The organism is Cognatundibacterium rivi (genome assembly GCF_018139565.1).
GTDB lineage: Bacteria > Pseudomonadota > Gammaproteobacteria > Burkholderiales > Burkholderiaceae_D > Undibacterium > Undibacterium rivi.
This window is the reverse complement of the sequence record NZ_JAGSPK010000004.1, coordinates 173,015-288,357: the sequence shown is the minus strand read 5'-3', so window position 1 is coordinate 288,357 and position 115,343 is coordinate 173,015. Positions and strand designations below refer to the sequence as shown.

The window sequence follows — 115,343 nt, the reverse complement described above, 5'->3', positions numbered from 1 at the left end:
ATTGACTTCTATCATTTGATGCGAACTGACATCAATTAATCCCAAAGGCAGGGGCGACAACTGAAACAGCGTGGTATATTTTTTTTCATTCTCCCGCAACATTGTCTCAGCTGTAAGACGTGCACTTTCTGTCGCTATTTCCATATCAATATTGCGTGAAGTCAGCATCAGATAGTCGCATCCGTTTAAGCTGAAACGCGTGCCTGAAATACGGCATTGAAATATGCGCCCATCCTTGTGGCGAAATGCCGCTTGCACATTTCTTACTTCTGCCTCGTGTGCAACGCGTGCGACGAATTCTCTTCTTTGTTCCGGATTAACCCATAAATTCAATTCTGTCGAGGTACGCCCGATGGCCTCCTCGCGTGAATACCCTGACATTGGCTCCCAATTACGATTCACATCGAGATATTGACCGGTATCGAGCCTGGTAATTGTTACTGTATCGGGAACCAATTGAAATACCGTTTCAAACAGAGCGACACGATCCTCAGATCCGGCCACTTCTTTGAAACGGTTTTGTGTTTCAGACGGTAAACCTGCGAGACTGCTGCTGGCATGGTTTGATTGATGCGACATCAGCACCATCGTCGAAAACGCTAATACGACCTGAATACAAAGCAATACATTCTCAAAAACGATCTGCTCTGCTGCCGCTCCGGAATAAAAAACAGAACCAAGCAACAACATTGCCTCTGCAAATAATAATCCAGACAACAAATAGGCGATGTACTTTCCCTGACCATATTCTTGCTCAAACCAAATGCGCACTGACAGCACTGAGAAAGCGGACAAGCACATTAGCAGAGCAGGAAAAACCGTTTCTGACAGTGATACGAACAATGGCGAAGACTGATTCAAATGCGTGAAAAACAGGCAGAAACAGGCAAAGAAAAATACAATCAAGAGTGGTTTCAGATCATTTTTTTTCTGCGTAAAAGTACGCAGACCAAGATAAAAAAGAAATGAAAAACTGAATAGAAAAATTTTCTCAAATACGACGGAGAGCACTGGCCAGACGCGAGAGCAACTCAGCGCCTGAGCGCAAGCCAGACACAGATAAGCTGCACACCAATACGATAAGGAGTGTGGCAATTTTAAAAGTGGTTTCAGGAGAATCAGGGTCAGCGACGTCAACAAAAACAACATGATTGACAAGGCATTGAAGGAGAACATATCTGTCGGCAACATAAAATACTAAATATCCCCCGAAATCATCACGCCCTTTTAATACAAATCAAGAAGATGGATTTTTAGCTTCCCGATGAATGCTGCAATCTCATGCAGTAGCGTCATGATCTCTGTATTTAATCAGTATTAAATCTGTTAAATACTAACATTTGCCATACAACATCAGAAAAATAAATGACTTATTACAACAAGTTTCAGCTCAAATAACATCAGCCAATCAGAGTATTGATAAAGATTGGCACTTCACATAAGATAAGAACTGAAAACGAATATTTTCAAGCACCAGGGAGAGCACTGATGGAACAACAACACAGTCACATGCCCGGCTTGCGAAAAGAAAGCACCGATTACGGTATGGGCCACAGGCAGACGCCAGATCGTCTATCGCTAAGCAATATTGATTTTTTTATTTCTTATTGCCATCGAAAAAGTGTCTCTTCTCCAGATGAGACGCAAGACGACATCATCGACTTTCTCGACGAAGATGAACCGAATTTTTCTCTGAAAACGGCTGTTCATCCATGGAAAATCCTGATTACCGACGACGATAGTAACGTTCACGAAACAACCGTACTTGCGTTAAATGGTGTTCGTATTCATGGTCGTCCACTGGAATTCCTGCATGCTTACTCTGCCAAACAGGCTGAAGAACTGATTGTTCAGAATGACGACCTGTCTCTGATCTTACTTGATGTCGTCATGGAAACAGTGGATGCGGGGCTGGAACTGGTCAAAGTTGTTCGTGGTAAATTAGGAAAAAATGATATCCGGATTATCTTACGCACTGGTCAACCAGGTTATGCGCCGGAAGAAAGAGTCAGCAGCCAGTTTGCAATAGATGGCTACACCACTAAATCACAATTAACCCGCTCGCTTCTGATTTCTGTTTTGAACGATACGCTGACGACTGCGAGGGCGCCGTCGAAACAATTACCGAATTAAACATGCTCCTGGTAAAAATGCCGTCCTGTTGACGGTATTTTTTATTAAGTCACCATTCAGCGAAGTAGCGTCAGCCTTCACCACATTGGCTTCACTGCACTGCATTATTCTGCGCCGTCAAAACAGATAGTCTCTCAGTAAATTGAGAGAAGCTCATCCGCCCGATATAATGGCTTTCCCGCTCAGAGGAATGCCATGAAATCAATTACCTGTCTCCATCCTAAATACCTGATTCCCGTTGAACCCAAAGCGACTGTGTTGCTTGCTCATTCATTGGTAATGCAGAACGGAAAAATTCTAGCCGTTCTCCCCGAGGCAGACGTACGCCTGCGTTATCAGGACGCCACGCACATTGAATTGAAGGAACATGCGCTGACCCCTGGCTTTATTAATCTCCATGCGCATTCCGCCATGAGCCTGTTGCGTGGTCTGGCCGATGATCTGGCGCTGATGGATTGGCTGAATCATCACATCTGGCCAGCAGAAAAGAAACATGTGTCAGATGAATTTGTACTTGATGGAACTCTGTTTGCAATGGCAGAAATGATCCGCGGCGGAACAACCACAGTCAATGATATGTATTTTCATCATCAGGCGGTGGCGAAAGCTGGACTGCAAGCAGGAATGCGCACCATAGTCGGTTGCAGTATTCTGGAATTCCCTACCGGATTTGCGCAAAATGCCGGTGAATATCTGGATAAGGCGATTGAAGCATCAACTGCATTTGCGAACCAGGATGGTGTTGGATTCAGACTTGCGCCCCATGCGCCCTATACCGTTGCCGATGATACGTTCAAAAAAATTATAGAACTATCAGAAAAATATGACATGGGCATTCACTGCCACGTCCATGAAACAGTAGATGAAGTCAATGACAGCCTGAAACAATACGGCATGAGGCCGCTGCAACGTCTGCATCAACTCGGTTTATTAAGTAATCGCCTGATCGCCGCACATATGGTGCATGCAGACGATGACGATATTGCCCTGCTGTCCCGTACCGGTGTACACATTGCGCACAATCCAGCCAGCAATCTGAAGCTCGCTTCAGGCTTTGCCCGCATCCATGCAATGCAGACGGCAGGCATCAATGTCGGCATAGGCACGGATGGTGCCGCAAGCAATAACAAACTGGACCTGCTGGGTGATCTTCGTTTAGCCGCTTTGCTCGCAAAAGCACAGTCAAATGACCCGACCGCGCTGGATGCGCACTCAGCATTAGAGATGGCAACCTTGTCAGGTGCCAGAGCACTGGGGCTGGAAGATCAGATAGGTAGCCTGATTACTGGAAAACAGGCCGATATTATTGCTATCGACCTTTCTGCCATTGAAACCCAACCAGTTTTCGATCCTGTATCTCAGATTATTTATGCAGCGGGCCGGGAACAAGTCAGTCATGTCTGGGTCAATGGGCAATGTTTAATGGAAAATCGCCAGTTAACAACTTTAGTCGAACCAAATTTACTTGCAAAAGCAAAGTGGTGGCAGGCGCGTATTGTTAATGACTGACCAGGTATCCTGGTACCAGTTAAAACTTGCATGCCGGTTTGCGATTGCGAAGGGCTAAGACCTGTACAAGTATCGTATTTGTCCGATTTTCAGGAAACAGACACCTGCATGCATTTGCACAGAGATCATTCCGACCATTTTTTACCCTCGTTCACAATGAAACGTTTACCATTTTATTTAACTTTTTTATTCAGCAGCAGTTTCTGCGTTGCAGCAGAAAATCTTAGTACGATTGCCGAACAGAGTAACTTTCAAAAGACAGGGCGTTACGAAGAAGTCGAAACTCTCTGTCGTAATTTCCAGAAAAATTATCCTAAACTGGTGCGTTGTCAGGAATTCGGACGAACCCCGGAAGGCCGTCCGATACTGGCGCTGATCGCCACCAGAACCAATGCGTTCACCCCCTATCTCGCAAAAGAAAAGCATATTCCCGTTACCTTGATTCAGGGAGGAATTCACGCAGGAGAAATTGACGGAAAGGACGCTGGATTTATTGCTTTAAGGGAGTTACTGGACAACGCAGCAGCAAACGACATTTTAGACAAACAGGTATTTATTTTTATTCCTGTGTTTAACGTTGATGGACATGAAAGGTTTGGTCGCTGGAATCGACCTAACCAGCGCGGGCCAGAAGAAATGGGATGGCGTACCACGGCACAGAACTACAATCTGAATCGTGATTACGTCAAAGCAGATACCGTAGAAATGCAATCTATGCTACGCCTGATCAATCACTGGGACCCTTTGGTCAACGTTGATCTGCATGTCACTGACGGAGCAAAATTTGAGCATGACATTTCAGTTCAGGTCGAACCGCTGCACGCGGGCGATGAAGGCTTAAAAGCGGCAGGAAAAAAATTGCAGGAAAACGTGCTTGCGGATCTCAGTAAGACGGGCTCTTTACCTCAACCGTTTTATATGTCGTTTGACAAAGAAGATGATCCGGCGTCTGGATTTGTAGACGGAGTACCGGCACCACGCTTTTCACACGGCTATTTTCAATTAAGAAATCGCTTTGGCATACTGGTAGAAACCCATTCATGGAAAAACTACGCCACCCGGGTCAGAATTACTAAAAACACGATCACCTCAATTCTGGAGCAAGTTGCACGATACGGCAATGAATGGGAAAAAATCGCCTCAGAAGCAGATTTACGCTCAATAAAAATGGCAGGCAAACCTATCCCTGTCACTTATAAGACAACGGATAAATCTCATCTGATAGATTTCCGGGGTTATGCATACACCAGAAAGCCATCAGAAATTTCCGGTGCATTAATGACGAGATACGACGAAAGCAAGCCACAAATATGGCAAGTCAAACTGCGCGATGAAATTATCCCCGATACCTACATCACGATGCCGCAAGCGGGATATATTGTTCCGGCATTCTACGCCAGAATCGTCATTCATAAATTAAGAACTCACGGAATACAATTTCAATCACTCGGCAACGCGCTTAACAACATCGCGGTAGAACGCTTCAACGCGACAAACGCGATATTGTCACCACAGTCAACGGAAAGCCATCAAACACTGCAACTAAAAGGGGAATGGACTGGCGATCAGGCGTCTTTTGGCAAAGGTTCTTTATTTATTCCCTCTGCTCAACCTAAAGCTGCGCTGGTCGCCGCGCTATTTGAGCCACAGGCACCGGATGCACTCGTCAGATGGGGTTTTTTCAATAATGCTTTCGAGAAAAAAGAATACATGGAAGCATACGTCGCGGAAGATGTTGCACGTGAACAATTGGCGGCTAACCCTGAACTCAAATCCATCTTTGAAAAAAAACTGAAAGACGACGCTGAGTTCGCTAAAAGCCCGCAGGCGCGTTTAGAGTTCTTTGCCCGTCGCCACTCATCCTGGGATCAGCAATATCAACAGTACCCGATCTTCAGAACAAATATTTTTCCCAAATAAAATGAATGAGGAGCAAACCTCCTCATTCATTGAAGTAAATCAAATTAGTGGAAAAATAAGTAAGCAACAAAAATCGCAGCGATAACACCGGCAAAATCAGCGATCAATCCCACTGAAATCGCATATCTGGTTTTACGGATACCGACAGAGCCAAAATACAGTGCGACGATATAAAAAGTGGTATCCGCCGATCCCTGAAAAATACAAGCTAGGCGTCCCACAAAAGAATCGACACCGTAGGTTTTCATCGCATCCACCATCATCGCCCGCGAGCCGCTGCCGCTCAAAGGCTTCATTAATGCGGTGGGTAATGCAGAAGTGAAATCCGTATTGACGCCTATCTGTGTAAAAAACCAGTTAAAACCGGCGACAACAAATCCCAACACGCCGGAATTTCGCAGTACTCCAATCGCCACTAACATCCCGACCAGATAAGGAATAATCGTCAACGAGGTTTGCATCCCCCCTTTTGCGCCTTCGATAAATGCCTCATAGACATTCACCTTTTTACGCATGGCGCCAAGAATGAACGCAACAATAATCGAGAACAACAGCAAATTACTGCTGACCTTAGAGAAAACCTCAATTTCTGCGCGGCTCATGTGCTGACTCAGATACCAGACCATGCCAATAATAAAAGCACTGATGCCACCGAGCCAGGACATCACTACCCGGTTAAATAAATTAATTCGCTGACAAATAGCCACGGCGATCAGACCGACGACAGTTGCGACGTACGTCGCGATCAGACATGGAATAAAAATATCGGATGGGTCTTTCGCTCCGAGAACCGCGCGCTGCGCCATGATCGCCAGAGGAATCAGAGTCAGACCCGAGGTATGCAAAACCAAAAACATGATTTGCGCGTCACTTGCCTCGTCTTTTTTTGGATTGAGCGTTTGCAGACTTTCCATCGCTTTCAGACCAAACGGCGTCGCAGCATTATCGAGACCGAGCAAATTCGCCGAAAAATTCATCACCATATGCCCGTTCGCCGGATGACTCTGCGGAACGCCCGGAAAAATTCTGGCAAAAAAAGGCCCAATAATTTTCGCTAATAAATTGATGGCACCCGCTTTCTCACCAATATTCATGATCCCTAACCACAAGGTCATGACACCGGCCAAAGGCAAAGCAATTTCCATCACACCTATTTTCGCAGAGTCAAAAGTACCATCGATAATCCGTTTGAATACCTCAACATCGCCGAGAAAAATCCACTGCCCTAAAGCGGCAATAAAGCTGATCAGAAAAAAACCTATCCAAATATAATTAAGTGCCATAGCGCCAGAAGATGAGATTGCAAGTGGAATCTTTTTAACATGAAAACAAAGTACCGCCGAATGATTTTTTCGGATTCAGGTATAAGTACGAGGTATAGCATTAACAGTTTGTTGCAGTATTTTCCTGAGTATTTATTTTCTTTTGTCAGCGAGGGCGAGTCACAAGACGTTATCTGATCACCCCGTTTCAGGAAAATGACATGTCTAATTTCAGATTTAAAACAGTCACCGCCATCGTTGCCTGCTTGCTCACTGCTGGTGTCTGGCAGATTGCAGAAGCTCATGATCACGGCTGGCGCCATTGGCATCACGACAGGTATGAAGCAGAGCCAATCCGGAACTACAATTATATTTATTACCCGTCACGTCAGGTGTACTTCTCGCCACAATCACAAACATGGTATTGGTCAGATGGACGCAGATGGGAAGCAAATAGCCGACTCCCTTATTTCATTAATATCGATGCGCGTTTCGGTGGCATTCCTGTCGTACTGAGCTCACCTCAACCGTATGTGTATCATCAGTACGTCGAACAAAACTATGGCCGGCCTTGGCGTGAGCGTGAGGTCTGGCGGGCAGATCGGTATGAAGAGCATGAGTGGAGAGAGCGACACAGACATCACCACAGAGAAGACTAATGCTTGATTTAGTTGCCGACGAGTCCGGCCGCAATATTAATAGAAAACCCCAGCACGGCAACATTGAAGAAAAAACTCAACACAGATTGTGCCAATACCGTTTTACGCGCGCTATGGGAAGCGACAGAAACATCGGAAGTCTGTGCGGCAACCGCAATCGTGAACGAGAAGTAAAGAAAATCCCAATAGTCTGGCATCTGTTCGTTATCTGGAAAACGTAATGCTCGCTGCTGTTCCGGAGAATTGTAAAACAACAGCGTGTAATGGAAGCAAAACACCACACCAAGTAAAGCCCAGGAACCCAAGACGGTGACTCCTGCAAATATGTATTTAAGTGCCCGCAGGTCTGGTGCTAATGCGCGGGTGCCGGTCAGCTCTATCACAATCGCCACAAGACTGATCGTTGCTGAAATTGATAATAAGGCGAGTACAGCAACCGCACTGTTATCTTCTTGCATCGCCATCTCGCGGACATGGTAATTTTTTGCACGAACCATCAACCATGCCATCAAAGCGAGATACGACCACACGCCGATATTCCAGCAAAATAACGCACGCGTTGAAAATGCCCAGGTCTCGGGTAAAAATACTGCCACTATTGTCGCGATCAAAAAAGTAGCCACCAGACGTGGCCTGTGCAATAAAAGATTACTCACTGTTTCCGACCTTTATATATATTTGTGAACATGTATCAATAGAAACTTTCAAGATGAGGTGTAGTATAGCCACTGAGATAAGCAGTTCGCCTGGATGTATGCAAAGAAAGCATGATCACTCTGTTGCAAAATGTAGATTTTTTTAAATGAAGAACATTTCGCGTTTCCAAATATCCGGCAATATGTGTGATGAGATAAGCACCTGAATCGGGAGCCTGCAAAATGAACAAACATAGTCATTACTTATCGCTGAACAAGGTTACTGCCGGGATGATACTGGCAGATGACTTGCTTGATAAGGTCGGTCATATTCTGCTTCCTGCCGGAACAACTTTAAGCGAAAACATGCTGCATTCCCTGGCGACGCATGGAATCAGTCAGCTATGCATAGAGAAAGACAACACCCCCAGCCCGGACGAGCTGGAAGAGCGTCAACATAAAATTGAACGTATTCCATTGTTGTTTCGGAAGTATCCTGCCGAAAGACCTCTGAATCTGCTACAAAAATACATACAGCATTACCGCGAAGGAGACTCAACATGAAAACAGATGTTGAAAAAAATGCGCTTCTGCAGGACATGATCAAGCATATGAAAGATCTGCCAATGCTGCCAGCCGTTGCGCGTGAGCTGGTCTCCGTTCTGGAAGATGAAAACAGCAGTCTGGATTTAATCAACGAAAAGATTGCGATGGACCATGCCATCACTGCCAAGGTACTGCGTCTGGTCAACTCATCACATTTTGGTGTTAATTCAAGGGTAGTAACGATTCAGCAGGCAACTGCCTTGCTCGGTGTTGAAAAGATCAAGAATCTGGTCCGTCTGACGATACTTGCCAACCGCAGCTCTGCATCTTACTGCGAGGGATTTAATTTTCAGGCTTTCTGGCGACACAGCGTGGCAACCGCCATTTGTGCTGAATTAATTTCCCGGGCACTTCACATGAAACATGATTTTGCGTTTACTGCTGGACTTTTGCATGACATTGGTCGCTTGGTTCTGGTGACCTATTATCCTGAAAAATATGCAGAAGTCATTAAGCATCGGCAACTCAAGGATTGTTATTTGCTTGATGCGGAACGTGAAATCATGGGCATAGACCATGTCGATGCGGGGCTGACACTAGCGCAGCAATGGTTTTTTGCAGAAGCAATTCAGGATGCGATCAGAGGCCACCATTGCCCGGACATAGCCGGTATACATCCACTGGCATCTGTTGTCCACGTTGCAGATGCTGTGGTGCATGCGCTCGATCTCGCTGATGAAAAAAATGATGTTGTCCCCTTGCTGTCAGCACATGCTTGGGATACGCTAGCCCTTAGCGAAACAGAGTACCTTGGCATATTCCGTGAAACCGAAATGCGGGTTGAGGCACTGAATCAGATTTTAATTTGAACACGATTATTGACTCATGTATCTGGATAAAACGATTTTGGAACAATTGATGTATTTTAAAGATGCGAAATACCGGATCGACGATATTCATTTATTTCGCGATATAACTGATGAAAATCTTCAGCTCATCCGGAATATCATCAAAGACTGTCCGATCGTAAAAGCAAGAGCCGGACAAATCGTACTGGATGCAAACAGCTCAGGCTCCCGTCTGTTCATCGTACTGAATGGTGCTCTCGGCATCACCAAGCTCAATGAAGATAATAATCACATAGAAAATTCCATCACACAGTATCTGCCGGGGGAATGTGTCGGTGAAATATCCGTGCTGGATGAGGAAATTCATTCAGCAACAATTTCTGCATTATCCGATAGTGACCTGCTTGTCATTGAAGCGGAAACCTTATGGCAGCTGATCGATCAATCTAACGGTGTGGCACGTAACCTGTTGCAACTTTTATCGTTCAGAATCCGTACTGCAAACGCGCAAATCCGCAGCAGACAAAAAGTCGGCGAATTCTATCGCCAGTTATCCATGGTTGACGGCTTGACCGGACTGCATAACCGCGCCTGGTTGAATGCACAGCTACCACCGATGATAGAACACGCACATGTGAGTGGTAATCCACTCAGTATTATTCTGGTCGATCTGGATCATTTTAAACGCTTCAATGACGAATACGGCCACTTGCTGGGCGATGACGCATTGCAAACAGCGGCTAAGGTATTGAATGCGGGATTAAGGCCAACCGATTTTGCCGCTCGCTACGGTGGCGAAGAAATGATCGTCATTTTGCCGGGAACCACTCAAAAAGCGGCGATAGGGGTAGCTCAGCGTTTGTGTACCCGCTTGAGCAAGACCAAAGTATTCCCTGATGCAAAAAAGCCGCTGCCACATATTACGGGTTCTTTCGGCGTTGCGACACTTCAAGCAGAACAAGACTTTTTGCAATTGATTTCAGTCGCCGATGCGGCGCTTTATCGCGCGAAAGATGCAGGCAGAAATCAAGTGGCGGCATGATCGTCTCGCAGGCACAAGATGAAAAAAAGGGTTCGATATTCGAACCCTTTTTTATTTCAAACGGCTGCTTTCATCAGAAGCTGTAACCAACACCGAGCGTCACAACAACAGGTCTGAAATCAATTGTCGTTTTGCGCTCAATACTGCCAGTAATCGCCGTCAGATCGGTCTTCACTTTCGCTGCAACAATAGCACCGGTGACGGACCAGCGATCATCAAATTGATATTTGATACCGACTTGACCAGCAAGACCAAACGACTCTTTCAAACTCAACTTTGTCGGACCACCGGTAGCGATATCATTCGATGGTGTTGTAGTTGCGTCAAAAAACTGTGTGTAGTTAAGACCGAGACCAACAAATGGACGTATCTTTTCAGATGGCGCACCAAAGTTGTAGTTCACGAACAACGTCGGCGCCCGTTGCTTAACTTTTGCAATGACTCCGTACGGCCCCATCGTGCCACGACCATACACTTTGTGCTCAGGAGGTAAGCCAGCAGTAAAATCGAGATCAAAGTGATCGTTCAATTTACGTGTAAAACCAAACATCAAGGTCTTGCCGTCACCAACGGTCAAGCCCGCAGGCTGTGGCGTCAAATAAGCTGGGCCATTACTTGTAAAATCCGGCGAGTCGGAATGAATCCAAAGTCCGATGACGCCAGCTTTCACTGTGTTGTCGTAAGCAAAAGCGGAAGAAGCTGACAAAGCTAACGCCAGTGCTGCAATCATTTTAGTTTTTTTCATGGTCATTCTCCCGATTATTTAGCCAGAACTTGTTGGAAGAAACCACGTGCTGCAGCATTACAGAACGGTGGAACCAAAGTGCCGTGATACACACTGGCGACAGCAGTAGCCGGATCTTGTTTTGCTGCAACCGCAGCAGCAATAACACCTGCTTTAGACTGAGCAAAACCAACTTTTGCGGCAGCAAAAGGATCCGCTGCGCTGGTTGGATTTGTATCCACATCGAGCGTTGTCAGATATGCACTTGGGAAACCTTTGGCGAGGAAAAATCCTGCTGTAGCCTGTGTGCTGGCAAAAAACACTGTAGGATCGCTGCCACCACCGCATAACATGACAGGGACGTTTGGAACGTAATTACGCAGATCGTTTTTGACTCCGGCTTTCCGGAAAGCGTTAGCTGGTGAACAATTCAACGGATCCGCTGGATTTGTACCACATGGATTTTTCTGAGCATCTGCAAGGTAGGCATTGCGATAGCTCGTTTTAATCAGGTTACCATCACCAAAAAATCCACTGAATGCCGGTGTTGAAGGGCCTGGCAAAGAGTCCTTAGCAAACATCGCTAAAGAAGGCAATTTACCTGTGGTGAACAAATCGGTCATTGTCAATCCGCCTGGAATCAAGGTTTCAATTCCTGTGGCGTATTTATCTTCATAAATCTCATTCGCCGACGCGTATATGTTGCCATAAGATTTCTGCCATGATGTTGTTATCATTGGCAAAAATACGGTGCCACCTGCATTCGGACTACCCGCAAAAACCGCATCACCCAATAAAGCCATCGCATACGGACCAGACATACCAGCTAAGGCCGAGACTTTAAATTCAGATGCATATTTTTGCTGCATAGCACGCTGCGTTGCCATCGCCACGTGACCACCCTGTGAATAACCAGCGATGACTAACTTACCTGAGTCCTGCGCATTAATTCTTGGAAATGCGGCACGGGCAGCACGTAAAGAATCCACCATATCGTCAGCTTGTTGATCGGCGTTCAGATAAGGATGATAAGTCAGTGAAGATACGTCGTAACCGGCAAAATTTGAAGCAACAACGATAAAGCCTTGCGCTGCATACATTGCAGCAACCAGGGAGGCTTCCGAGTTATCTCTCAAATTAGCCATGTTGAAAGACTTCTCAACTGTTGTGCCGTGAGCATATAACAATACTGGACGTGGACCAGTACATGCCGGATCACTGCCAGAAGGAACCATGATCGCGCCTGTTGCATCAGTTGCTTCGTTTGCACCGCCAACAGTTGCGTATTTCATGTAGTAAGTGGAAATTTCACACTTAGGAGTACCAGTCACCTGCGTCAAACCTGGTTTTTTGGCTTCCAGCATTGCTTTAAAGACGACTGGATCTAATTTCGTGAGCGCTGGACCACTTGCTTGTGGAATTGGCACCAGATTAGGTGGATTTGCGTATAAGGTTCCGCGGGCAACGGAAGTATTGATCGCTGGGCCTTCGCTGCCACTGCCGCCACAAGCCGATAAAACGGCTGCGGACAACAAGCTGAGCGCAATTTGATAATGACGCATGAGTGTCTCTCTCCTATAAGAATTTGTATGTAAGTTACTAAAAACGCTGACTTAAAAGATAAAGGAACGAGCGTTCTAAAAACTTACCGCGTAGTATGTCACCAGCGCAGATGTATTAATAGCTACATTGATAAATCTAGAGGAAACATTCTTAAAATGTTTTCACCCTAAAAGGAATAATAGATGTAGATGAATTGACAGTATAAATTCACAATTGTTTTCCGCAAAGGGGCTTGGTCGTTAATCTTCGCAAAAGCGAATCACTTCTGAAAATATTTCCAGTTGAAACCAACGATTTAGGCTAATCTGAATCGGAAATTCACTGTCATGATGCAGGGCATAGTCCAATGCACTTTCAAGGCTCTCTCCTTGAAACAATTTACTTAACACTGCCCACTCCGTCTGTTCCAGTCGAACGACTTGTGGCTTCCAGTTCTGTCTTACGATCAATCCATAGTTTGCTAGCTCTGTCAGCAATGGAAAAGCAATCGCATCCGATTGTTGGTGCGCAAACCAGATATCCAGCCCTCGCAGGGACGATGTATACAAACTCACCGCTGGATGATTTTGCAAAATTGCAGAGGATAAATTCACGCCGCGCGACGCAACTGTTGCGACAAACACCGGTAAGCTCAACACCGGAGCGTTCGCCGCGTAATATGAACGATGCAATTGCCACTCTAATCTTGCAACGTCTGCAAAATACGGATAATCCGCATTGCATTCCGACGTTGCCAGGTACAACGGCAACTCCGCACCAAACTCATTCAAATCACCAGACTTCGAAGGATAGGCATATCCATACTCAGTTGCCATTTGCCGAAAAAAAACGTCGCCAACAAGTTGATGTAAAACCGGATAAGCATTTTTTAACGTGGCATACCAGATGGCCGCCAGATTATTGCAGCAATATGAAAATCGGCTTAGTGACAATTCGCTTAACGGCAAATTGTCGTTGACCGTGTTTTGCCGTTGCAACAACGCCGCCGCAAATTGTGCCTGCACGCTCGCAAGATCACGCTGCGTCATCCGAGTCCTTTAACCTGAAATCGTCTGGCTGCCGCAATCTGAATTTGCATTGCTTTTTCAGCTTCACTGAGCAAAACAGATAGCGCAGGAATGTCAGTGTCCCATTCGATCAGTACCGGGACATCCGAGCCTAAGCCTTCGCATGCCTGAGCGTATATCTGCCACACTGGCTCCGCAATACAACAACCGTGGTTGTCAATCAGACAGTCATCCGCCTGTAAATGACCAGCTAAATGTATTTCCCCCACAGAGCCTGCAGGGAGTGAAGTAATGCGGTTCAGAGCCAAGAGCGCGCTCTCATGGTGATTTACCTGATTCACGTATAAATTATTAATATCAAGCAAAATGCCGCATCCGGTGGATTTCACCAGTTGGCATAAGAACTCAGCCTCACTCATCTCATCGTGCTGAAAACGAACATAAGTAGAAACGTTTTCAATCAACACACGCTGCTGTAACTCATTTTGTAAATGATCAACGCGATCACAAAACAAGCGCAATGATTCCCGGGTCAAAGGCATGGGTAATAAGTCGTTTAAACTTCGCCCGGCTACCGCGCCCCAGCACAGATGCTCAGAAACCAGACAAGGCTGGATATATCCGATCAGTCGTTTCAGCTTTGCGATGTGCTCTTGTTGAAATCCATGTGCAGAGCCCAACCCAAGGCCAACACCATGCAAGCTGACAGGGTAGTCTTTGCGTAACTGCTGTAAAACATGAAGATCATACCCGCCCTCACCAAAGTAATTTTCCGCGTGTACCTCCAGCCATTGGATATTCACCGGCGCAGTCAGAAAATCTTTATAGTGCTGCGTACGCAGGCCTATACCGGCACCGACAGGATGAGGATTCATGGATGCGGAAAATTTTCCATGCATATCTGCTGAATCAACTGAATTGATATAACGCGTAATTAAGAACTCTTAGGCGCATCAGTTTTTCCGCCCATTTTTTCGCACGTGCCTGCCGGTACTTTTTTCCATTCATCAGGATCATTATCTTTCTTGGCCTGACCTGCGCAAGAATGCGAACCTGATTTCGACGAACAATCGTTCTGCCCCGCCTTAGCGATGCCGTAACACTTCTCTTTCTTCACAGGCTCAGCCGCAGACGCATGGGATGAACCGATCAAGCCTGCAAGCGCAGCAGTGATTATGGCTTTATTCTTCATTTGTATATCCTGAAAAGTAAAATAGTCTGATGTAAAGATGGCGCACTACAACCACTGATAACAACGTGTAACAACAGAAAAATAACAAAGGACATCATCGGATGCAAATAAAAAGTCAGCCTCTGCTCGCCATATCCGACAATAGTAAAATCAAAGCGGGGTGGCGACAATGTTTTAGTCAGCGATGAAATTTATTTGCCAGTATGCTGGCAAAATATCAGTTGTGTCAGCGACGCGCAGTCAGATCAGGCAAATTCCCGACTCTGCTTGAATTAGTGTATGCTGCGCCCTTTTTTGAATGCCTGAACGGAGATCCTATGCAAAAACTGAGTTTTAGCCTGAATGGCGAATTTGTAGAATTAAACCAGTTACTGAAATTAGTCGGCATCTGCGAAAGTGGCGGCGCTGGCAAAGTCATCGTTGCCAGCGGCGATGTCAGCGTTGATGGGCAACAGGAATTGCGTAAAACGGCAAAAATCCGCGCAGGTCAGATCGTCCGCCTTGGCGATGTAGAAATACGCGTCCTCGCTGACTGATATTCATCAGGCTGGCGCTTTTTCCTGCACATCCGCAGAGCTAGCATCTGCCGTCAGGTTTGCCATAAAACGGGCAAGCATATTGTCCATCGTATCAACGTGATGTTCAAACCAGTGCGGCAACTCTTCAGCAAGACGCGCCGCCAATTCCGTATCGCCTTCCTCTTCAACACGGCGACGCACCTCACGCATCACTTCCAGTACGGCTTCGTGTTCTTGCCGGTGACAGCCAGCAGGTGGAAATGCCGTTTCTTCCATCCAGCAATTTTCCTGTTCAAAATGTTCAATCGAGTGCGCGATCAGTGCATCCAGACGCTGAATAAATGTATCAGGATTATTTTCAGACAATGCTGCGCATAATTCCACGAATTCATGATGAATATCGTCCATCGGTGCGTAACTTAAACTCAGCCGATCTGACCAACCCCAGGTATTTTGTGTCATGTTTTTTCCTGTGCAATGAAGTAGCGAGATTATGGCTGATCAGTTCAAAGATTGCTTGCGTAAGATCATCTGACAAATAAAAACAGCGCACTTAAAAGTGCGCTGTTTTGAAAAATGTATTAACTACTACGCTGTTGACGTGCAATACGAGCAATTAAGCTGTGGTATTAATATTCTGACCAAGATATGGCGGCAGATTTTGTACCTTATTCGGATTTGGAATCGCCTGAATTAACGCGGTTGCGTTTTCAGTCTGGAGATCCATTGCTTTTTTTAACACAGCAATACTCACTGCCTGGCTGGTACCAACATCTGCGAGCGTCGTTGCAACATTTGCTATACCTGTAACGTCCATGACAATTCTCCTTATCAAACGTTTTTATTAACGGCTGAAGATAAGGTTTACTTTAATTTTATTTTAAAGATGTCGAAAAATTTTTCTGGTGTAATTCAGCAAGTATCCATTTCAGCACATCGATCGTCTTATTTAAATCCAGCCAGGCCAGGCCAGGGCGAAGATTCTCTGGTGCAGCAACATCCGAAGCAACTGCAACAATATGCGGATCATCAGGAAAAATAGCAGGTTTGCCAAGCGCTGGGCGATACACCTCGATTTTCGGAATGGCCTCCCATTTATAGCCTTCAACAAAAATCAGGTCAGATGACGACAATCTTGGCAAAATATCCATCAGCGCCGGCTCACTCTCTCCACGCAGTTCGCGTGTCATCACATAACGATAAGGCGAGACCAATAAAACCTCTGCCGCGCCAGCGGTGCGAAAGCGCGCACTATCTTTTTGGGGTGGCTCAATAATGATGTCATGGTGACTATGCTTTACAACATTGACCCTATGACCAAGAGTACATAACTCCTTCACTAGGAATTCCAGCAGTGTCGTTTTTCCGCTGCCTGACCATCCAACCACACCAAGTATGTTCTGCGCCATCTGCTGCAACCTAAAGTAATAGTGGTGCCAGTATAAACATATCTGTCGCAAACAAAAGCAGAGTCAGCGTCCCTGTTTGATTGTCAAGTTGCAATGTAGTCATGTAGTAACAATTCGATGGCAAACTTCTGTGCACCGCAACAATCGACAAAAATTCAATATGAGAGTCCTCTCAAGCAAATTTGCCATCGTTCTCGTTTTCATCAGCAATCTGCTCAGTTCTGCGGTTTATGCTCAGGACAACCAGATTATTATCGGGCAGGCCATTGATTTATCTGGCCCGAATGGCAGTATCGGCCGCGACTATGTGGCTGGCATCACCACCTATTTCGATAGTCTGAATACCAGCGGCGGCATCAACGGACGCAAAGTAAAGTATCTCGCCAGAGATGATCAGGGCATCCCGGCACAATCAGTCAAAGCCGTCGCCGAATTGCTGGAAAAAGACAGAGCAGAATACATGCTGGGTGGCATCGGGGCACCAGTGACCGACGCCGTTGTCAGCTCGCCAAAATTTGTACAAAGTGGACAAACCTTGTTTGCACCATTGATAGGCTCTGTCAAAAGTTACGGTAATCGTGTCTTATTCTGGCGCCCGAGTCCTGAGCAGGAAATGCAATATATTTTCTCTTACTTTGACAAACTCGGCATCAAAAGCGTCGGCATCGCCATACAGGAAAACAGCGTCAATCAGGACATGTTTCAATACGTGAGCAACGAAGTTAAAAAACGCAAGATGCAAATGAGTGGCATTGTGCATATCAATAATTCTCCGGCCGATATTGAGCGTGAATCAGCCGCATTATCGAAAGCAAATCCGAACATCGTCATCGTCGTCGCAGATACCCTGAGTACTGGCCTGTTCTTAAAGGAATTCCGTAAATATGCGCCAAGAACATTTGTCGCCGGTATGTCATTGACGAATCTCGATACGCTGGCGGAAGTCGCCGGTGCCAAATCACTGGAATGGACCGTGTTTTCGCAGGTTATACCGAATCCTCAGGGCAAGAAATCCATCGTGCAGATCGAGCACAGTAATATGATGAAAAAATTCCGTGACGAAGATTTATCCTCACTGACATTTGAAGGTTTCGTCGTCGCCAAGACTCTGGCAAAAGCGATACAGTTATCGAAATCAGGTAAAGACGGTCTGCAATCGATCGCTAACCAGAAATCGACGATGGATCTGGGCGGCATATTGCTGACCCCGCACGAAGGCAGCTACCGGATGTCGAGTTACGTTGACATTGCCTTATTCCGCAAAGGTGGCGGCCTCATGTTCTGATGTCCTGATGCTCTGCCGTCGGTTCGCATAAAAAAAGCCTCTCACATAGAGAGGCTTTTTTGCATCCAACATTTCCACATCGAGTAACTGATCAGCCGCTGTTTCTCAAACCAGCCGCAATACCATTGATCGATAAATGGATGCCACGGCGCACCCGTTCATCGGTATCACCCTGACGGAAACGTTCGAGTAACTCGACCTGTACGTGATTCAATGGCGACAGATAGGGGAAACGATTCCGTATCGAACGCGCCAGCAAAGGATTCGCCGCCAGCAACTCATCCTGTCCGGAAATTGATTTCAGCACATCTATCGTCAATGTATGCTCGGCTTGAATCCGTGGGAAAATTCGCTGGCGCAGACTGTCATCCTTGACCAGTTGTGCATAACGGCTGGCAATCCCGATATCGCTTTTTGCCAGCACCATTTCCATATTCGACAGCACGGTGCTGAAAAAAGACCACTCGCGGAACATCGCTTGCAAGGTCTGCAAACCATGGTCAGGATGTGCCTGCAAATACGCCTGCACAGCAGCGCCAAAACCAAACCAGCCCGGTAACATCAGACGGCATTGCGCCCAGCTGAAGACCCACGGTATCGCACGTAAATCTTCAATCGCTGTTGATTTCTTACGGGATGCCGGACGACTGCCGATGTTCAGACCAGCTATCTCAGAAATGACTGTCGATTCCCAGAAATATTGCTCAAAACCTTCGGTCTCGTAGACCAGGTGACGGTAGGCTTTAAAGGCATGCGCAGATAACTCTTCCATCGCCGATAAAAACTCGGGACGCGGCGGCGCTTCCTGATGCGCGAGCAAACTCGCTTCCATCGTCGCGGCCGCCAGCACCTCCAGATTGCGGCGACCGACTTCCGGATTACCGTATTTGGCGGTAATGACTTCGCCTTGCTCTGTCAGACGAATCTGCCCTTGCACTGCACCGGCAGGCTGCGCCAGGATTGCCTGATAGCTGGGGCCACCGCCACGACCGACAGAACCACCGCGACCATGAAACAAACGCAGGCGTACCTGATGCCGCGCGAACACCTGTATCAGATCAAGTTCCGCTTTATACAATTCCCAGCCTGAGGTCAGGAAGCCGCCGTCTTTATTACTGTCCGAATAGCCCAGCATTACTTCCTGCGCCTGCTGACGGCTCGCGAGCAAACGTGCATAAGCAGGAATCGCAAACAGCCTGTCCATCACCGGTGCGCTGTTCTGCAAATCCTCAATAGTTTCAAACAGCGGAATAATATTCACATCGAGACGCCCTTCTGCCGGATGCAGCAAACCTGCTTCTTTCAGCAGCAAAGCCAGTTCCAGCATATCGGAAACGCCATCCGTTTTTGAGATGATGCAATTCGGTACCGCGCCATCGCCATAACGTTGTTTCGCCTTCGCAGCAGCGCGGTAAATCGCGAGTTCCGATTGGGTTTCTTCAGAATAAGTCAGATACGGCGATGCCAGAGGCCGCGCAGAACTGATCTCTTTGACCAGCAACTCAATCCGCTGATCTTCATTCAAAGACAGGTAATCCACTTCCGGATTCGCGGCCTGTAACAGCTCGGCGACCACGCGTTCATGCACATCGGAATTCTGCCGCAAATCAAGTGGCGCCAGATAAAAACCAAACACCCGCACCGCCCGCCGCAGATGGCGCAGACGACCACGGGTAATCGCCGCAGAACCATTGCTGATCAGGGATTGGTGGATGATGTCGAGATCAGCCGCCAGCTCTTCGGAATACGCATACGGCGTCGCGTCGCCACTGGGTGGTATCGCCGGCAACAGACCAAGTAATTGTGTATATGTCGCCGCCAGACGCGCGTAGATACCGCTGATCGCAAGGCGATACGGTTCATCAGCACGGTGCGGCGAATGATCGGGCGAACGCTGCGCGAGCGCCAGCAACTCATCGGACACTTTTACCAGCAAAGTTGCCATCGACAACTGCGAGCCCAGCGTGTGTATCTCTTCCAGATAAAACTTGAATGCACGCGTCGCCTGCATTGCCATTGTTTTTTCCAGTATGGACGCAGTGACGAAAGGATTACCATCGCGGTCACCACCGATCCAGCTGCCCATTTTCATGAAACTCGGCAATTCCGTTTGCTGTAATGACGGATCTTTGGATGCCAGCAGATCTTCCAGCCCCGCATACAGATGCGGCAGTTCGCGCAGGAAAGTGTAGTCGTAAAAACTCAGGCCGTTTTCCACTTCGTCGAGCACCGACAGCTTGGACATGCGCAACATGCGTGTCTGCCACAGCGTGAGTACGGCGCGCGCCAGCGCTTCCTCATTCGCGCCCGATTCTTCCGGTGTCAGTTGCATGCGATCACGCTCATCCAGCAAACGCGTAATCACCATCTGGCAATTCAGTATGCTCTTGCGCTGCACCTCGGTCGGATGCGCAGTCAGCACCGGCGCCACCTGCGCATGCTCAAAAAAATCCAGTAACTGCCGCGTGCTGTGACCGGTACGGTACAAAGCCTCGATCGTAAAAGCCAGACTACCCTGACGCGGAGCCGAGCCTGCGATCTGATGCGCACGCGAACGGCGGATGTGATGCTGATCCTCAGCCAGATTCACCAGATGTGAAAAATAGCTGAACGCCCGGATTACTTGCGTGGTCTGGTCGTTGGTCAGCGTATTCAGGGTCGATTCCAGCTCAACACGTGCAGCCTGATCGGCATCACGACGAAAGCGTATCGAGTTCTGCCGCACCCGTTCTATCAGCTCGAAAGCCTCGTCCCCATGCTGATTTCTTACTGTATCGCCTAACAGGCGCCCCAGCCGGCGTATATCTTCACGCAGGCTCTGATCTTTATCATCGTCTTTATCGGTCATGTTGAGTTAGTAGTGGAAGTGAAAATACATGCTGGGAAAATTGTACGTGAGCCGGGTCAGTGGATTGATGAAAAATCTTGCCGCTTTTGCGCAATCTCACGCGCGTCGCCTGATAGTTAATGCAGTTGTTTTTTCTGAACAATATCAACGTACATCAGAAAATGATCAGTTAAAACTAGCTTACCCAGTGAGCTTGACGGCAGACTTACAGCTTAGCGATATCCGCCGCCGCTTATACAGGCGAAAACACGGCTGCAGCGCCCCGCCTGCGGCAAGCCAGATCGTTCGCCAATTGATGTCAGGCAGCTTTTTTGAGCTTCTGACTGCGTTTGACTGCGTGCAACAAACCTTTGGTTGAACTGTCGTAATCTTCTTTGACGGCTGCAGGATCAAGGCTAATCAATTGTTGCGCGAGCGACTTGCCCAGCTCGACGCCCCACTGGTCGAATGCATTGATATCCCAGATCACCGATTGCACGAATACTTTGTGTTCGTACAACGCAATCAGCGCCCCCAGCGAACGTGGCGTGAGGCTGTCCAGCAACAGGGTTGAGGTCGGGCGATTGCCTTCAAACACGCGCGGTGCCAGCATTTTTTCCGGTAAATCACCGAGTTCAGCGCGTACTTCTTCCATATTTTTGCCGAGCGCCATCGCTTTTGATTGTGCAAAGCAATTCGCTAGCAAGGCCTGATTGTGTCCGGGTAAGCCGGCATCATCATCGGCGACGACAATGAAATCCGTCGGGATGATCGTCGCGCCCTGATGCAGCAACTGAAAATATGCATGCTGCCCATTCGTGCCCGCTTCGCCGAACAGAATCGGCGAAGTCGTGTAATCGACACGCTGGCCTTCACGCGTCACCGATTTGCCGTTGCTTTCCATTTCCAGTTGTTGCAGATACGCGGGCACACGCGTCATGCGCTGATGGTAAGGCGCAATCGACAAGGCATGCAGGCCGAGGAAATTAATATTCCAGACGCCGATCAGCGCCATCAGCACCGGTAGGTTTTTTTCCAGCGGTGCCTGTGCAAAATGCAGATCCATTTCATGCGCACCAGCCAGCATTTCTTCAAACCTGTCCATGCCGACATACAAGGCAATCGACAAGCCAATCGCGCTCCACATCGAATAACGTCCGCCGGCCCAGTTCCAGAATGGAAAGACGTTTTCCGGTGCAATACCAAAATCGGCGGCGGCTTTCACATTCGTACTCAAGGCCACGAAATGCTGACGAATCTGTTCGGCCGGACAACCATGCGCGAGCATCCATTCGCGCGCGGTGCGGGCATTGGTCAGGGTTTCCATCGTGGTGAATGTTTTGGAAGCGACCACAAACAAAGTCGTTTCCGGATCGGCATTCGCCAGCGCATCAGCCACATGACGGCCATCGACATTCGACACAAAATGCAACGACAGATTTTTCTGTGACCACGGCGCGAGTGCGATACACGCCATCTGCGGCCCCAGATCAGAACCGCCTATGCCGATATTCACAATCGTGCGGATCGCCTTGCCGGTATAACCGCGCCAGTGTCCGCCGCGCACCGCATCGCTGAAACTGCGCATCTGTGCCAGCACCTGATGCACATCAGCAGCGATATTGTCGCCATGTAGATAAAAACTTTCACCTTTTGGCAGGCGCAACACGGTATGCAGCACCGCGCGGTTTTCGGTGAGATTGATGGCTTCACCACGCAACATCGCATCACGCCGCGCTTCGACATCCTGTTGCCGCGCCAGTGCCAGCAGATTCAGTTTTGCCGTGGTATCGATGCGCTGTTTCGAGTAGTCGAGCAGAATGCCGCAAGCGGAAGCGGAAAAATGGCTGAAGCGCTGCGGATCAGCGCGGAACAATTCTTTCAGGCTGGGCAAATTGGTGGCGCGTTGCTGCAACAGGCACCAGAGCGGAGTACGGGAAACAGAAGTGGCCATGAGCGTGCTTTTTATCTTAACTAAGACCGGAAAAACATAAAAATGGGGGGGGTATATCTCATTTTTGCCTTTATCTCCTTGAAAACAAAGGCGCTTAAAAAATACTCCCCCCAGTATATTTTGACCAAATGCAGCAAAAATAGAACGCTGCAGCCGCATCTGATCTCACCGTCTGCGGCGCAATGACATCGCAGAAGGTGACGGGAACATCACTGGCTGCCAGACTTTCCAGCCTCGGCAGCTTTAGCCGCGGCGGCCGCAAGTTGTGCAATCGCTGCCCAGTCACCGCTCTGAATCAGATTCGCCGGGCACATCCAGGAACCGCCGACGCATAAAACATTCGTCTGCTGCAACAGCACCGGCGTGGATTCCAGCGTGACGCCACCAGTCAGGCAGAAGCGGACATCGGGAAACGGGCCGCCCAACGCTTTCGCCATCTTGGTGCTGCCAACGACATCTGACGGAAACAGCTTAACGACATCAAAACCATGTTCCAGCGCCAGCATCACATCGCTCGCGCCACCGGTACCGGGAAAATACGGCAAACCGGATTCAGCAGCAGCTTTTGCCAGTGCAGGTGTAATGCCAGGGCTGATGCCAAACGCAGCACCCGCTTCTTTAACGGCAGCGAGTTGTGCCGCTGTCAGTATCGTGCCAGCGCCGACCGTCACGCCAGGGCAGGCGTTCACGACTTCGCGTAATACGTTCAGCGCATTCGGCGTGCGCAAGGTAATTTCAACGGCAGGCAAACCGTTTTCTGCCAGCGTTGTCACGCAACGAATCGCCTGCTCCACATCATCAGCAACCAGTATCGGTAAAACGCGCACCTGGGCGAGTTGGTCAATGATGCTTTGTCTGGAAAAACTCATGTTGTCCTCTGCTGATTGTCATTGGCGCTGATGCGCGCTGTTGTGTTTGTGTTGTCTGTATGGTGTGCACATTACCGATACACACCGCAATCTCTTACCTGTGATATCCGGTTCTATGAATGTCAGTCGATGAATAAGGTCGATGCGCCGTGTTCTGGTGCCGTCACCACGCGACGTTGTGCGGCAAACAGATCGCGACCATAGCCCGCCATATTTTCTTTACTCGAACCACGCACTGCACGTTGCGCCCATTCAGCTTCATCGACCAGCGCGCGTAATTCACCGGTATGCACATTCAGCTCGATCAGATCGCCGTCGCGCACTTTGCCGAGCGGCCCGCCCTGCGCCACTTCCGGGCTCACATGCAATGCCGCCGGTACTTTGCCGGACGCGCCGGACATGCGGCCATCGGTCACCAACGCCACCTTGTAACCGGCTGACATCAGGCTGCCGAGCACCGGCGTGAAATGGTGCAGCTCCGGCATACCATTGGCCTGCGGCCCCTGGAAAATCACGACGGCGACAAAATCCATATTCAGCTCGCCTGCTTTATATGCGTTGACCAGCGCCTCTTGCGATTCAAATACTTTGGCTGGAGCTGTGGTGATCCACGCCTCTTCCGGCACTGCGGATGCTTTCACAATCGCCCGCCCCAGATTGCCTTGCAGCAGGCGCAGGCCACCGGTTGCGGCGAACGGCTCGCTGACATTTCTGAGCACTGCGGTATCTGTCGATAATGCAGGCTGCGCCTGCCAAGCGATTTGCCCGGCATCATTCAGCATCGGGCACACGGTATGCGAATGCAAACCCTCGTCGCCATACACCGTCATCACGTCGCCATGCATCAGACCTGCCGATAATAATTCGCGGATCACAAAGGTCGGGCCACCGGCATCTTCAAATGCATTCACATCCGCCGTGCCATTCGGATACACCCGCGTCAACAGCGGAATGACCGAGGAAAGCTCATCAAAATCCTGCCAGTTGATCAGGATACCGGCGGCACGTGCCACCGCAACCCAATGGATAGTGTGATTCGTCGAGCCGCCCGTCGCCAGCAAGGCGATGATGGCATTGACGATGGTTTTTTCATTAACCAGTTGGCCGATAGGTTTGTAGTTGCCGCTTTGTTCGGTCAGTTGCAGTACCCGTTCCACCGCCGCGTCGGTCAGCGCACTGCGCAAAGGGTCGGATGGATGAACAAAAGCCGCGCCTGGCAAATGCAAGCCCATCGCTTCGAGCAGCATCTGATTGCTGTTCGCGGTGCCATAAAACGTGCAGGTGCCAGCACTGTGATACGCGGCGCTTTCGGCGGCCAGCAATTCTTCTTTCGTTGCTTTACCTTGTGCATACCGTTCACGCACAGCGGCTTTTTCTTTATTCGATAAACCAGAACCCATAGGCCCGGCTGGCACAAAAATCGTCGGCAAGTGACCAAAGGCCAGCGCACCGATCAGCAGCCCTGGCACAATTTTGTCGCAGATACCAAGACACAGCGTCGCATCAAACGCATCATGCGACAAAGCCACGGCTGTCGCCTGCGCAATCACATCGCGCGAAAACAACGACAACTCCATCCCCGGACGCCCCTGCGTCACACCATCACACATCGCCGGGACTGCACCCGCCACCTGCGCCGTACCGCCACAACGTAGCGCGGCCTCACGTATCTGTTGCGGATAAGTTTCATACGGCTGATGCGCAGACAGCATGTCGTTGTATGCGGTCACGATACCGATGTTCGGCTTCTGCGCCTGATTCAGCCAGATTTTGGTGCCATTGCCCATCGCCGCATTCGCATGTGCCTGATTCGCACACGACAAACTGGCGCGGCGCGGCCCACGGCCACGCATTTTTTCCAACTGTTCAAGATAGGCAGTACGCAGAGGTTTGCTGCGTTCAATAATACGTTGTGTCACCTGAGCGATAACCGGGTGCAACGCAATCGATGTTGATGAAGAGGATGTCGTCATTGAACTCACCTGATGCCCTGTGGGCGTAATAGTAAAGCGGCAGAAACAGACAGCAAAACAGCCAGTGATCTTGCGCACCAGTTTCTGCGGTGCTTGTCAGACGATCACTCAACTATCTGAAAACTATCTGAATACAATGAACAGAAAGATACCACGAATCAGAAATTTCTGTAACAAACTTTCATAATTTCATTTTTAAGTCTATTTATCATTAAAAATGTTATTTTTTAACGTAACGAAACTACATTTTTGTAGTTTTTCTGGCATAATCAAGCTGTCCATACTGCGTTTATCCGTTGATTCAGGTGCACCGCTGATAAAGTCAAGCGCGAAGCAACACGAAGCAAAGCAAAGAACCGCAACTATGCGTCAGCACCTAGCAGGCAAGTAAATTCAGGTAACCAATCAGAACACCTCACGGAGTCAGCATGACCACTTTTGTCTTATTTGGCGGCACCGGCGATCTCGCCAAACGCAAAATCATTCCAGCGCTGTACAGCGCCTTTGTGAATGGCCGGCTCGACAGCGAATTCAAATTTATCGGCGCGGCGCGTGAAGCCTTGTCGCATGAGGAATTCCGTCAGCGTGTCAGCGACAGCATCAGCCAGTACGCCGGAAAAGTGGTCGGAGGCAGCGCCGAAAAACTCGCCGCTTTCCTCGCTTGCACGGATTACGCCAAAATCGATGCACGCGTACCTGAAGATTTCGCGATTCTGAAAAACAGCCTGCATACCTCGGCAAGCAATGCCACCCTGTTTTATCTGGCGACCGGCCCGGATATTTTTATTCCTGTCGTTGAGCAGTTATCGAAACACGGTCTGGTGGAAGGCAATGCGCGCGTCGTCGTCGAAAAACCGCTGGGGCGCGATGCGCAATCGGCCAAAGAAATTAACCAGTCGCTGCGTAATTATCTGGATGAACATCAGATTTACCGTATCGACCATTACCTCGGCAAAGAGATGGTGCAAAATCTGCTCGCGCTGCGTTTTGCCAATTCCTTCCTCGAACCTTTGTGGAATCGCAAATGGATACAGGATGTGCAGATTTCAATTTCCGAACAAGTCGGCGTTGAATCGCGCGGTGATTTTTACGATCACACCGGCGCGCTGCGTGACATGGTGCAAAACCATTTGCTGCAACTGGTGTCCATCGTTGCGATGGAGCCGCCGGTGAATGCGAATCCGGATGCGATCCGCGACGAAAAAGTCAAAGTCTTGCGTGCACTGCGTAAATTCACGAATGAAGAAGTCAGCAAAAAAACCGTGCGCGGGCAATATCGCGCTGGTGCGGTCGATGGCAAACCTGTCATTGCTTATCAGGCGGAGCCCGGTGTACCGCCTGCGTCCCGCACTGAAACCTTCGTCGCTATCCGCGCAGAAATCGACAACTGGCGCTGGGCGGGCGTGCCGTTTTATCTGCGTACCGGCAAGCGCATGGCAAGCCGCAGCGCAGAAATCACGATTAATTTCAAACCGATCCCGTATTCGATTTTTGGTCAGTCGCAAGGACCTATGCGCTCGAATCGTCTGGTGATTACTCTGCAGCCGGAAGAAAGCGTGCAGTTGTTCATGAAGGCCAAAGAGCCCGGCGAAGGCATACGTTTATCCGATGTGGCACTGAATCTGGATTTTGCTGAAGCATCGAATTTACGCCGTGTTGAATCGTATGAGCGTTTGCTGCTCGATGCCATGCATGGCGATCTGACGCTGTTTGTGCGCGATGATGAACTCAATGCTGCATGGTCTTGGATAGACCCGATCATGAATGCCTGGCAGAACGACAGTGAAGGCTTGAAATCGTATATCGCCGGTAGCTGGGGCCCGGCAGCGGCGAGCTATCTGCTGGCGCAGCACGGCGCCGCGTGGGGCGAAGAATACGTTGAAAGCTGAAGCTATGAGCACCATCCGTTACCACGATTTCGATGACATCAACGCGTTAAGCAAGAGTCTGAGCCAGCAATGGCTGGACATCATCTATAGTGCGACGACACCTGTCAGTTTTGCGCTGGCAGGCGGCACCACACCGGCACCGATTTACCGCCAACTCGACGCCTTGTTAAGTGCCTGCGCCACGCCGCACCAACCAATCACGCTGGTGGCGACCGATGAACGCTGGGTCGATGACGCCGATGCGCAAAGCAATGAAGGCTTATTCCGGCGCTGCCTGCCTGGATCCGCAGCACGTCAGGATTGGCAATTGTTGTCACTGAAAAATGAAGCGCCAACTCCGGCCGCCGCCGCTGCTGCGATTGATGCCCGTCTGCGCGAACAATTGCCAAATGCATTCAATGCAGTATTGCTGGGGATGGGCGCAGATGGCCATATCGCCTCGCTGTTTCCCGGCGCGCCGGTGCAGCAAGATCAGCGCACCTGTCTTGCTGCCTTGCATCCGCAAACCCAACAAAGCCGCATGTCCTTATCGCTGCCTCGTTTGCTCCATACCGAGCGGATCTGGCTGCTGATCAGCGGCGCAGAAAAACGCCGCGTGCTGGAAGACGCCGAACAACAGCAGTTACCGATCAGCGCCTTATTACGCGATGCGGGCTGCCCGATTGATGTTTTCTGGTGTCCCTGAAAAATAAGAAACTATGGCACATTCACATTCCACACCCTCTTCGATAACGCCAACGGAAAAAGGTTTGCTGGCCCGCATCCGCGTCGCCAGTACCGCGCTGAGCCGCGCCGAGCGCCAGGTTGCTGAATTCCTGCTGCAAAAGCCGCATGATGCGCTGGAAATGTCGATACGCGTGCTGGCGCAAGCCTGTAACGTCAGCGAGCCGACGGTCGCGCGTTTCTCACAAAGTCTGGGTTTCGATGGCTTCAAATCATTCAAACTGGCATTTGCAAAAAGTCTGGCGACCGGCATTCCGTATCTGCATCTGGATGTGAATCAGGCTGATCATGTGCGCGATGTGTTACCCAAAGTATTTGACCGCACCATCGCGGCACTGATGGAAGCCAGAAATAATGCGAACGTCACCAACTTTGAAGCCGCCGTGCAATTGCTTGCCAGAGCCCGCCGGATAGAATGTTACGGGCTCGGCTATTCCGGCGCGCTGGCGATTGATGCGCAACTCAAGTTTTTCCGTTTCGGTATTCCCACCACCGTTTTTTGCGATGCTCATTTGCAGGCGCAATCGGCAACCCTGCTCAACAGCGATTGCGTCGTGGTCGCATTTTCCCGCACCGGTCGCACACGCGATCTGATCAATAGCGTGCAACTCGCAAAAGAAGCTGGGGCAAAGATTTTGGTCTTGTGCGCGAGTGGTGGCCCGCTGGCAGAGCTGGCGGATGTGCACATCAGCGTGGACGTGGAAGAAGACCCGGATATCTATACGCCGATGACATCCCGCCTCGCCCATCTGACGTATATCGATGCACTGGCCGTTGCCGTCACTTTGCTGCGCGGCCCGGCGGCTATCGATATGCTGGAAAGAGCCAAAGCCAGCATCAGCGAAAAACGTCTGGTGCCCAAGGCAGACTGAATAACTGAGCGATTCAAAAAATGGGCTCATGTCTGCTGAGAAATGAGCCTATTCAACGTTGACGGCAGATATTGCTGAAAACAGAAAATACCTGCGTCAGCACAATCGCCACAATCACCCCACACTAGCCGCGTCTTTTGAGACCGGTTTTGACATGGCGGCTGGCATGTTTTTTGGCATCTTGTTCGTCATTGTCAGCGCCGTTTTCGCTACCAATTTTGCCCGTCGTTTTCTGATCCAGATAATGACGCCGGTCACACTCAGCATCGCTACCACCAAGCCCATCAACGAGATCAGTATGCGCCCCGTCAGACCAAGGATGCGACCTGAATGCAGCGGGAACTGCGCTTGCAGAAAAATATCTCCCGCACTGCCAGTACCGGGAATTTTGCCACCCAGAGCACGGCCATCTTTGCCATCGAAATACAGCCAGGCATTGCCCAGACCAACATCACCGTGATCATTACCGGCTTCAAAAAAACCCACGCCGTAAACACCAAATGCCGACGAATAGAAAATACCGCCAGCCGGTAAGCTCCAGCCGCGCTTTTGTGCATCCTGCTTTGCCAGACTGACGATCTGCGCCCGGCTGAGAGCAGGAATGACCGGTTGCTCCAGCGCCTGCGGTACACGGCTGGCAAACACATCCTCACTCAAGGGTGAAAACCACGCAACCACCGGACGCATCACCTGCGCATTCAGATTCATCGATACAGAGGTGACCGCCAACAGCAGCATGAACAGCCATAGCCACACAGCGCTGGAACGATGTAGATCAAAATTCAGTTTGTGCCCGCCCTGTGCCCAGCGAAACGCAAACGATTTGCGCCAGCTGCGCCAGTTGGGAAAGGAAATCCACAATGCAATGAAACAATCGAGCACCCACACCAGAGCGATCAGCCCCATCAGCCAGATACCCAGCTCGATGCCGGACACTTCAGGAAGATGCATGGTGTAATGCAGCTTGTACAAAAACGGCAGCAAGTTTTCACGGCTCAGCGAAATTTCGCCCCATTGCCGCTTCCCCTGTATTTCTGCCGTCACCGGATCAACCGCGATCTGATTGAAACCCAGCGCATAAGGCTTTGCCGTGGCGGGATCTATCTTTCCTTCGACCGACATCTGTATGGTGTGACCGGGCTCCTCCTCGTTCAGCACATACGTCACACGGAGGCGCGGATCATCTGCTTCAATTTTGTCAGCCAACGCAAGACCGGACCAGACGGGACGCCGGTCTGCATTAGCTTCGTCGACACCTGCCGCACTACGGGCATGAAACAGTTGCGGATTCAGCCAGGCATCAAGCTCATGATCCCACGAGATGAGCGCACCGGTCAGGCCAGAGACAAACAGGAAAACGGCCACCGCCAGCCCGAACCAGCGGTGCAGCAACACGAAAACAGGTCGCATCTGCATATATCGCGCCGCCGCTTAATATTTCCAGTTGACCGTCACGCTGCCATTACGTGGCGCAGCGTAGTAACTCTGACTCCAGTACAGACTGGTCAGATATTTCTGGTCGCTGACATTATTCAGATTCAAGGCAATGCTGAGATTCGGATTCACCTCATAGCGCGCCATCAGATTCAGCACAGCATAACTGCCCTGACGAATCACATTACCGGAACCTTCATCGCGGAAAGTATCCGACTGCCAGTTCATGCTGCCGCCCACTTTTGCCTGCGGCAGAAACGGTAACTGATAAGTCGTAGAAAGGCGGAACAATTTTCGTGGCACATAGGTTTTCACATCTTTATCGTCGCCACCCTTGAGACTCAACTGGGTATACCCTGCGCTCAGATTCCAGCCTTTGGCAAGCTCACCGCTGGCATCAAACTCAAACCCTTGCGACGTTGCGTCGATACCCCGGTAATACGCCTTGGTGCCGACATAACCCGCCTGCTCTGCAGCGTTGTTTTGCCTGATTTTAAAGACGGCAGCCGACAGATTCAGCTTACGGTCAAACAGTTCGGCTTTCACGCCCAGCTCGTCCCCTTTTCCCTTGACTGGATCGAGCGTCTTGCCGCTGGCATCGACTTCACTTTGCGGATTAAAAATTTCGGTATGGCTGGCATACGTTGAAACATAGGGTGTCAGGTCATACACCAGGCCCAGATACGGCGTGGTCTTGCTGGCATTCTTGATGCTGCTGACGCCATACGAATTACCGCTGGTTTCCGCCTTCGTGTGATTGGCACCGGCGATCAATTTAAATTCATCCGCGAGGTTGAAACGGGAGGCAATAAACACCGTCGTGCGTTTGTCTTCATAGTCGCTGCCATTGACCGATGCGTTAAATGCGGGTTCTGGATAATTGCCCGTCCAGTTGCTGATATCCGGTAAGGCGGTACCGATGCCCACGCCGTAATGCGAAATATCATTCATATTGGATTTCGACCAGTTCGCACCAACGCTCAGATCGTGCTGACGTCCGGCCAGCGTGAATTTGCCGGTGGCATAAATATCCAGCGTGGTCTGCGTATTGACACTGTTATACAGCGATGGATAACTGTACAAGCCCAACCCGGTCGCGCGCTCGGGCGTGCCATAGACGTAAAAAAGTTTGGAATCGGTGCTGGCACGGTTACGGCTGACAACAGATTTAATCTGCCAGTCGTCATTGAGCTGGTGGCTCAGTTCGACGAAGCTGCGCTCATTCTGCGTCTGCCAGCGCGCCCAGTCGGTTGCCGTGCTGGTCGAAGTTTTGTAATTGGTCGGGCTGCCATCGGTGTAATACAGTGGCAAGGCGCCCCACATACCGCCACGCACGTCGCCTTTCTGATGGGAATGACCGATTGTCAGCAAAGTGGTGTCGCTCAGATTGGCTTCGATCACGCCGTACAGCACAGTTTTTTCCGGTGAATAACGATCAAGATAAGAATCACCGGTCTGCTTTGCAACTACCAGACGCCCCGCGACCGTTCCGGCAGCATTCAATGCACCGGAAACATCCGCATCGACCCTGCGCGTATTCCACGAGCCCAGCGTCAGCCCGGCGGATGCCTGCGTCTGATACACCGGGCGCTTACGGATAAAATTCACGGCTGCAGAAGGATTACCGGTCGAAGACATCAGACCATTCGCCCCGCGCACGATATCGACCCGGTCGTAAATCGCGGTATCAATATCACCATACACATTGCCGGTAGTGAACGGCAGGCCGATACCATCGTACTGAAAATTGATAATGTCAAAACCACGCGCCATGTAATACGTGCGATCTGTTTCTACTTTTTCGACCGAGACACCCGTCGTATTTGCCAGCACATCATTGGCGCTAAGCTGTCTGAAATCATCCATTTTTGCGCGGGTCACCACCGACACCGATTGCGGCGTTTCCCGCAAAGACATATCCAGCCTGGTTGCAGAACTGCTCTTGCGCGTCGAATAAGCGCCGCTCTTTTCTGTCGTCGGTTCATTTACCGCTGCGCCTTTCACCACCACTTCCGGTAATGCCGCTTTGTCCTCGCCTGCTGATGCTGCGTTATCCGCCAATACGGCGGCTGGCGCCAGCAACGCAATCGATAATGCCCACGCCATTGGCCGCAGGCGGAAAACGTTATCAGAAGTCGAATCAGAGTCTTGCCGGACAGAGTGTGAAATGCGCTGAATCATAGATAGCCTTGAAATTGATCTGAGTAGAAAAATGCCTGCAGACCATGCCCGACAGCAGAACAAGCATGGAAGATGAATGGCAGCATTGTACTCACGCAAACAAGTTAACGCAAATCATTCTCATTTGCGTTTTGTGTTGAATTTATGTTCGGCCTTGTTCGGCAGCATTCAGTGTTTTCGTGGTTTGGTGGTTTGTTTGCCTGATTGATGTTTACTTGCAGCGGCATAAACCTCAGCCATTGAAATCAAGGGTTCGTCATCGACACGCGCAATAGTCAGCGCCAGATACAAGCTAAATCAAGCCAAATCAAGCAGCATACAATTTTGCAACGGTCACCCCGTCTCTTGTCTTTTTGAGTAATACTAGAAACAAAGGAGTGAGACATGAACCGAATAGCTATTCATCAGATTGTGGAAGAAGTCAAAGACTTGCCGACCCTGCCTGCGGTCGTCATGGAGATACTGAATAACATCGACAAAGAAGATGTCGACACGCACGAACTGGCCGACAAAGTCACACGCGATATCGCCCTGACCGCGAAAACCCTGAGGCTCGCCAATTCAGCCTATTACGCCACGCAATTCAAAGTCACCACCATACAGCAAGCGATCGCCCTGCTTGGCATGACCACCGTTAAACAAATCATCGTGACGGCCGCGCTGACCGGCTGCTTCCCGGAAAATAATTGTCAGGGCTTTAGCCACAAAGATTTCTGGCGTCATTCAAATGCCGTCGCCATCGTCGCAAAAATTCTCGCGCGACGCCTGAACCTGAGTCTGGACGTCGCCTTCACCGCAGGCTTGTTGCATGACATCGGCACACTGGTGCTGGTCACTTACCACAGCACCGAATACGAACACGTCATCGCCTGGCAAGCCGAACACCAGTGCACACAGTTTGACGCCGAAAGAGAAATTCTCGGCATCGATCATGCCGCCGTCGGCGAAGAGCTGGCGATGTACTGGAATTTTTCTGATCAGATGAAAAACGCGATTGCCGGCCATCACCAGCCGGATAAGCCGGGGCTGGGTTTTCTGGCTACCATCGTCCACGTCGCCAACGGTATCGCCCACGTCCTGAACGTCACCGAAAGCGCCGATCACACCACACCCGAAATCACCGCGCTATCGTGGCACAGCCTCGGTCTGGATCAGGAAACGCTGGATCAGGTGCTGCAAGAAGCTGGTGACGAATTTAACAAACTGAAACAGCAGATTGATGTTTGATAACACCAGCATCAGCGCACGAAACAGTCACAAAACAGCGACTCACAATATCGCCGCCAGATCACCGATATACTCCTCTGAAAAAGGCATTTTCAGGGGAGTATGCGCCAAAAACGCCTTCATCTCCTTAGAAACAAAGGGCTTTTAAATATACTTCCAGGGGTATATTTAAAGCTTAAAAGCCATCGAAACAGGCTTGGCGCGATCACACAGTTCGATGAGCAAGATGCATCTTGCGCTTGCCGACGCAGCAATAAGTAACAGCAATCAGAGAGATAACGATGGACGACACCCCGGACAAAATACGCAGAAACCTAGTATTCGTGAGCGCAGCACTGATCTTGTCAAATTTTTTAGGCGTGAATTTTTCAGGGGCAAATCTGCCTATCCTGGGCGATACCCTTTCAGTGATTGGCGAGAAAGAGCGAATCTGGTGGGCAGTTTTTTTTCTATTGATATATCTCACTTATCGCTTTATATCGCTCAAAAATACTAAGGAGGATACAAATAGCTTCATCAGTGAATTTAAGCAAAAATATAAAGAGCGGAAAAAACAAGGGTTTAAAAACTCTGTTATCCGGGCAATGAGCAGAAAAAGATCGCTTTTATGTCAGGCGGCGATAATTGAAAAAATAGATGCGTACAACAATGATGAATCGATCCCGATAACCCATCAAAAAAAAATTACGGCTCCCATTTCGATAACGAGATTGTCGCAAACTCAGCCCCACACCATCATAAAAAAAACTTCTTTTAAATACCAATCCAGGTACAGCTTCGATGCTCAGATTGACACTTCCACTCGATACGATAAAGACCGTAACACTATTAATTCTGAAGAAGAAGTACGTTTATTTTTTGAGACTTCACATTGCTCAAATCTATTCCTATATCCAGAGGCAAATCAAACAATGGTCTCTGGGATCACAGATATAGAGATATCTATTTGGAACGACCCAATTCAATTTGTTGCAACTCTTATCAAAACCATCTTAAGTGAAAAATTCTCTGAAACATTTATGGCTCTTATCATTGCCTTTCTGGGCTTTTCTGTCGCCGTTAGTTACATCATCAATCCCCCGCACTTGACGAAGCCCGCCTCCACCTGGTGCCAGCCTATGAAGTACGCAGATGCAGGGCGATCTGCAGCGAAATAATGATCCCGCAAAATAAGACCTGCTCCTGTAAGTCTTTTTTTTCGCGTTTGAAATAAGGTATGCAGATAGGCGTCGGGACAAAGAAAAACCCAAATACAGTGGTTGGAAAAATCAATAAAAATCAGAAGACCACTGATTAAACAATCAGTGTATTATGTCGGCGCGTGGAACTCAGCGCATAACTTTTAAGGAGTAAACGATGATGAAAGTAGATACAAACACTGCAGCATATCGTCTATCACTGACAGGGCGTACTGAAACAGCAATTCTTTCTCCGAATATGAAAATCAATGAGAAATATAAAGTCGATGTACAAAATGTCGCCTCACCTTTTGACAAGCTGGTCGTTGATGCGTGGACCACAGATGAGAATGGAATAAAAGAATTCCACTTTGAAGATGGCAACCTTGGTCACCTTGTATCTATCCCTTGGGAAGATGCTAAAAAACTGACGTTAAGCCGTTACTAAAACTAAACTTCCGCATTGAAATGCATACAAAAAAGCCCGATGAATCGGGCTTTTTTCATATTGAAAACGAAAGCTACAAAGAGAAATCGATGTGCCGACCAGTCATCACTATATGAACACAAACAAATAGAGTGTAACAACTTGATACATTTATAGTTATTTTTAATATAATAACTTTTAACATCCGAATTCAGACTGTGGAGAAACTGTGACTGATAACAAAAACGACGAATTAACCGAGCAGGAATTTAAGTTTTTTTTAGTAAAACTATCGTTAGTCGTTAAATCCAAAGATTTCCTTAAGAATTTACCTCGCAGCGAGTCGTTACTCATAGAATTAGTCCGCCATTTAGAGTCGTTTTTCAGTAAAACCGAAAGACCTATTCCTTTTCACACGAATAGTTCTCGAGCTATAAAACAATTTTGGTTTAAACCTGGACCTACAAAAAATGAATTGAATATCGCCGACTTGAATGACTTCAGAGAGTTGCTTGGACACATTTATTGCGCATATAAAGAATGTGTCGTTTTTGACCCGACTGCGGAAATTTCTAATGACATTGATAAAATAGTCCTACAACTAATTGAAAATAAAGAATATGACTGGTCGTCATTAAAAAAAACTCACGATCATTTCGAACTAATGATACTTCGTGATTTAGTTGGTAGATATAGAAGTTTTGATGATGCAGCAAGTAAAGTTGATAGTCTAAATACAACAATAATGCAACAAGACGTTAAGGTCAGCAGTTGCAATAATATACTTACTGGCCTCGAAAGACGTATTAGCGAATTAAAAAGTGGCATCGCTTTCGTCGAACTAACCAAAGCCTTTATTGCTTTAAGAAGAAAAAAAGGACTCCAGTGGCGGATTACGTTTGCCATTTGTATCCTGATATTTGCCACATTGCTTGGAATCCCTACCTATTTACACTTTGGTGATGCGTTACAAGTTTACGACTTCGTACAATCTAATGATGGCACGGTAAAGGCCGAGTTTAACTGGTTTAAATATGCGTATCATGTTTGGCCATTCGTTGCAGTGGAGTTCTTTCTTATTTATGGATTCCGAATTGTGTATAGCAATCTCAAATCCACCGATGCGCAAATCACACAATTGGAAATTAGAATCGCGCTCTGTCAGTTTATTGATGGCTACAAAACATTTGTTAACAACTCGCACGATAAGCAGCCGATCGAAAAATTTGAATCACTCGTTTTCAGCGGGCTGACGATGGACGCATCGGACATACCGACGACCTTTGATGGGCTAGATCAAGTATCAAAAATAGTCGCAGCATTTAAGAGCTCCAAATCTTGATGGCACTGCATCGACTAACCTCTTGAAATGGCAAAAAAAAGACCTGTAATTCACAGGTCTTTTTTATTCCCAGTTCAACTCAGGAATTGCGGGGTTTTCCCCTATGATGCATAGCCATGACTGAGCATATTCAACGTCACCCCGCTCTGTCTCCATTCGATCAAACCCAGACAACATAGACCGCTCGGCTTCCATCCAGAGTATCTGCGGCTCAAACAGTGTGTATTGCGAAACCCCGCGGACGAACATCAATATCGCCTGACTGGTGCGTGAGAAGCATCCTACACTTGCGATGGCGCATCTTGCGCACACACAGTGTGAACAGCAAATATGGATAAGACCAAGGTGGCCATCAGGGTGAGCAGCGCTACACTCGACTTGCTGACGTACACACTGATGTTTACAAAGACACTGGCGCAAACTGTTCAAAATCCGGCTGACTGATCACTGTCTATGCATGCTTATTTAAACTTGATTGCCTTGTTGAGACGACTAATCACGCTATCCGGCACCTGATTGCTACACATAATGTAGCGAAATTCGCCATTTGGCATATCAGCGGCTTTCAATTGCTTCACACTGTTGCTGGCAACGCCTGATTGTTCTATCAGATATTTTGATTCTTCTTCCGACGCAAACATGAAATCGGCAGTATTCGCATGGATTAACTGCAGCATTTGGGTGGGCGTGCCATTGGATTTAACTAAAGTGGGTTTGAGTGACTCCAGCTTGCCGTCGATGAAACCACCATAAGAAAAATTTTCTTTGACTAAAACGCGCACGCCTTTTGCAGTGAGCAAATCAGACAGCTTGCTGCCATCCTTGGCCTCAAACTTCGGGTTGGCCAGAATGATGGTCGGTTTGTCGCGATAAATAGGATTGGTGAATTTTGCAAATTGCGTACGCTCTGGTGTCTTAAACCAGCCTATCGCACAATTGTTGCCGCCTTCTTTCACCACGATCAATTGACGATTAGGGGGAACTTTACTCCATGTGACTTCAAGTCCGGCGGCCTTGAATGCTTCGCTGGCGGCAGTACCGATTAAGCCAGATGCCGCACCATCGGTACCTTGCGTTAAATACGGAGGACGCTCATTAAAACTGACCGTGATATTGTCATTTGCATGGGCGAAACCAGAAACCAAAGTGCCAAACAAAATGACAGAGCGAAATGAAAAATTCATGATTTTTACAGAACACTTGCGTGTTCTCTCCTATAGAAAATTTATAAAAGTACGTTCTGAAACCGCATCTCCACTTCGAAAAACAATAGCCGTCACATCCATTTAAAGCGTAATCACAAGCACAACAAGCAAGAACAAACACAAGCTGGCAGTAACAAAAAACAGAAACAATGTGTCTTTGCAAATATCATTCAACACACATTTTCTCTGTTCGCTATTCCGCTGAACCAAGTCTATCGGTACAAAATTCTCTGAGCACTACTTTTCACATTTATTGCCGACATGTGTAGTTTTTCTGAGCGTTCGCGGTATGCGGAGTTTTTAATCAGACTTCACTATTTCATCAGAATCACCAACGCCTGATTTGGCGGTTTGACGCCCCCTACGCTTGCTTGGCACTACGGATTTAAGCTGGGAGTTGAGCCTCCCACAGCAAAGAGCCAGGCATGACGAGCCATCGTCCGTGCGGCATTCACCCGGGATGCGTCATAGCCTTGTACCTGGCTTGCAACGATCATCCCTTCACCGAGCACAAATAGTTGCTCAGAGATAAGTTCTGGCTGCGATATCCTGCATGCAATGCAGAGGTCTTTCAAGTAAGCCTGTATCTCCTGTTTATGCTTCGCTGCCTGTTGATGTGGAGGCGCATCCGGACACGCAAATTCAGCTACGGCATTGATAAATGCACACCCGTAAAAATCATCTTCTTGCACCCAACTGGCGATAAAGTCGATGTAGGCGAGAGGACGCAGCTCAGTTGCAACCGAGTCTACGAGCGCGCGCATTTTCGACATGAATTGTGTGTGACGTAAAGCCAGGGCAGCATCAATCAGAGCATCTTTGCTCGGATAGTGGCGATAAAGTGTTTTTTTGGTGACGTCTGCCTCGCGGCTCAGCAGGTCAACCCCAGTCGCATGGAAGCCCTGGCGATAGAACAGTTTGAGTGAGGTAGCAACGATATCTTTGGATGTGGTCATAAATAGTATACCGATCGGTTGACTTTGAGATACTGATCGGTATACTACATGAAACCCTTTTTTATTGCACCCTTCCTTGAAAGGATTATCTATGTCTATTTCCAAACTACTAAGTTCCGGCGCACCTCCTGCACCTTCAATGAAATTTGTCCTGCTGTCTTCGTTTGGAGCCATGACGGCAATTGCGATCACAGGCTGGCTGAGCATGCTGTCTGGCATTCCTTGGCTGATGGCTCCTTTCGGGGCAAGTTGTGTGTTGGCATTTGGTTTGCCTGATTCTCCTTTGGCGCAGCCACGCGCCATCGTGGGTGGGCACTTGGTCGCCACAGCCGTTGGGCTATTTGTTTTGGCAGTATTGGGAGATGGCTGGCTCGCTTGCGCAATCGGGGTTGGTCTTGCCTTAGCTGCGATGCAGATTACCCGCACGGTTCACGCACCAGCCGGAGCTGACCCACTTATCGTCATCGTCGCACATGCACCTGTCAGCTATCTGCTTTCGCCAGTATTGGCTGGCACGCTCGTGATCGTGCTGACGGCATGGATTGTCAATAACCTGCACAACCCCCGCAGTTACCCGAAGTATTGGCTCTGAGCTGGGTGTTAAATGGCGCAATGCCTGCTGAGGCCTGAAAGAAATCCGGGTAGAGAGCGTTGCATACGTATTCCGAGGGTGACTGGAAAGTACTTCCGCTGACAGCGATTTATCTCTGAAACAGGCTTTTTAAGGGGAGTATATGGCAAAAACGCCTTCATCTCCTTAGAAACAAAGGGCTTTAAAATATACTCCCGGGAGTATATTTTTTGCTCCACAAGCCATTTTTGAGTATAACTGGCATTACATGCATAAGAAAACGGAACCTGTCGCGGTTCCTCTTTTGGAAATGCGATGTCGGCCTGAGTAGGATCAGTAAACGTAGCAGAGTCACCCGATTTTATTCGGTGTTGCTTTCGCTTTTTGTGCCCCGCAAACCAATTCTATAGCGACCAGAAGTAATTCAGATATATCGCCATTTCGCGCGTTTATCTGAATTACTTCCAGAGGAAATCGCTTTAATCAGTTATTCATTGCGTGCCTCTTGATCTTCACCATGCACTGTAGTTAGCTGGCTGCCAGCGGTAAGAGCCCTTGCCGGCATAATGGATATGCCCCAGGCCAGGGAAAGAAATATGTGCTGCGCCTATCCAATACCCTTGTTTCACAACTTCAGATAGAAAAGATGTGCGCTGCTGCCTTGCTTTCATGGCGTCTACGTCGAACACAATGGTCGTTTCCGGATGAGACATTTGCGTCGCAGTGGCATGGATCATATCTCCGATCAGCAACAGTTTTTGCCCACCGCTCTCGACTTCATAGTAACTGTGCCCCGGAGTATGTCCGTACGCTGGGCGTGAACGGACACCATTTGTGATTTGCGTTGCACCATTAAATGTTTTCAGACGTCCTGCCTTTACATAGGGGCCGAGCATCGCTTCTGCCTCTGCGAACCCGTGCCGCTGACCGGGCGCTGCGTTTGCCTCGTTAGATCGATCCAGCCAGAACTTGGCATCGTGTTCGTCGACAAAGATGTCTGCATTAGGAAACAGACGTTGGCCATCGAGCGACAAACCTCCCGAATGATCTCCATGTATGTGCGTCAGCAAGACTATGTCGACCTGCTCGGCCTTATAGCCAGCGTTTTTCAGGCTCTGCTGAAGACGCCCTGCTTTTGCCACTATGGGTGTCTTGAACGAGTCACCGGCACCTGTGTCAACCAGAATCAGTTTGCTGCCTGTATTGATCAAAAACGTATTGATCGACGTTTCCATCATCGGTGCCAGATCTGCTTGTTTGAGCGACTCTGCGAGAACGGCTGGCTTGATATTGGTGAGCAGTTTGTCGATGGGAATAGTTACAGTGCCATCCGACAAGGTTGAAACCTCGAATTCGCCGAGTTGCATGCGATAAACGCCAGAGGCCGCCGTTGTGGACATTGGCGCTTCTGCATAAGCAAACGATGCTTGCAAAGAAAGCGCTGCGGATAAGGCAGCAATAAAGGGTAATAATTTCATGGAGTATCTTTCATCTGTGAAGTTAAACAGACACGCATTAAACCAATTTACAATGCATACATAAAATCGATCATTGATATACAAGGTATAAATTTCATGGATATAAGAGGCCCTGATTTGCCGCTGCTGGTGTCGTTAGACATGCTGCTGGAAGAGAAAAACGTGACACGTGCCGCCAACCGGTTACACCTGAGTCAACCGGCCATGTCGGCCCAACTCGCGCGCTTGCGAGATCTGTTTGGCGACCCGCTACTGATGACCGCAGAAAATGGGCGCGGCATGATTCCTACGCCCAGAGCATCAGATCTGCAACAACCACTACGCAGCGCGCTCGAGGCACTCGGACAGGCGATCAGTGCAGTACCCTCGTTTGACCCGAAAAACAGCAAACACACTTTTCGCATTGCTGGAAACGATAATTGCACAACCACCGTGATGATGGCTGTGATCAGACAGCTTGACAGTAATGGTGGCCGAGGCTTGAGGCTGGCTGTCGTGCCGCATGACCTTGATCGCATTGTTGCCCAGATGGAGCGCGGAGAAATTGACTTGCTGGCCTGCGCCAGTCGTTTTGTGCCGGAATCCCTACGGACCAGACAGATGACGAGTGGCGCTCACAAGCTGGGACAACGTAAAGGACATCCCCGGGGTATTGGCGAACTCACGCTGGAGCAATACTGCGCCATGCGTCATGTCATTGTGTCCAACGAAGGGGGCTTTAGCGGTTTTATGGACGAGCTGCTGAAAACGCATGGCTTACAGCGCGAAGTCGTAGCATCAGTACCGCAGTACAGTCTGGTGCCAACGATCATTGCCAGTACTGATTTCGTCTGCACTATGCCAGAAGACTTTCTTAAGGCACATGCCGATCGCCTGGATATTATTGATCTGCCGATTGAAGCAGGCAAATTCGACCTGTCAATTGCCTGGCATCCACGCAGTGATAACGATCCCGCTCATCGCTGGTTACGCGATCAGATAGGCATCAACATCGGGTAATTCTCTGTACAGCAATTAACTGCCACCGATAAGTTGATCTTCACGTTATCTGGGCAGTTCGAGTCAATGGTTGTCTTTGATTTTTTTTGCACGCAAACGCATCGCCTGCGCGCGAAGCGGTACGCGGTGCAGCAATACGAAAAAGTCGGTTAATCAAGCACTTTCAGGGGAGTATATGGCAAAAACGCCTTCATCTCCTTAGAAACAAAGGGCTTTTAAATATACCCCCCGGGAGTATATTTTTTGCTCCAAAAGCCATTTTTGCGTATGACTAGCGTTACAGGCAAAAAAAAGCGGAACCTTTTGTGGTTCCGCTTTTGAAGAATACGAAGAATGCGATGTCGGCAAGCGTGAAATCAGCGCAAATCAGTTGCGCTTTTCAGCTGCTTTTTAGTGTCTGTCTTAGCTGCTGTTTTTTTTATCCGGCTGTTCAAAGTTCCGGTGACAACATGTGGCCGAGTTTGCTGACCTTGGTGTTCAGGTAGCGGTCGTTGTAGGGGTTGCGTTCGATGATCAGTGGCACGTGTTCGGTGATCGTGACTTTTAATCCTTCCATCGCAGACAATTTGCGCGGGTTGTTCGTCATCAGGCGCAGGGAATGGATGCCGAGATGTTGCAGCATCGGTTCAACGAGGCTGTAATTGCGCAGATCAGCAGCAAAGCCCAGGCGCTGATTGGCCTCGACGGTATCGGCGCCATCGTCCTGCAGATGATAAGCGCGAACTTTATTCAGCAAGCCGATGCCACGCCCTTCCTGACGCAGATACAGCAAAGCGCCACGGCCTTCGTCGGCAATTTTTTTGAGCGCCATTTCGAGTTGCGGGCCGCAATCACAGCGCAGGCTGAACAAGGCGTCACCGGTCAGACATTCGGAATGGATACGCGCCAGCACTGGCTTGCCATCGGCGACATCGCCCAGCGTCAGGGCAATGTGTTCTTTGCCCGTGGCGGGTTCAACAAACGCATGCATGCGGAAGTTTGCCCAGGTTGTCGGTAAGTTGCAGGAATCGACGTATTCCAGCGCCAGCTTTTCTTGTTCTACAGGCGGATTGTTGCTTGACATACAGTGCTCGCGAATTCTGTTGAGTGGATTCCCGTCTTGCGGGGCAACGCAATAGCCGTCTATTGCGCTTATCCTGTTGCGGTAAATGCGTCTGCCGATCAGTTGAGAAATTAAATACAGCCGATACAGCGAAGACCAAGAGTATAAACGACCAGAGGCGGATACGTCCGACATACCCGATATGGCTCTCGTTAGCGACGTTCTTTGCTTGCTCAAATAAATAGGGATGATGTGGAAAAATACAAGTTGTGCAGAGCTGTCGGCACATGGCAAAAAAAATCAGGAATGCGCAACGAACAAATCATCGTCATGCATCCCTGATAGTGGCAACCTTGTCATGATGACCGGACTGCCAGTGTTTTTTGTATCTGTTATTTTTTACTCTTTATCGCCCAGCAATAAGCGTTTCAGTTTGTTATCGGCGACGTTATCGCCTAACCAGATTTTCAGAATCGCGTGCATGGTCAGATCGTCTTTCAGCGTTTCGCCGATTTGCCGGTTGTTTGAGCGAAACACGGTGCCCTTGCCCTGGCTCCAATCTATCGTCATCACATCGCCGACTTTCCAATCACCCATTCTGGCAAAACCTTCACCAAGCGCCATCAGTTGATAAACCAGTTGATTGCGTTCTTCTTTGGTGGTGCTGGAACGGATGTCGGCGAGAAAACGCCGGCTCATCAATTCACTATCGACCTCTTTCACCATCACCAGTTTCAGACGCACCGGGCCGGGCGACGCCAGCAGATCAGGCGTGTTATTTCTCGGTTTAGTGGTGTACAGACCGATGTTGAAAATTTTAACGCGCTTGATGATATGCGTGCCGCTGCCATTCAGATTTAAACGCTGGCCGTCGATCTGTACCGACTCTTCCAGAACTTGCGACACTGGTTCGTTGGCCGCCTGTGCTGGCGATAAACTGCCAGCCAGACCGACAACGATGCACATCATGCGTGCGATCTGCATAATGTGCCTCATCTGCCTTGTGTGCTTTACTGCCTTCATGCGTATCTCCTCAGATTTTTTTTAATTGTTATCCATTGCTACAACTGCCGATCAGAACATCCGGCTCAGCGTCAGCAGAAACAAATCGCCCTGCGGACGTGAGCGTGCTGAAAACTCTTTCAGATACTTGAATTCGACCTGTGTTTTCAGATCATCGGTCTGATAGCTGATCACCGGCCCCAGCGACGCTGCACGTGCTTTATTGCCATTAATCAGTGGCAGCGCACTGGTGCCGTTCGGATCTTTATCGTAGGTTGTCTGCTTCAGGTAATAACCGTGCAAACCTGCTTTGACGTTATTGGAAAACTGGTAGCTGCCGACATATTCAAGATGCAGATACTGACCAGATTTGTAATCGGTATCGCGATTCGCGGTACTGATGTTGTAGGCCAGCGATGCGGCAAAATCAAAGCCGGATTCAGTTGACCATGCCGCTGATACCAACGGACGGAATGAATATGAATTCATGCCCAGATTCACCTGGCTGTTTCTGTCAAAGGAACCGGTAGGCAAATCAACATTCATCGCTGCGACTATCGACAGGCTTTCATATTTCCAGCCAATAAAACCAGCGAGTTCGATATCACCCAGACCGCTGGTGCTGCCGCTGGCCGCAGCGGATGCCTGCGCACCGATTTTTTGCTGAAGCGCTGTCGGCAACGGGGTTGTGACCGACACCACGACGTCGCGTGATTTTTTCAACAAAGGAATCGCAATGTAGCCACCGTAACGGCCGCCGAGTATTGCTTCTTCGCTGATGTAATTGAGCTTGGGAATAATGCCATCAACTTTGATTTTTGCATTGACTGTGCCATTCACGGTCACCGGAATGCCGCTGATATTTTTATGGAAAGCGATGTCATTGCCGTCGCTGCCTTTCACGCTGTCGGCGCGATAGTTCGCCAGCAACACTTGGCCGTAAGTGCCGGACAAAGGCAGAATGGCCGAATCCAGATTCCAGAAACCCATAGGCACGGCCACTTCATTGTTTTCTGCTGCCTGCGCAAACGAAGCAAAGCCTGACGCACCAAACAAGACGGTACTGAGCACAACACGGCGCATAGTGGACTGAGGAAATTTCATTTTTTCTCCTGATGATGACGACCGATCACCAATGCGCTGCCTCAGATTGGTCTGAAGTCAGTCATCACGATCGCTCGGAATTTATTATGGGAATACCAAACACGACATGCAGAAAAACTATTTCGGTGAACCGAACCTGACGGCACGACAATGCGGGCGCAAATCAGGTCGCCGATGCAGATCGGCTCAATTGCAGAAGTTGGTGCAATCGCGGGAGGCCGCGATTATTCGTTCATGCTTTTCGTCAAAAGAAAAGCGGATGCAAGTGATGTAAAAAAATAGTTCCGACAAACAGGCGTGCTGCCTGAGACGAATGATAGCGTGAACGCGCAAACTGCCGTAGCAGCTTGATTTATCAAAGAAATATCAGATGTAGACATTGCGTTATCTTCTGCATAATGTCGATCAGACAAAGAAACCTGCGGTTTATCTGCTGCTTCATAGAGCAGAGAGAATTGACTCTGTTTCCAGCTTGTTATCGATTAACATTTTTTAATACATTTGGGGCGATTCTTCTAATCGCCTATGCCTGAAGCCATCTGAGGAAAATTTACAACGATGGTGCGTGGTCAATGATGCCTATCCAAACCCGGAATAAACAGAGAGAAAGACAGACACACGATGATGGCCTTTTTTTGTTTCGTCGTCATCAACGAATACAAGCCTTATCCGGAATAAAAAACAGGGTGTAGCTGACGCTATCACCCTGTTGATTTTCCGGCTCATATCAGACCAGACTCAGGCCAAATTCTGGCCAAACTCAGACCCGCCGCCAGATGTCTGGCGAATGTCTGTTTCAGCTTATTTGCGCTTTAACTGCGACAAATCACGCACCGCACCGCGATCTGCCGACGTTGCCAATGCCGCGTATGCCTGCAATGCCTGCGAGACATAGCGATCACGATTGACTGGCAACCATGCCGCATCGCCACGCGCTTCCATCGCACTGCGACGGGCAGCAAGATCGGCATCGCTGACACGCAGATGGATGGTGCGTTCAGGAATATTGATCTCGATGATATCGCCCTCTTCGACCAGACCTATCGTGCCGCCTTCTGCGGCTTCCGGTGAGGCATGACCAATCACCAGACCAGACGAACCGCCAGAGAAACGACCATCGGTAAACAAGGCGCAGGCCTTGCCCAGACCTTTGGATTTGATGTACGAGGTCGGATACAGCATTTCCTGCATACCAGGGCCGCCTTTCGGTCCTTCGTAACGAATCACGACGACATCACCTTCATGCACGGTATCGCCGAGGATCGCTTCAACAGCGGCATCCTGACTTTCAAAGACACGCGCTTTACCGGTGAATTTCAAAATACTTTCATCGACACCTGCCGTTTTGACGATGCACCCTTTTTCCGCCAGATTGCCGTACAACACGGCGAGGCCACCATCTTGCGAATAGGCATGCGCTTTATCGCGGATACAACCCGCACTGCGGTCGGTATCGTTCTGATCGAAACGTTCCGATTGTGAAAACGCGACCTGTGTTGGCACGCCACCGGGCGCAGCGCGGAACAATTGCTGAACGGCTGCGTCCTTGCTGACGGCGATATCGTATTTCGCAATCGCGTCGCCCATGGTTTTGCTGTGTATCGTCGGCAACGACGTATCAAGCAAACCGGCACGCGCCAACTCACCCAGAATGCTGATGATGCCACCGGCACGATGCACGTCTTCGATGTGGAATTTATCTGTCATCGGTGCCACTTTGCACAGGCAAGGCACTTTGCGTGAAATGCGGTCGATGTCTGCCATAGTGAATGCCACACCAGCCTCATTTGCCGCCGCCAGCAAATGCAATACAGTATTGGTGGAACCGCCCATCGATACATCGAGTGCCATCGCGTTTTCAAATGCGGCTTTTGAGGCGATGCTGCGCGGTAAAACCGACGCATCATCCTGCTCGTAATAGCGTTTTGCCAGATCGACGATCAGGCGGCCAGCTTGTAAAAATAATTCTTTGCGATCCGAATGCGTTGCAACGATAGTGCCATTGCCCGGCAAGGCCAGACCCAGCGCTTCGGTCAGGCAGTTCATCGAATTCGCGGTGAACATGCCAGAACAGGAACCGCAAGTCGGACACGCCGAACGTTCGATCTCGGCCACATCCGCATCACTGACCGAGCTGTCACCAGCTTTGATCATGGCGTCGATCAGATCAAGCTTGATCACTTTTTTCGCGCCATCCACCACCTTCAGCACTTTGCCCGCTTCCATCGGACCGCCGGAAATAAACACCACAGGAATATTGATGCGCATTGCTGCCATCAGCATACCAGGCGTGATTTTGTCGCAATTCGAAATACAGACCATCGCATCGGCACAGTGCGCGTTCACCATGTATTCGACGGAATCGGCAATCAGATCACGCGAAGGCAATGAATACAGCATACCGCCGTGGCCCATCGCAATACCGTCATCCACGGCAATCGTATTGAATTCTTTGGCGACACCGCCAGCCGCTTCAATTTCACGCGCAACCAGTTGCCCCAGATCTTTCAGATGCACATGCCCAGGCACGAACTGCGTAAATGAATTGACGACGGCGATGATAGGTTTATCGAAATCACCGTCTTTCATGCCGGTGGCGCGCCAGAGTGCGCGGGCACCCGCCATATTGCGGCCATGTGTGGTAGTGCGTGAACGGTATTGCGGCATAGCTTTCTCCTGCAGAATCAGATGTGGAACAGCGAGAGTGCACTTCAACTTTATATATGTCAAATATCAAATTTTATTTATATTCATACTTTAAATATATTAATGTACCGGTAATACTCAATGTCAGTTGATACATGCGGCATCCCGGTGCCGGACTGTCTTGACCAGTTTAAATGAATTCACCAGCGAAATTAAGGTCAGCGATTGTCCTTTTAAGCCGTCAGCAGATGCGGCCGCCTGCTCGACAAGTGCCGCATTTTTCTGCGTCATATCGTCCATCTGCGTTACCGCATCATTAATCTGATGAATCCCGGCACTCTGTTCCTGACTCGCGCTGGTAATTTCATGCATGATGTCGGCGGCACGCTTTACGCTGCTGACGATTTCTTCCATCGTATGCCCGGCTTCATCCACCAAACGAGCGCCTTGCTCTATCTGAGCCTCCGAATCCTGTATCAGGTCTTTGATTTCTTTCGCAGCGTCAGCGCTGCGATGTGCCAGCTGCCGCACTTCATTCGCAACCACGGCAAAGCCGCGCCCTTGCTCACCTGCACGGGCAGCTTCGACAGCTGCATTTAATGCCAGAATATTTGTCTGAAACGCGATGCCGTCAATCACGCTAATGATGTCCGCAATTTTGCCCGAACTTTGTTTAATCGCGCCCATCGTGTTGACCACATTCGCCACCGCAACACCGCCCTTTTCCGCCACTTGCGCCGCAGACATCACGATGTGACTGGCTTGTGTTGAATTGTCAGCGTTTTGTCTGACGGTGGACGTCAGCTCTTCCATCGACGATGCAGTTTCTTCCAGCGAACTTGCCTGCGTTTCGGTGCGCGACGACAAATCGGCGTTACCAGCCGCCACCTGGCTGGCACCATTGCGGACATGCTCGGTGGTTTGCTTGATCTGTCCGATCAGCAATTTGATATTCGTTTGTAATACGCGTAATGACTGCGTCACGCGTCCGACTTCATTTGCGCCACCGGCGCGGATAGTGACGGATAAATCACCGGATGTCATCGTCTGTATGCACTCATCCAACATCAGCAAAGGCTGCACCACTTGCCGTCGCAGACGCTGCAATACCAGCAAAGTCGCCACACCTGCCGACAAACTTAAACCAGCGATCACATAATCCGTACCGGTAAAATCCGGCCCCAGACTCAGAACAGTGATCACGCTCAGTAAAACCAGCATCGCGATCGCATACAAATTCAGCAAAGCACATACGCTGAGGCCGGAGAAATAAGCCGCCCCTTTAAACAAAGGAACCGGAACGACGGCGCCATCAATGATACGTACCGATTTATCACCATTACTTATCGCCGCATAGGCAGCTTCTGCCGCGCGAACCTGTTCGCGATCCGGCTTCACCCGTATTGAAGTAAAGCCGACGATCTGACCGTTGTGCATCAATGGCGCAGCCGTCGCTTCAACCCAGTAATAATCACCGTTTTTACAACGATTTTTGACCAGCCCGGACCAGGCGCGCCCACTTTTAACCGTCGCCCATAAATCGGCAAAAGCGGCGGGAGGCATATCGGGATGGCGAACAATATTATGCGGAGCACCGATTAATTCTTCGGCAGAAAATCCGCTGATGCGGACAAAATCATCACTCACATAGGTAATCCGGCCTTTGATGTCTGTTTTAGAAACGATGGTTTCATGATCCTGCAAGACATACTCTTTACCAATAGCCGCAACATTGTCAGACATAAGCAAACCTTTAAACGCAATAAACTGGAAGACGGAAAAAATAGCCCGCCATCATGGCATTGCGTAAATTGGCCACCATTGATCATTCGCAAGCTTATGCTGTAACGCTGTTTGCTCTGAACAATTTACAACAGCGCTCGAATGTCATCTATTAATTATTAGAAATTACTAGATCTGGATCAAGATTGGCACTGGTCAAAAAACCTGATCTGATATAGGCGATATGCTGGAAGGGAAGATGTTCGGCGCATGAAACCAGCAACCGCCCCAATGCTGGCGCGGCGATGCGCCGAGTCTAATTAAAAGAAAAAGTGTAAGTCACATCCACTGCCGACTCATTGCCTGCGCGCCCGATCACCGTGATGCGGCGGGTTAATTGCCAGCTCAGACGAATCGCACCGCTGGCATCACCAAGACCACGCTCCACAGAAAGCACCAGTCCGGGCATCAGTCGTTTTCCAACGCTGACGACCTTATCACTGCCGGAAGAACTGCTGGTGCCGGTAGCGCCTGCCACTGTTTGTACCGGAACGTGTGACGACGAATTCTGCCCGGCAGCACCAATCGAAAATTCATCAAAGCCCAGCCCCTGCACGATATCGCGCGGAATATTCCGGCTGCCATCGCCACCAAAGATTGCGGTTGCGGCCGACATCAGTAAAGATGCATCGCCACCGGCTAACTGATCAGAACCACGTCCCAATACCAGCCACGATAATTTCTCCGCATCTGGCACGGCTGGCTCCGACACCAGACGAACTTGCGGAGCAGCGACACTGCCCACCACTTCAACGCCAGCCTCCACCGCCAGCCCTTGACGCAAGGCGCGGATATTCAGCCCGGGGTTCGCTGGCGGCCCCTGAAAATTCAGGATGCCGCGTTCAATCGCAAGCTGTTGTCCATAACCTTCGTACACACCTCGTACCGTATTGATCGTGCCAGTCGCCTGCAACGGACTGCCGTCAATCGAGCGCATACGTAAACTACCGGCCAGCCCGGTATCAAGTCCGCGACCGACAAAAACAAAACGGGGTCCCATATCAAAGCTAACATCGACGCGGGTTTTCAAGCCTTTTTTGACTGGCGCTGCGTCTGCCGTTCTGGTTTCACGTTTATCCGTTTTTCGTGTGACATGAACGTCGCTGGATAAACTTGGTGGCGGCATTTTAGGCAATTTGAAATACGCGCCATCCGCCATCACTTTTCCGGTCAGACTCCAGATATTTTTCGATTCATTGATACTGGCCTGCCCTGACACCACCAGCCAGCGATCTTTTCTTTGCAACATAGGAAATTGCTGCCATTGCGCCTGTATCGATCCGGTTTCTTTACCGATATCAATCTCGCCGCTGGCATTGAATTCGCCGCGTTTGCCCAGCATGTCCACACCTTTAAACTGCGCATGCGGCGGTAACATCGTTACGGTATTGGAAAACTGCAATTGACTGAGCGTCAAATGATTGTCTTCGACATGCGCTTCCAATAAACCGTTTGGCAGTAACAAACCCTCAGAGGCAAACGCAAGTTCCAGATCACGCCCGCTGACATCTGCGCGATAACGTGGCTTGCCTATCGTTCCCGCCAGAGCGCTGTCCAGACTTAATTTTCCTTTCAGCACCAGCCCCGGATTAATTGATGGCCCCAGCCATTCAAGATCAGGGATCACGGCCTTCACACGCCCGTTTAATCCGGCGCCGGGCAAGATCATCCATCGTCCATCCTGCTTACTCAGGAAAGAATCGGCGTTCACCTGCCATTGTCCCAGACGGGCACCATCCGCCGTCGCGGTCAGTTGCATGCGTTCGCCGTCAGTACCGGCAACCAGACCGCCCATGCGTAATTGCATCAACACATTACGTATACCAAGAGGCACAGGGGTGCCGGTACCATCCGGATCATTGAAACGCAAATCGCCGCTTTGCCGCTCGATACGGATATCACCGCGCACACTGTCTTTCAGTTGCACATCCCATTTGGCATTCAGTTTCAGATTTCCGGTGACCGTGTATTGCGGACGAAACAGGTTGATCACATCCAGCAAACGCACATCGCTCAGGCTGCCCTTGGTTGTCAGCGTGCCGGGTAACCATTCAAACTGGTCGAGTGTCAGCCGGGCCAGCTCACTTTGTAATTGCAGACTGCCGAGCCGTAATGAATCTGGTGTGATCTGCAAACTGGCGGGGCTCACTAAACGCAAATCCGGTTTTCCCGTCAGCGCCAGCGACTGCAATTGCCCTTTCCATTCCCAATGGCTCAGATCATTTTTGGCACCGGCACTGAGTGCGCCATCCGCCGCCAGATTCAATTGCTGTTTGCTGCTGAATACAACTTCCGTCTCCAAGGTATGCGCCGCTTTTTTACCTTTGAGTTGCACATGCAGTTGCCGTATTTTTTCTTTCTGTACGACACCAGACAGATCGGCATCATTCAACACAGGAAAATCGCCACCCAGTTGCCGCGCACTGATGTCGCCGTCAATCTGACCATCCAGCCCTTTACTCAGGCTGAGCTTGCCGGATAATTTGCCAACGGTATAGGTTTTATTATTTTGCGAAAAACTGAATTGCTCCGCCTCCGTCGTCATGTTCCCCGCAAGATCATTGAAACGTCCCTGTAACTGCAAATCGGCTTTCAATTTGCCGCCGAATGCCAACGATCCGCTGCTGAACAACGTATTCAATTCAGATAATTCCGGCGCATCGAGATTCAGCGTCAGCACGTCACCCACAGCCCCCCAGGCACCCTGCCCTTTCAGCACATTTTTGCCCCAGCGCAGATCCATCTTCCGCAATGTCAATTGCTGATCCTGACGCCACAGCAGATCAACATTTCCCTGTACCGGCTGCCCCGCGTATTGCCCCTGCAAGGCCGGCAACTTCGCCTGCAATTGCAAGCGTGGCTGTAATTGTCCATCGGTGCTGAAGTCCGCCTGCAAGCGTCCGCCCGGAGTTGCCATCCATCGAGCCGGATCAAAATTACTAAGATTGCCTTTGAAATGAAATACCTGATTACCGCTGAAGCTGATCTCGCCCTTCGCTTCCAGCCGCGAGTCTTCTGCCTGTAATTCAAATTTGCTCAGGCTCAGCACTACTTTATTCAGATCGTAGCTGAGTTCGGTATTGAGCCTTGCTTTACCATCTATCAGTTGTGCCTGCGTCAGGATGGTCTGATTTGCCGCAGTCTGCACTTTGGCGCTGCCATTAATGCGTGTGCTGTGCAAGCGCTGATCGATCTGCTTCAGATCAATGTTCGTCAGGCTCAGTTGGGCTTGCGCCCGGGTCGCAGCACCTTGCAGATCAAGGCTGACATCACCACGGAGCTGCCCTGTACTTTCGACTTGCACCACCAGATTACTTAAATTCAGATGCGTCGCTTGCCAATTCAGGCTGGAGCTGGCAGAACGGATAGGTATCGCATTTTTGTTGAGCGAGCCGGACGCAGCATTCGTGACAGAAATCTCGCCTACAACATCGCTGGAAGAAGCTGGCTGAAGCCCATTTTTTGCAGTACTTTTCGTAATATTTTTCCCGGTATTCTGTGGTGCTGTTTGCGGTGCTTTCCCGATTGATTTTGGCCGCAGATCTGCCAGCAGCCGCAGGTCAGCCTCCGGTGCAGCACTGGCCCAGGCTGCCGGATTGAAATGTTGAATATCGACATGGGCGCTTTTGAAGATCTGCGCTTCAAATGGTGCGATCAGGGCATTGGCCGTACCGTTCAGGTGTGGCGTTTTTTTATTCGTTGCTGCTTTTTTATCGGCATCGGCCGCAAGCGCTGGCGCGCCGGATTTTTCCTGCAATTGCGCCTGCAAAGCCAGTTGCAGTTCCTGCAGGCTGCCAGCAACCTGCAACTGCGCCGCGACTGGCGGCACATCGGCTCTGACTTGTCCCTGTAACAGCGCATTGCCCTTGAGGGCGAACGGGCGCTGGCTCGCCATCGTTGCGGATGTCACGCTGGCACTTCCCCACGGCGAGCTCAACGCCAGTTGGGCACGATACTGCTGCGCGACGAATTCTAATGAACCCTTCAGCGCGGTCAGGGTCACGACTTCTTTTTGTTTACCACCTGCGAGAATATCGGCCACCACCAGCCGTCCCAGCGCCAGCTCTCGCGCCTGCAATGCAAATGGCAACCCCAGATCTGTGGGCAAACTTGCGGGCGTGTTGCTGGATGCTGTCGCGACCAGCAAAGAACTGGCCTGCAAACGATCAACCAACACTTGCTTATGCCACAAAGCAGCAGGATGCCAGCTTAACTGCACGCCGCTGGCTTTGATTTCCAGCGTCGGCGTTTTCAGCAATAACTCATCAATCTGAATGTCGCCGCCGATACTGCCACGGATGCCGTTTGCTTTAAGACTCCCCAGACTCACATAATCAAGCAGAGCAAATAAACTCCGGCTGCCACTCTCGGTTTTAACAACCCAGGTCAGCAACAGTCCGCAGCACAGTAACAACAGACCCAGCGCGCACACCAAATGAAATAGCCAGGAGCGCCGCCGACCTGCAGGCGGAATGCTTGCAGTCGTCTGTTCAGGATTGGCTGGTGCCGCGTTTTTTTCGATGTAGGTCATATCAGAACGCGATCGCGATTGAAAAATCCAGACGCGCTTTTCTGGTTTGCAAACCATAAGCAAGATCAAGCGCAATCGGCCCTGCCGGCGTGTTATAACGGCCACCGACACCCAGCGATTTACGCAAACTGAAATCCTTCCAACTGTCGGCGGCATCACCGGCATCAACAAAACTGGCGACACCCCAGGTGCTGTTGAGCCAGTGCACATATTCTGCGCTGGCAACACCCATCACACGCCCACCGGTGACGGCGCTCGGATGCTGAACACCCAGACTTTGGTAAGCATATCCGCGCACCGTTGAACTGCCGCCGGTACGGAATAAATAATCCTCCGGAATGCCCTCATTTTTCGGAGAAAAAACCTGCCCGGCTTCGGCGCGCAGAATAATGCTATCGGTGCGCCCAACCGGTATCCAGCGCTGATATTTACCGTAACTACGGATGAAACGCTGATCCGACAACAAGGCTTTTTCGGATACATCCAGATCGAACTGATAAATCTCGCCGCGACGCGGCGCAAACGCATTATCGACATCACGCCAGGTCCAGCCTACGCTGGCAACCAGCGCCTTGCTGACGGAATCATCTTCACCCTCAACCTCTTTTCGTTCGCGTATCAGTTTCAGCGCCAGCCTTTGTTCGATATGGCCGTGGGTATTCGTGCGTTTGATCCCGACGGCATTGCGTAAGGACTTCACACCGGAAACGTCCTGCCTGTCCACGATCACACCGAACGAATCGAGTTTATTGTCGTGCGGCGGTAAATAAATATCAGCGTAGCCAAGCTGACGCTTTTGCTCTATCCGTATCGCGCTGCGCAGATCCCATGCTTTTTCAAGAATGTCGCGGTCGCGATAAGCGATCTCACCGCGAAAACCGGTATTGCTGCTGTAACCGACACCGAAACTGAGATCACGCGCTTTGCGCTCGATCAGGTTCACCTCAACCGGTACTGCGCTGGCTTTTTCAGGATCGGGATCAATCGATACCGCCACCGTTCCAAAATAAGGCGAGTTTTGTAAATTGCGCTGAAATTCGAGTAAGCGACTGCGTGAATAGGCTTCGCCGCGCACCGGTGGCTGATAGCGATCGAGCAGCCATTGCGGATAGCGCTGCAAACCGGTGACCCGTAATTCGCCCAGAAAAAATGGTGGCCCGCTATCGACTTCGACCTGCAAATCGGCGCGGTGATAATCGGCATCAACGTTCGCTGCACTATCCGTAATCCGCGCAGCGGCATAGACATCGGAGCGCAGTGTTTCGGTCAACTGTGTTTTGGCATCGCGCCAGTCAGACTCACGGAAAAATTGCCCGACACCGAGCCCCCAGTCTTCGATCAGAGCTACACGCCGCTGCTTTGCGATCGCATCGTCCGCCGCAAGTGCATCTGCAAAGGCGCCCTGAAAAGTCAGCGTGACATTTTCTATGCCAGTGCGCTGCCCGGCATCGACCACAACCTCAATCACTTTTTCGGTGACATTGGTATTGGCTGAATTTGAATTTAAATTTGAATTTAAATTTGAATTAGCGGCAGTATCGACGTCGTCGAGATTACGAAATTCTATCTGCGGTGAGAAATAACCTTCGGTGGCAAGAATACCGCTGATGTCTTGCCGTAAGCGACGGATTAAACCGGGTGTGATGTTCTGGGCTTCGCTACTGCCGGAAAATTCAGCGATATGCTCGCGCAACAGACTGGCCCAGTCAGTGTTCGCCGCCTGCAGACGGAAACGTCCGCTGGTGCGGCGAACGACGACGTCTGCATCACCATCGGCAGCGCTTTCCGATTCGGGTGTTGCCTGAGTCTGCGCCAGCGGTATAGCTGCTGGCAACACTGGTTTTTCCTGCGCAAAAACAGGTATCGCCGCTGCGTACAACAGCCAGCCGGAAAAACCCAGGCATTTGCGAATAGGCATCATGCTGATTTATTTTGTTGCCAGCCCGACGCGGTTGATACCCAGTTTTTTGGCTTCAGAAATCACCTGCACCACGTCGTCATAAATGATGCCTTTATCCGCAGAAACCAATACCGACAGATCGGGTTTTGCTTCGTGATATTCGCGTAATTTCGACATCAATTGCTGGCGATTTTTCGCCTCTTCTTTGCTTTCCTGGCGATTATTTCCATTGCTGCCGTTTTTACTATTGACGCTGATGGTCGCAAGCTCATTCGGCCGCAAAGTGACTTCGATATATTCTGACGGCGGCTGCGTCGACTGGCCGGCCGTCGGCAAATTGATCACGCTGGGATTGGTCATCGGCGCGCACACCATGAAAATCACCAGCAATACCAGCATCACGTCGATGTAGGGAACAACGTTAATTTCGGCCTTGAATTTGCGTTTACGTTCGCCACGCAGATAACTCATGCTGACTCACTTTGCATTAGCGTGACTGACGCTGAAGAATGTTGGAGAACTCTTCAATAAAAGTTTCAAAACGAATCGCCAGACGATCGATGTCGTGCGAATAATGGTTGTACGCCAGTACCGCCGGAATCGCGGCAAACAAACCGATCGCCGTCGCAATCAGCGCCTCGGCAATACCCGGCGCCACGGCTGCCAGCGTTGCCTGCTGCACGTTCGCCAGACCACGGAAGGAATTCATAATCCCCCAGACGGTACCGAACAAACCGATGTACGGCGACACTGAACCGACCGAAGCAAGGAAAGATAAATGCGCTTCCAGCATATCCATTTCGCGCTGATACGCAGCGCGCATCGCACGGCGCGCACCATCGAGCATCGCACTGGCGTCGAGCGAGGCTTTATTGGCGTTTTTAACTTTATGGTATTCGCTCATACCGGCTTCAAAAATACGTTCCATCGAACCGGTTTTATCGCGACCGCGACGGTTGCTGGTGGCATCCTGATACAGCTCGACCAGATTGCCGCCAGACCAGAAATTGCGTTCAAAAATTTCAGTCTGCGCACGCGCCTTTTTGATCGCAAACATTTTGCTGAAGATATAAGTCCAGCTGGTCAGAGACACGCCCAGCAGTATCAGCATGACCAGTTTCACCAGTACAGAGGCATTGCTGATCAGGCTTAAAAAAGAAAGGTCTTGAGTAACGTTCATATTGAATCAGAGTTGAGAACAACAAATAACAAAAAACAAAAGGTAAAAAGTACGTTCTGATCGGCTGGCAAACGCCAGCCACATCAACTATATCAGGCAGAAATTTTTTCCACGACCACATCCGGGATAACTGCCGGCCGCAGGCTCTCCGTGCCGACGCAGCCGACTTTAATCTTACCGCTGGCCAGCAGACGCTCACCGCACCAGGCTTCCTGCGCAAACACGAGCGATGCCCGACCGAGCTTTTCGACCACGGCGGTGATACGGAGTTCATCGTCGAGTCTGGCGGGTGCATGATACTCGACTGTGCTTGCTTTGACGACAAACATTACCTGATGTGCCTGCGTCATTTCCTGCTGATGAATGCCGGTGGCGCGCAGCCATTCGGTGCGGGTACGTTCAAAGAACTTCAGGTAATTCGCATAAAAGACGATGCCGCCAGCGTCCGTGTCTTCGTAATACACACGTACATTCCAGTTGAAATTATTCATGATGAGCTGCCGATTTTCGCTTTCGATTTTCGCTTTTTTAACTACGTGTTTTTCATAAATAGGGGGAGTATCTGCCTGTTTCGCCTTTATGTCAGCATAAACAAAGAGCCTTTAAATATACTCCCCCCCAGTATTATTTCAGCAAAAATCTGCTCAAACGACGTTACGTTTGATATTCAGCGGCCCGAACCCCTGGCAGGTCGGCATCATTTCGATATAGTTAATGTTGACATGCGCTGGCAAAGTGGCAATCCAGTAAGCCGTTTCAGCGATATCAAGCGCCGTTAATGGCACCGTGCCTTCATAGACTTTCGCGGCGGCATCGTCGTTGCCACGGAAACGCACATTGGAAAACTCAGTACCACCACATAAGCCCGGTGCAATATTCGTGGTACGCACACCAGTGCCCGCCATATCCGCCCGCAGATTTTTGGTGAACTGATCGACAAAGGCTTTTGTCGCACCATATACATTGCCACCCGGATATGCCGTTGAGCCTGCAATCGAGCCGATATTGATGATCATGCCGCTGTTACGCGCCACCATGTCCGGCAAGATTGCCCGCGTTACCGTCACCAGACCTTTGGTATTGGTATCAATCATGGTTTCCCACTCGTCCTGCGACGCCAGATGGGCAGGCTCTGTACCCAACGCCAGACCGGCATTATTAATCAGCACATCGATTGTTTTCCAGCCAGCAGGCAAATCTGCCAGCGCTTGCAAAATCGAAGACTTTTGCGTCACATCCATAGCAACTGGCAATAATTTATCGCCCAGCTCTGCGTGCAGGGCGGCCAAACGTTCCAGCCGACGGGCGGCGGCGATGACCTGATGACCTTCGCGTACAAATTTACGCGCCATTTCTTCACCAAAACCTGAGCTTGCACCAGTAATTAATACGATCATGCTGAAATCCTTTATGCCGTTGAATAAAAAAATGCGCTTGTTTGCCGCGTTTGCCTTGGTTGCCGCGTTTGCTCTCGCCGGAAACAAATATCTGTCAGGTGTCTATTCTAAGGGCTTTTGCGATACAGGTCAGAGCGGACAGGTCGGAACTAAAACGAAAGCAGTTATTTTTTAGCAAAATAACCATATCTGTCATGCACTGATGTGTGGCTTGCCCATTCAAAGCGCATCACGTAAAATCTCAGCACCATTTTGTCTCACGTGACTGGCGAAATTGCGGTTGTTCCTGCTACGGGCAACAGCAAAAGATGGAGATCCATCGGGAAGCGTGAGATGTCGGGGTTACTGTGTTCCGTGATCCCAGCCGTGCGCCTGGGTAGCCTGATGGTAAAAGTAATGAGGCTGCCTCTCTTCGTCCGCGTCAGACTGACACCTCATTGAAGTTAATCTCCAATCTCGTTTACTTAATCAGTTTAATGCGCTTGTTGAATTCACTTATTTAACTCACTCTCACGATAGTCAGGAAAACCATGTTTGCAAAAAACCATACGCTCGCCAATATCGATCCCGAATTGTTCGCGACGATACAATTAGAAAATCAGCGTCAGGAAGATCACATCGAGCTGATCGCTTCTGAAAACTACACTTCGCCAGCCGTGATGGAAGCACAAGGCTCGCAGCTGACCAACAAATATGCCGAAGGCTATCCTGGCAAACGTTACTACGGCGGCTGCGAACACGTGGATGTCGTCGAACAACTGGCGATTGACCGCCTGAAACAACTGTTCGGCTGCAACTTCGCCAACGTGCAGCCAAACTCTGGCTCACAAGCGAATCAGGGCGTATTTTTTGCGTTATTGAATCCGGGCGACACCATCATGGGCATGAGCCTCGCTGAAGGCGGCCACCTGACACACGGCATGCCGCTGAATATGTCAGGCAAATGGTTCAATGTCGTGTCTTATGGCCTGAACGCACAGGAAGACATCGATTACGACGCGATGGAAAAACTGGCGCGCGAAACTAAACCTAAACTGATCATCGCCGGTGCCTCTGCATTTGCGCTGCGTATTGATTTTGAACGTTTCGGTAAAATCGCCAAAGAAGTCGGCGCGTATTTCATGGTCGATATGGCGCACTATGCGGGTCTGATCGCTGCGGGCGTGTATCCGAATCCGGTGCCGTTTGCTGACGTCGTCACTTCCACCACGCATAAGAGTCTGCGCGGCCCACGCGGCGGCATCATTCTGAGCAATGACGAAGCGATCGCGAAGAAAATCAACTCATCAATTTTCCCTGGTATTCAGGGCGGCCCGCTGATGCATGTGATCGCCGGTAAAGCGGTTGCATTCAAAGAAGCATTGTCACCAGAATTCAAAGAATATCAGCAACAAGTTATCAAAAATGCGGCTGCTCTGGCACAGACACTGACAGAACGCGGTCTGCGCATCGTCTCCGGCCACACTGAATCGCATGTGATGCTGGTGGATCTGCGTCCTAAAGGTCTGACTGGTAAAGAAGCCGAAGCAATTCTGGGTTCTGCACACATGACTTGCAACAAAAACGGTATCCCTAACGACCCGCAAAAACCGATGGTCACTTCCGGTATCCGTCTGGGTAGCCCGGCATTCACTACCCGCGGCTTCAAAGAAGCGGAGGCGATTAAAGTTGGTCATCTGATCGCGGACGTGCTAGATAATCCTAACGATGCGGCAACGATAGAACGCGTCAAAGCAGAAGTGAAAAAACTGACCAGCGCTTTCCCTGTGTACGCGAAGTAAATTCTGGTCATCATCAAAACGCCACTCTGCTGAGTGGCGTTTTTTTAATTGTCGCTTTATCGCTGTCTGACAGCGAAGCTCAACCACTACGGCTCTATTCATGAAATGTCCTTACTGCCATCATATTGATACTCAGGTCGTCGATACGCGTGTTTCCGAAGAAGGCAATGTTATCCGTCGTCGTCGTCGCTGCGCAGATTGCGATAAGCGCTTCACCACATATGAGCGGGTGGAACTGGTGATGCCCGTCATCGTCAAGAAAAATGGCAGCCGCACCGAATATGAATCGAATAAACTGCGCGCCAGTTTCATGCTTGCGCTGCGCAAACGTCCGGTATCTGCGGAAGCGATAGACAGCGCCATTCAACGCATAGAAGAAAAATTACTCTCCAGTGGCGAACGGGAAATTATGTCGGTACATCTGGGTGAACTGGTCATGCATGAATTAAAACGTCTCGATAAAATCGCCTACATTCGTTTTGCTTCGGTCTACAAAAGTTTTAAAGACATCTCTGAATTCGCCGAGGCGATACAAGAAGTGAATGTCGAGAACAAACCCTCAAAAAAATAAGTCAGCAGCATGGAGCACATGAATACCGCCGGCTGGCTGGTTGCCGCCTTTGCCGTGCTGATTACCGGAATTTCTAAATCAGGGCTGGGCGGTGCATTGGGCGGGTTAGCCGTGCCGTTTCTTTCGCTGTGGATTTCACCGCGTAACGCAGCAGCAGTGATGCTGCCCATCCTGATCGCGATGGATATGGTCGGCATACGCGCCTGGAGCGGCAAAGCCGACTGGCGCGATCTGAAAGTGCTGATACCGGGCGCCATCGTTGGCATCGTGCTGGGAACGCTGGCATTTGGCGTCATGTCCGATCAGTTAGTGAAAGGCCTGATAGGACTGATCGCCGTCGGTTTTACTCTCGACCGGCTGCTGCGCCATCGCGGTCAGGCAACAACGGAACAACGTCCGCCACGTATTTTTGGCTGGTTCAGCGGCGTCGGCGCGGGCTTTACCAGTACGCTGGCGCATGCCGGTGGGCCACCGGTAATGATCTATCTGCTGTCATGGCGGCAGCCGCGCGAAACCTTTGTTGCGACCACGGTCTTTTTCTTTTCCGTGATCAACCTCGCGAAACTACCTTTTTACATCGCACTCGGCCTGTTCAGCATCGACACACTGACAATGTCAGCCTTAATGCTGCCGCTGGTACCCGTCGGCGTGTGGATAGGTATGCGTTTGTTACAGCGCATCCCGGAACGCCCTTTTTATCTGTTCGCAACCGCAGCGCTCGGGCTTTCCGGCGTCAAACTGTTGTGGGATGGATTGATGGCGTAAGTTTGTGCCACGCTTAGGTGGTGAGAGCTATGACATGCTCCACACGCCATGAATACTATCTCTTTACGCCATTGTTTTGCTTTGGTCGTTTTCCCAATTCGGGCGCTGATTATCCAAGCAATGCAATTCCTCACCGCAAGCTTATTCCTCTGAGCATTCCAGCTTCATACTACCGTTCCAGCAGTGCTGTGGCGACAGCGTAACGGGAACATTGACGCAAGCGGCCTCAACACAGATAAACGCACGCCCTTCGTCATCGGCGAGATCGGCAATTTGCCGCGCGCCCTCATCCCAGGGAGTCCATACGACAGCATCGGGAAAACCATGTTTGTCTATTTGCAGCTCGCCAAGACCGGTCTGCAAACTCAGATGGTCTGGTGTTTGCGCATAAATGCTGTCGATCGCATTTTTTATTATCAGTTGCTCGACCCGGCTTGCCGCCGCCTTTTCCTGCGTTAATTTGCTGTAACTGGGGCTGTCAGCCAGCCCTTGTATCGTCGCATATTGCCCGTCTGCGACGCGAAAATAGGTGTGCAGAGCCGCCTGAAAAGACATCGTCTGCACGCCTTCATTCCTCACTTGCCAATCGACCTGCAAGGTCTGGTCGGTTAAGGTGATGCGTATCGTTGCAGTAAACGAATACGGCCAAAGCTCCCTGCTTTCAGGGGTATCCGTCAACACCAGCGTTGCGCTTGCCACATCGTCGTTCTGCTGCACATCCTCAAGCCGCCACATTGCCGTACGGGCAAAGCCATGCTTGGGTAAAGACCCCAAGTCAGCAAACTGGGGAAATATGACAGGAATGCCGCCACGCAAAGGCTGACTCTGATCCGGAGAAGAAAGACGACTCATAAATAACTGCTCATCGCGTCCGGCAGGTGACCAGGACGCAATATGTGCGCCTTGTACACGGATACTGCATCGCGCATGATTTTTGGTATGCAACTCTATCCAGTCTGCATTTGTTTTTTTAATGTTGTTCATCATCGACTAATTTTGATTAATTTTGATCAATTTACTTACAACGTCGCCATTTATACGACATCGTATAACATTTAACAGACGTTTTCCTATACAATCGCGCCAAAATCATCTCTACGGCGAATAGATACTGCGATGGAAAAATCAGCCTTATTTCCCAATAACACCAGAAGAAAACATAAGAGCCTCTCGCAAAGTCTGGCAGAAAATATCACCGAAAAAATTCGCAGCGGCGCTTTAAAACCGGGAGATAAATTACCGACCGAATCTGCCATCATGGAATTATACGAGGTCAGCCGCACTGTGGTTCGGGAAGCAATTTCCCACTTACAAGCGGGAGGCTTGGTGCAGACACGTCACGGTATCGGCACCTTCATTCAGGAGCCGCCCAGTAATCCGCTGAGCCTGCATAAAGAAGCTATCGTGACGGTACGTGACGTTCTCGATATTCTGGAGTTGCGTATCAGCCTCGAAACCGAGGCTGCATGGCTGGCAGCGTTACGGCGCACCGACGCACAAATGGCAGAACTCAGTCTGGCACTAAAAGATATTCTGGGACGTGTGCAGCGGGATTCAGAATCGGTGAACGCAGATATGCGCTTCCACCAGTTGATTGCACAGGCCACTGGCAATCGCTATTTCGTCGATATCCTTTCTGACCTCGGCAGCACACTGATTCCGCGTGCGCGCCTGGATTCCGCCGCGCTGAGCGATGAAGCCAGCAACAGTTATCTGGAGCGGGTCAATCGTGAGCATGAAGATATACACGATGCGATCTTACGCAAAGACTCCGAAGCTGCCCGCGCCGCTATGCGCACTCACCTTAGCAATAGCCGCGAACGTTTGCGTCTCGCGCAACAGAAGTTTGAAACTGATCAGTAGCAATTCTTCGCAATACAAAAATAGCAGTCTGCTGTACATCGGCAATAATGGCTGGTCAAAGTGACCGGCCTGCGCTGACCACATCGTGCACACAGCAAATCAATCTCGCTGACGATAAAAATCCCGGACGTGTTCAGCAGCATGCCTGACTGCCGCACCGCATCAGCAAGGCCATCCCCTCGAAAGAAAACTACCTGAGCAAACGGTAAATGCACTTTATGAATATTCAGTGTTGCATCAACATAAAATCAGTTGTACGATGTCGTACATGTATTTTTGAATTTAAATTTCCAGACCTTTATTTACCTTAATGATTCTGGTGAAACCGATTACCAGACGCTTACTTTTGGAGACATCATGCACCCACAAGAACTGAAAAAAATCCTCTCTTCCGGCCTTCTGTCTTTTCCTCTGACAGACTTTGACGCAAATGGCGACTTCAATGCCAAAACCTATGCAGATCGTCTGGACTGGCTGGCACCTTATGGCGCGAGTGCTTTGTTTGCCGCCGGCGGTACGGGCGAATTTTTCTCACTGACATCCTCCGAATACAGTAGCGTCATTAAGGTCGCGGTTGACACATGCCGCGGCAAAGTGCCGATTCTGGCCGGTGCCGGCGGCCCTACCCGCGTCGCAATCGCTTACGCACAAGAAGCTGAGCGTCTGGGTGCAGACGGCATTTTGTTGTTGCCGCATTACCTGACTGAAGCCAGTCAAGACGGCCTGATTGCGCATATTGAAGAAGTTTGTAAATCGGTCAGCTTTGGTGTTGTGGTATACAACCGTGGCATCTGCCGCTTAACGGCAAATTCGCTTGAAATTCTGGCAGCACGCTGCCCTAACCTGATTGGTTTCAAAGACGGTATCGGCGATATCGAACTGATGGTTTCTATCTGGCGCCGTCTTGGTGACCGCCTGACTTATCTGGGTGGTTTGCCAACAGCCGAAGTATATGCTGCGGCTTACAAAGCCTTAGGCGTGCCGGTGTATTCTTCTGCGGTATTTAACTTTGTACCGAAACTGGCGATGGACTTTTACCACGCGGTTGCCAAAGATGATCATGCAACAACCAATCGCCTGATCGACGAATTCTTCCTGCCTTATCTGGATATCCGTAACCGTAAATCAGGTTATGCAGTCAGTATTGTGAAAGCAGGTGCGCGTCTGGTCGGTCATAGCGCAGGCCCAGTTCGCGCACCGTTGACTGATCTGACGGCAGCCGAAGATGAAATGCTGCGCGAACTGATCGTCAAGCAAGGCGCGCAATAAACGGCGATCGTTAAGATCACCCGTATTGTCAATGTAACGTTTTCAGGTGGTTATTGCGCTAAACAACCACCTGCACCGGAGAAATAAAGATGGAAATTTCAGGACAAATGCTGATAGGAAATCAGCGTGTCATGGGGCAATCTGGCGGCACCCGTGCAATCAATCCAGCCACCAACGAACAATTGGAACCATTGTTCGGTTACGCCTCAGAAGCCGAGGTCAACCGCGCATGTGAATTGGCTGAACAAGCATTTGACGCCTATCGCCTGACATCACTGGAACAACGCGCTGCATTTCTGGAAGCAATCGCCGATGGCATTATGGCTCTGGGTCCGGCACTGATCGAAAGAGCGCATGCCGAAACTGGTCTGCCAGTTGTCCGTCTGGAAGGCGAACGTGGTCGTACCGTGAATCAGTTGAAGCTGTTTGCAAAAGTTTTGCGTGATGGCCACTACCTGCAAGCAACGCTGGACTCAGCATTGCCAGAACGGACACCGCCGCGCCCAGACTTGCGTATGCAAAAAATCGCGCTGGGTCCGGTTGCCGTCTTTGGTGCCAGTAATTTTCCTTTAGCATTCTCCGTTGCCGGTGGCGACACCGCGTCAGCACTGGCGGCCGGTTGCCCGGTTATCGTTAAAGCGCACAATGCGCATCTGGGCACATCAGAACTCGTAGGCTCTGCAATCCAGCAAGCAGTGATCCGTTCGCAAATGCCGGAAGGTGTGTTTTCCATGCTGATAGGCGCGGGTGCGGCAGTCGGACAAAAACTGGTTGCGCATCCTGTCATTCAGGCAGTCGGATTTACTGGCTCGCGTAATGGCGGTCTCGCATTAGTGAAAACAGCCAACGAACGCAAAGAACCTATTCCAGTCTATGCAGAGATGAGCAGCATCAACCCTGTGTATCTGTTACCTGCTGTATTGGAAGAAAAAGCCGGCACACTGGCAAGCCAGTTTGTCGATTCACTGGTGATGGGCGCTGGCCAATTCTGTACTAACCCTGGTCTGGTGCTGATGCAAAAATCACCGGCAGCAGAACAATTTATCGCGGCAGCAAAACTGGCACTCGAAGGCAAACCAGCAACAACCATGCTGACACCTGGCATTCATGGTGCATATCAGAGCGGCTGCGCGAAAATTACTGAATTGAACAACGTCCAGATCGCAGCCAAAGGTCAGCCAGCAGCCACACCAAATGCAGCGCAAGCGATGTTATCGGTGTGTGAAGCCAGCGATTTTCTGAAGACACCAGCATTGCAGGAAGAAGTATTCGGCCCGTCTTCAGTAGTCATCCTGTGTGACGATTTGCCACAAATGCTGGCCGTCACAAAAGAACTGGAAGGCCAGTTAACTGCAACCGTTCATACGGCGCCAGACGACCATGTCGCAGCACGCGCATTATTGACGAGTCTGGAAAAGAAAGCCGGACGCATCTTGTTCAACGGCTTCCCAACCGGTGTTGAAGTCGCCCACGCAATGGTGCATGGCGGCCCATTCCCGTCAACATCGAACAGTCGCAGTACGTCTGTCGGTGCGACGGCAATTGATCGCTTCCTGCGCCCGGTTTGCTATCAGGCGATTCCGTCTGAGCTTTTGCCGCCAGCGCTCAGCGATGAAAATCCGTGGAAACTCACAAGAATGGTCGACGGCAGTCTGAAAAATTAATATGATCGCTCCCCTTTGCCGCAACGCTGCCAAGGGGAGTTTTCGGTATACCAAGCACACGAAACAGATGTGCGTAGACATACAGTAACAAGGAGACACTCAGATGAGTTCTAATCAAATCGGCAAATACCGATGGACTATTTGCGCACTGCTGTTTTTTGCGACAACAGTGAATTATCTGGATCGTCAGGTGCTCAGCCTGCTGGCGCCGGATTTATCAAAAGAATTCGGCTGGTCAAATACTGACTACGCCAATATCACCGCTGTATTTCAGTTCGTGTATGCGATTTCCATGCTTTTTGCGGGTCGTCTGATTGATAAAATCGGCACCAAAGCAGCCTACACACTGGCAATCGCAATCTGGTCAATTGGCGCGATATTGCATGCTTACGCTATTCCCGCCGGTGAAGCAACATCAAACTTACTGGCAACGCTTGGCTTAGCCGTCGTGCCAGTGTCAGTTGCAGGCTTTATGTTGTCACGTGCGGTCCTCGCCTTCGGTGAAGCCGGTAATTTTCCCGCTGCGATCAAAGCGACCGCTGAATATTTCCCTAAACATGAACGCTCATTCGCAACCGGCATTTTTAATTCCGGCGCGAATATCGGTGCGATTCTGGCACCGCTGACCGTTCCCTGGATTGCCGAAAAATTCGGCTGGCAAACAGCCTTCATCGTTATCGGCGCAATCGGCTTTGCATGGATGGTCGCGTGGGAAATTCTGTATGACAGACCCGAGAAACAAAAACGACTCGGTAAAGCAGAACTCGACTACATTCAGCAACACGATGCGCCGCTCAGTGACACAGTCGCGACTGAAAAAACATCCTGGCTCAAATTGTTAAGCTATCGCCAGACATGGGCATTCGTCTTCGGCAAATTCATGACGGATGGCGTGTGGTGGTTTTTCCTGTTCTGGCTGCCAAAATATCTGGAAGTCCAGTACAAAATGCAGAAGACCGAAATCGTCATTCCTCTTGCCGTGCTCTACAGCATGACGATGGTAGGCAGTATCGGTGGCGGCTGGTTACCAAGCTATTTCATGAAGCAAGGCATGGCTCCGTACACAGGCCGGATGCGGGCAATGTTGCTGATCGCCGTATTCCCACTGGTCGTACTGCTGGCGCAACCGTTCGGCTATATCAGCTCCTGGGTGCCGGTATTACTGATAGGGATAGGAGCTTCAGCGCATCAAGCGTGGTCAGCAAATATCTTCACGACGGTTTCTGATATGTTCCCGAAAAAAGCCGTGGCCTCAGTGGTCGGTATCGGCGGCATGGCTGGCGGACTGGGCGGTGTATTGATTTCAAAATCAGGTGGCTGGTTATTTGATTACTACAAAGCAGCCGGACACATACAGACTGGCTACACCATCATGTTTTCATTCTGTGCCGTCGCTTATCTGCTGGCGTGGGCTGTGATGAAAGCCTTGGTTCCTGCACATAAAGACATCACTGACCTGTAATACCGGAGTATTGACATGCAAGCATTTGCAAACCTTGAAGCGATCGGCAACGAATCCTGTGTAGTGGGCGAAAGCCCGCTCTGGAGCGAAAGCCAGTTGTCGTGGTTCTGGGTCGATATCCCCCAGAAACGTATCTGGAAATACGACACCAGCACGCAGCAGAGCCGTTACTGGAACACATCAGAAATGGTGGCCAATATTGCGTTCTCGGCACAAGGTGATCTGATCGCTGGCATGGAAACCGGCTTATACCGTTTATCACTGAATGCAGAAATACATGCGGTGGAAACGTTGCTGGTTGCGCTGCCGGAAGCGCAGCCAGGGCTACGCTTTAACGATGGCAGGTGTGATCGTCAGGGACGTTACTGGAGCGGCACCATGTGGATGGACATGGCTGCCGCCAGAAATATCGGCAAGCTCTATCGCTACACCAGCCACGACGGATTGTCTGCACCCGTCATCGACGGTTTGCTGACACAAAATGGTCTGGCATGGTCGCCTGATGGCCGCACCATGTATCTGTCAGATTCTCACCCGCACAGCCAGCTCATCTGGGCGTTTGACTACGATACGGATAGCGGAACACCTTCACGCCAGCGCCTCTTTGCCGATATGAAAGAATTGCCGGGGCGCCCCGACGGAGCCGCAGTCGATACGGACGGTTGCTACTGGATTTGCGCCAACGATGGCGGTGCTGTTTTGCGTTTCACACCGCAAGGCATCGTTGATCGACAAATTGCATTGCCTATGAAAAAACCGGCGATGTGCAGCTTTGGCGGTCCGAATTATGAATGGATGCTGGTGACTTCGATCAATCCGACACCGGGTCAAAACGATGAATGGGCGGGAAAAACTATCCTGCTTAAACCCGGAGCGCAAGGAATTGCTGAAACAGATTTTCAGTTTTAACGATTACCTAACCTGCCCAAGATACCAGCATGCTTCGGATACAAAACTAAAGTTTCCAAAAAGCATGAGATACGATAACATACAACAAATCTCACATTATTTCACATAAAAACATTATTTTTTTACTACATTTAATTAGAAATTTGAAAGTTTAGCCAAGAACACCAGATTAAGTTATCTTTATTGCAAATAGTTGTCCGATGTCGTAACTCTGAATTCAACACCCCTCCTTTTTTCGGAGAATACAGATTCGATCCATCTCTGTATTACCCCGTAAAGTCCGTTGTCTTTTCAAACACGCTTGGCTTCCCTCCGCTGATCAGCTGCGCAACTGCGCCTGTGCTTCCGCAATAAGACAGCAAATCTGTTCTGACGAACCCGAATCAATTCACTTTACCTACTTTGCGTAATCACCTGGAGAACAAGATGCAAAAAGTTGTACTTTCACGAAACACTCTGGCGGCAGCGCTGGCAATCGCCTGCACCGCACCTTCTGCATTTGCGACGGAAATCAATAATTTCGTCAGTATTTACGGTTTTATCAACGGCCAAATTGAGTCTGTTGAAGCCAAAGGCGGTGCCACACCGTATGAGCGTCGTGGTCGCATTTCTGATGGCAACTCGCGCATCGGTTTCACAGGCAACGTTGAAGTCAACAGCGACATCAAAGGTATCTGGCAAATCGAAGGCGGTCTGAACAACTTTGAACAAGCCGGAACCAACGATAACGGACAAACCGCCACACTCGAATCACGCAATACTTTCGTTGGTTTACAAAGTGAAAAATTCGGTCGTTTTGTGATCGGTAACAGTGACTCTGTTTATCGCAGCCTGGTTGGCTCCGGCAGCGCACTGGGCGGTAATCTGGGGATGACCGTACATGGTGTTGACGTGTTCAACAACACATCCGCCCAACTGACCGGTAATCAGGACAGCATTTTCAGCCGTGGTGAATCACGTATGAAAAATTCTGCACATTATCTGTCACCAGAATTGTTCGGCTTTCAGGCTGGTGCATCGTATGGCTTCGATGAAGCACGCGCCAGCCGCAGCGATCGCAGCCGCTATTCCTTGGCGCTGAAATACCAATATGAAGGACTGGCAATCGGCGTTGGTTATGACCGCCAGAACAATACTGGTATCGATTCCACGATGCTGCAACGTGGCTACGGTGTGATTTTGAATGCTCAGGAAGGACTCAGCACATCTTACGCAAAAGCCATCATCAGCTACACACTGCCGACAAAAACCACCGTTGGGTTTGGCTATGAACGCAGCAGCCTTGGCAACTCTCAATTTATCAATCCATCGGTCGGTTCGATCTACACTGGCAACCGCGACAAAACGCTGAAGCAAGATGCGGTCATTCTGACGCTGGCGCAAGATTACGGTGACGCATCGTTCCTGTTCGGATACGGAAAATTGAACGGTCTCAAAGGCATCAACAGTTTTGCTGAAGATGATTTCCAATCCAAACAACTGTCTTTAGCTGCGACCTACAAACTCAACAAATTCCTGACGCCATACATCTATCTGACGCGTATCAACAATAACGCGCAAGCCAGTACTAACCTGGGTCAGTCTTCACTGCGCAGTAACAATCTGGGAACCAGCACGGCCTTCTTTGCACCAGGCAATAGCCCACGTGCAATCGGTGTTGGTCTGTTAGCGCGCTTCTGATAAATCACTTCCGGAGACTCAATAATGAAAAAATTAAATCAAGAAACAACATCTGGCCGCGTTTGTAAAACGACGGCACTGTTATCGGCACTTACTTCAGCTCTCCTTCTGACAGCATGCGGTGGTGGCGGTGGCAGCGATAACGCAGCAACCGCAGTCAGCTACACGCCGGGCGCTGTTTTTAAAGTAGGCACCACGACCTTTGATCCAGACTTGCCGGCAGAACCGCAATTGCCAACAGATGCGCAGGTTTGTGCAACGCTGGAAGCGAGCAATAATCTGGTACGCCGTCCTGATGGTTCCTTACCGCCAGAAGCCGATCCGTCCAAAACCGGTGTCGGCGTTGCGGTTGATCCAGCAGTCGCTAATCCTGATCAGGCGCGAATTCAGAGTGCACTGGATGCCTGCGGTGCCGCCGTGGACAAAGAAGTTGGTGCGGCAATCGCTGCGGCTGATGCTGCCGCAGTAGCACAACAAACAGCGGCGGCCGTTCCGAATAAAAACATCGCAGGTATCAGCGGTGAAGAACTGGCTAAACCACAATATCGCGGCAGTAAATTTGCAGTAAGACTGGTCGTCAACAGCCAAGGTCCGGGTAACGGTTTCATTTCAGGCCCATTGACATTGCCATCTGGCGTGACATTGTGGATCGACAAAGGCGCCACCTTGTATGCAACCCGTGACGTCAAAGCTTACGCACCAAATGTGGCTGGCCCTTACTGCGGGAATACAGCAGTCAGCTCAACCAAAGCCGGTAGCTCCAGCAATTGTCTTGCGTTGATCAATGGGAATAATCTGATCAACTCTGCTGTCGTCGGTGATGGCTCAATTGATAGCCGCGCTTATGCCGAGATCGTCACAACAGACAAACTGTATCCGATCATGAAGGTCGATATGAGCTGCTCGAATACCTATGCAAACTATGCAAAAGGTACACAAGCGGCGGATGGCACAGCGTGTGACAACGGTGGTACGACCGTCAATTCAAAAACTACCGCCCGTAATATGACATGGTGGGATCTGGCGTATCTCGGCAATATGGTGCAAAACGGTACAACCGGTACAGGCTCGCAATCGAACTTCCGTATGATGGTGTTCAACTATGCGAAAAATCTGACTCTGTATCGCATCACTCTCAATAACAGCGCGAACTTCCACGTTGTACCAAGTGGCATTGACGGCTTTACTGTCTGGGGCGTCAAAGTACAGACACCATCGCTGGCAGCATTTGCCAATCCGGCAGGTAATGGCAATCCTTTGTACACAGGCGACACCTACACCAAAGACAATGTTAAAAATACAGATGCCTTTGATCCGGGTGCTGCAAGCAGTCCGACTATCGTCGCATTGACAACAGGGAAATCAACAACCTCTGCTGCAAAGCATGCATTTGATGGTTACCTGAAAAACTTCGTCTTCGCCTACAACTATGTCAGCACTGGTGACGACGACGTGGCAATCAAAGGTTCGTCTAACCCTAGCCCAGCCGGCAGCAATCTGGCAGCGGTTGATGGTAGCCGTGATGTCCGCAGCGACCGTAAATCCGGTGCAGTCATCGCACATAACCACATTTACTGGGGTCATGGTATTTCCATCGGTAGTGAAACCAATGCAGGCGTAAAAAATGTCGAGGTGTATGACAATTCCTTCCAGCATTCTGAAGAAGGTCTGCGCATCAAATCCGATTACGCGCGCGGCGGTGAAGTCAGCAATATTAATTACAAAAACATCTGTATTAAAGACGCCGACAACGCACTGTTATTCACCACTTACTACAGTACAAAAGGTCTTCCGGCAACGGGTCCTAAAGTGCCGAATTTCCATGACATCCGTCTTGAAAATGTGCGCATTCTGGGTGACTCAGCAATCAAACTGCAGGGCTTCCAGGCGAACACCGGCGGCTTTAATCTGCCAGCTTTCCCATTGGTGATGAGCATGAACAACGTCGTCGCAGATACACCTTCAGCAATGCGTATGACCATGTCCGATGCGCAACTCACGATCAAAGGTGTGAATCTGCCGATTCAGCCATCCACCGATAATCGTGTCACAGTCAATGGTGTTGCGACATGGGCGGTTGACGGCGATCTGGTACTCGATTGCAGCAAGGCTTTTGTCGACTTCCCCGCTATCGGCCAGTCGAATATTTTTGGTTCTGGATGGGACAAATAAGCCCGCGTGTACGACAGGCAGCCCGCAGGCAAGCGGTGCTGCCATAAGTCAGGCTGACGCCAGCATCACACGATGCATGCGTCAGCCTTTGTCGTTTTTCAGCATTGCCATTCTTGCAGTCTATCCAACTTTTTTGAGGGATATCCCATATGAAAATCTCCACGCGTTTATTAATGTTGGTGGGTGCCGCCATTGTCGCTATCGCCGCCATCGGTGCCAGCAGTCTCAGCACGCTATATTCTGCCCTGATGCATGACAGAGAAATGCAAATCGAGACCATGCTGGCTATGGGCGAAAACCTGGTCAAGCATTACCATGGCTTGCAACTGAATGGCACTCTGACGCAAGAGGAAGCGCAAAAACAAGCCAAAGCCGCGCTGACGCAACTCCGCCACGGCAGCAGTTATTATTGGGTAAGGCAACCCGATGGTCTGAACCTGGTTCATCCTGACGCCAAAAAAATCGGTACGATTGCCCAAGGGCAGACCATGGATGGTCGCCCCGATGCCGTCGCTTACCGCGAAGAGCTGGCAAAATCGCACATCGCGCTGGTCAGCATGAAATCGCAACGACCAGATGGCAGTCTGGCTCCGAAATTAAATGGACTGGTTGAATTCACACCATGGAACTGGTGGATAGGAACCGGTTTTTTCAGTGACGATATTAACCAGACCTATTGGCAATCAGCAACCACACAAACCATCATTTTTGTGATTGCGCTGATTATTCTGATCGGCTCAGGCTGGCGCATCATCCGCTCCATCAGCGCCATCCTTGGTGGTGAGCCAGCTTATGCCGCCAACATCACACGTCAGATCGCGAATAATGATCTGTCTGTCGATGTCACGCTGGAAAAAAATCAATCTGACAGCCTGCTTGGTGCCATTGTCGCTATGCAGGAGCAGTTAGCGACAACAGTGCGCAGCATACGTCAAAGTTCCGAAAACATTGCCACCGCATCTTCTGAAATTGCGGCGGGCAACCTCGATTTGTCGTCCCGTACGGAAGAACAGGCCAGCGCACTGGAGGAAACATCGGCGACGATACATGAGCTGGAAAGCACCGTCAGAAAAAATACTGAACATGCCAGAAACGCGAACCAGTTGACGATCGATGCAACGATGCTGGCCAACCGCGGCGGCACAGTAATGAAGGACATGCTGACGACGATGGAAGCGATCAATCAATCGTCAAAAGCGGTCGTGGACATTGTCAGTCTGATTGACGGCATTTCATTTCAGACGAATATTCTGGCGTTGAACGCAGCGGTTGAAGCAGCGCGCGCTGGTGAACAAGGTCGCGGCTTTGCAGTGGTGGCAGCAGAAGTAAGAAATCTCGCGCAACGCTCAGCTGCTGCTGCAAAAGAAATCAAGGGTTTGATCGATGCGTCACAGTCTCATATGCACAGCGGTAATCAACTGGCACAAGAGGCTGGAAACTCGATGACGCAAATTGTCGGCGGTATCGAAAAAGTCGCCTCTATCATGCGCGATATCACGATGGCCAGCGAAGAACAACACACCGGCATCATGCAAATCACCGAAGCGATTCGTCAGATGGACAGTGTGACACAGCAAAATGCTGCACTGGTGGAACAAGCTGCCGCGGCAGCCGACAGTATGCAATTGCAGGCAGCTGATATGGCAGGACTGGTCCGGGTGTTTAAACTCAAGGATGACGAAGTCGCTGATATTTCATCCATCAAGACGATACATCCGGCAAAAGAAGTAATGAACTGGAAAGCGACTCGCCGTTAAGAAAATAGAAAAAAATGGCGGCGAATCTATGCCGCCATTGTTCATGCTAGCGCATCCGGCAAAGAACCGGATTTTTTTTATGCAGAATACTCGCGCGTGATCATTTCTTTACCGATCTTCACGTTACGTAACTTCAGTCCTTTGACGTTATACAGATACATTGCCTGCGTGCCCGCTGCGGGTGTGCCAAAGTCGCAATCAGTGATCGTCACATCACGAACCGGCAACACTTCCGGCATCGGTGCACGGCCGTTATAGTCGGATGCAACCGGCCCCAGAATAACGATCGCCTGATAACAGGAATACTCACCTTTTGCCGTCTTCACGTTCCCCACCCGAACATTAGAGATATGCACGTCTTCAACCACAGGGGGGCGTATCCGCACGTTATCGCTGACGGGTGTGTAATCGCAGTCAAAAGTGACTATCGCACCCGCTGCCGTGGCAACTGTCTTCGATGCAATCGGAGAACCGGGTAAGGATGTATAAAATGATGGCGACGTCTGTACACCATTTGGAATCTTGATATTACGCACGTAGAAATGCTTCAGATATCCGCCCCGGTTCAGATTCGTTTTCAGACGAATGGCTGTATTTAAGGGATTGGTTTGCCAGTGTACGTTTTCAAACAATAAATTCTGCGCATACACATGCTCGATGCCGCCGGCCATTTCACTGCCCAGCGTGACGGCACCGTGACCACTCTGCATCGTACAATTCTGAATCACGATATCGCGCGATGGTCCGTATTGCGTGTCCAGATTTTTCCCGGCCTTAATCGCAATACAGTCATCGCCGGAATCAAAAGTACAGCCATCGACCAGTACATGATCACAGGCTTCCGGATCAAAACCATCACTGTTAGGTCCGTGGCTTTTCGCATGAACGCGGCGAATCACAACATGCTGACAATTCACTGGATGATGCTGCCAGAATGGCGTGTTCCTGACCTCATACCCTTCCATCAGTACTTTACGACAACCGATAAACTGTATCATTGGCGGACGCAGGAAATGTCCCTTACCAAATACACGCTGAGGCAGGGGAACACCGGCCTCTGACAATGCAGGCAGGTAGCTGGCGTCAGCACGCCATTTATCGTCGTTGCCTTGTATCAGCGCCTGCAGTTCCGGGCTGATCTGCGGTGCTACTTCTTTTAAGGTTTGAGCGTTGAGTGAATTCACCGCATTTTCGGATGGTTTACCGGGGCGATAATTCGGCACGGAGCTTTGCGCAATCGCATTCAGTGTTTTCAGCTTGCCTTTCCAGGTCCACCAGCAATCGCCGAATTCATTAAATGGCACGCCGCCCTGCCCGTCTAATACCGCAGTCCAGTCTTCCCCCGTAAGAGCGATATTTTCTTGCCCTATCGCATAGATCATGGGCGAATAGTTCAGACAGTCATTGCTCTGCCAACGCGAAATACTTAACTTGCCGTTTTTTCCGCAATCAACGTCGCCGTATTTCGCGTAGTCGTCGGGCTGATGACTGAAATAGACATGGGCTCCTGCCTGTAAGTGAACGTTAACATTCGATAGCAAGACGATAGGTCCGGCACAAAACCAGTCACCGGCCGGAATCAGCACGCGGCCACCGCCTTCGCGGTGACATGTTTCTATCGCATTGCGGATCGCTGCATAACAGTCGAAAGACGATGCCGCTGGTGTCTGTAATACGCCCTGATCCTCAAATGAACTCCAGGCCTGTACTTTTTGCAGCTCACATGTTTTTGCGCCGTATCGTGTGATCGGATAATCCGCTTCGCGAAAACGGAACGGGACACTCAGCTTCGTAATAATTTCTGCCGCTCTTTTCCACGGATCGGATGGCGTTTGTCGCTGTGCCGCACTGGCTGCACTGGCCGCAGCCCAGGGCATACTGCTACCGATACCGATCGCCGCGAGTTGCTTGAGTAAGCGGCGTCGCCCCTGATACTTCAGGTCAACAAGGGATTCCGATGATGTGTGCAAGGTCATGTCGTACTTCCTTTTTTTTTCTCAAATTATTCGTATTGATTATTGAATTCACCCAGAAACTGCATAGGTGCAGGCGCTGCCTGATAGCCAAAAGCAGTCGGGCTGATTGTGCTCGCAGATAAATTCCGCCAGAAGTCGTCACTGTTAAATTGAGCAGGACGGTATGGCAAAGTGCCATTTTTATTCCAGTCGGACCAAGGCGTCAGCGGATGTATATGCGCACCGATCACAGAATTAAGCACTATCATTTTTCCGACCGTTTCTATCGTCTGCCGGGTAATCGTGCCAGTCGGACTGACAAACTGATCTGTCACTCCGGCCTCGCAACGATAGCCATCGATAGGTACTTTGCCGTACGGCGTGCAACGCTGATTATGAAACCATTGACGAACCAGATAAAATTTTCCAGCCATCGCATTGCTGCTCTGGTCATGGCTAAAGCGGCAACGGTTAAATACAAAGCCATAACGTGAATTCAGGTTTGTACTTGGTGCTGCGACATAAGAACTGGTGCGGGGTCCTAATGAGCGTATTTCAGACTCAAGGAAATACGCTGTCGCATCACCAAAAATATAGTCAACATCGCCTTCGATATAAGAATGATAGAAAAAGTGACGAGCGGTCTGCCCTGATTTTCCGGCCCGCATATACAGCGTATCCTGCAATCCCAGCAGACGCACTTGTTCAAACTGTGCTTTGTCAACGCCATCAGTCATCATCGCTAAGGCCTGATGATGCACCATCAGACTTTTCCCATACACGCCGTTTCCGGGGCAGTCAGCGCCTTCACATGCCTGCGGTGCCGGTGCGCCAGTTTTGTTATAGCTGTTTTCAACGGTGATATCACGCATCTGGAATGCCTGGCTTTTCACCCACAGCACGGCAGTACCAAATGTCCCGATAATCGGGCGGATGCGGATGCTGTTAAACATGTCAGCAATCGCCGCCGGCGCCTGTGCAAACTGTGCCCCGAAGCGCTCCTGATATTGTGCGCCGCTGATCGCCGCATCCAGATTGGCACAGATGCGTGTTGTGGCAGGATCTCTGCCGATCACGCTGATGGGGACGGATGTTTCAGGGATATAGACCAGTCCATCATAGACTCCGGGCTCAACCAGAACAGTGATGCGGCGGGATGCCGGTAAGCGATGTGCCAGATCGTCTGACACAATCTGATTGACCGCATCCTGTAAGCGCTGAAAATGCCTCTTCCCGTCAGCAGGAGCAGCGGCATTGACAATATAGTCGGGCGTCATCTGCTGCGCACTCACCACCGGTGAAGACAAAGGGTTCCACACATCACGTTGTTCTTTTCCTGGCAACCCGGCATAGCCAAGCACTTCGTCATAAGAAAAATGCGCGGCCTGCTCTGCATTTAACTGCGGGCGTTTATCTGCCGCTGATGGTGATGGATAGACCGCAAATGCATTATCGCAGGCAGTATTTTTTGTCGTTGATGGCAGCGGCTGCCAGGCAAAATTCTGATCCAGCATCGATTTCACAACGGCGGATGTCCACTGGGCATTCTCTCTGACGACCGTGCTTTGTTCAGGAACGCTCAGGCCATTGACACTGAGCCTGAGTGGCCTCGCTGCGTCATAGCCATGAAATATCAGTTTCCCCGGCGTCAGCACTTGCACACGTTCGAGATGAATATCACTATATTCCGGTATCAGGTCACCCGATGCACGCTTACCGTAATGCGTGTCGAAATCCAGCGGTGCTTTACTGTTCTGTATGCAGATATCTCTATACGTCACGTCCTGCACCAGACCACCACGCGACACATCACTCTTAATGCGCAAGCCCGAAGTAGCGCCATCAATACTCAATTTTTCGACCAGCACATGTCGGATATTGCCATTCGTTTCACTACCGATGGACATACCGTGCCCGGAGTAAAAATGATTATCACTGATGGTAATGTTTTCGGTCGGTCCCTGATTCCCCGCCTTAATCGCGACATTATCGTCACCAGTACGGATAAAGCTCCTGGTGATCGTGATATTGCGGGAAGAAATAGGATCAATACCATCCGTGTTGCGTGCGGTGGCTGGCGTATCAATATGCATGCCCCATGCGGTAAAGCCATCCACCTGATTCAGGGTGACATGAAAATTAGCCGAGTTTTTCAGCCAAATTCTGTGCAATGCCATCTCGCGTGACTGTGTGATTTCCAGCATACGCGGTACATTCTGATGCAAGTCTTCACGCTGGGCGCGACGCGCTATTTCCCACCAACTCTCGGAACCGCCAAGAATTTTCTTGCCGCCCTGACCGTCAATCACACCATCACCGAATAATCCCGCATTCTGTGACTGAGTAACGCTGATCAGCGGGTGGCAACCTCGTCCCTTCTGGTCGATGGTGCCGCATTTTTTTTCACCTTTATCATAATCAGCAGGTAAGCGTGATCCCGCCAGCACGATACCGGCGTCAATCACTAAAGAGACACCCGCCTTCATCTGCAATGCGCCGGTGAGGAAATAATTTTTATCGCTATGCCTGACCAGGCGCACTGCTTTGCCGGATGGACACTGATTGATTGCTTGCTGCAGGCGCGGAGTGTCAGGTGCAGCCGATGCCTGCACATCAACCTCATTCATCGTCAGCTGCGCTGGTAACAATTGGCATATCGACGGCGCAACCGGTTCTTTCAATGGACGACTATCCTGCGCACTGACATCCGCGGCAAATAGGCCCGACATCACCAGCAACACACTGGCGTAGCGGGAAACTAATGTGAGTTGTGGCTGCCGCTGTTTCATGTTGTATCTCATTTTGAACTTCCTCTGGCCATGCCATTACCGATTTCAGGGTCTACAGCCACAAGAGCCTGCGCGACCATTTCAGAAAAAATCGCTGCACCTTTTTTACCGACATGGGTACGGTCAAACGCACTTTTCGCGGCGCCCTGACGCTCTACCGTTGCCAGTGTGCTGCCAGCAGCTGGTGCGACGATTTCAGATGGCGGCGGTGCCATTGCCAGCGTATCAGCCTCGCTTTGCCCCATCGCGGCAACCAGCGCGTGGCTTTGTTGATTCAGGTCGATCGCAGGCACCTGTTTTTCGCTGGCGACACGCAAACTGGCTTCCGCCCACGGACGCAAATCATTCGGCAATACACCATCTTTGAAGGTTCTGCGCGTGAGAGGCGTCAGCAAAATAATTTCACCACCGACAGCTCTGACATCGTCGACATAGCGCGCAAGATTCACCGGAAATTCTGTCGCCAGATCGGTAGAACGTCCGGGCTTGCCGGGTTGATCGTTATGCCCGAACTGCATCAACACCACACGACGTCTATCTGTATCACGGCGCAATTGCTGCATCACAATCTCCCAGGAACCTTCTGCCCTGTAACTACCGGAACTACGCCCACCCTTCGCGAGATTCAGGCAAGTGATTTTTTTCGAAAAACGTTCGCACAATGCATTGCCATAGCCGCTGTTCGGCGCCATGGTCGAGTCGCCGACAAGAATAATTTCAAACGGACGGGTATCTTTCACGACGGGCGCTGGCCCCTGACAGGCCATCCATAGCGGAGCAGAACAAGCGAGCAAAACGACACGAAGTAATGTCTTCATGATGTTATCCAATTTAAAAAAAGAGCCTCACGAGGAGGCTCCAAACTGACTACAGGGAAGTGGTCAGACAGACAATGTCTTGTTGTAAACTGTGCCGCCGACACGGACATTTTTCAATACCAGGTCTTTGACATTAAAGAGATACATAGGATTCTCTTTATTCACCGGATTGCCGAGATCACAATCAGAAATAGTGACATTCTTTACCGGTACAATTTTTGGCGCAGGCGATGCGGGCCCGTTGTAATCGCTGGGTACAGGTCCCAGAACGACAATCGCCTGATAGCTGGAGAATTGCCCTGCACCGGTGTCAACGTTGCCGACATTAACGTTGGAAATATGAATATCGGAAACCACAGGCGGACGTGTGCGGACGTTGTCGCTGAGCGGATCATAGCCACAATCAATAGTAATCACCGCGCCGGCAGAAGTTGCCACCGATTTCGTCGGGATGACTGAACCCGGCAAGGTCGCGTAAAACGCCGGTGTCGTGCGGATACCATTCGGAATACTGATATTTCTGATGTGCAGATTTTTCAGGAAACCACCGCGACTCATATTGCACTTAAAGCGAATCGCAATATTCAACGGGTCCGTTTTCCAATGGCTGTTTTCAAATACCAGATTCTGCGCAAACACATTCTGAATACCTGCTGACATAATGCTGCCAAATGTCATGGCACCATGCCCGCTATGCATTTTGCAGTTTTGCACGACGATATTTTGTGACGGACCATATTGCACATCCGGCCCCTTGCCTGCATCGACAGCGATGCAATCGTCACCAGTATCAAAAGTCGAATCTTCAATCAGGACATAGTTACAGGATTCAGGATCGAAGCCATCGCTGTTCGGGCCTACGCTGTTGGCGTAAATGTTTTTGACATGAACATTGCGGCATCCAACCGGATTATGTTGCCAGAATGGCGTATTCGTTACCTGATAACCCTGAAACAAGACATTGCTGCAATTGATGAACTGCACCATGTGTGGACGCAGGAAATGGCCTAAACCGAAAACACGTTTATCAGCGGCGATTCCGGCTTCCGCCAGTGCCCGCAGATAGTTAGAGTCACGCCGCCATTTATCACCCTCGCCCTGAATAAACAGGCGTTTTTCTTCTGACAGATGCGGCGCAACTTCCGCCAGTGATACAGGATTCAGCGGATTCAGAGATACTTCTGTCTCGCCTTTCTGATGCTTGATCCAGTCGCCACTGCCAGGGGCAATATCGCCGACCGAACTTGGCTTTTCACGGCCCTTCCAGGACCACCAGCAATACGGGCTGTCGGCAAAATTAACGCCTGCCTGACCATCCAGAATCGCCGTCCAGTCATCACCCGTCAACGCGATATTTCTCTGACCGTAGGCGTACACCATAGACGAGAAATTCAGGCAATCATTGCCTTCCCAACGGGTCATAGAAAGCTTGCCGTTTTTACCGCAGTCATACTTACCGTATTTGGCGTAATCCGCCGGATTATTACTGAAATAAACGTGTGCTCCGGCATTCAGATGCACATTCACATTCGAGAGCAAAACGATAGGTCCGGCAACGTACCAATTCCCGGCTGGAATCACCACGCGCCCTCCACCTGCCGCGTGGCAAGCGGCAATCGCAGCGGCAATGGCCGGATAGCAATCGGTCGCATCGGCAACAGGGGTCTGCAAGGTTTTACGTTCGACGAAAGAAACCCACGCCTCTACCGGTTTCACGTCGCAGGTTTTGGCACCATAACTGGTGACCAGAAAATCTTCTTTACGAAAATGGATAGGTTTGGCAAAGCGATCAATAATCGCCTGCGCCTGTTTCCATGGATCTTGTTTCGTTGTCGCCGCGATAGCTTCGCTGGCGAGGCCACTGCCCATCAACAATCCGACGCTGGACGCAGCTTGCAACAGGCTTCTGCGTTTTTCGTTAATCACAACACTCATAATTTTTCCATCTTTTAAAATGTCCCTGACCTGCAAAGGCCAGGGACTAAGCACTATCAGAAGTCGTAAGACACGCGAACATTTAAAGCACGGCCAACAGGGCTTGCAGCGCTGCTCAGATAACCGTAGGTGTACGCGTTATGATTAGTGACAGGCGGACGGGCATTCAGAAGATTTGAAATGCCTGCGGAAATTGCCATGTTTTTAAAGCCACGGTAATTCACTGTCCAGTTCCAGATGGAATAAGACTCGATATCACGGAAATACTCTGGCGCAACCAGATTCTGATCGTGATAACCAGTGTTGAAGTTTTGCGTCAACTGTGATGCCCAATCACCCCGATCCCAGGCGAAGCTCAGTGTGTGCTTCCAACGGAAAGTGATAATCGGCATGCTGGAAGTAGTGCCATTGCTTGCTGCACCGAAGCGACCGATATTCGAAATGTATGGACTATCTTTTTCCAGCTGATTATCAAATTGTGTCAGATAGGTACCGTCAAGTTTCACCTTAAAATTACCTACGGATGTTTTCGGGAAAGCATAGGCCAGAGAAACGTCGATACCAGATGCTTTCTGACCGCCTAGATTCATCGTCACATTCTTGATGAAGGCCAGGGAACCATCTGCATTACGGACAAACAGATCAGCATATTTTTGTGGATTCGTGAAATAGACCTGCTCTGGCAAGTTCGCCAGCATGTCGGTCATTTCTATGTGCCAGTAATCAGCCGATACCGTCAGATTTTTCAGCGGTTCAACGACCAGACCGAAGGTATAACCTTTGGATTTTTCTGGCTGCAAATCTGCATTGCTACCGGTTTGTTTCGGCAAAGTCACATTACATACGGTAGAGGCAACCAGTCCAGGCAATGCTTTACCTGTACCTGCAACGCCCGGCGTGCCGCCCGGACATTGCACAGGATCGTCCCACTTCGCTGCCGTTTTTGTCGTTGCACCTGGCAAACGATAACCGTAGCGGTCAAACAAAGTTGGTGCACGGAAACCCGTGTTAGCGGAACCACGGAACATCAGTTCTTTGGTTGGCTGATAACGGAAGCTGGCTTTAGGGTTAATCGTATTGCCGAAGTCACTGAAATGATCGTCACGTACTGCAAAGTTCAGATTCAGTTCTTTGGTCAAAGGAACTTCTAACTCGGCGTAAGCCGCAGCGACATTCCGGCTGGATTTCGCAAACGATGGCGAAGCACCTGCATACGTTGCAATATTCGTGATGTCCGTTTTCTGATCTTCAGTAGTATCACGATGATAGTCCGTACCCAGCGCCAGCATCATCGGACCACCGGCCAGATTTGACAACTCACGCGATACCGTCAGATCAACGCCAGTAAATGTACTGACGGAATGCCGGTTCAAGGCACCATCGACTGAGATACTTTTCAGATATGCCAGCCCGGCCGAATCTTGTAAGCCGAATGGATTCAGGGTACCGTTGCTGATGCCTTTCAGTAAATCAGCCCCGCTTACATAGCCCGAATCATAGTAGTTTTCACGCAGACTGTGGCCATAAACAAAACCAAGTTTGTAGTCCCATGATGCGATACGCCCTTCGTCATTCACGGCGATACGCTGATTCACTTGTTTATCTTTGGTTGTTGCCAGCCCCAGATCGGCGACACTCCAGGTAACAGTCAAAGGCTCGCCCTTCAGACCAGCGACTGCAGGTACACCACCGCTACCGCCCGGATACCATTTACTGGTCGAAGGCAATTGCGCCGTTACACCATTCGCAGCCAGACTTGTAGTCGGGTTTTTAGTGCCGAGGATGTATTCCTGTCCGCGCATGTAATCCACCGTCAAGGTGTGATCTTCATTAAAGCGTTTTGTGAATTTGGTGTAGAACGTCACCTGCTCATTGCCATACAAAGCACTACCGTAGGCAGCATCGTTCAGAATACAAGTGTTCTTTGCACCTTGTATCGAATACGGTGACTGGCAACCAGAAGCGTAGTAAGGATTTTGTGCGTTTTTATTTGTTGCGGTCGTGAAGTTGGCAGGCATAGAGTAACCACCACTACCCAATGCAGGCGCACGGCCAATACTCGTCAGAATATCATTCGTACTTAATTCGGCGCGATCTGATGCCGCCAGACGACTACGACGATGCGCGTCAACCGTGGCATACCAGTTCCAGCCATCTTGTGCCAGATTACCGAAACCGACAGTGCCGCTGATACGCTGCTCATCTGCACCGCCATTTTTTTGTGGCTGCACCAATTGCGCGGATATTGTTTTACCTTCAAACGTTCGTTTGGTGATGAAGTTAACGACGCCACCGATCGCATCCGAGCCGTAAATCGAAGAAGCGCCATCACGCAATATCTCTACACGTGCAATCGCACTCATAGGAATCACGTCCAGATTCGCATATCCATCGGCAATCGCTTCGTTCGCCAGACGACGGCCATTCAACAACACCAGCGTGCGGTTAACACCCAAACCGCGCAGATTGATGTTTGTACCTGAGCCTGCATTTGATGGTGCCAGTGAAGCTGACTCTGGTAACGCCATCATCAGATCAGCGAGTGTGGTCATACCACGTTTTTCCAGCTCTTCACCGGTCACCATCGTGACAGGCAACGATGCCTCGGTAGCCAGACGACGGATAGAAGACCCCGTGACTTCTACCTTTTGTATTTCTTCAGCCTGCACCTGATTGACCAGCGTCAGGACAGCAATACTGACGCTGCTCAGCATAAATGCGGAACGGCTCGTTATTTTTTTCTTCATTCTAATGTCTCCTCAAACTCCTATTTTTCATCAACGATGTCACTCCCGGTTTGGTGGTGAGCGACTTGTCTGGAGCACCTCGCGTACTCCGTGCCGCTGCGACGAAGATGAGTACACAACATATCCGTGTCTCACCGGGGTCTCAGCCGGTCGAAAAATGGGGCATCTCTACCGCTAAAACTGGCAAATGTGTCTTTGCCTTGTCTGTGTTTCAGCCGCGAGAAAAAGTTCTGGTTACACGTTCCAGATGCGCTCGCATCGCTTTGCGGGCGGCAGCCGGATCATGTGAGGCAATCGCCTCCAGAATGTTTCTATGGTCCGTCAATGTTTCATGACGTAATTCTTCTGTCTGAAAATGCTCCTTCAATTTGTGCCATAAACGGCCACGTTGATTCCATAAATATTCGACAGCACCGACTAACGCGCTATTGCCTGTTGCTCTGGCGATGGACAGATGAAAATTTCTGTCCGCGCTTTCATTACTGGCGTAATTCGCGTGATGCGCTTCCATCTCCAGCACCGCTTTTAAAATGTCGTCAATCGCTGAATCAGTCGCCACACGTGCCGCAATCGCTGCGACTTCCGATTCAATCAGACGCCGTGCCGATAAGACTTCAAATGGCCCGGCACCGACTTCAGGCAAATGCGCCTCTGATTCAACAACCTGACTGACATACACACCAGAACCGCCACGCACTTCAACCGTACCGCTCAGTTCAAGTGCGATCAGTGCTTCACGTAAGGACGCGCGTGATACGCTGAGCTTCGTTGCCAGATCACGCTCAGATGGAAGACGCTCACCGGGTTTGATGCCTTCTTCAGCAATCAATCCCTTAATCTTGTCTGCCACCACGCGATACAGGCGTGGCTCATGAGAAATTGTCTCGCTGTGTCCCACATTGTTTTTTTTATTCATTTTCTGACGACCTTATCTGCATAACAGCCAGTCATTTTCTGTTCGGTCAGGCCATTCTAATTTGGTCTGACCAAAACATCAATCTGGACTAGCCAAAAATTTATCATAGTGGCATACTCGCCACAAATTCGGCACCAAAGATTATAGCGAAACAGCCGCAACACCCCCAGACAAAATGCGATAAACCATTGAATTTAAATGAAATTAACTCTAAAAATTCAACTAATCTGCCAAATTACGCATATCGACTCCAATAAAAATATTTTGTGACATCAGCGCATTTCGGTCTATCCAGTTATCATCTGGCCTGACCAATTTTTTAAAATTTTGTGCCAGCCCAAATAACACCAGCGCAAAACCAGGCAAAGGATCCACTATGCAGCTTACTTCAGAGCAAAAACCCTTGTATATCAAGATGCACGACGATGACAACGTCGCCATCGTCGTCAATGATGGAGGGCTGCCGGCACATACCGTGTTTCCCTGCGCTCTGGAACTTATTGATCATGTGCCCCAAGGACATAAAGTCGCATTAGCAGATTTACCCGAAGGCAGCGCCATCCGGCGTTATAACGTGACGATTGGCTACACCAACACCGATGTCAAACGTGGTCAGTGGCTCAATGAAACATTAATCCGTATGCCGGATGCCCGCGTACTCGACAATCTGCCGATGGCAACCGTAACGCCAACACCGTTGCCTCCGCTCGAAGGTCATACTTTCATGGGCTACCGGAACGACGATGGCAGCGTAGGCACGCGCAACATCCTCGCCATCACAACCACTGTGCAATGTGTTTCTGGTGTCGTCGAACATGCGGTCAAACGTATCAAGGCAGAATTACTGCCGGACTTCCCTAACGTTGATGACGTAATTGGAATTGAACATACCTACGGCTGCGGCGTTGCGATTGATGCGCCGGGTGCCGAAATCCCGATTCGCACTATCAGAAATATCGCCCGCAACCCTAACTTCGGCGGACAGGCAATGGTCGTCAGCCTCGGCTGTGAAAAACTACAACCAGCCAAACTCTTTCCGGCCGGTAGTTTCCCGATTAAGAATGAAGCGCAGCCTCCCGTTGTCTGCCTGCAAGATGCTGCCCATGTTGGTTTTCAATCGATGATTCACTCCATCATGGAGCAGGCCAAAGCACAATTAACGATACTGAATCAACGTCAGCGCGAGGTGTGCCCTGCTTCTGATCTGGTCGTTGGCGTGCAATGCGGCGGCAGCGATGCGTTTTCTGGCGTAACCGCGAACCCAGCAGTCGGTTTTGCCACCGACTTGTTAGTCCGCGCTGGTGCCAGCGTGATGTTTTCTGAAGTGACAGAAGTACGCGATGGCATCGATCAGCTGACTTCGCGCGCCACAAGTCCGGAAGTCGCGAATGCCATGATCAAAGAAATGCAATGGTATGACGATTATCTGAAACGCGGCGGTGCAGACCGCAGCGCCAACACGACTCCGGGCAACAAAAAAGGCGGCCTTTCTAACATCGTTGAAAAAGCGATGGGGTCCATCGTTAAATCGGGCTCATCACCAATTTCAGGCGTGTTATCGCCCGGTGAAAAACTTCAGCAGCGCGGTTTGATTTATGCAGCAACACCTGCCAGTGATTTTATTTGCGGCACCTTGCAAGTCGCAGCCGGAATGAATCTGCATATCTTTACCACAGGCCGTGGAACGCCTTATGGCCTGGCACCAGTACCCGTAATTAAAGTGGCGACACGCGATGATCTGGCGCGACGCTGGCATGATCTGATGGACATTAATGCCGGCAAAATTGCGACTGGCGACGCGACGATAGAAGATATAGGCTGGGAACTATTCCACATGATGCTGGATGTCGCCAGCGGGAAAAAAACCTGGGCGGAACAATGGAAACTCCATAACGCGCTGGTTTTGTTCAACCCGGCTCCAATCACCTGATCGCTTATTTCAATGCGCTGTCAGCAGCAATGGCAGTGGCGGCGCAGGTTAATCAAATGCATCAAAAATGCATCACACACGCATCACTAACTGACACGATTCATTACACAAAATAAAAAAGAGGAAACTATGGACAAGCAAGTTGCAGCAAAACCCTTTCACCGTATATTGCTAACCGGCGCCGCTGGCGGTCTGGGAAAAATTCTGCGTGAAAAACTGAAAGACTGGACTGATATTTTACGCGTCAGCGATCTGGCCGATCTGGGTGCTGCGCAAGAAGGCGAAGAAGTCGTGCAATGCGATCTCGCCGACAAAGCAGCGGTGATGGATCTGGTGAAAGATGTAGAACTGATTCTGCATTTCGGCGGCATTTCGGTTGAAGCCAGTTTTGAAGATATTATGCGTGCCAACATTCAAGGCACCTACAACATCTACGAAGCGGCGCATCATCACAAAGTACGCCGCGTGATTTTCGCCAGCTCCAACCACACTATCGGTTTTTACAAAACCACTGATTTCATTGATGCGACAATGCCACCACGTCCGGATGGTATTTACGGCGTCAGTAAATGTTTTGGTGAAAGCCTGTCACGCTATTACTACGACCGCGTTGGCATCGAAACCGTGTGCGTACGCATAGGCTCGGCCTTCCCTGCGCCGGCCAATCGCCGCATGCTGACGACCTATCTGAGCTATGACGATTTAGTTGAATTACTGCGTTGCGCAGCCTTCACCCCGCGCGTTGGCTACACCATCGTATTCGGCGTTTCCGACAACCGTGAAAAATGGTGGAGCAATCACGCGGCCTCGCATCTGGGCTACGAACCACAAGACAGCTCAGACAAATTTGCGCATTTATTCCCCGATACCGGTCGCTATCCCGATGCCGATGATGTCGGCAGCACATATCAGGGCGGCGGCTTTATTCTGAGCGGCCCGCAATACAAACCCTAAGTCAAGGCTCGTCGTCATTGACTACCTCAGCAGCGCCAGTCGGGCAATCGACTGGCGCTGTTTTTCCATCCACAGAACGCAAGTGATTAATGCAATGCGTGCTGCTCAGAAATCCTGATGCTTTCTTAATATAGGCTGTGGTACGCTGGTCGAATGAACAAACTCACCGCCCTCCTGCAGCGACCACATTCTCCGTTAAAGGATAGTTTTTCCGTCCTCTTACTGCTGGCATCCGCCAGCGGCGTCAATGCGCTGATTGACCCGTATGTGTCACTCACCAGCCAGTCGATGATCTATGTGCTGGCGGTGGTGATTGCGGCATACCGGTTGAGCTGGGTTTATTCGGTCAGCTGCGCGCTCGCTGCAGTCGCTGCGCTGAATTTCTTTTTTGTACCACCGCGCTGGACCTTTCGCATCGATCAGTCAGAACATTTGATTGCGCTGATCACGATGATGGTACTGGCCCTGGTGATCCATCATCTGACATCCGGTTTGCGCCGCGAAACCGAGATCGCGCATCTGAACGAGCAACGCGCACGCCAGTTACAACATCTGGCAGTGCAACTCGCCGCATGCAAGACCGCCGAAGATATTTCAGCGCTGGGGCAACAAGCATTTGACGCGTCGTTTGCCGGACCGAATCTGCTGTGCCTGAACGATGCCAGCGGCAACTTACACTGCCGCGATGAACTGCCCGCGACCATCCGTGATGGCATGGTGTGCTGCATGAAAGAAGGCAGCGTGATCGGCGCTGGCACCAACCGCTGGTCTGATCTGGATGCATGGTATTTACCCATAGGCGATCAATACCCGCACGGGCAAATGCTGGGCGCAGTATGCATACAAGCCGTTGCCGGCGATGACAGCAGCGGCCGCCAGCATGCCGAAGCCCTTTGTACGATACTGGCGCAGGCGCTGTTGCGTTTGCGGCTGAACGCCAGCATTCTGGCCGCGCAACGCGAAACAGAGCGCCAGCAATTACAGGGCATATTTTTAGCGGCGGTCTCGCATGATTTGCGAACACCGTTAGCCGTCGTCGTTGGTGCCGCATCCGCGCTGCAACTTCAGCATGCCAAACTCAGCACAGCCGAACAAGAACACCTGCTCGACAGCATCATCAAAGAAGCCGGATATTTATCAGCGCTGACAGAAAACACCCTGCAACTGGTGCGGCTGGAAAACACGCCGCAATCGCTGGTGCGGGATTGGGAATCCATAGAAGAAATCATCGGCAGCGTGCTGGCACGGGTGCGTCAACATGACACCGACAAACGCATTCAGCTTCAGCTTCAGCTTCCGAAAGGCCTGCCATTGGTCAGAGTCGATCCGGTGTTGATTTCGCAACTGCTGGCAAATTTATTGGAAAACGCCCTGAAATACACCGATGGCGACATACAACTGCGCGTCAGCATACAGGGATCACAAGGTTCTGATGAACACAATGCCGATCACCATCAGCAATGGATGCGGATCTCGGTGAAAGACAGCGGCAAAGGCATACCGGAACACGAACAACTCAGTATTTTTGAACCGTATGTGCGTGGCGATCACACCGATCGCAGCAGCCAGCGTGGCTCAGGACTCGGGCTCGCCGTTTGCAAAGCCATCGCAACTGTGCATGGCGGCAATCTGGTGCTGAACCAGCCGCAGGAAGGCGGCAGCGAATTCAGCTTACAGTTACCGCTGGATGCGCAGCCACCCATCGTCGCGGGAGAGCTGTCATGAGCATTCGCGTGTTAGTGGTGGAAGACGACAAAGAGATACGCTCTCTCATTTACGCGTCGCTGTCCGTCGAAGGCTTTACAGTGCAAACCGCAGTCTCGATCAGCGAGGCCAGCGCCATCTTAAAACATGTGTTACCGGATGTGATGGTGCTCGATCTGGGCCTGCCCGATGGTAATGGCGCAGACCTGGTGCGCCATGTGCGCAAGCAAAGCAATCTGCCGATTCTGATCGTTTCAGCCAGACATCAGGAAACCGAAAAAATTGCCCTGCTGGATGCCGGTGCAGACGATTATCTGACCAAGCCATTCAGCGTCGGTGAAATGCTCGCGCGCATCCGGGTCGCCTTGCGACACCGGGGCACCAACGTGCCCGCCGCCACGACCGAATACACACTGGATGGCTTACACATCGACCTGAGCACCCGCCTGGTCGAACGCCACGGCCAGGTTCTGCATCTGACCAAAACCGAATTCAGCTTACTCGCACGCCTGGTGCGCAGCAGCGGCAAAGTCGTCACGCACCGCCAGCTGCTGGTCGACGTCTGGGGCGAAGAATTCATCGACCACACGCATTATCTGCGACTCTACATGGCGCAGCTGCGGGCAAAAATCGAAGACAACCCGACAGAACCCCGCTACCTGCTGACAGAAACCGGCGTCGGCTATCGCCTGGCCGCCATCTAGCACTCGCATCGCTGACTAACGCAAGCCCCTCAAAACACCCCAAATATACTCCCCGGGGTATATCTACAGGCCCAATGTTTCTGCTGAGATTTAGGGTATTTTCTTAAAAACAGGGGGGAGTATGCAGAAAACGAGCTTTTCACATGCCGTTTTTAGGATGATTTTGTCTGTTGCCTGCGTATGAAGAAACGTATCCAGTACGCATGGTTTTTCAGTTGCGAAGCGGTAGTGCTGATAACGCAAACGTTCGCGCACCTGATCCAGCAAGCACGGTTTTTGAGGGATGATGTTTTTGTCGATTTGTTTGCACTGCTTATTTAGTCAGTATAAACAAATGCAGCTAATATTCATGCGGTTTTCAAGGGAATTGCAACATATTGACAGTTTGATCATTGACGGTTAATGTTGCAAAATGAAAATTAAAACACGTTAGGCCTCAAAGGATCGCACGTTAGTCCGCGCAAAACAAACAGAGGAAGGAATAAATGGCAATCTCAGAAACGGTGCTGGAGATGCACTACCACCAGCCTTTGATGAAGCTGATACGGGAGACATATGGCGTAGGCCCGACAGGGAAGTTCAGTTTCTTTAAGTACTCTCCGCAGAAGGAGGTCTTCCTAGGCTTCGATCAAGCGTATGCGATGACTGAGATTTCGGACGAAGACTTTTTCGAGCAGATGAAGTCCAGCGCCATGGAAAACGGGTACAAGCTAAAGCGAACCTTCGTTGCGTACTTCCTTCAATTCAAAGTAGTCAACGAACTTCAGAAGAATCAGAAAAAGAACCCGCCCCAGATCAGGAGTAAACCGTATTACCGAGCTAGTCTTGACACCACGAAAAACGACAACACAGGTTTCTCACAGCACGAACTGCTATACAACTTGAGCAAGAACCATGGCGCCATGGTGTACTACGCTTGCCCGATGCTCTTTGATAAAGCTGCGTTGTACGAGGTAGAAGTGAGTCTGGAGCCTCTTCGTCTCGTTGATTTTTCGTCATGCCCCTCTGAGTTCTCGGACAACAGCAAGCACTACATCTACTTCGACCAGAGACAATCAGATCCAATCTGGTGTAGCGAACCGGTGGTTGGGCGCGCGATCAAGGCTGACGAATTCGCTACCTTGTTGGTGAGCCGTCTGCGTCAATCTTCCACAGATGAAGCTATCGGCCAAGTCGCTAAATTGTTGGCACAAATCAAAAGTAGCTCTGGGAACCTACCTGAACAGATAAGCGGTAATGAATCGGCGGCAAATGGCCTCGTGCAATTTGCCGATGCTCTTACAGTTATTCGCCTTGATGAGGTGATCGGTGAGGCCTAACTGGCGGTTCAACACGGACAAAAATGATTCGCATTTTTGCCGGTTAACCTTGGCGTTAGGCATATCAACATTTACTAAAGGATGAAGAAATGAAAAATCTTGAAGAGTATGGGCAATCAACTGGCGACAGAGTCAGTTATTTGATTGGCGCTCTATCCGAGGATGAAAAGCACAAATATTTCAGGCTGGAGTCTTTCATAAAGATATGGGCAGCTTCCTCTGGTGGATCATTCGACATTAACGAACACACTGATTTTTTTAGTCGAACTGGCATGTATGCACTTAGGCAAATAGATGCTGTCTTCTTCAAAAAAACTGGCCTGCACATTGAGAGGACTTGCCACCAACTCGAAATGAATGAAGATGAGTGGGCGAATGGAATTCAACCCTGTTCACGTATTGCCTAACAATTCCGTCGAGAGGAACCGCCAACAAGCTGCGCTTGTGGGTTCCCTTCGCAGCTACGCCGCTACTGCGGCCTCTCACGTCAAACGTTAGATTGCACAATATGCTTCGATTCTATCCGGACAAAACAAAGGTCATTTTCTTTGACCTTGAATACTATGTCCCAGTCAACGACCGGACCCGAAAGACTCCTGGAGGAATGATGTTTTCTCCGGTATTGCCGGGCCACAAAATTCTTGGGGGCTCATTTCAGACCTACTATCCCATGCAGGATCGTGTTGGCAAAAAACACAACATTTGGGAGTGGAATTTAGGCGGAGAAGAGGCAGTGCTACGCGAGATATTTCAGCTGTTCCAGCAAGAATGGAGATCTATTGAGGCAAAAGATCAGGCAGGTTCTTTAATGCTTGCAGGCATTGGTATTTCTCACAGCGACGTACCAGCCTTATTAGCACGACTTTCTTCAAGCTCAATCGCTAGCCAAGACAGGATCTACGATCTGTTATGTGGTTGTCGCCAGATAGATTTGTCGACCGCAACATATTGTCAGTTTTCATTCAATCAGGCATATTTTTCTTATCCAAAGACCAAGTCGGCCTTATACCAGAAGTACCTGAATGGAAAAAAACTTGAATCAGGGAAATCTGTTTGGGATATGTATGAAAGCAAAGATTTTAGTTCGATTGAAAGTCGCTGTAGCGAGGAAACTGATGATGCCCTAGCTATCTATAAAGCCATGTTTGACATCAAGAAAAAAAATGATCGTTCCATAGCGCGACTAAAGAAGTTGGATAAGATGTCCGAAGCACAGGCGCCCGTGGCTAGTGAAATCTAATAGATAATTCAACCGGACCGCCAAAATGCCGCCGTTTTCCCTTCAACCGCCGCCCGTGGCGCGCCGGTTAATTTAAACGTTATGCCCAGAGTTGACCCAATATGAGCAGCGACAAGAAAACCACGAAATTTGATCTATCGTCTTCCGCATTAGAAAGCGGCATAGACATTGCCAAGAGCTTTGTGGATAAGCTCGTTACGCCACCGATTGAAGAACTTGGGCTCTTAGTCAAAGACCAAATTTCATACTGGAGATTCAACAATCAAATCCGAATTTTGAACAAAGCAAAGGCTTTGTGTGAAAAGAACAAGATAAACATAAAATCGCTTCCGCCTAAGTTACTCTGCCCATATCTTGAAAACGCCTCACTAGAGGACGACAACGATCTTCAAGACAAATGGGCCGCGCTATTGGTAAACATGGTCGACTCTGAACAGAATATACAGAACCACGTCTTTCCGTACATCTTAAGCCAACTATCAAAAGACGAATTCGATCTACTAGAGTCAGTTCTCATTGAAAAGAAAAAACGCATTTTTGATCTAAGCAAAGAGCTTTCAGAGTTTATAGAAACCAGATCCAACATTGAAAATAGTCTGAAGCTTAAGATTGAAGAGCAAAAGGCAAAACTAGAAAAACTATCCCCCGATGGCAAGTTTGTATTTTCATCGGAAGCCATGCAAACAAAATCGTCAATTCGATCAATAGAAACAGAGCTTAGATCTTTGGCGTACAAGGAATTAGTTCTAAGAAGACAAATTTCTGCCCCTCAGTCCATACCTGAACAAAACATAAAAGAATTTGAAATTGCCAACATTATTCGTCTTGGGTTGGCCAAGGTGGTGTATGAGGCAAGTGCGGGAACTCACAGCATAGACATTCCTGGGGATCGTGAGTCCTCGTACACTTCAGTTGATTTTGATATAGAAATAGAAACAGAAACTTCGACAATACTTACTGAACTTGGCGAATTGTTCATCGATGCGTGCCGAGAAAAAACTGCATAACCCTGCAGTCTATGGGACAGCCAGCAAGCTGGCTTCCTTCCCTGCGGTCGGCGCCCCCTCACTTCCACGTTAAACCACAGCATCATGAAGCTCCTAGTCTTGTCCGCCCTCAGCATCTGCATTACTGTCATGTATCGCGAGCGAACCCTTGGCGCAGTCGCGTGACGGTATCTAATCAAACACCTCCCAACACTCTCAAAACGCTCAAAATATACTCCCCCGGAGTATGTATACAAGCCCAATATTTATGCTGACATTTTGGGTTTTTTCTTAAAAACAGGGGGAGTATGTGGAATTCTGGCTGTTTATCTGCCGTTAAGGGGACGATTTAAGCGCTATTCAAGGATGCGTTCTTCCGCTATAAGCGCTCCATTTTCATCACGCGCAGTGTGCGTTCGCCGCACGTTCGCCAAGAGCTGTACCGGTGCGAAGTTTGCACTGCGTTGTGTTGTGTTGCAATGCGCACACCTGATGCAGCTACTGCTTCGTTCCTGATTATTTCCTTATGCTTTCCTGATACCCGCCACTGCATAGTGCGATTCTGTTCAATGAATTTTGGAAAATGTATGAGTCAACATTCTGGTCGCGAAAGCCTGGCTGCCCTCACCCTCGGTGCGCTGGGCGTGGTCTATGGCGATATCGGCACCAGCCCTTTGTACACCATGAAAGAGGTATTCAGCCCCGCGACGGGCGTACCTTTGGATGCGACGCATCTGATCGGCGCAGTCTCAGTCATCTTCTGGGGCTTGATGATGGTGGTGACGCTGAAGTATGTTCTGCTGATCTTGCGCGCAGATAACCGCGGTGAAGGCGGCATCATGGCATTAACGGCATTGGCTGCGAAAGCCGCTGGTGATACGGGGCAACGGCGTTTAATTCTATTGCTGACCGGCGTCTTCGGTGCGTCTTTATTTTATGGCGACAGCATCATCACGCCCGCCATTTCTGTGCTCAGCGCGGTCGAGGGGTTGGAGGTGGTGTCGCTGGGATTTAAGCCCTATGTCTTACCGATCTCTATCGGCGTATTGATAGCCTTATTCGCCGTACAGCGCTATGGCACAGCGGTGGTCGGCAAGCTGTTTGGCCCTGTGATTGTGATCTGGTTTGCTGTGCTGGCCGTTGCGGGAATCAGTGAAATCATGTTGCAACCGGCGATTCTCGCTGCACTCAATCCGTTGAACGCAATTCGTTTTTTAAGCTCGCAAGGCTGGCATATTTTTATTGTGATCGGTGCGATCGTGCTCGCATTTACGGGTGCCGAAGCGCTGTATGCAGACATGGGGCACTTTGGAAAACGCCCTATCCAATTAGCCTGGACAGGCATGGTGTTACCTGCACTGGCGATCAACTATATGGGTCAGGGCGCTTTGCTGATGCGTGATCCGTCGGCGATTGAAAACCCGTTTTTCCGCTTATTCCCAGAGCATTTTCTAATACCCGCCGTGGTGCTGGCAACGATCGCCACCGTCATCGCTTCGCAAGCGGTTATATCCGGTGCGTATTCGATGACCAAGCAGGCGGTGCAGTTAGGATTGTTGCCGCGTATGCAGGTGAATTTCACCTCGGCGAAAGAGATGGGGCAAATTTATATGCCCGGCGTGAACTGGTTGCTGCTCGTTGGCGTATTGCTTGCCGTTGTCGGCTTTGGCAGCTCTTCCGCGATGGCGGCAGCCTACGGGATTGCCGTGACGGTGACGATGATGATTACGACCATCTTAACTTTTTTCGTGATTCATCATGGCTGGAAAATGCCTTTCGCGTTGGCTATCACAGCGACCGGCGTATTTTTAACCCTGGATATCTTGCTGGTCGTAGCGTGTTCGCTTAAATTTTTGCAAGGCGGATGGTTTCCGCTGGCGATGGGCGTGGCGATTTTTTTGGTGATGGCAACCTGGAGACGTGGCCGCGAATTATTAATCGACAGCATACGCAAAGGTGACCCTGAGTTATTGCCTTTCGTGACAGCCTTATCCGGTGACAACACGCCGCGTGCATCGCGCACAGCGGTGTATGCAGTCGCTAACCCAGATACGGTGCCGCAAGCCTTATTACATAATCTGAAGCACAATCAGGTGCTGCATGAACGGAATATTATTTTGACGGTGAAGTTTCATGATGTGCCGTGGGTGCCGTTTGAAGAACGGGTACAGGTCGAAGCCTTAGCACCGGGTTTCTGGAAAGTGAAACTGAACTATGGTTTTAAAAATACGCCGGATATTCCGAAAGCGCTGGAGTTGTGCAAGGCGCATGGCCTGAGCTTGAATATGTTTGAAATTTCGTATTTCCTGAGCCGGGAAATCGTTGTGCCAACCAAAGGCACGGGGATGGCGCACTGGCGGGAAATTTTATTCGCACTGATGTCACGCAACTCACTGAGTGTCGTCGATTATTTCCATCTGCCGAATAATTGCGTGATCGAACTGGGTACACGGGTGCAGATTTAAGCCACAAAGTAATTTCAGCAGGATGCAGCCAGTCGTCAGCATTGTTGACGGTAACGATGGCTGGCTGCATCCGGGTCTGTTATTTTCAGGATGCCGACGCCAGCGCGGCTTTCAGCAATACTGACAATGGCGTGGTTGGACGGCCGATCAGTTGGCTCAATTGGTGGCTGTCGTCAAACAACCCGCCTTTCGATGCACCGACATCAGATTCGGCCAGCAAAGTGGCCACTGGTTCCGGCAAACCAGCACCCAGCAAGGCATCTTTGTATGCACTTTCAGGCAGGTTTTGATATGCCACCGTTTTGCCTGATTGCAGTGCGATTTCTTGTGCCAGCTCTTGCAAAGAATACGACTCATCACCAGCCAGCTCATAGATTCGCCCAGCCTGATTGTCGCTGGCCAGCACCACCGCCGCCGCTTCTGCGTAATCAGCGCGGGCAGCAGATGAAATGCGGCCTTCTCCGGCGCATCCAGACAAGACACCATACTGCAACGCCACCGGCACGCTGGCGAGATAGTTTTCGGTGTACCAGCTATTTCTTAACACCACGAACGGCACACCGGAAGCCTGCAGCAATTGCTCGGTTTCTTTATGCTCAGCCGCCAGAGGCAGTGGGGATACGTCTGCATGCAACAGGCTGGTATAGGCAATCAGTTCAACACCGGCGTTTTTTGCCGCATCGATCACTGCTTGATGCTGCGACACGCGCTGCCCGATTTCGCTGCTGGAGATGAGCAGTAATTTCTCTCCTTTTTTGAATGCGCCGGTCAGCGTTTCCGGGCGGCTGTAATCGATCTGCCGCACCTGTACGCCGCGCTCCGCCAAATCATTCACGCTGTCTGGCTTACGCACCGCCGCGACGATCTCGCTGGCCGGAATTTTTTTTAATAAGGCTTCGATCACTAAACGACCAAGCTGGCCGGAGGCACCTGTGACAACTATCATGGCAAATCCCTTTGTAAATTGAGTAGGAGCAGGCATAATAGCGCCTTAACTAACTAAAAGTAAGTACGCACAAAAAGGTAAGTAAAGAATGGAAATGAAAGCGGTCGAAATACCTTTTGCGACGAGCATCTCAGACAGAATGCAGCGCGGCGATCTGTTCGCTGAAAAATGTCCGTCCAGAGAGGTTCTTAAACACGTCACCAGTCGCTGGGGCGTATTACTGCTGGTGGCGCTGTTAAGCGGAACGCAACGCTTCAGCGATTTACGGCGCAAGGTGAATGGCATCAGCGAAAAAATGCTGGCGCAAACCTTACAGTGGCTGGAAGCGGATGGCTTCGTTGAGCGGATTTCTTATCCTGTGGTACCGCCGCATGTGGAATACACGCTGACGGAATCCGGCACCGAAATCGCAAAAAAAGTGGAAGCGCTGGCAGACTGGATAGAGTTGCACCTGCCTGAAATTATCACGGCACAAAATCAGAAAAGTGAGCAATAGGCAAGCCTGCTAGCTGCGCATCCCGATCACATTTTTCACATCACTTAAAACGGGCCTGCCCTGAGTGCCCGCCCCACTTGATTCGCGCGGCGTCTGTCCGCGCATCTGGCATGGATTCTCGCTCAGCCGTTAATCTGCCAGTCAATTCACCGCACGTCTGAACACGCTTCTCTAAGGTCATAACGAAGTCATATTTAAGAACTATTCTCACGTTAAATATGTTTCCTCCATGCATTTTTCCTTGAAGAAAATCGTGCTCAAACTCCTCTCCCCCGCCATTCGTCTGACGCAAGGTTTCCGCATCGGGCACAAGGTCGCGTTCATCGCCGCCGCTTTTTCCATTCCTCTGTTCGTTGTTCTGACACTGCTCTTCATAGAAATGCGGGCAGAGGTCGGCATTAGCAAAGAAAAGCAACTGGCCATACAGCAGATACACGAATATCAGGATCTGGAAACCCTGATACGGAAACAAAGAGCATTGCAACATCTGCAGCTCAATGGCAATAAACAAGTTGGCGATGTGATCAGCACAAATCAAAAACAAATCGCCGATAGCCTGAAAAAAGCGGACGCTAGCGACGACATAAAAAAACGCTGGCAAGATCTGCTTGGTCAGCAAGCGAGTTTAAAATCTGCCGCCAGTTTTACCGAATACACAAAATTATCAGAGCGCCTGAATCAGCAAATTCAGGAACGTGCTTATGCGTCCAAGCTCGCACTCGACAGCGATTTCGTCACGCATGAGTTGGCGAATATCTATCTGACCGGTATTCCTTCCATCGCCGAGAAAATCGCGGTGATGTCCGCCCGTGGCGCGGCATATATCGACACTGGCTTATTTGAAGGCGGCGAGGATGTGATGCTGAATTCGTTACAACTGATGGCGAAATACGAGTTAGTGCAGTTACGACAAAGAGTGGATTCTCTGGAAAAAAGTAATCCCGGTTATCAAGCGGAATTTCGCTCGCTGAAAGCAGCGATCGGCGTCTCAGAACAATATCTGGAACGAGCCAAAGATGAAGTGCTGTCTTCAGTCAATCAAAGCTCAGGAAACGCATTTTTAAAAGCCGGCGACGAAACGCTGACAAACCTGAACGCGGCGAGTAACACCGTATCAACACTGATTGACCAACGCCTGACGCGTCACGCGCAACAACTGAATCAGAAAATCGCCAAGATGTTTTCTGCACTCATGTTGCTGGTGCTAATCGCCAGTTATTTTTTACTCGGGATTTATTTTGCGCTGTCGCGAGACATAAAAACACTGACTGAAAATATCGAAAAAACGGCATCAGGAGATTTGATACAGATGCCTGAACGCAACGGCCAGGATGAACTGGCGCAATTGATTAACGCCGTCACAAAAATGAATCAGGGCTTGAGTCGCCTTGTGCAAAATATCCGTACTGGCGCTGAAAACGTCAACAACATTGCCCATCATATCCATAATGAAAATGCAGAGCTGGCCGACCGTACTGAAACGCAGGCGGGCTCTCTGCAACAAACCGCAACATCGGTCGAGGAACTGACCAGCACAGTAAAAGAGAATGCCGGCAATCTGGCGCAGGCGAGCAGCCTCGCTAATACCTCCGCAGAAAATGTGCAGCAAGGCTTGCAGGTGATGGATAAGGCCATCGTATCAATGCAATCAGTCACATCCGGTACGCGCAAAATTGCAGAAATTATCGGAGTAATGGATGGCATAGCATTTCAGACCAATATCCTGGCGCTCAACGCCGCAGTTGAAGCCGCCAGAGCCGGACAGGAGGGACGTGGCTTTGCGGTCGTGGCCGGAGAAGTCAGAAATCTCGCGCAGCGCAGCGCGAATGCCGCGAAGGAAATCAAGTCCTTAATCAACACTTCAAGCGAAGCAGTACAACACGGTAACAACATGATTGATTCGGCAGGAAAAACGATGCAGGAAATCGCCGAAAATATCGCGCAAGTGACCGATCTGATCCGGCATGTGGCCGATGTGAGCCAAGAGCAAAGCATGGGTATTTCGAGCGTGAACGAAGCAATCGCCGCCATTGACGAGATCACACAACACAATGTCAGCCTCGCAGATGAGGGAGCGAAATCAACTGCCAGCCTGGAAGACCAGGCATCAGCACTGATTGATGCAGTCAGCGTATTTAAAATATACGGAAGTGATATGCATGCTGAGCATGAAGAGCAAGGTCAATTGCTGAGATTAAAACAACCGAAAAGAAAAATTGAATTGAAAACGGCAGAAACTCAAGCTGAATCTGCCGTAGTACGATTGCCTGCGCTGCGTACGTTTAAGAGGTAAAGCGTCAGGAAAAAAACATCCGAGGGCAATCACTCTGCCCTCAGATTTTTTTACGGGGTGAGCAGGTTTAGTATGGAACGCAACTCATCACGGATGTAGTGCAGATCCACCGGAGTTTCCACCACTTCGTCAGTTTCGTGGATACGCCCGGCGGCGCTGCCGAGTTTATTGCGGGCACCGTTAATCGTGAACCCTTGTTCATATAAAAGCTCACGAATACGACGTATCAACAGCACTTCATGATGCTGGTAATAACGACGGTTACCCCGGCGTTTTACTGGCTTGAGTTGCGAAAATTCCTGTTCCCAATAACGCAAAACGTGTGGTTTAACGCCACACAATTCGCTTACTTCTCCAATCGTGAAATAACGCTTGGCCGGAATCGGTGGCAAGGTCACTGTTTCGATTTTAATTTCAGTCATGAGAATCTTTTATGCAGCATGAGCCAATGGTTGACCGCTGATGTCATCCACCATACCCTTCAATTTCTGACTGGCATGGAAGGTGACAACACGACGGGCAGTAATCGCAATTTCTTCGCCCGTCTTAGGATTTCGCCCGGGACGTTGTGGTTTGTCTCTTAACTGGAAATTACCGAAGCCAGACAACTTCACCGCTTCGCCGCGTTCCAGTGCATCACGAATTTCATCGAAAAAGGTTTCCACCATATCTTTAGCTTCGCGCTTGTTGAGGCCGACCTGCTCAAACAACAGCTCGGCTAACTCAGCTTTCGTTAAAGTGGGTAACTCTTTTTCCGCCTGAGAACGCGCCCTTGCTTCCAGCATCGCACGATTTAAATCGGCATCCAGCACCGATTGAAATTCAGCGGAATTTACGTCATTCATTATCAAACTCATCTAGTCTATACGGGCGTGAGCCAATCATCTTAGCGCAGCTTGGCAGCAAACTTCAAGCCTGCGGCCTGAGTCAATGCAGTCATTGCGGCTTCAACCTTGTCATCTTGCAATGTAGCTTGAGTATCTTGTAAGCTAAAGCGGAAAGCAAGACTTTTCTCATCCGCCTCCAAGCCCTTGCCACGATATTCATCAAACAAAACAATCGCTTGCACAATTTTACAGGCTTCGTTCCGGCTTACTTCTGCGTTAAACACATCGATCATCTCCTGCACGGAAACGGATTGTTTAACCACAAGAGCAAGATCGCGCTTCACAGCCTGGAATTTCGATATTTCCTGATAAACCGGAACATTGACGGATTGCAAAGCAGCTGTATTGATTTCAAACACAACTGGTGCCAGCGGCAAATCGTATTTTTGTTGCAAGCGTGGATGCAGCTCACCGATAAAGCCGACAATATTGCCATCACATTCTATGCTGGCACTACGCCCCGGATGCAAAGCAACGTGTTCATTTTTGATGAAACGCACAACTTTTGGCGCAAACAAGGCCTCGACGTCCGCTTTCACATCAAAGAAATCAACATTGCGTGTTGCGACGCCCCATTGTTCTTCGACGACGGGACCATAAGCGAGTCCGGTCAGATGTTTAGGCTGGCGATAACCTGCGACTTCCAGCGGACCATCCTGCACAGAAGAGTCTGGCAGGTAAACCGCACCGATTTCAAACACACGGATACGGCTGACTTTACGGTTCAGGTTATAGCGGGCATTTGCTACCAGACTACCGATCAGATTGGTCCGCATCACACTCATCTGGCTGGCGATAGGATTCAGTAACTTCACTGGTTGATCATTACCGGCAAAATCTTTTTCCCATGCTTCTTCAACGAAGCTGTAGTTAACCACTTCCTGATAATCCATATCAGCGACCAACGCGCGCAAATCAAACAGGGAGCGTTGGTTTTCCGGTGCGATCAACATCGCATTCGCGGCAACCGGAGGTAAAGCCGGAATATTCTCAAAACCGTAAACGCGTGCGACTTCCTCAATCAGATCCTCTTCGATTTCGATATCGAAACGATAGGATGGTGGCGTCACCAGGAATTCACCTGTCTGCTGCGTAAATTGCAATCCCAGACGTTTGAAAATATCGGCAATCACTTCATCTGTCAAAGGTACGCCAATGACTTTTTGTGCGCGCGCAGTGCGCAATTTCACCGGTAAACGTTGCGGCAGATTGATAATCTGATCGTTAACTGGTCCCAGCTTGACCTGTTCGCGGCCGCCGCAAATCTCAACGATCAAAGCGCTGATACGTTCGATATGTTCGACGATGTTTTCAAAATCGACGCCACGCTCAAAGCGATGACCGGCATCGGTAGAGAAATTAAAACGACGGCCCCTGCCCTGAATAGCCTGCGGCCACCAGAAAGCAGCTTCAAGGTAAATATTTTGCGTATCCAGAGAAACAGAGGTTGAGTCACCACCCATGATACCGGCCAGAGATTCGATCTCTTTTTCATCGGCGATCACGCCAACCCATTCATCAACCTCAACGGTATTGCCGTTCAACAGTTTCAGCGATTCGCCTGCTTTACCCCAGCGCACATTGAGTCCGCCATGAATTTTATCGAGATCGAAGACGTGAGATGGACGTCCGAGTTCAAGCATCACATAATTGGAAATATCAACCAGCGCCGAAATAGGACGCTGTCCGCTGCGCTCGAGGCGTTGTTTCATCCAGTCCGGAGTCGGTGCTTTCGCATTAACGCCACGAATCACGCGACCACAGAAACGACCACACAAGTCAGGCGCGGACACCGTTACCGGCAACACTTCCTGCAAGGATGGTGCAACGACATCCGTCGCAGGCATCTGCAAAGGCGTTCCGGTCAACGCGGACACTTCTCTTGCAACGCCTAAGACGGATAAGCAGTCAGCCTTATTCGGCGTGAGCTTGATCGTGAACTTCAGATCATTCAACTCATAGTAATCACGGAAATTCTGGCCGACTGGCGCGTCTGACGGCAATTCCATCAGGCCGCCATGATCTTCAGATAATTTCAATTCGCGTGCAGAACACAACATGCCCTGCGATTCAACACCGCGCAACTTGCCGACCTTAATCACGAACGGCTTACCATCTGCACCCGGTGGTAAAACAGCGCCAGCCGTTGCACAAGGTACACGCATGCCAACGCGGACATTCGGTGCGCCGCAAACGATGTTCAATAATGTGCCGGTGCCGACATCAACCTGACACACATTTAAACGATCAGCATCGGGATGCTTGACGATTTCACGAATCTCCGCAACCACGACATTGTTGAAAGGAGGAGCAACAGGCTCCACTTCTTCGACTTCCAAACCTGACATGGTCAACAGATGAGACAACTCATCCGAAGTCATCTTCGGATTGACCATGGTACGGAGCCAGTTTTCAGAAAATTGCATAATTCAGCCGTCTATTGTTAGATGCTTGGGCTCAGATTGCCCAAAAAAATTAGTTGAATTGCTTCAGGAAGCGCAAATCGCCTTCATAGAACAAACGCAGATCGTTGACGCCGTAACGCAACATCGTCAGACGCTCAAGGCCAGAACCAAACGCAAAGCCTATGTATTTTTCAGGATCGAGACCCATGTTACGGATCACGGCAGGATGCACCTGACCTGAGCCAGAGACTTCCAGCCAGCGGCCTTTCAAAGGTCCGCTGCCGAACGCGATATCAATTTCAGCGGATGGCTCGGTGAACGGAAAATAAGAAGGACGGAAGCGCACCTGCAAATCGTCTGTTTCAAAAAACGCTTTGACAAAATTCAGATAGACACCTTTCAGATCCGCGAAGCTGATATCTTCGGCAATCCACAAGCCCTCAACCTGATGGAACATCGGGGAGTGCGTCGCATCACTGTCAACACGATAAGTGCGGCCAGGTGCAATAATTTTGATCGGCGGTTTGCTCATGCGCGCATATCGCACCTGCATAGGGCTAGTGTGCGTACGCAGCAGCAATTGCTTGCCCTGAGTATCCTTGCCATCGATATAGAAAGTGTCCTGCATAGAACGGGCAGGATGATTTTCAGGACTATTCAAAGCGGTAAAATTGGTCCAGTCGGTTTCGATTTCAGGACCGTCAGCGACATCAAAACCAATTGATCGGAAAATTTCTTCAACGCGTTTCCAGGTGCGCATCACAGGATGAATGCCACCGATACCACGGCCGCGTCCGGGTAATGTCACATCGATCGCTTCTGCATTCAAACGCGTCTGCAATTGCGCGTCGGCCAAAGCGTCACGACGCTCAGTTAAAGCATTTTCGATTTTGACTTTAGCTGCGTTAATCACCGCGCCCTGCACTTTGCGCTCATCCGGAGACAATTTCCCCAGACTCTTCATCTGTTCGGTAATCTGGCCACTTTTGCCCAGGTACAATGCCTTAGCATTTTCAAGTGCGGCGGCATCCGGTGCCGCGAGAAAATCAGCACATGCCTGGCTGACGATTTGATCTAAAGGGTTCATGCGTTGTTCCCGCTTACTGTGAAGCTGAAATAATGAGCTGAAAACAAAACGGGGCATAGGATTCAACCTCTGCCCCGCTTGATATAGCGATGTTTAACACATCGCAACGACTACAAATTACTTTGATTACGCAGCCAGGTTGGCTTTAACTTGATTAACAATCGCAGCAAACGCTGGTTTGTCCATCACAGCCATGTCAGCCAGTACTTTACGGTCGAGTTCAATGGAAGCTTTTTTCAAGCCGTTCATGAACACGCTGTAAGTCATACCGTGTTGACGGGTTGCTGCGTTAATACGAGTGATCCACAATGCGCGGAATACGCGTTTTTTGTTGCGGCGATCGCGGTATGCGTATTGACCAGCGCGCATAACTGCTTGCTTAGCAATACGGAATACTTTACTACGGCGACCACGGTAACCTTTTGCAAGGTTCAGAACTTTCTTATGACGGGCACGAGCGGTAACCCCACGTTTTACTCTAGGCATAATAACTCCTTAAATAGTGAGTATGAGGTTAAGCGGTAGGCATCATGCGCATGACTGATGTCACGTCGGACGCATTGATGTTACGTGTACCACGTAATTGACGTTTATTTTTTGTGGTCTTTTTAGTCAAGATATGGCGCTTGAAAGCGTGACCACTCTTTACTGTTCCACCTGGACGTACACGAAAGCGCTTCTTAGCAGAGCTCTTTGTTTTCATTTTTGGCATAACACTATCTGTCGTTGACGACAGCTCCGGTTTTATATGATGGTAGGTGGTAGCAATAAACGCTACTCTTGGATGCCTACTTCTCACTTATTGTGATCTGTTTCTGATGAAACAGATCTATCGCAATACCCGTACCAAACAGGTACTACAAAATACTTATTTCTTTTTCTTAGGTGCCAGAATCATGACCATCTGGCGCCCTTCCATTTTTGGAAACTGCTCTACCTGACCGTAAGGCTCTAAATCGAGCTTCAGACGCTCAAGCACACGCATACCGATTTCCTGATGCGCCATTTCACGACCGCGAAAACGCAAAGTAATCTTTGTTTTATCGCCGTCATCCAGAAACTTGACCAGATTACGCAGCTTGATGTTGTAATCACCATCATCTGTACCAGGACGGAACTTCACTTCTTTCACCAAAATGACTTTTTGTTTCAGTTTGGCTTCGTGAGCTTTTTTCTGCTCCTGGTATTTAAACTTGCCGTAATCCATCAAACGACAAACAGGAGGCTGGGCAGTGGGTGCAATTTCCACCAAATCCACATTAGCCTCTTCGGCCAAACGGAATGCCTCACTCAGCTTAACGATACCCAGAGGTTCATTATCAACGCCGGACAAGCGCACTTCAGGTGCGGTAACTTCCCCGTTGATACGATGTGTTCTTTCGGTAGCTATTGCAGTTTCCTTTAAAAAATTAAATCTTTACCATGCCAATCTCGCTTACAGCAAGATTGCGGACTGATCTGTTAAACCTTAGTGTCTGCTTCGTTTTTTAAACGAGCTATGAAGGCATCAAGAGGCATCACCCCCAGATCCAGATTGCCACGCGTACGCACAGCGACTGTGTTTGCATCTCGTTCTTTATCACCTATTACTACTATGTAAGGCATTTTTTGAATAGAGTGCTCGCGTATTTTATAGGTAATTTTCTCATTACGCAAATCCGTGTTAACCCTAAACCCTTGTTTCTTCAGGATTTCAGCAACAGATTTTGCGTATTCTGCTTGCGACTCTGAGATATTTAACACAGAAACTTGCACTGGAGATAACCACAAAGGCAAAGCACCAGCATGATTTTCAATCAAAATGCCAATGAAGCGCTCCATCGAGCCAACAATAGCGCGATGTAACATGACCGGCACTTTGCGACTGTTATCATCAGCCACATATTCAGCACCCAGGCGACCCGGCATAAAAAAGTCGACCTGCATAGTACCGACTTGCCAAGGGCGACCCAGGCTATCTTTCAAATGGTATTCGATTTTCGGACCGTAAAATGCGCCCTCACCTGGCAACTCTTCCCACTCGGTCACACCGCAAGCACGCAAGCCAGCGCGCAGTGTTTCTTCAGCAGTATCCCAAACCTCGTCACTGCCAATGCGATTTTCTGGCCGCAATGCAAGTTTAATCGCAATATTTTTAAAGCCAAAGTCATCATAGACCTTCATGGCCTGAGGGTGGAAAGCAATTACCTCATCCTGAATCTGCTCTTCCGTACAGAAAATGTGTCCGTCATCCTGAGTAAATCCACGCACACGCATAATTCCGTGCAAAGCACCGGACGGCTCGTTACGATGGCACTGACCGAATTCACCAAACCGCAATGGCAAATCGCGATAACTTTTCATTCCAGAATTGAAAATCTGCACATGCCCAGGGCAATTCATCGGCTTCAGCGCATAGGAGCGATTTTCCGACTCTGTGATAAACATATTGTCTTTGTAGTTATCCCAATGACCTGTTTTCCCCCAGAGACTGCTATCCAGAATTTGCGGCCCCTTCACCTCCTGATAACCGCACTCCTGATAAACCTTACGCATGTATTGCTCGACTTGCTGCCAGATCGTCCAGCCTTTTGCATGCCAAAATACTAGACCCGGAGCCTCATCCTGAAAATGGAATAAATCCAGTGACTTACCCAGCTTACGGTGATCACGCTTTTCAGCCTCTTCCAGCATGTGCAGGTATTGTTCCTGATCTTCTTTTTTTGCAAAAGCAGTACCGTAAATACGCTGCAACATTTCATTCTTAGAATCGCCACGCCAGTAAGCACCAGCGAGTTTCATCAATTTAAAGACTTTCAGCTTGCCAGTGGATGGCACGTGCGGCCCACGACACAAATCAGTAAAAGTGCCCTCGGTATAAAGAGAGACATCCTGATCAACAGGAATCGACTCAATGATTTCCGCCTTATAAGCCTCACCGATCGATTTAAAGTAAGCAACAGCCTCGTCCCGCGGCAATACCTTGCGGATAACCGATTCGTCTTTTTTAGCGAGCTCAGTCATTTTCTTTTCTATCGCGAGCAAATCGTCAGGAGTAAATGGACGCTTATAAGAAAAATCGTAATAAAAGCCGTTTTCGATCACAGGTCCAATTGTCACCTGCGCATCGGGAAATAATTCTTTTACCGCATAAGCCAGCAAATGCGCTGTCGAATGACGAATCACATCCAACCCATCAGCATCTTTGTCGGTCACGATTGCCAACTCGGCATCCCGCTCAATCAGGAATGAGGTATCCACCAAAACACCATCAACTCTGCCAGCGAGCGCCGCCTTCGCAAGGCCAGCGCCAATACTGGCGGCAACTTGCGCCACGGTTACAGGCGCATCAAATTGACGTTGCGAACCATCAGGAAGTTTTACTGAGACCATGTCACTCTCCATAGTGGCAGAAGTTTGCCGAAATTTGCGATTAGAAAATAAAGACGAAAAAAAAGCACGGCTAGCCGTGCTTTTTCAAATTTGATACAGACGAAAAAGATCCTCGACTAGAGTCGCTCCCAAACCATTTGCGTGGTAGTTCGCGGTGTCATAACCAGGATGCCTTTCTCGCTCTTATCTAAAAATACTTATATTTCTTAAATCCGTTGGTAGACACGATTGGACTCGAACCAACGACCCCTACCATGTCAAGGTAGTGCTCTAACCAGCTGAGCTACGCGTCTAAAGAAACCGAAGTATAGCAGAGACCTGCGAACAATTACTAGCCCTGAACCGAACTTTTTCTACGAACAGAACAGGCGCTTGTATTTTCTCCGCATTCGCCCCGGCTTGCTTTATTGCCTCCGAACCTCAAGCACTCCACTTACTTCGCGTATTGTCGTCAAGGCTTTTTGCAATTGCGAAGTGCCGCCGATTTCAGCAGTAAACGACATCCGAGCCTGCGATTTTGCACTCTGCGTATTCACGCCAACCACATTAATTTTTTCCTTAGAAAAAACTTCAGAGATATCGCGCAACAAGCCCTGCCTGTCTTGCGCTAATACAAAAATATCGACAGGATAAACCGTATCCTTACCGTGCTCACCCCACGTCGTCTGTATCACCCGTTCGGGTGCCTTATTACGCATTTCTGCGAAATTTTTGCAGGTCAGCCGGTGAATGGAAACGCCCTTACCTCGGGTAACAAAGCCAACGATATCATCCGGCGGCGCAGGTTTACAACAACGTGCCAACTGCGTCATCAATCCATCTGTCCCGACAACCAGTACGCCAGATTTCGCACCTTGCGTAACACTTGATGCACGACTCTTATTAGTGATATTCAGATCGTCAGGTATTTCGACCGGGCTATCCCTGAGCACTGTTTCTATCTGCCTGAGACTGAATTCCTCTTTACCGACAGACAGCAATAAATCATCCAATGCGGCAAAGCCCAGCTTGCGCGCCAACTCCTCAAGATTAACTGCAGTCTTACCTTCACGCTGCAAAGTTTTTTCGACCAGTGCCCGCCCAGATGCCAGCGTTTCCTGCTGATCAATGACGTTAAACCACGCGCGTATTTTGCTACGGGTACGCGTACTGACCGAATACTCGGAATGCAGCCAGTCCCTGGATGGGCCAGACTGCGCAGATCCGGCCTTCAGCGTAATGATTTCAACGGTCTGCCCATTCTGCAGACGCGTGTTTAACGGCACCATCACGCCATCGACTCGGGCACCGCGACAACGATGACCAACGTCTGTATGCAACTGATAAGCAAAGTCAACCGGCGTCGCCTCTCGCGGCAATTCAATCACTCTTGCCTGTGGCGTCAGCACATAAATCCGCTCATCCAGACTCGCAGACTTCAGCTTTTCCACCCACTCTCTTTGTATATCTTCATGCTCAACAACCGCATCAGCAACCTCGCTTTTCCAGGCAAGTAACTGTCGCAGCCAAGCAATTTTTTCGTCATATTCTTGCGCAGTGAAGTTAGAGCCACCGCTTTCTTTATAACGCCAATGCGCTGCGACGCCATATTCCGCGAATTGATGCATTTCTTTCGTCCGGATCTGCACCTCAAGCGGCCGGCCATCCTCTACAACAACGACCGTATGCAGAGATTTATAGCCATTCGATTTTGGGCGGGAAATGTAATCGTCAAATTCTTTCGGAATTGGCGCCCAGACGTTGTGCACGAGTCCGAGTACCGTATAACAATCCTTGATATCCTCAACAACCACCCGGAACGCGCGCACATCATAGAGTTCGTCAAAATTAACTGACTTACCCTTCATCTTTTTCCAGATACTGTAAATGTGCTTAGGACGGCCAGATACCTCACCTTTGATACCTGCGTTTTTCAATTCGGAAGTTAAACGTGCCAATGCCGTTGCAACGAAACTCTCGCGCTCCACACGCTTTTCTTCCAGCATTTTGGCTATACGTTTGTATTGTGCGGGCTCAAGAAAGCGGAACGATAAATCCTCAAGCTCCCACTTCAGTTGCCACACGCCCAGCCTGTTTGCCAGCGGCGCATACAGATTCATCGTCTCGCTGGCATATTGCTGCGTAGCGCTATCTTCGCGCTTGCACTCGGCAAAATAACGCAGAGTTGTCACCCGCGACGCTAGCCTGATCAACACTACCCGCATATCGGTTGCCATTGCCAGCATCATTTTGCGCAGCGTTTCCATCTGCGCAGCAGCTTTCTCGGCCGCATCCTTGCCATGACCAACATCATGATGGGTCAGCGCAGTCTCGCGGAGTTTCATCAGGCGCCGGATGCCACTGACCAGATCAGCAATCTCTTGTCCGTAACGGGCTTCGATTTGCTCGGCCGCGATCGGGTTTAATTCTGGCAACTCGAACAATAAAGCAGCAATACGTGAGTCTATATCAGTGCGCAACATCGCCAGTGTGGACGCCACTCCACGCACAAACTGCAACGCATTCTGTCCGGTAATTACGTCTTTTTCCGCATAAAACGGCGTAACAAATTCAAGTGCAGAAATAAGCCTATCTTTCTCTGCTTCTGACAGACCTTCCAATAACTGAGATTCTGATGCGGCAACTGATGTCGATACCATACAATTCTTTATTTTTGCGCTGCAGTTACAACGATTTCTATCAACCAATCAGGATTGGCCAGCCGGGCTTCTACGGTCGCGCGTGGCGGTGAATTATTTTCTGCAACCCACGCATCCCAGACGGTATTCATCTCGCCAATTTGACTGATGTCAGTCAAAAAAATCTGACAAGAAAGTATCCGAGACTTATCACTCCCTGCCTCGGACAAAAGGCGATCGATATGACCAAGTACCTCTTTAGTCTGACCAGCAATGCCCTGACTCACATCTTCCGGTATCTGCCCGGCCAGATAAACGACGCCATTACATATCGCCACCTCAGATAAGCGCTTACCAACGTGCAATCTCTTTATTTCCATCACTCACTCTATTTTTCATTTAACAAAAAATCACGCACCAGTTTGATTTGCTCTTCACTGACAAAAGTTGGGGCATGCCCGACGTGGGGTACTTCTATCAACTGCGCACATGGGCCGCGCTTCGTCATCGCAAGCGCAGTATCTGCTGTCAGCAAATCAGAATCGGCACCGCGCACCAGCAAGGTTTCGCAACGAATCGCATCATAAGCAGCCCAAAGCATCGCCTGTCCGGCCGCAATCATTTCCGGTGTCGTCGCCTTAAACGCGTCAGCCAAAGACAAATCATAATGCTTGCGCCAATGACCATCGGGAGTCTGGCGCAAGACATCGCGTGCCAATTTACTCCACTGAGCCTCAGTATGTTCACCAAATGAGAGCGAAATCGTCTTGATGTACGTGGCAGCCTCTTCGAAAGTTCGGAACTGTATATCCTCACCAATGTAAGTGCCGATTCGTAACAAAGCCTCAGAATTAAGCGCTGGCCCTACATCATTCAAGATCAGCTTACGTATCGGGTTACCTTCCAACGAAGCAATTCCCATTCCTATCAGCCCGCCCATCGAAGTACCAAGCCAATCGACAGTTGTTGCTTGCAAACGCGCTAGTAAAGTCACCATGTCACTGACATATTGCGGCAACTGATAGTGCAAGGGATTGCGCAGTCGGCCAGAATAGCCACGACCCACAACATCAGGACAGACAACCCGGTAATGCGACGATAAGGACTGCGCGACAGCATCAAAATCGTCGGCAACCCGCGTCACGCCATGCACACAGACCAGTACCTTGGTATTTTCGGAGTCACCCCACTCTTTGTAGGACATCGTATGCAGCCCCGATGGAGACAAGCATTGAACGGTATTGCGCCTTGGCTGCATGAGGCATTCCCCTGAGATAGTATTTTTACTACTGCTAGTAACTCACATTTTACCGATCGTTACGCTTAAAATCATTCACATTCGCTTTGTACGCATGCTTTTTTATATAACTAATGTCAGGAGTCAACATGCAAGCATCTTTTTTACGTGGAAAAACAGCACTGGTGACAGGCTCAACTTCAGGAATCGGTCTGGGTATCGCGCATTCACTCGCTGCCGCGGGCGCAAACATCGTATTTAACGGCTTTGGTGATCCGGATGAGATTCAGGCAATTCAGAAAACCACCGAAGAAAAATTCAGCGTCAAAACTGCTTACCACAACGCCGATATGAGCAAAGCCAGCGAGATTGCCGCCTTGATGGCATTTGCCAGCGCGACATTTGGTGGCGTCGACATACTCGTCAATAACGCGGGCATTCAATATGTTGCGAATATTGAGGATTTTCCGGTCGAAAAATGGGATGCCATTATTGCGATTAATCTGACCTCCTGCTTCCATACGACAAGGCTGGCACTGCCTTATATGAAAGAGAAAAACTGGGGTCGCATCATTAATCTCGCGTCAGTACACGGTCTGGTCGCGTCTGCACAAAAGTCTGCCTATGTTGCAGCAAAACATGGCTTGATCGGGCTGACAAAAACCACCGCACTCGAAAACGCGCAAACGGGAATTACCTGCAATGCGATTTGCCCAGGATGGGTGCTGACACCATTAGTACAAAAACAGGTCGATGCCCGCGCGGAGCGAGACAATATCAGTAATGAAGCGGCAAAAAAAGCGCTGCTTGCGGAAAAACAGCCATCAGGAGAATTCGTGACTCCGGAACAACTAGGGGCTCTTGCAGTATTTTTCTGCAGCGACTCCGCTAGTCAGATCAGAGGGGTTGCCTGGAACATGGATGGCGGCTGGGCGGCACAATAACGATAGTACTTCTCCCTTTTATGAAAAAGCCGCTGTTTTTTCACAGCGGCTTTTTTCAGTTTTACATGTTCGGGTAGTTGGGTCCACCGCCACCTTCCGGTGTCACCCACACGATGTTTTGCGTCGGATCTTTAATATCACAAGTCTTACAATGAACACAGTTTTGTGAATTGATCTGCAAACGATCCTTACCATCATCGGTCTTCATAAATTCGTACACACCGGCTGGACAATACCGCGCTTCCGGGCCTGCATATTTCGCCAGATTCACGTCAACCGGAACGTTACTATTTTTTAAAGTCAGATGGATAGGCTGGTCTTCTGCATGATTCGTGTTGGAGATAAATACAGAAGACAAACGATCAAATGTCAGCTTGCCATCCGGCTTAGGATAGTTAATTGGCTGAAACTCAGAAGCTGGACGCAAACACTCGTGATCGGCATGCGTATGTCTCAAGGTCCATGGTGCTTTGCCACCAAAAACGACCTGATCAATTCCAACCATTAATGTGCCAAGTACCAAACCCTTACTCATGGACGGCTTGAAATTGCGCGCTTTATGTAATTCCTCATGCAACCAAGATGCCTCGAAAGCTGTGCTGTACGCGGTCACTTCATCGTATTGACGATTTTCGCCTAAAGCATCAAACACTGCATTGGCAGCTAACATCCCAGTCTTGATCGCAGCATGACTGCCTTTGATGCGGCTGGCGTTCAGGAAACCGGCATCACAACCAATTAAAGCGCCACCTGGGAAAGTCAGCTTGGGCAATGACTGCAAGCCACCCGCTGTAATCGCACGCGCGCCGTACGCAATCCGCTTACCGCCCTCAAAGAACTGGCGGATTTCCGGATGGGTTTTATAACGCTGAAATTCTTCATACGGCGAGAGATACGGATTTTCATATCCAAGCCCGACCACATAACCGACTGCGACCTGGTTATTTTCCAAGTGATACAGGAAAGAACCGCCATAAGTAGCGTTATCCAGCGGCCATCCAGCTGTGTGTATTACCAGACCAGGCTGATGCTTAGCGGGATCAATTTCCCACAATTCTTTAATACCGATACCATAAGTCTGAGGGTCTTTACCGGCATCCAGCTTATATTTTGCGATCAGTTGCTTACCAAGATGTCCACGGGCACCTTCAGCAAACAAAGTATATTTTGCATGCAACTCCATACCAAGCTGGAATGCTGGACCCGGCTCGCCTTCGCGATTCACGCCCATATTGCCAGTCGCAACACCTTTTACCGAGCCATCGTCGTTATACAGGATTTCTGCAGCAGGAAAGCCCGGGAAAATCTCTACACCTAATGCTTCAGCCTGTTGCCCCAGCCAACGCACTACGTTGGCCAGCGAAATCACGTAGTTTCCATGATTCTGAAAACAGGCAGGCAACATCCAGTTCGGTGTTTTGTATGCCTTGGTTTCAGATAAAAATAAGAATCGGTCTTCAGTCACTTCCGTGTTCAGCGGAGCGCCAAGCTCTTTCCAGTCAGGAAAAAGTTCACTCAGCGCCTCTGGATCCATCACCGCCCCGGAAAGAATATGAGCACCAAGCTCGCCACCTTTTTCCAGCACGCAAACGGAAACTTCATTTCCGTTTTCCACTGCGAGTTGCTTGAGTTTGATCGCAGCAGACAAGCCTGCAGGACCGCCGCCGACAATAACGACATCGTACTCCATCGCATCGCGGGGACCGTACTGTTCAAGAATGTTTTGGGTCATGACTGTAATCGCTTTAAAATATTTTTCGAA

General features: G+C 49.8%; 91 protein-coding genes, 1 tRNA gene, 1 pseudogene and 1 riboswitch (1 of these 94 cut by a window edge). Of the genes and pseudogenes, 41 read left to right on the top strand and 52 right to left on the bottom strand.

Translation table 11 applies throughout. The annotated features are described in order from the left end of the window. Positions 1 to 771 carry the 5' portion of a PAS domain-containing sensor histidine kinase gene (locus KDM87_RS13030; RefSeq protein WP_212679479.1) on the bottom strand. 1,176 nt of this gene lie to the left of the window's left edge, so only the first 771 of its 1,947 coding nucleotides appear in the window; its start codon is at positions 769 to 771; its stop codon lies beyond the left edge, outside the window. A gap of 717 nt (positions 772 to 1,488) precedes the next feature. Here KDM87_RS13030 and KDM87_RS13025 point away from each other — a divergent pair. The 3 genes from KDM87_RS13025 (at position 1,489) to KDM87_RS13015 (ending at position 5,562) form a co-directional block, all read left to right on the top strand. Next, a complete protein-coding gene (locus KDM87_RS13025; RefSeq protein ID WP_212679478.1) occupies positions 1,489 to 2,133 on the top strand; it encodes a response regulator in 645 nt (214 codons plus the stop codon). A 195-nt stretch (positions 2,134 to 2,328) separates the two neighbouring features. Beyond that, positions 2,329 to 3,642 carry a TRZ/ATZ family hydrolase gene (locus tag KDM87_RS13020; protein WP_212679477.1) on the top strand — a complete coding sequence of 438 codons (1,314 nt, stop codon included), beginning with the start codon at positions 2,329 to 2,331 and terminating at the stop codon, positions 3,640 to 3,642. Positions 3,643 to 3,798: 156 nt separating this feature from the next. After that, complete coding sequence (locus KDM87_RS13015; protein WP_212679476.1) at positions 3,799 to 5,562, top strand: M14 family metallopeptidase; 1,764 nt, start codon at positions 3,799 to 3,801, stop codon at positions 5,560 to 5,562. 44 nt (positions 5,563 to 5,606) lie between these two features. Here the strand turns inward: KDM87_RS13015 and KDM87_RS13010 are convergent, their stop codons facing one another. Then, positions 5,607 to 6,845 carry a nucleoside recognition domain-containing protein gene (locus KDM87_RS13010; RefSeq protein ID WP_212679475.1) on the bottom strand — a complete coding sequence of 413 codons (1,239 nt, stop codon included), beginning with the start codon at positions 6,843 to 6,845 and terminating at the stop codon, positions 5,607 to 5,609. A 200-nt stretch (positions 6,846 to 7,045) separates the two neighbouring features. Here KDM87_RS13010 and KDM87_RS13005 point away from each other — a divergent pair, with 200 nt between their 5' ends. Next, on the top strand, positions 7,046 to 7,483 hold the full coding sequence (locus KDM87_RS13005) for a hypothetical protein (RefSeq protein WP_212679474.1): 438 nt from the start codon (positions 7,046 to 7,048) through the stop codon (positions 7,481 to 7,483). A gap of 8 nt (positions 7,484 to 7,491) precedes the next feature. Here KDM87_RS13005 and KDM87_RS13000 read toward each other — a convergent pair whose 3' ends face one another. Further along, the gene (locus tag KDM87_RS13000) at positions 7,492 to 8,106 is read right to left on the bottom strand and encodes a DUF1345 domain-containing protein (protein ID WP_329604935.1); all 615 of its coding nucleotides are present in this window, start codon (positions 8,104 to 8,106) and stop codon (positions 7,492 to 7,494) included. A gap of 255 nt (positions 8,107 to 8,361) precedes the next feature. On the opposite strand from KDM87_RS13000, the gene KDM87_RS12995 reads away from it, so the two are divergent. From KDM87_RS12995 to KDM87_RS12985, 3 genes are read left to right on the top strand one after another with little or no spacing between them, the layout of a single operon-like run. Further along, positions 8,362 to 8,682 carry a hypothetical protein gene (locus KDM87_RS12995; protein WP_186885204.1) on the top strand — a complete coding sequence of 107 codons (321 nt, stop codon included), beginning with the start codon at positions 8,362 to 8,364 and terminating at the stop codon, positions 8,680 to 8,682. Beyond that, positions 8,679 to 9,533 carry an HDOD domain-containing protein gene (locus KDM87_RS12990; RefSeq protein ID WP_212679473.1) on the top strand — a complete coding sequence of 285 codons (855 nt, stop codon included), beginning with the start codon at positions 8,679 to 8,681 and terminating at the stop codon, positions 9,531 to 9,533. Before KDM87_RS12995 ends, KDM87_RS12990 begins: the two co-directional genes overlap by 4 nt. Before the next feature lie 49 nt (positions 9,534 to 9,582). Then, positions 9,583 to 10,554 carry a GGDEF domain-containing protein gene (locus KDM87_RS12985; protein WP_223827012.1) on the top strand — a complete coding sequence of 324 codons (972 nt, stop codon included), beginning with the start codon at positions 9,583 to 9,585 and terminating at the stop codon, positions 10,552 to 10,554. Positions 10,555 to 10,627: 73 nt separating this feature from the next. Here the strand turns inward: KDM87_RS12985 and KDM87_RS12980 are convergent, their stop codons facing one another. The 5 genes from KDM87_RS12980 to KDM87_RS12960 form a co-directional block, all read right to left on the bottom strand. Continuing rightward, complete coding sequence (locus KDM87_RS12980; RefSeq protein WP_186898003.1) at positions 10,628 to 11,299, bottom strand: OmpW/AlkL family protein; 672 nt, start codon at positions 11,297 to 11,299, stop codon at positions 10,628 to 10,630. A 14-nt stretch (positions 11,300 to 11,313) separates the two neighbouring features. Next, positions 11,314 to 12,840 carry an alpha/beta hydrolase family protein gene (locus tag KDM87_RS12975; protein WP_212679472.1) on the bottom strand — a complete coding sequence of 509 codons (1,527 nt, stop codon included), beginning with the start codon at positions 12,838 to 12,840 and terminating at the stop codon, positions 11,314 to 11,316. 240 nt (positions 12,841 to 13,080) lie between these two features. Then, positions 13,081 to 13,845, bottom strand: a complete 765-nt coding sequence (locus KDM87_RS12970; RefSeq protein ID WP_212679471.1) for an HvfC/BufC N-terminal domain-containing protein — start codon at positions 13,843 to 13,845, stop codon at positions 13,081 to 13,083. Positions 13,846 to 13,865: 20 nt separating this feature from the next. Continuing rightward, the gene (gene bufB / locus KDM87_RS12965) at positions 13,866 to 14,723 is read right to left on the bottom strand and encodes an MNIO family bufferin maturase (protein WP_230407760.1); all 858 of its coding nucleotides are present in this window, start codon (positions 14,721 to 14,723) and stop codon (positions 13,866 to 13,868) included. A gap of 59 nt (positions 14,724 to 14,782) precedes the next feature. Beyond that, positions 14,783 to 15,040: a BufA1 family periplasmic bufferin-type metallophore gene (locus KDM87_RS12960; RefSeq protein ID WP_186897999.1), complete on the bottom strand. Its 258-nt coding sequence runs from the start codon at positions 15,038 to 15,040 to the stop codon at positions 14,783 to 14,785. 317 nt (positions 15,041 to 15,357) lie between these two features. On the opposite strand from KDM87_RS12960, the gene KDM87_RS12955 reads away from it, so the two are divergent. Further along, a complete protein-coding gene (locus KDM87_RS12955; RefSeq protein ID WP_186885302.1) occupies positions 15,358 to 15,576 on the top strand; it encodes an RNA-binding S4 domain-containing protein in 219 nt (72 codons plus the stop codon). A gap of 6 nt (positions 15,577 to 15,582) precedes the next feature. Here KDM87_RS12955 and KDM87_RS12950 read toward each other — a convergent pair whose 3' ends face one another. The 3 genes from KDM87_RS12950 to mobB all read right to left on the bottom strand — a co-directional run bounded on the left by KDM87_RS12950 (position 15,583) and on the right by mobB (position 16,967). After that, complete coding sequence (locus KDM87_RS12950) at positions 15,583 to 16,020, bottom strand: hemerythrin domain-containing protein (protein ID WP_212679469.1); 438 nt, start codon at positions 16,018 to 16,020, stop codon at positions 15,583 to 15,585. 154 nt (positions 16,021 to 16,174) lie between these two features. Beyond that, positions 16,175 to 16,375, bottom strand: a complete 201-nt coding sequence (locus KDM87_RS12945; protein ID WP_212679468.1) for a YjfB family protein — start codon at positions 16,373 to 16,375, stop codon at positions 16,175 to 16,177. Between the two features lie 58 nt (positions 16,376 to 16,433). Beyond that, positions 16,434 to 16,967 (bottom strand): molybdopterin-guanine dinucleotide biosynthesis protein B, encoded by a 534-nt coding sequence (gene mobB / locus KDM87_RS12940; RefSeq protein WP_212679467.1) that lies wholly within the window; start codon positions 16,965 to 16,967, stop codon positions 16,434 to 16,436. A gap of 160 nt (positions 16,968 to 17,127) precedes the next feature. Here mobB and KDM87_RS12935 point away from each other — a divergent pair, with 160 nt between their 5' ends. After that, positions 17,128 to 18,252: an ABC transporter substrate-binding protein gene (locus KDM87_RS12935; RefSeq protein ID WP_212679466.1), complete on the top strand. Its 1,125-nt coding sequence runs from the start codon at positions 17,128 to 17,130 to the stop codon at positions 18,250 to 18,252. Positions 18,253 to 18,343: 91 nt separating this feature from the next. On the opposite strand, the gene ppc is transcribed toward KDM87_RS12935, so the two are convergent. From ppc to edd, 4 genes are all read right to left on the bottom strand, one after another. Then, positions 18,344 to 21,100 (bottom strand): phosphoenolpyruvate carboxylase, encoded by a 2,757-nt coding sequence (gene ppc / locus KDM87_RS12930; protein WP_212679465.1) that lies wholly within the window; start codon positions 21,098 to 21,100, stop codon positions 18,344 to 18,346. Positions 21,101 to 21,398: 298 nt separating this feature from the next. Next, a complete protein-coding gene (pgi, locus tag KDM87_RS12925) occupies positions 21,399 to 23,033 on the bottom strand; it encodes a glucose-6-phosphate isomerase (RefSeq protein WP_212679464.1) in 1,635 nt (544 codons plus the stop codon). Between the two features lie 209 nt (positions 23,034 to 23,242). Further along, positions 23,243 to 23,902 carry a bifunctional 4-hydroxy-2-oxoglutarate aldolase/2-dehydro-3-deoxy-phosphogluconate aldolase gene (eda, locus tag KDM87_RS12920; protein ID WP_212679463.1) on the bottom strand — a complete coding sequence of 220 codons (660 nt, stop codon included), beginning with the start codon at positions 23,900 to 23,902 and terminating at the stop codon, positions 23,243 to 23,245. Between the two features lie 122 nt (positions 23,903 to 24,024). Next, positions 24,025 to 25,848, bottom strand: a complete 1,824-nt coding sequence (gene edd / locus KDM87_RS12915; RefSeq protein ID WP_212679558.1) for a phosphogluconate dehydratase — start codon at positions 25,846 to 25,848, stop codon at positions 24,025 to 24,027. A 455-nt stretch (positions 25,849 to 26,303) separates the two neighbouring features. Here edd and zwf point away from each other — a divergent pair, with 455 nt between their 5' ends. The 3 genes from zwf to KDM87_RS12900 are packed head-to-tail and all read left to right on the top strand — an operon-like array spanning position 26,304 to position 29,359. Continuing rightward, positions 26,304 to 27,764 carry a glucose-6-phosphate dehydrogenase gene (gene zwf, locus KDM87_RS12910; protein WP_212679462.1) on the top strand — a complete coding sequence of 487 codons (1,461 nt, stop codon included), beginning with the start codon at positions 26,304 to 26,306 and terminating at the stop codon, positions 27,762 to 27,764. Between the two features lie 4 nt (positions 27,765 to 27,768). After that, the gene (locus tag KDM87_RS12905; RefSeq protein WP_212679461.1) at positions 27,769 to 28,449 is read left to right on the top strand and encodes a 6-phosphogluconolactonase; all 681 of its coding nucleotides are present in this window, start codon (positions 27,769 to 27,771) and stop codon (positions 28,447 to 28,449) included. 13 nt (positions 28,450 to 28,462) lie between these two features. Next, complete coding sequence (locus KDM87_RS12900; RefSeq protein ID WP_212679460.1) at positions 28,463 to 29,359, top strand: SIS domain-containing protein; 897 nt, start codon at positions 28,463 to 28,465, stop codon at positions 29,357 to 29,359. Positions 29,360 to 29,473: 114 nt separating this feature from the next. On the opposite strand, the gene KDM87_RS12895 is transcribed toward KDM87_RS12900, so the two are convergent. Further along, complete coding sequence (locus KDM87_RS12895) at positions 29,474 to 30,769, bottom strand: PepSY-associated TM helix domain-containing protein (RefSeq protein WP_212679557.1); 1,296 nt, start codon at positions 30,767 to 30,769, stop codon at positions 29,474 to 29,476. Positions 30,770 to 30,790: 21 nt separating this feature from the next. Then, the gene (locus tag KDM87_RS12890; protein WP_230407758.1) at positions 30,791 to 32,974 is read right to left on the bottom strand and encodes a TonB-dependent siderophore receptor; all 2,184 of its coding nucleotides are present in this window, start codon (positions 32,972 to 32,974) and stop codon (positions 30,791 to 30,793) included. A 384-nt stretch (positions 32,975 to 33,358) separates the two neighbouring features. Here KDM87_RS12890 and KDM87_RS12885 point away from each other — a divergent pair, with 384 nt between their 5' ends. From KDM87_RS12885 to KDM87_RS12870, 4 genes are all read left to right on the top strand, one after another. Further along, positions 33,359 to 34,201 (top strand): HDOD domain-containing protein, encoded by an 843-nt coding sequence (locus KDM87_RS12885; RefSeq protein ID WP_212679459.1) that lies wholly within the window; start codon positions 33,359 to 33,361, stop codon positions 34,199 to 34,201. A gap of 323 nt (positions 34,202 to 34,524) precedes the next feature. After that, entirely contained in the window at positions 34,525 to 35,358 is an 834-nt protein-coding gene (locus KDM87_RS12880; RefSeq protein ID WP_212679458.1) for a hypothetical protein, read from the top strand. 199 nt (positions 35,359 to 35,557) lie between these two features. Then, the gene (locus tag KDM87_RS12875; RefSeq protein ID WP_212679457.1) at positions 35,558 to 35,827 is read left to right on the top strand and encodes a hypothetical protein; all 270 of its coding nucleotides are present in this window, start codon (positions 35,558 to 35,560) and stop codon (positions 35,825 to 35,827) included. 208 nt (positions 35,828 to 36,035) lie between these two features. Further along, entirely contained in the window at positions 36,036 to 37,148 is a 1,113-nt protein-coding gene (locus tag KDM87_RS12870; RefSeq protein WP_212679456.1) for a hypothetical protein, read from the top strand. A 461-nt stretch (positions 37,149 to 37,609) separates the two neighbouring features. Here the strand turns inward: KDM87_RS12870 and KDM87_RS12865 are convergent, their stop codons facing one another. Both KDM87_RS12865 and KDM87_RS12860 read right to left on the bottom strand, forming a co-directional pair. Next, the gene (locus tag KDM87_RS12865; protein WP_212679455.1) at positions 37,610 to 38,332 is read right to left on the bottom strand and encodes a substrate-binding periplasmic protein; all 723 of its coding nucleotides are present in this window, start codon (positions 38,330 to 38,332) and stop codon (positions 37,610 to 37,612) included. A 398-nt stretch (positions 38,333 to 38,730) separates the two neighbouring features. Next, the gene (locus KDM87_RS12860) at positions 38,731 to 39,309 is read right to left on the bottom strand and encodes a TetR/AcrR family transcriptional regulator (RefSeq protein WP_212679454.1); all 579 of its coding nucleotides are present in this window, start codon (positions 39,307 to 39,309) and stop codon (positions 38,731 to 38,733) included. Positions 39,310 to 39,400: 91 nt separating this feature from the next. Here KDM87_RS12860 and KDM87_RS12855 point away from each other — a divergent pair, with 91 nt between their 5' ends. Next, entirely contained in the window at positions 39,401 to 39,901 is a 501-nt protein-coding gene (locus KDM87_RS12855) for an HPP family protein (protein ID WP_212679453.1), read from the top strand. Positions 39,902 to 40,392: 491 nt separating this feature from the next. On the opposite strand, the gene KDM87_RS12850 is transcribed toward KDM87_RS12855, so the two are convergent. Continuing rightward, entirely contained in the window at positions 40,393 to 41,358 is a 966-nt protein-coding gene (locus KDM87_RS12850; protein WP_212679452.1) for an MBL fold metallo-hydrolase, read from the bottom strand. A 96-nt stretch (positions 41,359 to 41,454) separates the two neighbouring features. Here KDM87_RS12850 and KDM87_RS12845 point away from each other — a divergent pair, with 96 nt between their 5' ends. Beyond that, the gene (locus KDM87_RS12845) at positions 41,455 to 42,357 is read left to right on the top strand and encodes a LysR family transcriptional regulator (protein WP_212679451.1); all 903 of its coding nucleotides are present in this window, start codon (positions 41,455 to 41,457) and stop codon (positions 42,355 to 42,357) included. A gap of 430 nt (positions 42,358 to 42,787) precedes the next feature. On the opposite strand, the gene ribA is transcribed toward KDM87_RS12845, so the two are convergent. The 11 genes from ribA to KDM87_RS12790 form a co-directional block, all read right to left on the bottom strand. Continuing rightward, complete coding sequence (gene ribA / locus KDM87_RS12840) at positions 42,788 to 43,420, bottom strand: GTP cyclohydrolase II (RefSeq protein ID WP_212679450.1); 633 nt, start codon at positions 43,418 to 43,420, stop codon at positions 42,788 to 42,790. Between the two features lie 378 nt (positions 43,421 to 43,798). Then, positions 43,799 to 44,422, bottom strand: coding sequence for a chalcone isomerase family protein (locus KDM87_RS12835; protein ID WP_212679449.1), 624 nt, complete (start codon positions 44,420 to 44,422; stop codon positions 43,799 to 43,801). A 51-nt stretch (positions 44,423 to 44,473) separates the two neighbouring features. Next, entirely contained in the window at positions 44,474 to 45,505 is a 1,032-nt protein-coding gene (locus KDM87_RS12830; protein WP_212679448.1) for a SphA family protein, read from the bottom strand. 801 nt (positions 45,506 to 46,306) lie between these two features. Then, complete coding sequence (ilvD, locus tag KDM87_RS12825; protein WP_212679447.1) at positions 46,307 to 48,172, bottom strand: dihydroxy-acid dehydratase; 1,866 nt, start codon at positions 48,170 to 48,172, stop codon at positions 46,307 to 46,309. Between the two features lie 123 nt (positions 48,173 to 48,295). After that, positions 48,296 to 49,894: a methyl-accepting chemotaxis protein gene (locus tag KDM87_RS12820; protein ID WP_212679446.1), complete on the bottom strand. Its 1,599-nt coding sequence runs from the start codon at positions 49,892 to 49,894 to the stop codon at positions 48,296 to 48,298. A gap of 295 nt (positions 49,895 to 50,189) precedes the next feature. Further along, positions 50,190 to 54,464 carry a translocation/assembly module TamB domain-containing protein gene (locus KDM87_RS12815; RefSeq protein WP_212679445.1) on the bottom strand — a complete coding sequence of 1,425 codons (4,275 nt, stop codon included), beginning with the start codon at positions 54,462 to 54,464 and terminating at the stop codon, positions 50,190 to 50,192. 1 nt (position 54,465) lies between these two features. Further along, a complete protein-coding gene (locus KDM87_RS12810; protein WP_212679444.1) occupies positions 54,466 to 56,385 on the bottom strand; it encodes an autotransporter assembly complex protein TamA in 1,920 nt (639 codons plus the stop codon). A gap of 6 nt (positions 56,386 to 56,391) precedes the next feature. Further along, positions 56,392 to 56,835 carry a biopolymer transporter ExbD gene (locus KDM87_RS12805; protein ID WP_186885176.1) on the bottom strand — a complete coding sequence of 148 codons (444 nt, stop codon included), beginning with the start codon at positions 56,833 to 56,835 and terminating at the stop codon, positions 56,392 to 56,394. A gap of 16 nt (positions 56,836 to 56,851) precedes the next feature. Next, entirely contained in the window at positions 56,852 to 57,544 is a 693-nt protein-coding gene (gene tolQ, locus KDM87_RS12800) for a protein TolQ (protein ID WP_186885175.1), read from the bottom strand. Between the two features lie 92 nt (positions 57,545 to 57,636). Next, complete coding sequence (gene ybgC / locus KDM87_RS12795) at positions 57,637 to 58,035, bottom strand: tol-pal system-associated acyl-CoA thioesterase (protein WP_212679443.1); 399 nt, start codon at positions 58,033 to 58,035, stop codon at positions 57,637 to 57,639. Between the two features lie 153 nt (positions 58,036 to 58,188). After that, positions 58,189 to 58,941 carry an SDR family NAD(P)-dependent oxidoreductase gene (locus tag KDM87_RS12790; protein WP_212679442.1) on the bottom strand — a complete coding sequence of 251 codons (753 nt, stop codon included), beginning with the start codon at positions 58,939 to 58,941 and terminating at the stop codon, positions 58,189 to 58,191. A 251-nt stretch (positions 58,942 to 59,192) separates the two neighbouring features. Then, positions 59,193 to 59,326: riboswitch (ZMP/ZTP riboswitch) on the top strand. A gap of 145 nt (positions 59,327 to 59,471) precedes the next feature. Here KDM87_RS12790 and glyA point away from each other — a divergent pair. The 3 genes from glyA (at position 59,472) to KDM87_RS12775 (ending at position 62,058) form a co-directional block, all read left to right on the top strand. Then, a complete protein-coding gene (gene glyA, locus KDM87_RS12785) occupies positions 59,472 to 60,722 on the top strand; it encodes a serine hydroxymethyltransferase (protein ID WP_212679441.1) in 1,251 nt (416 codons plus the stop codon). Positions 60,723 to 60,822: 100 nt separating this feature from the next. Further along, entirely contained in the window at positions 60,823 to 61,293 is a 471-nt protein-coding gene (gene nrdR, locus KDM87_RS12780) for a transcriptional regulator NrdR (protein WP_212679440.1), read from the top strand. Between the two features lie 18 nt (positions 61,294 to 61,311). Continuing rightward, positions 61,312 to 62,058, top strand: a complete 747-nt coding sequence (locus KDM87_RS12775; protein WP_212679439.1) for a sulfite exporter TauE/SafE family protein — start codon at positions 61,312 to 61,314, stop codon at positions 62,056 to 62,058. Positions 62,059 to 62,199: 141 nt separating this feature from the next. Here the strand turns inward: KDM87_RS12775 and KDM87_RS12770 are convergent, their stop codons facing one another. Next, the gene (locus KDM87_RS12770) at positions 62,200 to 63,045 is read right to left on the bottom strand and encodes a D-hexose-6-phosphate mutarotase (RefSeq protein ID WP_212679438.1); all 846 of its coding nucleotides are present in this window, start codon (positions 63,043 to 63,045) and stop codon (positions 62,200 to 62,202) included. A gap of 129 nt (positions 63,046 to 63,174) precedes the next feature. Between KDM87_RS12770 and KDM87_RS12765 the strand changes: the two genes are divergently transcribed. The 8 genes from KDM87_RS12765 to KDM87_RS12730 all read left to right on the top strand — a co-directional run bounded on the left by KDM87_RS12765 (position 63,175) and on the right by KDM87_RS12730 (position 74,834). Next, positions 63,175 to 63,921 carry a FadR/GntR family transcriptional regulator gene (locus KDM87_RS12765; RefSeq protein ID WP_212679437.1) on the top strand — a complete coding sequence of 249 codons (747 nt, stop codon included), beginning with the start codon at positions 63,175 to 63,177 and terminating at the stop codon, positions 63,919 to 63,921. Positions 63,922 to 64,278: 357 nt separating this feature from the next. After that, positions 64,279 to 65,190: a 5-dehydro-4-deoxyglucarate dehydratase gene (kdgD, locus tag KDM87_RS12760; protein ID WP_212679436.1), complete on the top strand. Its 912-nt coding sequence runs from the start codon at positions 64,279 to 64,281 to the stop codon at positions 65,188 to 65,190. A gap of 89 nt (positions 65,191 to 65,279) precedes the next feature. After that, positions 65,280 to 66,854 carry an aldehyde dehydrogenase (NADP(+)) gene (locus tag KDM87_RS12755; RefSeq protein ID WP_212679435.1) on the top strand — a complete coding sequence of 525 codons (1,575 nt, stop codon included), beginning with the start codon at positions 65,280 to 65,282 and terminating at the stop codon, positions 66,852 to 66,854. 103 nt (positions 66,855 to 66,957) lie between these two features. Further along, entirely contained in the window at positions 66,958 to 68,316 is a 1,359-nt protein-coding gene (locus KDM87_RS12750) for an MFS transporter (RefSeq protein WP_212679434.1), read from the top strand. A gap of 15 nt (positions 68,317 to 68,331) precedes the next feature. After that, positions 68,332 to 69,225 carry an SMP-30/gluconolactonase/LRE family protein gene (locus KDM87_RS12745; RefSeq protein ID WP_212679433.1) on the top strand — a complete coding sequence of 298 codons (894 nt, stop codon included), beginning with the start codon at positions 68,332 to 68,334 and terminating at the stop codon, positions 69,223 to 69,225. 426 nt (positions 69,226 to 69,651) lie between these two features. Beyond that, a complete protein-coding gene (locus tag KDM87_RS12740) occupies positions 69,652 to 70,905 on the top strand; it encodes a porin (protein ID WP_212679432.1) in 1,254 nt (417 codons plus the stop codon). A 24-nt stretch (positions 70,906 to 70,929) separates the two neighbouring features. After that, positions 70,930 to 73,077: a glycoside hydrolase family 28 protein gene (locus KDM87_RS12735; RefSeq protein WP_212679431.1), complete on the top strand. Its 2,148-nt coding sequence runs from the start codon at positions 70,930 to 70,932 to the stop codon at positions 73,075 to 73,077. Between the two features lie 149 nt (positions 73,078 to 73,226). Further along, positions 73,227 to 74,834, top strand: a complete 1,608-nt coding sequence (locus tag KDM87_RS12730; protein ID WP_212679430.1) for a methyl-accepting chemotaxis protein — start codon at positions 73,227 to 73,229, stop codon at positions 74,832 to 74,834. A gap of 77 nt (positions 74,835 to 74,911) precedes the next feature. Here KDM87_RS12730 and KDM87_RS12725 read toward each other — a convergent pair whose 3' ends face one another. From KDM87_RS12725 to KDM87_RS12700, 6 genes are all read right to left on the bottom strand, one after another. Next, a complete protein-coding gene (locus KDM87_RS12725) occupies positions 74,912 to 76,810 on the bottom strand; it encodes a glycoside hydrolase family 28 protein (RefSeq protein WP_212679429.1) in 1,899 nt (632 codons plus the stop codon). A 26-nt stretch (positions 76,811 to 76,836) separates the two neighbouring features. Further along, positions 76,837 to 79,578 carry a pectinesterase family protein gene (locus KDM87_RS12720; protein ID WP_212679428.1) on the bottom strand — a complete coding sequence of 914 codons (2,742 nt, stop codon included), beginning with the start codon at positions 79,576 to 79,578 and terminating at the stop codon, positions 76,837 to 76,839. 8 nt (positions 79,579 to 79,586) lie between these two features. Continuing rightward, a complete protein-coding gene (locus KDM87_RS12715) occupies positions 79,587 to 80,396 on the bottom strand; it encodes a rhamnogalacturonan acetylesterase (protein ID WP_230407757.1) in 810 nt (269 codons plus the stop codon). 63 nt (positions 80,397 to 80,459) lie between these two features. Beyond that, entirely contained in the window at positions 80,460 to 82,331 is a 1,872-nt protein-coding gene (locus KDM87_RS12710) for a glycoside hydrolase family 28 protein (protein WP_212679427.1), read from the bottom strand. Between the two features lie 56 nt (positions 82,332 to 82,387). Further along, complete coding sequence (locus tag KDM87_RS12705) at positions 82,388 to 85,078, bottom strand: TonB-dependent receptor plug domain-containing protein (protein WP_212679426.1); 2,691 nt, start codon at positions 85,076 to 85,078, stop codon at positions 82,388 to 82,390. A 211-nt stretch (positions 85,079 to 85,289) separates the two neighbouring features. Then, positions 85,290 to 85,994: a FadR/GntR family transcriptional regulator gene (locus tag KDM87_RS12700; RefSeq protein ID WP_212679425.1), complete on the bottom strand. Its 705-nt coding sequence runs from the start codon at positions 85,992 to 85,994 to the stop codon at positions 85,290 to 85,292. Between the two features lie 376 nt (positions 85,995 to 86,370). Here KDM87_RS12700 and garD point away from each other — a divergent pair, with 376 nt between their 5' ends. The 9 genes from garD to KDM87_RS12655 all read left to right on the top strand — a co-directional run bounded on the left by garD (position 86,371) and on the right by KDM87_RS12655 (position 97,296). Then, positions 86,371 to 87,924 carry a galactarate dehydratase gene (garD, locus tag KDM87_RS12695; RefSeq protein ID WP_212679424.1) on the top strand — a complete coding sequence of 518 codons (1,554 nt, stop codon included), beginning with the start codon at positions 86,371 to 86,373 and terminating at the stop codon, positions 87,922 to 87,924. 129 nt (positions 87,925 to 88,053) lie between these two features. Next, positions 88,054 to 88,878, top strand: coding sequence for an NAD-dependent epimerase/dehydratase family protein (locus KDM87_RS12690; RefSeq protein ID WP_212679423.1), 825 nt, complete (start codon positions 88,054 to 88,056; stop codon positions 88,876 to 88,878). A gap of 153 nt (positions 88,879 to 89,031) precedes the next feature. Beyond that, the gene (locus KDM87_RS12685) at positions 89,032 to 90,603 is read left to right on the top strand and encodes an ATP-binding protein (protein WP_212679422.1); all 1,572 of its coding nucleotides are present in this window, start codon (positions 89,032 to 89,034) and stop codon (positions 90,601 to 90,603) included. After that, positions 90,600 to 91,286, top strand: a complete 687-nt coding sequence (locus tag KDM87_RS12680) for a response regulator (protein ID WP_212679421.1) — start codon at positions 90,600 to 90,602, stop codon at positions 91,284 to 91,286. The genes KDM87_RS12685 and KDM87_RS12680 overlap by 4 nt, the downstream gene beginning before the upstream one ends. Positions 91,287 to 91,771: 485 nt before the next feature. Next, on the top strand, positions 91,772 to 92,605 hold the full coding sequence (locus KDM87_RS12675) for a hypothetical protein (protein WP_212679420.1): 834 nt from the start codon (positions 91,772 to 91,774) through the stop codon (positions 92,603 to 92,605). Positions 92,606 to 92,694: 89 nt separating this feature from the next. Further along, positions 92,695 to 93,012 carry a hypothetical protein gene (locus KDM87_RS12670; protein WP_212679419.1) on the top strand — a complete coding sequence of 106 codons (318 nt, stop codon included), beginning with the start codon at positions 92,695 to 92,697 and terminating at the stop codon, positions 93,010 to 93,012. A gap of 197 nt (positions 93,013 to 93,209) precedes the next feature. Continuing rightward, a complete protein-coding gene (locus KDM87_RS12665) occupies positions 93,210 to 93,845 on the top strand; it encodes a hypothetical protein (protein WP_212679418.1) in 636 nt (211 codons plus the stop codon). 101 nt (positions 93,846 to 93,946) lie between these two features. After that, positions 93,947 to 94,852, top strand: a complete 906-nt coding sequence (locus tag KDM87_RS12660) for an Abi-alpha family protein (RefSeq protein ID WP_212679417.1) — start codon at positions 93,947 to 93,949, stop codon at positions 94,850 to 94,852. Between the two features lie 566 nt (positions 94,853 to 95,418). Further along, a complete protein-coding gene (locus tag KDM87_RS12655; RefSeq protein ID WP_212679416.1) occupies positions 95,419 to 97,296 on the top strand; it encodes a potassium transporter Kup in 1,878 nt (625 codons plus the stop codon). Between the two features lie 85 nt (positions 97,297 to 97,381). Here KDM87_RS12655 and KDM87_RS12650 read toward each other — a convergent pair whose 3' ends face one another. Beyond that, on the bottom strand, positions 97,382 to 98,242 hold the full coding sequence (locus tag KDM87_RS12650; protein WP_212679415.1) for an SDR family oxidoreductase: 861 nt from the start codon (positions 98,240 to 98,242) through the stop codon (positions 97,382 to 97,384). Between the two features lie 94 nt (positions 98,243 to 98,336). Here KDM87_RS12650 and KDM87_RS12645 point away from each other — a divergent pair, with 94 nt between their 5' ends. Together KDM87_RS12645 and KDM87_RS18035 are read left to right on the top strand one after the other, a co-directional pair. Further along, entirely contained in the window at positions 98,337 to 98,738 is a 402-nt protein-coding gene (locus tag KDM87_RS12645; protein WP_230407756.1) for a winged helix-turn-helix transcriptional regulator, read from the top strand. A 1,633-nt stretch (positions 98,739 to 100,371) separates the two neighbouring features. Further along, positions 100,372 to 100,722 (top strand): annotated as a pseudogene (locus tag KDM87_RS18035) (methyl-accepting chemotaxis protein); the annotation flags it as partial. A gap of 359 nt (positions 100,723 to 101,081) precedes the next feature. Here KDM87_RS18035 and KDM87_RS12635 read toward each other — a convergent pair. From KDM87_RS12635 to KDM87_RS12580, 12 genes are all read right to left on the bottom strand, one after another. Continuing rightward, entirely contained in the window at positions 101,082 to 101,453 is a 372-nt protein-coding gene (locus KDM87_RS12635) for a MerR family transcriptional regulator (protein ID WP_212679413.1), read from the bottom strand. 9 nt (positions 101,454 to 101,462) lie between these two features. Next, complete coding sequence (locus KDM87_RS12630) at positions 101,463 to 101,876, bottom strand: integration host factor subunit alpha (RefSeq protein ID WP_186885145.1); 414 nt, start codon at positions 101,874 to 101,876, stop codon at positions 101,463 to 101,465. A 41-nt stretch (positions 101,877 to 101,917) separates the two neighbouring features. Then, entirely contained in the window at positions 101,918 to 104,344 is a 2,427-nt protein-coding gene (gene pheT / locus KDM87_RS12625) for a phenylalanine--tRNA ligase subunit beta (protein ID WP_212679412.1), read from the bottom strand. A gap of 49 nt (positions 104,345 to 104,393) precedes the next feature. Continuing rightward, entirely contained in the window at positions 104,394 to 105,410 is a 1,017-nt protein-coding gene (pheS, locus tag KDM87_RS12620) for a phenylalanine--tRNA ligase subunit alpha (protein WP_212679411.1), read from the bottom strand. A gap of 126 nt (positions 105,411 to 105,536) precedes the next feature. Beyond that, positions 105,537 to 105,896, bottom strand: a complete 360-nt coding sequence (gene rplT, locus KDM87_RS12615; RefSeq protein WP_186885142.1) for a 50S ribosomal protein L20 — start codon at positions 105,894 to 105,896, stop codon at positions 105,537 to 105,539. A gap of 28 nt (positions 105,897 to 105,924) precedes the next feature. Next, a complete protein-coding gene (gene rpmI / locus KDM87_RS12610) occupies positions 105,925 to 106,122 on the bottom strand; it encodes a 50S ribosomal protein L35 (protein ID WP_038493025.1) in 198 nt (65 codons plus the stop codon). Between the two features lie 156 nt (positions 106,123 to 106,278). Next, positions 106,279 to 106,800, bottom strand: a complete 522-nt coding sequence (gene infC / locus KDM87_RS12605) for a translation initiation factor IF-3 (protein WP_212679553.1) — start codon at positions 106,798 to 106,800, stop codon at positions 106,279 to 106,281. Positions 106,801 to 106,871: 71 nt separating this feature from the next. After that, complete coding sequence (gene thrS / locus KDM87_RS12600; protein WP_212679410.1) at positions 106,872 to 108,782, bottom strand: threonine--tRNA ligase; 1,911 nt, start codon at positions 108,780 to 108,782, stop codon at positions 106,872 to 106,874. Positions 108,783 to 108,998: 216 nt separating this feature from the next. Next, positions 108,999 to 109,075, bottom strand: a tRNA-Val gene (locus KDM87_RS12595). A gap of 111 nt (positions 109,076 to 109,186) precedes the next feature. Then, complete coding sequence (locus KDM87_RS12590; RefSeq protein WP_212679409.1) at positions 109,187 to 111,421, bottom strand: RelA/SpoT family protein; 2,235 nt, start codon at positions 111,419 to 111,421, stop codon at positions 109,187 to 109,189. An 8-nt stretch (positions 111,422 to 111,429) separates the two neighbouring features. Then, entirely contained in the window at positions 111,430 to 111,780 is a 351-nt protein-coding gene (locus KDM87_RS12585) for a RidA family protein (RefSeq protein WP_212679408.1), read from the bottom strand. An 8-nt stretch (positions 111,781 to 111,788) separates the two neighbouring features. Then, positions 111,789 to 112,604 carry an alpha/beta fold hydrolase gene (locus KDM87_RS12580; RefSeq protein ID WP_230407755.1) on the bottom strand — a complete coding sequence of 272 codons (816 nt, stop codon included), beginning with the start codon at positions 112,602 to 112,604 and terminating at the stop codon, positions 111,789 to 111,791. 182 nt (positions 112,605 to 112,786) lie between these two features. Between KDM87_RS12580 and KDM87_RS12575 the strand changes: the two genes are divergently transcribed. Then, the gene (locus tag KDM87_RS12575) at positions 112,787 to 113,581 is read left to right on the top strand and encodes a 3-hydroxybutyrate dehydrogenase (protein WP_212679406.1); all 795 of its coding nucleotides are present in this window, start codon (positions 112,787 to 112,789) and stop codon (positions 113,579 to 113,581) included. 61 nt (positions 113,582 to 113,642) lie between these two features. Here the strand turns inward: KDM87_RS12575 and KDM87_RS12570 are convergent, their stop codons facing one another. Beyond that, entirely contained in the window at positions 113,643 to 115,313 is a 1,671-nt protein-coding gene (locus KDM87_RS12570; RefSeq protein ID WP_212679405.1) for an electron transfer flavoprotein-ubiquinone oxidoreductase, read from the bottom strand. Positions 115,314 to 115,343 lie beyond the last annotated feature (30 nt).

Bases quoted from the DNA above. Each gene is read 5' to 3' on its own strand.
- KDM87_RS13025 (WP_212679478.1), top strand. From the start codon at position 1,489: ATGGAACAACAACACAGTCACATGCCCGGCTTGCGAAAAGAAAGCACC.
- KDM87_RS13020 (WP_212679477.1), top strand. From the start codon at position 2,329: ATGAAATCAATTACCTGTCTCCATCCTAAATACCTGATTCCCGTTGAA.
- KDM87_RS13015 (WP_212679476.1), top strand. From the start codon at position 3,799: ATGAAACGTTTACCATTTTATTTAACTTTTTTATTCAGCAGCAGTTTC.
- KDM87_RS13010 (WP_212679475.1), bottom strand. From the start codon at position 6,845: ATGGCACTTAATTATATTTGGATAGGTTTTTTTCTGATCAGCTTTATT.
- KDM87_RS13005 (WP_212679474.1), top strand. From the start codon at position 7,046: ATGTCTAATTTCAGATTTAAAACAGTCACCGCCATCGTTGCCTGCTTG.
- KDM87_RS12995 (WP_186885204.1), top strand. From the start codon at position 8,362: ATGAACAAACATAGTCATTACTTATCGCTGAACAAGGTTACTGCCGGG.
- KDM87_RS12990 (WP_212679473.1), top strand. From the start codon at position 8,679: ATGAAAACAGATGTTGAAAAAAATGCGCTTCTGCAGGACATGATCAAG.
- KDM87_RS12985 (WP_223827012.1), top strand. From the start codon at position 9,583: ATGTATTTTAAAGATGCGAAATACCGGATCGACGATATTCATTTATTT.
- KDM87_RS12980 (WP_186898003.1), bottom strand. From the start codon at position 11,299: ATGAAAAAAACTAAAATGATTGCAGCACTGGCGTTAGCTTTGTCAGCT.
- KDM87_RS12975 (WP_212679472.1), bottom strand. From the start codon at position 12,840: ATGCGTCATTATCAAATTGCGCTCAGCTTGTTGTCCGCAGCCGTTTTA.
- bufB (WP_230407760.1), bottom strand. From the start codon at position 14,723: ATGAATCCTCATCCTGTCGGTGCCGGTATAGGCCTGCGTACGCAGCAC.
- KDM87_RS12960 (WP_186897999.1), bottom strand. From the start codon at position 15,040: ATGAAGAATAAAGCCATAATCACTGCTGCGCTTGCAGGCTTGATCGGT.
- KDM87_RS12955 (WP_186885302.1), top strand. From the start codon at position 15,358: ATGCAAAAACTGAGTTTTAGCCTGAATGGCGAATTTGTAGAATTAAAC.
- KDM87_RS12950 (WP_212679469.1), bottom strand. From the start codon at position 16,020: ATGACACAAAATACCTGGGGTTGGTCAGATCGGCTGAGTTTAAGTTAC.
- KDM87_RS12945 (WP_212679468.1), bottom strand. From the start codon at position 16,375: ATGGACGTTACAGGTATAGCAAATGTTGCAACGACGCTCGCAGATGTT.
- mobB (WP_212679467.1), bottom strand. From the start codon at position 16,967: ATGGCGCAGAACATACTTGGTGTGGTTGGATGGTCAGGCAGCGGAAAA.
- KDM87_RS12935 (WP_212679466.1), top strand. From the start codon at position 17,128: ATGAGAGTCCTCTCAAGCAAATTTGCCATCGTTCTCGTTTTCATCAGC.
- ppc (WP_212679465.1), bottom strand. From the start codon at position 21,100: ATGACCGATAAAGACGATGATAAAGATCAGAGCCTGCGTGAAGATATA.
- pgi (WP_212679464.1), bottom strand. From the start codon at position 23,033: ATGGCCACTTCTGTTTCCCGTACTCCGCTCTGGTGCCTGTTGCAGCAA.
- eda (WP_212679463.1), bottom strand. From the start codon at position 23,902: ATGAGTTTTTCCAGACAAAGCATCATTGACCAACTCGCCCAGGTGCGC.
- zwf (WP_212679462.1), top strand. From the start codon at position 26,304: ATGACCACTTTTGTCTTATTTGGCGGCACCGGCGATCTCGCCAAACGC.
- KDM87_RS12905 (WP_212679461.1), top strand. From the start codon at position 27,769: ATGAGCACCATCCGTTACCACGATTTCGATGACATCAACGCGTTAAGC.
- KDM87_RS12900 (WP_212679460.1), top strand. From the start codon at position 28,463: ATGGCACATTCACATTCCACACCCTCTTCGATAACGCCAACGGAAAAA.
- KDM87_RS12895 (WP_212679557.1), bottom strand. From the start codon at position 30,769: ATGCGACCTGTTTTCGTGTTGCTGCACCGCTGGTTCGGGCTGGCGGTG.
- KDM87_RS12890 (WP_230407758.1), bottom strand. From the start codon at position 32,974: ATGATTCAGCGCATTTCACACTCTGTCCGGCAAGACTCTGATTCGACT.
- KDM87_RS12885 (WP_212679459.1), top strand. From the start codon at position 33,359: ATGAACCGAATAGCTATTCATCAGATTGTGGAAGAAGTCAAAGACTTG.
- KDM87_RS12875 (WP_212679457.1), top strand. From the start codon at position 35,558: ATGATGAAAGTAGATACAAACACTGCAGCATATCGTCTATCACTGACA.
- KDM87_RS12865 (WP_212679455.1), bottom strand. From the start codon at position 38,332: ATGAATTTTTCATTTCGCTCTGTCATTTTGTTTGGCACTTTGGTTTCT.
- KDM87_RS12860 (WP_212679454.1), bottom strand. From the start codon at position 39,309: ATGACCACATCCAAAGATATCGTTGCTACCTCACTCAAACTGTTCTAT.
- KDM87_RS12855 (WP_212679453.1), top strand. From the start codon at position 39,401: ATGTCTATTTCCAAACTACTAAGTTCCGGCGCACCTCCTGCACCTTCA.
- KDM87_RS12850 (WP_212679452.1), bottom strand. From the start codon at position 41,358: ATGAAATTATTACCCTTTATTGCTGCCTTATCCGCAGCGCTTTCTTTG.
- KDM87_RS12845 (WP_212679451.1), top strand. From the start codon at position 41,455: ATGGATATAAGAGGCCCTGATTTGCCGCTGCTGGTGTCGTTAGACATG.
- ribA (WP_212679450.1), bottom strand. From the start codon at position 43,420: ATGTCAAGCAACAATCCGCCTGTAGAACAAGAAAAGCTGGCGCTGGAA.
- KDM87_RS12835 (WP_212679449.1), bottom strand. From the start codon at position 44,422: ATGAAGGCAGTAAAGCACACAAGGCAGATGAGGCACATTATGCAGATC.
- KDM87_RS12830 (WP_212679448.1), bottom strand. From the start codon at position 45,505: ATGAAATTTCCTCAGTCCACTATGCGCCGTGTTGTGCTCAGTACCGTC.
- ilvD (WP_212679447.1), bottom strand. From the start codon at position 48,172: ATGCCGCAATACCGTTCACGCACTACCACACATGGCCGCAATATGGCG.
- KDM87_RS12820 (WP_212679446.1), bottom strand. From the start codon at position 49,894: ATGTCTGACAATGTTGCGGCTATTGGTAAAGAGTATGTCTTGCAGGAT.
- KDM87_RS12815 (WP_212679445.1), bottom strand. From the start codon at position 54,464: ATGACCTACATCGAAAAAAACGCGGCACCAGCCAATCCTGAACAGACG.
- KDM87_RS12810 (WP_212679444.1), bottom strand. From the start codon at position 56,385: ATGATGCCTATTCGCAAATGCCTGGGTTTTTCCGGCTGGCTGTTGTAC.
- KDM87_RS12805 (WP_186885176.1), bottom strand. From the start codon at position 56,835: ATGAGTTATCTGCGTGGCGAACGTAAACGCAAATTCAAGGCCGAAATT.
- tolQ (WP_186885175.1), bottom strand. From the start codon at position 57,544: ATGAACGTTACTCAAGACCTTTCTTTTTTAAGCCTGATCAGCAATGCC.
- ybgC (WP_212679443.1), bottom strand. From the start codon at position 58,035: ATGAATAATTTCAACTGGAATGTACGTGTGTATTACGAAGACACGGAC.
- KDM87_RS12790 (WP_212679442.1), bottom strand. From the start codon at position 58,941: ATGATCGTATTAATTACTGGTGCAAGCTCAGGTTTTGGTGAAGAAATG.
- glyA (WP_212679441.1), top strand. From the start codon at position 59,472: ATGTTTGCAAAAAACCATACGCTCGCCAATATCGATCCCGAATTGTTC.
- nrdR (WP_212679440.1), top strand. From the start codon at position 60,823: ATGAAATGTCCTTACTGCCATCATATTGATACTCAGGTCGTCGATACG.
- KDM87_RS12775 (WP_212679439.1), top strand. From the start codon at position 61,312: ATGAATACCGCCGGCTGGCTGGTTGCCGCCTTTGCCGTGCTGATTACC.
- KDM87_RS12770 (WP_212679438.1), bottom strand. From the start codon at position 63,045: ATGATGAACAACATTAAAAAAACAAATGCAGACTGGATAGAGTTGCAT.
- KDM87_RS12765 (WP_212679437.1), top strand. From the start codon at position 63,175: ATGGAAAAATCAGCCTTATTTCCCAATAACACCAGAAGAAAACATAAG.
- kdgD (WP_212679436.1), top strand. From the start codon at position 64,279: ATGCACCCACAAGAACTGAAAAAAATCCTCTCTTCCGGCCTTCTGTCT.
- KDM87_RS12755 (WP_212679435.1), top strand. From the start codon at position 65,280: ATGGAAATTTCAGGACAAATGCTGATAGGAAATCAGCGTGTCATGGGG.
- KDM87_RS12750 (WP_212679434.1), top strand. From the start codon at position 66,958: ATGAGTTCTAATCAAATCGGCAAATACCGATGGACTATTTGCGCACTG.
- KDM87_RS12745 (WP_212679433.1), top strand. From the start codon at position 68,332: ATGCAAGCATTTGCAAACCTTGAAGCGATCGGCAACGAATCCTGTGTA.
- KDM87_RS12740 (WP_212679432.1), top strand. From the start codon at position 69,652: ATGCAAAAAGTTGTACTTTCACGAAACACTCTGGCGGCAGCGCTGGCA.
- KDM87_RS12735 (WP_212679431.1), top strand. From the start codon at position 70,930: ATGAAAAAATTAAATCAAGAAACAACATCTGGCCGCGTTTGTAAAACG.
- KDM87_RS12730 (WP_212679430.1), top strand. From the start codon at position 73,227: ATGAAAATCTCCACGCGTTTATTAATGTTGGTGGGTGCCGCCATTGTC.
- KDM87_RS12725 (WP_212679429.1), bottom strand. From the start codon at position 76,810: ATGACCTTGCACACATCATCGGAATCCCTTGTTGACCTGAAGTATCAG.
- KDM87_RS12720 (WP_212679428.1), bottom strand. From the start codon at position 79,578: ATGAAACAGCGGCAGCCACAACTCACATTAGTTTCCCGCTACGCCAGT.
- KDM87_RS12715 (WP_230407757.1), bottom strand. From the start codon at position 80,396: ATGAAGACATTACTTCGTGTCGTTTTGCTCGCTTGTTCTGCTCCGCTA.
- KDM87_RS12710 (WP_212679427.1), bottom strand. From the start codon at position 82,331: ATGAGTGTTGTGATTAACGAAAAACGCAGAAGCCTGTTGCAAGCTGCG.
- KDM87_RS12705 (WP_212679426.1), bottom strand. From the start codon at position 85,078: ATGAAGAAAAAAATAACGAGCCGTTCCGCATTTATGCTGAGCAGCGTC.
- KDM87_RS12700 (WP_212679425.1), bottom strand. From the start codon at position 85,994: ATGAATAAAAAAAACAATGTGGGACACAGCGAGACAATTTCTCATGAG.
- garD (WP_212679424.1), top strand. From the start codon at position 86,371: ATGCAGCTTACTTCAGAGCAAAAACCCTTGTATATCAAGATGCACGAC.
- KDM87_RS12690 (WP_212679423.1), top strand. From the start codon at position 88,054: ATGGACAAGCAAGTTGCAGCAAAACCCTTTCACCGTATATTGCTAACC.
- KDM87_RS12685 (WP_212679422.1), top strand. From the start codon at position 89,032: ATGAACAAACTCACCGCCCTCCTGCAGCGACCACATTCTCCGTTAAAG.
- KDM87_RS12680 (WP_212679421.1), top strand. From the start codon at position 90,600: ATGAGCATTCGCGTGTTAGTGGTGGAAGACGACAAAGAGATACGCTCT.
- KDM87_RS12675 (WP_212679420.1), top strand. From the start codon at position 91,772: ATGGCAATCTCAGAAACGGTGCTGGAGATGCACTACCACCAGCCTTTG.
- KDM87_RS12670 (WP_212679419.1), top strand. From the start codon at position 92,695: ATGAAAAATCTTGAAGAGTATGGGCAATCAACTGGCGACAGAGTCAGT.
- KDM87_RS12665 (WP_212679418.1), top strand. From the start codon at position 93,210: ATGATGTTTTCTCCGGTATTGCCGGGCCACAAAATTCTTGGGGGCTCA.
- KDM87_RS12660 (WP_212679417.1), top strand. From the start codon at position 93,947: ATGAGCAGCGACAAGAAAACCACGAAATTTGATCTATCGTCTTCCGCA.
- KDM87_RS12655 (WP_212679416.1), top strand. From the start codon at position 95,419: ATGAGTCAACATTCTGGTCGCGAAAGCCTGGCTGCCCTCACCCTCGGT.
- KDM87_RS12650 (WP_212679415.1), bottom strand. From the start codon at position 98,242: ATGATAGTTGTCACAGGTGCCTCCGGCCAGCTTGGTCGTTTAGTGATC.
- KDM87_RS12645 (WP_230407756.1), top strand. From the start codon at position 98,337: ATGAAAGCGGTCGAAATACCTTTTGCGACGAGCATCTCAGACAGAATG.
- KDM87_RS12635 (WP_212679413.1), bottom strand. From the start codon at position 101,453: ATGACTGAAATTAAAATCGAAACAGTGACCTTGCCACCGATTCCGGCC.
- KDM87_RS12630 (WP_186885145.1), bottom strand. From the start codon at position 101,876: ATGAATGACGTAAATTCCGCTGAATTTCAATCGGTGCTGGATGCCGAT.
- pheT (WP_212679412.1), bottom strand. From the start codon at position 104,344: ATGCAATTTTCTGAAAACTGGCTCCGTACCATGGTCAATCCGAAGATG.
- pheS (WP_212679411.1), bottom strand. From the start codon at position 105,410: ATGAACCCTTTAGATCAAATCGTCAGCCAGGCATGTGCTGATTTTCTC.
- rplT (WP_186885142.1), bottom strand. From the start codon at position 105,896: ATGCCTAGAGTAAAACGTGGGGTTACCGCTCGTGCCCGTCATAAGAAA.
- rpmI (WP_038493025.1), bottom strand. From the start codon at position 106,122: ATGCCAAAAATGAAAACAAAGAGCTCTGCTAAGAAGCGCTTTCGTGTA.
- thrS (WP_212679410.1), bottom strand. From the start codon at position 108,782: ATGGTCTCAGTAAAACTTCCTGATGGTTCGCAACGTCAATTTGATGCG.
- KDM87_RS12590 (WP_212679409.1), bottom strand. From the start codon at position 111,421: ATGGTATCGACATCAGTTGCCGCATCAGAATCTCAGTTATTGGAAGGT.
- KDM87_RS12585 (WP_212679408.1), bottom strand. From the start codon at position 111,780: ATGGAAATAAAGAGATTGCACGTTGGTAAGCGCTTATCTGAGGTGGCG.
- KDM87_RS12580 (WP_230407755.1), bottom strand. From the start codon at position 112,604: ATGTCCTACAAAGAGTGGGGTGACTCCGAAAATACCAAGGTACTGGTC.
- KDM87_RS12575 (WP_212679406.1), top strand. From the start codon at position 112,787: ATGCAAGCATCTTTTTTACGTGGAAAAACAGCACTGGTGACAGGCTCA.
- KDM87_RS12570 (WP_212679405.1), bottom strand. From the start codon at position 115,313: ATGACCCAAAACATTCTTGAACAGTACGGTCCCCGCGATGCGATGGAG.